The following is a 106,727-nucleotide window of genomic DNA, read 5'->3' as shown; positions in this document are numbered from 1 at the left end:
CAGCAACCAGGCGCGTAAAGAGGCGCTTGACCCCTGGCTGAACATCTACAACACTCAACGCCGCCACAGCGCACTCGACGGACTACCTCCGACCAGCCGCCTGTAACCAACGTCGTGGCCGAGTACACCTAGAAGCTTCGAAGCCTGCTGGGCAGAGGCGGCGAGATGACGGGAGAAACGCCCGTCATGTTCGCGAGTGCAAACCCTCTTCAAAGATCCGCAAAGCTGCTCTGACTTGATGATTTGCTATCGCATTACAGAATATGACGCCTCCGCGTTTGCAATCGGAAACACATGGTGCTTCACTATGAGTGTGCCGGTGATCAAGGGCACACATACCGACCAAGAAGTCCCATCTGTTCCTTCTCCTCAAGGAGGTCGTCATGACCACGAAATACTCCCTTCGAACCCCGTTGTCCGTCGGCATTCTGGCCGTGACGGCAGCCTTCGGCCTCGCGGGATGCGTCCCCACCGGCGGCGGTGGCGGTGGCGAAGAGTCGCCGGCTGCACAGACCGAGCAGGCGCAGGAAGAGACCTCGGAGCCCACGCAGGCCGAAACCGAGGAGTCCACCCCCTCGGAAGAGGCCTCCGAGGAGTCGAGCCCCTCGGAGGAGCCCAGCGAGGATTCCTCCGACGACTCCTCGCCAAGCGGTGACAAGACCGTGTCGTCCGGGTCGGAGGACGGAGACTCCTCCGCCAGCGGCTCGGAGATCGACACCACCGAACTCGAGGGTGAGCCCATCGAGACCGTCGAGGGCAAGGGCGGTGACACCGTCGAGGTGCCGGAGCACGACGGCCCGATCGTGGTCGTCCTGGAGAACACCTCCGACAGCGAGTACTCGTACCTATACGGGACCGCCGATCACGGCGCGGTGTTGAGTGGTGTGGATTCAGGGCGGACCTCGGTCAACTTCGTGGACCCGTACGACCCCTACGACCAGACCAACACCAAGTCCTTCGAGATGGAAGGTGAGTCGGACGAGACGTTCACGATGAGCTTCTACGAGGTCGACGCCATTCCGACCGCTGGGCCGGGCGACACGATCACGGGTGACGGTTTCGGTGTCGTGCATTGGGACGGTGACGAGGACGTCACCGTGAAGGCCAGCCATGAGGGTGAGGGCAACTTCATCGTCCACGGTGAGGACACCGAAGAGGGTGGCGGCGGCACGCAGTACACCTTCAACGAGATCGGTGCCGGTTATGGATACCTCGACATCGATACCGGCGAGTACTACATCGTTGTCGAAGCCGATGGCGAGTGGACCTTCGAGCCTTCCTCGCCTGAAGAGGCTGACGCCGACTCGGCAAGCCCCTCCGCCTGATCCCGGCTCCGTGGTGAGATCGTCGCACCGCTGATCGAGAAGACCCCGTCACCGATGCCGGTGGCGGGGTCTTCCCGTGGGCGTGGGTGCGCCGTCAGTACGGGGCCTTCCAGTCGGCGTCCACGAGTGAACGGGCGTAGGCGGCCTGGCCCATGTGCTGGGCGGCGTCGTCGATCGTGCTCACCAGGCGCGTACCGCGGGTGACCGGAGGCTCCCAGGTGTGATCAATGACCTCGTCCAGGTCCTCGTCGGACAACGTGCGAACGTAATCGACGGTGGCCTGGACGGTCGCGTCGAGGTAGTCGGCCAGTGCGGGGATGTCGCCTGCGCGGAAGGCTGCAACCTCCTCGGTTGATTCACCGAACCCCATCCAGCGCGAGTCCCGGTCCACGCCCGTTCGTTCGGCCCACTTCCCGGTGTCCCACACCTGCGCGGTGCCGGCCAATTCCGCGACCTGAACGTCTTGTTGCCGGGCGGCGTGCCAGATCAGCCATGCAATGGAGTTCTGGCGATCCGCCGGGCGTTCGTGCGCTGCCTCGGGCGGGAGACCCTCGGTCACCATTCGGGCGACCTCGGGTGCCCTCTGCGCGGCATCGATCAGGATTGTGAGTGCGGCAGTCATGTGCAACCAGCCTTTGCCAATGCGAATTTACTATGGTGAAATCAGAGTGGCAGGGGTCAAAGGGGCCCCGACCTTCCTCACAAGGATGCAGCCATGAGAATCCTCGCTTCCAACCTAGGCATTCGCTCCCGCAGCGCACAACGGCTCGACGCTGCCGCGCATCGGCACCGCATTCCTGTCCTGGAATCCTCTCCTCGAGGGTTGCTGGGTGTGGCGGCTGCACTGCTGCTCCTGTCCGGGCTGTGGGCAACCGCCGGACCCGCCCAAGCCGCGGCCGGGGTCGTGCCCGGACGGCAGCTCCCGGCCTTGAGCGTGGCTCCCGAAGCAGGGTTGAAACTGCGCGGGTAGATCGCCGATCCATGGCCGTGGCAAGCGCTCGCCGAAGGGGCAGGGCCACTGGGCGTGAGCACCACCTGGTGCACGCAAGTGGACTCCACGTGTCGGGTCCGGCAACACCGCGAGATTCTCTAGCCGCGGCGCTGCTGTTCGTCGGGGTTGCGGTGGGTGCGTGCCGTCAGTTCGTCAGGAAGCCCGACCACTGGTGGGCCAGGGCGTCCAGGAATGCTTCCTCTTCCGGGACGGCATCGTGCAGGACGATCGAGGAAATGCAGCGCTCGGTGCTGAGAATCAGCACGACCAGATGAGCGCGCCGAGTGGCCCGTACATCCGGCGGGAGTGGGGACCCCTCGCGGGTCCGATGAACGGTGTGGAATCCGTCGGCTGTTCGTCGGCACAGTTCCACACGATGTCGGTGGACGTCGCTGTCCTCGCTGGTGGCCTGTTCCACGGCGTCCAGTTCGGTCGGGTGAACGCGCCACAGGGCCACCAGTCGGTCGAGCCAAGCGCGGCACGACGAGGGGGAGTGGTCCCCGAGGGTGTCCAGCTCGAGATAGATCTGGTCCAGCTCCGGTCGCAGGGTGGGCATCCACTCCAGAACGATTTCCGGCTTGGAATGGAAATACAGGTACAAATTCGCCCGACTGGCTCCTGCTGCTGCCGCGACCTGGGACATGGAGGTGGCCCCGTAGCCGTGTTCTCTGAACAAGGTGACGGCAGCGTCGACAAAACGCTGGCGGGTCTCCTCGGCCCGGGAGACAGGTCCGGGCACGGCCGTGGTTTGGGCAGTCATGAGACCAACATATCGAGTGTGAAACAACTCACATACACTCATCGGTCTAACGCTGGTTGAACACCGGACTCAGATCAGGAGGCCGACCAGGATCAGAACGGCAACCAGGACCAGCGCAGTGATGCCCCAGTTGCGCAGGACGTTCTTCTCGTCCGCCCGTTGGGCTTCGGACATCGGACCGTCCAGCAGCGCGCGCGGGTCGTAGGCGCGGTGAGGGCCGGGGCCCGGAGGTTCCTGGTCGTTGTCGGAGGATTCTCCCCACCGGGGATCCTCGAATTGGGCCGGTGCCTGTGCGGGCCGAGGCTCCGTGTTGCCTTCCAGCAGGTTGGCGAGAGCGTCCTCGTCCCGGCTGGACCATTCCTGGGGTTCTGCCTCGGGGGAGTGATCAGGGTGCCGTCGTTCCTGGGCCGCTCGATCCGCCCTGTCCAGGGCATCGGTCAGGTCCGTCAACTGGCGACGCCGGTCCGCGTCCAGGTCCTGGCGGCCGGAGAGCTGTGTCGCCCGTTGGGACACCTTCCGGTAGATGGCGCCGTCGTCGTCCACGGCCAGACGTGCCGCGGCCTCGGCCGCGGCGACCGGTGGCTGCAGGGGCGACGGTGACGAAGCCCAGGTCAAGAGCGACACGATGAGGTGCTCGCCCAGAGCCCCTCTGGCGGTGTCCTCCAGCTCCGGTGCCCACTCGAGTCCCAGAACCTCTCCGTCCGTGGCCTCGTCCTGGGTCACCGATTCCACGCCCGAACGGTCGTCGAATCGCGCGGCGAGGATCACGGCGGCGGCCACCTTGTCCGCAACAGTGTTGCCCTTGCCCGTGGCAATCTTTTCCAGCGTTGCCTTGGCGTGGTCACCGCCTGCTTGAAGAGCAGCGGTCAACCGGTCCGGGTCAGCGGTCAAGCTCGAGGGTCGGCGAAGGGCATCGCCGTCGGCCGTGGGAATTGCATCGGCCACGTGAATCACCTTTTCGGTCTGTGGTCGTCTGCGCTCCGGAGTACGTCATCTTTGAACTCCGGTTCACGCGATGAACCGAGCCTACGCTTCCCGCGTGGTCTGCTCCCAGCATGCTCGGACGTACCTCCGGGCGGGCGGAGTCAGAGACATCGGTGCAACGTCATAGAACGTCCCGGGGTTGGAAATCTGTTGCAACTACAGTGAAGTGTTACTGATACTGTTCGCCACCGCTCCGGCCACGGCGAGCACGTGTCCGGTCACGGCGCACCCTCCCTGGTACCTCCTCAGGGCGCCGGCTTCATTAGGCCGACCCAGATGTTCGATCCACACGTCATGAGGAGCGCCCATGGCTCGCACCTTCAATCCGCCCCCCAACTGGCCGAAGCCTCCCGAAGGCTGGGAGCCTCCTGCCGGTTGGCAGCCCGACCCCGCATGGGGCCCTGCGCCCGAGGGCTGGGAACTCTGGACCGACGACGACCAGGAGTCGTCCACCGGATCCGACACCCCCTCTGAAAGTGCAGAACCGGGCGCCGATGCCTCCAAGGACGGCGCCACCGGCGCAGGAGCCGCCACTGCCACCGGAGTGGGCGCAGCGGGGGGAGCCGCTGCGGGGCACGCCGCCCCCAGCTTCGGCGGACAGGACGCCGGAACCGGAACCAGCCGCATGCCGCAGTACCAGGGTGGCCACGAAGGCCCCACCGCCCAGAGTTCCACGCGCGGACCGGAGGCAACACTCCATGACACCCACGGGGGCCAGTACCCGGGTAGTCAGACGACGCAGTACGGCGCGCAGGGTGGCGCACCCCAGTACCAGCCGGCTGGTGGCTTCGGCAACTATCCGCCCAACGGCGGAGGTTCAGGCTCCACGGGCGGCTCCGGCCGATCCAAACTGCCTTGGATCCTGGGCGGCGTGATCGCGCTGCTTCTGGTGGTGCTGTTGATCCTGGTGCTCGCACTGAGCGGCATCTTCCGTGGTGACGACACGGACACGACGGGCGACGACCAGTCCCAGGCACAGTCCTCCGAAGAGGTCTCGCCGGGCGCCATGAGCACGGCCGATGCCTCCGGCACGTCCGCGGAGGACGATCCTTCGGTGTCCGACGAGGCGACCGAGCTGAACGTCGAGCCCGAGAACGCCACGGAGGTCAAGAACCCGGGTGAGCCCGTGGCCACTTTCACCGAGAAGGACAAGAACATCGAGATCCCTCGCCCCGACGGGGATGACGCTCCGCAACTCATCTCCGTGGAGTCCACGGGAGACGAGTACTCCTACGTGACCTTCGACGCCGAATACAAGGACGGTTCGGAGGCCTTCGTGACCGGTGCAAGCGGCTCCGAGGTCACCTACCAGTTGCTCAACACCTACTCCTTCGAGCGCGGGAACCCGGTCACCAAGATTGAGCCCACCGAGGACGACGCCAAGTTCGAGATCAAGGTCTACAGCCTGGACGACTTGCAGACCGTGGATGGTGGCAACATCAAGGGCGATGGCAACGCGGTCTTCATGGTCGACGTCGCCGACGGCAGCACCTGGTACAAGATGAGCCACAACGGGTCCTCGAACTTCATCGTCTATGCCTCGATCGACTACGAAGACGGCACCTACGGTGACCAGGAACTGGCCGCCAATGAAATCGGCCGTCAGGTGGTCTACACGGAATACGGTGAAGGTAAGTGGTTGGTGTCCGTCGATGCCGATGGCAAATGGGGCTTCGAGGAGTCCACGGAGGACATGGCCAGAGAGGCCGCGGTCGCCGACATCATGGACGACTGACGCAGGTAGCTTTCTGACCTGATGCTCCAAGGCGGAGGCCGCGAATCAACGGATTCGCGGCCTCAGCCTTGTCTCGACACACCGTCAGGGAGCGCCTGTGTCGGCCCCTGGGTCAGCCGTTGGGCGCATGGTCTGCGAGGTGCAGGGTGCCCATGACGGGCGCGACGTCCAGAACGTGCACGCCTTCGATGCCCCTTGCTCCCGCCCGGGTCACGAACCTGTCCCGAACCGTCCCCGAGTGCTGGATCAGACCGCCTCCGGCTACCACGGGCCCTGTCAGGTCGAGGGACTGGCAGACCCGTTGGGTCATGGTCAGCAGCTGATCTGCCGCCGCAGTCAGGAGTTCGACAGCGGCTTGGCTGCCCTGACCGGCGGAGCGATCCACGACGGTGGCCAATTCCGACCACCCCGTCCTGTCGGGGTGGGTGTGGAAGTCGGCGATCAGGTCGGCCCGTGTTTCGAGTCCCCGCGCTTGGAGCACGGCCAGGTCCAATTCGTCCGCTTCCTCCTGGCGGTCCGCCCGCTCCAAGGCACGACGAACGGCCTCACGAGCCACCCACCAACTACTGCCTTCATCCCCCAGGAGGTGGCCCCAGCCACCAGCCCGTGCTTCCCGCCCGGTCGCATCACTGCCCCATGCCACGGAACCCGTGCCTGCGATGACGGAGACACCGACGTCGAGCCCGTGCGCTGCGAGGATCAGGCGGCTGTCATGGACCACGTGAATCAGGTCCGTGCTCACTTCCGGTGCCGCGGAGTGGATCATCTCGCGCAGACGGTCCTGGTCGGCCAAGGTGTCCACTCCACCGGAGCCCGCAATCACGGACACCGAATCCTGGGGACCGGTGGTGCCCATCCCCAACTCGGCGAGCACGGCGCGGATCTCGCCGCGGGCCTGCTCCGTGGATACGTTCTGCAGATTGGCGCTGCCGACCTTGGCCTCCCGCAGGACGCGCCAGCCGTCCTGAGACCGCTGGGCCCGGATCCCTTGCGTCGAGGTTCCTCCGATGTCCAGCCCGAAGACTGTGGTGGGCATGAACGGTCGTCCTTCTCCTTGAGATGCGGTGCTGTCGGGGGGTGTCCGGCGATCACACAAAAACCCCGCAGTGTCGCGAACACTGCGGGGTTTTCAATTCTGTCGATCCTACTGCGAGTTCGGCATCTGCCACCGTGCTTTTCATTCGATGGTTAGTGCCTGCTCCACGCTCTGCGCCACCGGCTTGTTGACGTCCCGTTCGGTTCTGACGGGTCCGAATCGTCATCCTCGTGGCGGTCGTGGAATGCTCCGGCCTGTTAGCTCACGGCTCCTGCAACCTTGCCCGCATCGGTCTCGCTTGGTGTCCGCATCTCCATCCGAACTCCTTCCGCTCGACAACTTGTACCCGTAATGTACGTCCGACCCCCGGGGTGGGCAAGGCCACTGTGGGGGTGGAGGGCAATTGTTGCCATGCGCCCTTCCCGCGTCTGGATTCCTCGACGAATTCAGCCTCGAATGCGGCGCTGACCAGTGTGTTCGTGGCGTCATGTGCTCCGGTGAGAGCATGACGACCATGGGAAGCCCACCTACCTCGAATGCCACCGGTGCCCAATCCGGTGCTCCGCAGAGCGTGCGGCTGGATTCCTGGCTCTGGTCCGTGCGTGTGTTCAAGACCAGGGCGGCGGCCACAACGGCCTGCCGCGCCGGGCACGTGCGTCTCAACGGCGCCCCTGTCAAGGCCTCACAGGCCGTGCGGGTGGGTGACACCGTCGTCGTGCGTCGCCCCGGATGGCAGCAGGAGCTCGTGGTCCGGCGCCTCATTCTCAAGCGGGTCGGTGCCCCCGTGGCCAGGGAGTGCTACGAGGACCGTTCGGAACCTCCGCCCCCGCAGATTCGGGCTGCCGTCGGGCGACGAGAACCCGGCTCGGGGCGCCCCACCAAGAAGGAGAGGCGCAAGCTCGACGAATTGCGCGGGTACTGACGGACTGCACCCGGTGCCGTCAATCGTTCTTGCGCCGTTTCAGGACGTACCCGAAGATCGACGACGCCTCGTCCCTGCGCTCGTAGATCTCCCGCTCCGCCTCGGTCTTGGACGGTGCACCCGTCCGTCGCGCGTTCCGGCCCCCGTCCGGACCGGGCTCGCGGATCGTGGGGTCGGCGGTGACCCGTTCTCCGAAGTAGTCCTTCAACCCACGGCCGCGGCCCCGACCCGGGCGTCCGCTGTCAACGGGGGCGCCGTTTCCGCGCGACGTGCGTTCCGGGCGTGAATCGCCGGCCGTTTCCTGGCCGTACTTGCGCATGCGGGCCTGCTTGGCCCGCTCGGCCGAACGGTCCACCAGGACCACCTGTGAAGGTTCGTCCCCGTTGTCACGGGCGGCCTTGCGGCGTCTCAGCAGTGGACGACGAACCGCGGAGGTTTCGGCCTCCCGTGACGCCCCTTCCTCGCCGGAACTCGCAAGGCTGGGGACGCGCCCCTCGGACTGCACGGTGGTGCCGGAATCACCGCGGGACGGTGCCGGATCGCGGTAGAGGGGGATGGGCGCCGTCGGGTCCTCCGCACCGTCGGAGAAGTACTCGTCGAGCGGTTGGGTGGCTTCGACGGTGACGTCGTTGCCAGCAGGACGCGTTCGGGCGGGCCCGTCATCGGCCATGGCGCGGCGGAGTTCTTGCTCACGTTGGTACGGGTCGGTCCTGCGCGGGTGGACGTACCCGTCGTCGTCATCCCAGGCCTCGTCGGCCGTGACGACGACGCCCGTGCTCGCGCGCATCGGCCTCTGGTCGCGGGGCGCCGTGGGTTGCGTGCCGCGGAGACCGCGATCGGCGCGGAAGTCCCGGAGGGCGCCCCACGCGCGGGTTGCCCGCCAGCCGATCCAGGCCAAGGTCAGGAGCAGGATCAGGGCGGCCGCTCCGTACCCCGTGGCCAACCAGATCATCAATCCAACGGTGGTGAGCGCCCCGAGGGCAAGTGGTGCCAGCGTCACGGGGGTCTGTACGGGGATCCACCCGAGCGTCTTGGCGGAGACCGCTCCCAGTCGCCCACCGGGCCGGGGCCGCCAGTTCCGGATTCGTACGCCGCGCAGTATGTCGTCGAATTCCCCCGGGTCCCAGGACGCCGCTCCGTGGGAGAGCAGCAGGCGGTCGGACGCGGTGACGGCGGTCAGGACCAGATGGAGGCCGATGGAAAGGGCTCCCACGGGGAGGCCGACGGCCAGCCAGACGGCCAGGACCCGCGGGACCATGGCGGTTCGTCTGGCGTCGTACACGGTGAAGTCCAGCAGCCCCCAGGCCAGGTAGAGCAGGCCCGCCCCGAAAAGGATCAGAGACAGTCCGTTGACCACGGCGCGAATGCGCAAAGGGGGCCAGGACGGCAGGGTGCCGTGCTGGACACGGCCCCGGACTGAGCGGGCCATCGGCTCCTCCTGGGGCCTGTGACGGGGAAGTTCATCAGTCAGGCTAGCAACCGGGTGCCGGGGCGATAGCGTGGGCCACGGGCCGCGCCGGTGGTTCCCCGCCTGAAGAGGGCCGACAGTACGAGGAAGTGACCGTTTGAAGCGTTCTGGATCGCCTGAGAGTTCGGAGACCCCGGAAACTCGCCCCCTCCGTCGGGCGGCCGTGGACCCCGAGGGCCTGAACCGGCAGATCCTGGGCCTGGCCGTCCCGGCCTTCGGGGCGTTGATCGCCGAACCGCTCTTCCTGCTGGCCGACTCCGTGATCGTGGGGCGGTTGGGAACCGACCCGCTGGCCGGGGTGGCCTTGGCCGGCGCCGTCGTGCAGACGGCGGTGGGGCTCATGGTGTTCCTGGCGTACTCGACCACACCCGCCGTGGCCAAGCACCTGGGTGCGGGACGGATGCGGGAGGCGCTGGCCGTCGGGCGGGACGGGCTGTGGCTCGGTGCGGTACTGGGGCTGGCCCTGGTCGCGTTGGGGGCGGTCTTCGGCGGATCCCTGCTGGAGGCCTTGGGCGGGCACGGACCCGTCCTGGACCAGGCCGGGCAATATCTGTACTGGTCGCTGCCCGGAATTCCCGCCATGCTGATGGTCACCGCCGGCATGGGCGTGCTCCGTGGACTGCAGGACACCCGAACGCCGCTGGTCATCGCCGCGGGCGGCGCATTGTTCAACGTGGTGGCCAACCTGCTGTTGGTCTACGTCGCCCACCTGGGGGTGGCCGGAGCCGCACTGGGCACCAGCGTGACCCAGTGCCTCATGGCTTTGACGTTCGTCCTCATCCTGGGGCGGAAGTCACGCCGTCACGGGGTGGGGGTGGCAACCAGCCTTCCGCGACTCGGTCGGCTCATGGGGGTTGGCTCCTGGCTCATGCTCAGGACCGTGTCCCTGCGCGTGGCCCTGCTGCTCACGGTGGTGGTGGCCACTGCGCAAGGACCGGAGAACCTGGCCGCCTACCAACTGGTGATGACCGTCTTCAACGTCATGGCGTATGCGCTGGATGCCTTGGCCATTGCCGCCCAGGCACTGGTGGGCAAGGAGTCCGGGGCTCGCGACCTCGACGCCGACGGGGCTCACGGAGATGCCGAACGCGCGGCCGTACGTCGTCTGGTGGTGCGCATCCTGCGGTTCGGAATGTGGTTCGGCCTGGTGACGGGCCTGGTGGTGGGAGTCCTGCTTCCCTGGAGCGCCCCTCTGCTGACCCCGTCCCCGGAGGTCCAGCGACTGTTCGCGGCGGCGTTGATCGTGGTGGCCCTGGGACAACCCCTGGCCTCCTGGGTGTTCGTGTTGGACGGGGTGCTGATCGGGGCCGGGGACGCTCGCTACCTGGCGGTTGCCGGGGTGGTCAACCTGGTGATCTACCTGCCGCTATTGGCTCTGGTGCACATGGCGCACCTGCACTCGCTCGCGGGGTCGGTGTGGCTGTGGGTGGCATACGCCTTCGGTTACATCGGAGCGCGCGCGGTCACTCTGGGCGTCCGGGTGCGTAGCGACCGATGGCAATCTTCACGGCGTTGAAACCACAGAAAGCCATAGAATGAATGCAGAGAGGCGAAGACGCCGATCTGGGTGACCGGCCCAAACGTCTCGTCCTCCGACCCCAGAAGAGAGGGCTGTGTGATGACCGAGAAGATTCTCGTCGGGTATGACGGCTCTGCATTTGCGGAGCATGCATTGGATTGGGCCATCAAAGAGGCCAAGGCTGCCGATGCGAAACTGACCGTCGTGGTGTCGACCGGCCGCCCCGTTGTTGCAGATGCAGCAATTACCGGCCCCTTCCTCGAGAAGATCGAGGAAGAGGCGGAGGAAACCGCCAGGGTGGGTGTCCAGAAGGCATTGGACGCCGGTGTGAAGGCCGAAGGTGTGTTGGAGCGCGGCGACGTCGCCGGCGTTCTGGTGCACGAGTCCGGTGACAACGGGTTGATCGTCCTGGGCAAGCGCGGTCTGCACGGCATCCGCGGGCGACTCGGCTCCGTGTCGGCGGCCACCGCGGCCCACGCCGAGTGCCCCGTCATCGTCCTTCCCGACGGCTGGGAGGTGCAGGACGGCGACTACTCCGGACGAGTGGTTCTGGCTGTGGACAAGCTCGGCCCCAAGTCCCCGGCTGTCAAGCACGCCGCGAGCTACGCGAAGCGTCACGGCAAGGGACTGTCGATCGTGACCGTCATTCCCACGGTCACCTCCTTGCCGTCGGGCTCCGCCGAGCTGGACAAGGCCATCGCGGACCAGTTGACCGAACCCGCACGCACTCTGTGCGAGTCGGTGGAGGACGTGGCCGTGCAGCATGCACCGGGTCTGGACACCTCGGTCCACGTGCTGTCGGGACGTCCCGCAGACGCACTCGTCGAAGCCTCCGCCTCGGCCGACCTGGTGGTCCTGGGTACCCGTGGTCACGGTGGCTTCCGGGGCCTGCTGGTCGGCTCGGTCTCCCAGGCCGTGCTGGTTGACTCCGTGTGCCCCGTGATGGTGGTCCCGAACAAGTCCGTGGCCGACGCCGAGTAACCCCGGCTTTCGAAAGGCCACACCGTCGGCCGGTGACCGTCGTTCTTCGCACGGTCACCGGCCGTTTCCATGCGGTTGTTTGCAGTCGTAACGTTCTGTCACGAAGGTGCGTTCCCTCGGCCAGCACTTTACGTTTGCAATCGTCAATCACTTGTCTCCCAAGGAAGCAGCCATGAGCTACGGAATCAACCCTCAGGACTCCGCCCCCCAGAACTCCTCCGACTCCGAGCCGAAGACCGGCTACGATCAGCCGTCCTTCGGCCAGGCTGCCCAGGATCAGCCGGCCTACGGCCAGGCACCCACCGCCCAAACAGCTCAGACCCAGTTGGCCTACGGCTATCCGACCGGTTCCCAGCCCGGCGAGCAGGTCAATTTCGTGGGGGCCATCAAGAACTTCTTCCGCAAGTACGCCCAGTTCTCCGGGCGTGCCTCCCGCTCGGAGTTCTGGTGGGCCTACTTGGCCCTGGGCCTTGTCGGGCTGCTGTTCCTGGTGCTGTACGTGGCGGGCGTGATTACCGTTGTTGCGAGCGCCGACCCGGTGACGGGCGCTCCGTCCGGTGGGGGCACGACGTTCGTCATACTGGTCTTGGTGCTGGGGAGTCTTGTGGGTCTTGCGACGGTCGTACCGCAGATCAGCCTCACGGTGCGTCGGTTGCACGACACCAACAAGCCGGGTTGGTACTACTTCGTCGCCTGTGTTCCCTTTGTCGGCTCCGTGATTCTGCTGGTGCTGTGCGCGGCTGAGCCGGATCCGGCCGGCGCGGCATTCGACGCCTGAGCTTCCCTCCGCGCGCCCCGCACCCACCGTGACGGTGGGTGCGGGGCGCTTCGTCTTGGGGAGGGCGGGTCCAGGTTGCCTCGCGTCTGTCCTGAGTGTGCCCCGAGTCGGACCGGGCGGGGGACGGGGCCGGTCTAGAGTGGCCGGGATGCATTCTCAAGCCACATCGGATCACCCGCCCGCGGCCACACGGGCTCTGGCGGCGCCCACCCTGCTGCGGGCAGCCGTGAACCTGGTGTTCGCGGCCGCCACGATTTTCATCACCTCCCCGTCGCAGACACTGGGAACGTGGCTGATCGCTGCCTGGTTCGCCGGGACTGGAATCAGCATCCTGTGGACCGAACGCCGCAACGGCGATCACCCTGCGTTGAGCCTGGACGGGTTGGAGGCTTCGCAGCGCTCCGTCGGCTACCTGGCGCTGCTCGGTGCTGCCGCCGTCGTCCTGCTGGGTGGGGAACTGGCGGGACTGGCCCTGGTGGTCTCCGTGGTCCTCGCCCTGGTCGGGTTGCCCGAACTGTGGATCGGCTCCACGCGGCGTCGGACGCACCCGCTCGGGCGGGACTGGTTGCTGACCGGGTTGGTCGCGGTGGCGGCCGCGGTCGGGGTGTTGCTGGTGTCCTACGTGGACATCCATGCGCTCTTGGGGGTGGTTGGCGGAGCGGCCATCATCTCGGGGGTGTTCCTGGCGATCGCGGGCCTGACGCTCAGACAGGACGGCTGACCCCAGCCCTCGACGGCGCCCCAGCGGGGCGTCGTCGCGCCACCAGCCGTGATCGCGGTGAGGATCTCCCGCGTAGACTGAACCGGTGCCCAACTCGCGGGGATTCCCGCTGAGATCGCAGCCTGCCCCTCTGGAGGTTCTTCACGTGTCACGTCAGCCCCGTAAGTCGCCGCGGCGCGCGCCCGACGTCAAGGGCCCCCTTGTCGTCTCCGCCGTTCTGGCACTCGTGGCCGGTGGCGTGACCAGCTTTGTGGCTGCGGGTGGCACGGACGACGGCTTGCGCCTGGACCTCGGGCTGATCGTCGGAGGGGTGGCATTCATCGCTTCTGTGGTCGTCAGCGCCACCCTCATGATGCTCGACAAGCCGAACGACCCGCACCTGGGTGAAGGGTCCGGCGTGAATCGCTCATCGGCCAAGCTGTACGCGGAGCGCCGGGCCAAGCGGCGGGCGGCCGAGACCTCGGATGCGTCTCAGGGTTCCGCCACCGCCAAGCCGCAGACGGGCGGCCCGGCCGAGGACGCCAATGGTGACCCCCAGTACGGCCGACGGGTGCACCCGGAACAGTGACCCATCGGCCGACGGTGGATCAGACCACCACGTAGCCGGCTTCGTCCACGGCGGACTCGATCTCCAGGGGTGCCAGTTCACGGGACGAGGTGATGATCACCGGCGACGGCAGTCCCTCACGCAGTTCCACCTCGACGTTCTGGACGTCCTCGACCTTCATGAGTTCCTCCTTGACCGCGTTCACGCAGTGTTCGCAGGTCATGCCGGTGACGCCGACGGTGATTTCCATGTCCTTGACCGTTCCTTTCACGGGCTCCCGGACGGAGTCCAACTGCAGTGGAGACGGCGGTTCTTCCTGCCCGCCGTGACCGTTCCAGCCTATGCCCGGGGCGGGCCGTGGGGCTGCGCTGTGACCGGTGCCCTGCCTCACGTCCAGGTGCGGGATCCGCCGGAAATTCACACTTGCACTTGCCATGTGCATCTGTAAAGATTGCATTAGTGAACGATAGGTGAGGTGGTCGAGATGAACGGCTTCGACGTGGTGACCGCGATCCAGATGATCCTGGCGGTTGCGGCATTCGTGGGTGGAATGCTGCTGTTGCGCCAGGCGGGTCACTTCCGCGCCGCGCTGGGTGACACGGAGCCCCGAGAACGCGGAGCTGAGCACAAGGCCATGAGCTGATCGTCACGTGATCTCCGCCGCTCGGACGTTCCTCCGTCGAGTGTGCGGACATCGCCTCCCTTCCTCGGCACGGGAGAGCCGCGGGGAGGGCGGATGGGGAGGACCCACGTGGTCGGCTGTCGGCCGGGTGGAAGGGGCGGGTCCCCGTTGAATTGTCGGGAGAGCAATTCAACGGGGGCCCGTTCGCTTGTCCCGGGGTCCCGGGTCCCGGACTCCCTCGCCGGGCATGTGCACAATTGGAACCATGGCTTCCCTGATCGAGGACTACGCCCTGCTCTCCGACATGCAAACGGGGCCGCTGGTGTCACGGCGCGGGTCCGTGGACTGGCTGTGTGCACCGCGGTTCGACTCGCCGTCGATCTTCGGGGCGCTGCTCGGAACTCCTGCGGACGGGCGCTGGTTGCTCGCTCCCGCGGCCACGGTCAACGACGACGGGCAGGACCTGCCCGAGGACCAGTGGCGGCTGAACTGCCGGGTGGGGGACCGGTCTTACGCGGAGAACACGTTCGTGCTGCAAACCGTGTGGATCACGGACACCGGCTCGGTCCGGGTCACCGACTTCATGCCGTTGTCCCCCGAGGTCGACCTGATCCGGCGGGTCGAGGGGCTCACCGGTGAGGTCGAGATGCGGCAGGAGATCACCCTGCGGTTCGGCTACGGGCAGGTCATTCCGTGGATCTCCCAGTTCGAGACCGTCGCAGACCCTGAGTCGGAGGAGCCCGGCGAGTCGGAGGTCATCGCCCTGGCCGGGCCCGATTCGATCGTGCTGCGGGCGGACCCGATGCCCGTCCTGGTCCGCGATGAGCACGGCCCGCGGCACGTCGGCCAGTTCACCGTGGCAGCGGGACAGACCAGGGACTTCGTGCTCTCTCACTTCGAGTCCCATCGGACACCGCCCGCGGTGCGGGACGTGGGTAGCCAGCTGCGTGAGACCAAGGAGCTGTGGCGTGACTGGGACGCTCAGTGGGCGTCGTCGTCCGGCGCTCCCGAGCCGGAACACGAAGCGGTCGTCCGGCGATCCCTGTTGGTGATCCGGGCGCTCATGCACCAGCGCACGGGCGGCCTGGTGGCCTCTCCGAGCACGTCGCTGCCGGAGAGCATCGGCGGTGACCGGAACTGGGACGCCCGGTACTCCTGGCTGCGCGACGCGTCCCTGGCCCTGGACGTCATGCTCGAACACGGTCATGACCGGGAGGCGCTGCAACTGCGCAACTGGCTGCTGCGCGCCGTGGCGGGGGACCCGTCGGACATGCAGAACGTTTACGGGCTGGGCGGGGAGCGCGAGAACCACGAGTACTCCCTGGACCTGCCCGGCTACGAGCGTTCCAGGCCTGTTCGGGTGGGTAATTCCGCCGCCAGGTCGCACCAGTCGGACACGATCGGTTACGTGCTGGTGGCCTTCGAGCGGCTACGACGGCGCGGTCTGGAGGAGGACCAACTCTCCTGGCCACTCCAGAAGGCCCTGCTGGGCCACCTGCTCCGCCAGTTCGAACTCCCGGACCAGGGGATCTGGGAGATGCGGGGGGAGCCGCAGTTCTACACGCACACGCGAGTCATGATGTGGGCCGCGTTGCAGGCAGGCGTGGATGCCGTCAAGGTCCACGGTCTGGACGGTGACCTGCAACTGTGGGAGACGCACAGGGACCAGCTGGCCCTGGAGATCTGGACCTCGGGCTACGACCCGGGCGTGGGCAGTTTCGTTCAGCACTACGGGTCCACCCACGTGGACGCCTCCTTGCTGCTGTTGCCCACGGTCGGGTTCGTGGCATGGGACGACGAGCGAATGATCCGCACGGTCGACCGCATCGTGACGGAATTGGGTGACGGCCATGGGCTGCTGCGCCGTTACCGCAACGTCCACCTGCCACCGGACAGCGACCCCGCCGATTTCGAGAGCCAGCTCGGGCAGGACGGGTTCGCGGGCGAGGACGTGGGGCACGTGAGTGTCACGCTGTGGCTGGCCCTCAACTGGGCCAGGAGCGGACAGGTGGAGCGGGCGCGGGAGATCGTCGGTGCGGTTCTGCGCAGGGGCAGCGACCTGGGTCTGTTGTCCACGGCCTACGACGGCGAACCGGGAGCCGGCGGGCGCATGCTCGGAAACCTCCCGCAGGCCTTGCCGCACCTGAGCCTGGTGCAGGCGATCGCGGCCATCGCACAGGCCGAGGGCCGTTCGCTCGCGCCCCAGGTTCTGGACGACCCCGACGACGACCCGTTGCCGCACCAGGCCGATCAGACGCACGCCTCCGGTGAGATCCCCGTACCCACCTTCGAGGACACGTTGCGGGTCGCGGGCAACGCCGCGGTCCATGACCGTGCACGCAAGTCATGATTGCGCCGTGCCTTGTGGGAGGATTCCGCTCATGCGTGTAGCCATCCTCAACGACGTCGGTCAGAGCAATTACCACGTCGGTGACGAGGCGATGTGCCACGCGGCGGTCGATGCTCTTCGCGCACGCGGGGTGCATGACGTGGTGGTGTTGACCCGCGACGTCGAGGCGACGCTCCGGTACTTCCAGGGCGTTGAAGCCGTTCCCACGCTGCGCTTCCCGTGGCCTCCGGAGCAACGCGAAAAGCGCCTGGCAGACATCGACCGAGTGCTGGCCGGCAGCACGGACGCCCTGCCGGGATCCGATCCCCTGTTCGACCTGATCGAAACGATCCGTGGTGTGGACGCCGTGCTGATCGCCGGCGGCGGCAACATGAACTCCGACTACGGGTGGTTGCTCTACGAACGGGCCGCCGTGGCCCGAATCGCTCGGCACGTGAACAAGCCTGTGGTGCTGAGTGGACAGACGCTGGGTCCGTCGCTGTCCGCGGCCGACCGTGAGGTGCTGCGCCAGGCCCTGGAAGCGGCCACCCTGGTCGGGCTACGGGACGCGCACTCCCTGCGATTGGCCCGCAGCCTGTGCCCGGAGCACCGCGGTATCCGTCCCAGCCCGGATGACGCAGTGGGCTGGTCCTTGGCAGCGCTCGCGGCGCCTTGGGCCAAGCACGGATCGGATTCTCCGGTGGGCCGCACCTCGGTGGTCCCGACCATCGACCAGGCGCTCGAACGGTCTGGTGGGGCCGATGCGTCCGTGACCGGCGCGTCCGTGACAGATGGCTCCGTGGCCGGTGCGACCTCCACGCAGTCCGCGGACCCCACCCGTCCCCGGATCGTCGCCACGTTCGCACCGGGAGTGGGGCCATTCGATCAGGGCGAGGCCGCGGAGGCCTTCGCCGTCGTCCTGGACGCGCTGGTCCATCGGACCGGCGGAACGGTGGAGTTCGTTCCCCACCTGGCGCAGTTCGGCGAGCACGACGGCGACGAGGAGTTCCACCGCAAGGTCGCCGTCCGGATGCACAGCCCGTCCGTCCAACGGGAGATCGAGACCGCACCGACGAGCCTGCGCCGCACACTCACCGCGGACTACGTGGTGACCACCCGCTACCACCCGCTGGTCTTCGGGCTGGCCGGTGGGGCCACGGTCCTGCCGATCGCGGTCGACAACTTCGCCGAGGTGCGCATGGCCGGTGCCTGCGCCACCTGGGGAATCACCGGTCAAGTGGTGCCGTTGGCCGCTCTGATCACTCCGCGCGCCGTTGCCTGGGATCTGCGTGAGGCCGCCCAGAAATGGACGCAGGAAGCCGTTGAGGCGCAGGACGCGATCGCTGACGACCTGCTGGCACGTCGCCCGGACGTCCGGGAGCTGACGGACGCGTGGTGGGACACGGTTGTCGTGGGACTCACGGGGTCCACGCCTGCGCCGTCGTCGCTCCCGCCCGTCGCACCCTCCGGAGCCGGTACAGAAATCTCCCGCGCGCTGCGCCGGGACTGGACCCGCCCCGAGACCCCGCTGCCGCAACAGGCGCGGACCACGGTGGCGATCGTCATGCGAACCAAGGACCGGGGACTTCTGCTCGGGCGGGCCCTGGACGACGTCCTGGGGCAGACCTTCGCCGATTGGCGCCTGGTGCTGGTCAACGACGGCGGCGACCCCACCCCCGTGGACGCTCTGGTCGCGGAGAGGGAGCACGAGTTCGCGGGCCGGACCACGGTGCTCCACAACGGCCGCAGCGTGGGGATGGAGGCTGCCTCCAACATCGGGGTGCGGGCCGCGGACAGCGAGTTCGTGTGCGTTCACGACGACGACGACCGGTGGCACCCCCTGTTCCTGCAGCGAACCGTTGCCCACCTGGAACGCCCCTCCTGCACCGACGGCGGCGTCATGGTCAGAACGGAGATCGTCTACGAGCGCGTGGACACGGACGTCGAGCCACCGGTCATCACGGAGACCGGGCGGGAGGTCTTCTGGCCACAACTGCAGGCCATCACCCTGGCCGATCTGGTGTCCATCAACCGTGGGGTCCCGATCTCCTTCCTGTACCGGCGCAACATGCACCGCGTGATCGGTGACTTCGACGAGACCCTGCCCGCCGTGGGGGACTGGGAGTTCCATCTGCGCTTCGCCCAGGCCGCGACGATCGGCTTCCTGGACGGCCAGCCCCTGGCCTATTGGCAGCAGCGGCCCGATGAGACCGGGGAGCTGGCCAACTCCATGCACGCGGGAGCCCAGGTGCACCGCCGATACGACCTCGCGGTGCGTGAACGGCACTTCCAGGAATGGACCCGTGACAACGGGTTGGGGCTGCCTCTGTTCATGGCCCGTGAATTCCAGTCCGTGCAGCACCGGTTGGACGCCTTGGAGCGGCAGAACGCCGAGCTCACAGTGTTGCTGCGGGAACAGCAGCGGGAGTTGCACAACGTGGCCAACGTGCTGGCGGACAACTCGTTCTTCGGCTTCATCAAGCGGAAGTTGCGTCGCTTCTTCGGTATCGCCTGAGTCCGTCCGTGTCCGCCGGGCGACCACGCGAGCGCCCGTGGTCGTGACCTCCTTCACGGTCGCTTAAAGTGTTGTCACCGGCCCACCAATGCCCTGCGGAATCGATGGCCGGAGGCCGTGGGAGTGCCACGGTTCCGTCCCAGGGTGACCCGAGAGGGAGGGCGCACGCGTGTCCACAATCAAACCTGACTCCTCGGCCGCAGGTCTGCCCCAGGAAGACCTGTCCGGACTGATCGAACTCGTCGATCCCGCCGTCGCCCAGGTGACCACCTGGCTGGCCAGAGCCGGGGAGGTGGCCAAAGAACGCAAAGTGGCCGCCCCGGGAGCCGATCGCCTGTCCGCGATTCTCAAGGACCCTGACGGTTTGGAGTTCACCACCGGCTTCGTGGACCGCGTGGTGCGCACTGAGGACACCAAGGCGGCGGCCAAGGCGCTGCAGCGTGTGGCCAAGCTGGCACCCAAGACCCTGTCGAGAATCGACCGTTCGCAGATTCTGGCCGGGGGGCTGTTCTCACATCTGGCCCCGGCCGCGGTGATCCCCGTAGCGCGCGGGCGGCTCCGCCAGATGGTGGGGCACCTGGTGGTGGATGCACGTCCCGAACCGTTCGGCAAGGCGGTGGCCAAGTTCACCGAGCGGGGCAACCCGCTGAACATCAACCTCCTGGGTGAGGAGGTCCTGGGCGAGGCCGAGGCCGACAAGCACCTGGCCGACGTCGACGCTCTGCTGGAGCGCGACGACGTCGACTACGCCTCCATCAAGGTCTCCTCCGTGGTGGCTCAACTCTCCCACTGGGGTTTCGAGGGGACCGTGACCCGCGTGGTGGACCGGCTCCTGCCGCTCTACCGGAAAGCGGCGTCGGCGCCCGCCGGGACCAAGTTCATCAACCTGGACATGGAGTTCTACTCAGACCTCCACCTGACCACGGAGGTCTTCATCCGGCTCTTGAGTATGCCCGAGCTCAAGAACCTGGAAGCGGGGATCGTGGTCCAGGCCTACCTACCGGATGCGTTGGCAGCGGTCCAGCGGCTGTCCGATTGGTCCGTGGCGCGGGTCGACGACGGCGGCGCGCAGATCAAGATCCGCCTGGTCAAAGGCGCCAACCTGGCCCTGGAACGGGTGGATGCCGAGGTCCATGACTGGCCGTTGACCACCATGCCGGACAAGCAGTCCACGGACGCGAACTACAAGCGGGTCCTGGCCTGGGCTTTCACCCCGCAGCGCCTGGCCGGAATGCGGATCGGCGTGGCCGGACACAACCTGTTCGACATCGCCTTCGCCCATCTGTTGGCCCAGCAGCGCGGGGTCGAGCAGCGGATCGAGTTCGAGATGCTCCAGGGCATGGCCGTGGAGCAGTCGGTGGCGGTCTCCGAGGACGTCGGCAGGATCCTCCTGTACGTCCCGGCCGTCCGCCCCGCCGAGTTCGACGTGGCAGTTTCCTACCTGGTGCGCCGCCTGGAGGAGAACGCGGCTCAGGAGAATTTCATGTCCGGGATCTTCGACCTCGCCCCGGGCAACGGGATCTTCGACCGGGAGGCCACGCGGTTCCGGGCCTCCGTCGATCAGCTCCTGGATGAAGGCATTGCCCTGGACGGTGAAGGGGCGCCCCGGGCCCGGCGCTCGCAGGACCGTTTCGCCGAGGAGAACGGCTCCTACCAAGGCCACCAACCCTTGGACGAACCCTTCCGCAACGAGCCGGACACGGACGTCTCCGTCCCGGCGAACCAGGAGTGGGCCGCACGCATCTCCGAACGGATCACCGATCCTCGGTGGTACGAGTCGTTGGCCCTTCCGGGGCCGTTGGACGAGGACGGCGTCGCCGTCGTGGTCGAGAACGGGCGCAACGCGGCCAGGCAATGGCGTGCCCGCGGGGCCCGTGAACGCGCCGAGATCATCAACCGCGCGGCGGACGTCCTGGGGCAGCGCCGCGGACACCTGATGGCGGTGGCCGCTGCCGAGACCGGCAAGGCGCTCCCGCAGGGCGATCCAGAAGTCTCCGAAGCCATGGACTTCTGCCGGTGGTACGCGCGCCGCGCGTTGGAACTGGAGCAGGTGGACGGCGCGGTGTTCGACCCGGACACCCTGGTCCTGGTCACCCCGCCGTGGAACTTCCCGTTGGCCATCCCGTGCGGCTCCACGGTGGCGGCCCTCGCCGCGGGCGCGGCCGTGGTGCACAAGCCGTCGCCACAGACTCGACGCTGCTCGACCGCCTTGATCGAGGCGCTGTGGGACGCGGGGGTCCCGCGTGACGTGCTCCAACTCGTGGACTCGGTGGAGGGCGAGACCGGCAAGGCGCTGGTCTCCCATCCCGGCGTGGACCGGGTGGTGCTGACCGGTGGGTACGAGACGGCGGAGCTGTTCGGCGGCTGGCGCACCGGTCGACCCGTGACAGGTGAGACCTCGGGCAAGAATGCCCTGGTGGTGACTCCCGCGGCCGACCGGGACCGCGCAGTCTGGGACCTGGTCACCAGCGCCTTCGGGCACGCCGGCCAGAAGTGTTCGGCCGCCTCCCTCGGCATCCTGGTGGGGTCCGTGGGCACGTCCGAACGCTTCGAACGTCAGTTGCTGGACGCCGCTGAGTCCATGGTGGTTGACTGGCCGCAGAACCTTCAGGCGGTCGTTGGACCGGTCATCGAGGAACCGCAGGACAAGCTGCGCCGTGCCCTGACAGAGCTCGACGACGGCGAACGGTGGTTGCTTGAACCCAAACAGCTCGATGACACCGGGCGGCTGTGGCGGCCCGGGATCAAGACCGGGGTCCGGCCCGGTTCCTTCTTCCACCTGACCGAGGTGTTCGGCCCCGTGCTCGGACTGATGCACGCAACGGACCTGGACCAGGCACTCGAATGGCAGAACGCGGTGGACTACGGGTTGACCGCGGGCATCCATTCCCTGGACACCTCCGAGGTCGACCACTGGTTGGACCGGGTGGAGGCGGGCAACCTTTACGTCAACCGCGGGATCACCGGGGCGATCGTGCAACGGCAGCCCTTCGGTGGATGGAAGAAGTCCTCCGTGGGACTGGGTGCCAAGGCCGGCGGACCGAACTACCTCACCCAGATGGGCACCTGGTACAAGGCAGCCTTCCACCGGGACACCCAGGGGGACGTGGTGCACGAAGCCGTCGCGGAGGTCCTGGACTCGCCCGAACTCGAGGCCACACTGCCCGCACCGGACCTCGAGTGGCTGCGTTCCTGCGCGATGGTGGACCAGCGGGCCTGGGAGTCCGAGTTCGGTGTGGCCAAGGACCCCACGGGTCTGCGCTCGGAAGCCAACCTCTTCCGCTACCGCCCGCGCCGCGTCGTCGTCCGCGCAGCCGAGAACGCTCCCGTCACAGACGTGGTGCGAGTGGGGCTGGCCGCGGCCCGTTCAGGCTCCACCGTGGTTCTGAGCCCCAGCCCCAGGATCGCCGGGGAGTTGCCGTTGGTGGCCAGGCAGCTGTTCGCCGCCATCCTGCCCGAGGCCTCCGATGCGGAATTCCGCGAGCAGGCCGTGGCTCGAGTCCTCAAGGGCGATGACGCACCACTGCCGGAAGCGGATGCGGCGGGTGCCGCGGAGGCGACGGCCACGGCGGCCGGTCCGGAGGAGCTCGGGACCGGGGCCCGGATCAAGTTGATCGGTGACGACGTGGACCTGGTGGCGGCACTCGGCGCCACTCCGGACGTGGCCGTTCTGACGCACCCCGTGGTGGGGGCCGCCCGCGTGGAACTCATGGAGATGCTGCATGAGCAGGCTGTTTCCGTGACCATGCACCGGTTCGGCAATCCGTTCCCTGACATGGAATTGGTTAAAGCAGAACTGCTGACAACTATTTCATAACGAATCTGCGGGGGTTGCCTTTGTCGGCCGGGGTTCCGGTGCCCTGATACAGCACCGTGACCCCGGCCGCCATGCAATTCCACGTCGCACAGGTATAGGGTGAAACGGTGCGATCAGCGCCCGTGGGGGCGATGAAACGCGCGATGTTGCGGTGGGCATGTGTGCCGGGGCTCGGCTGACACAGCCACGGGTTGAGAAGTCGGGCTAGACACAACGTGCAGCCTCCGAGGGTCTTTGGAACGACGGGTTTCCTCCTTTCCCGTCCCATCGGGGCTGACTGGGGGAGATCATGATTTCGGCGCGAGAATGGATTGCGCACTTACCGGCCGAGCAACGGGAAAGGTTTGCCGCATTGGTGCGGGCCGTCCCAGCCTCAATGCGTTACGGGCCGGTCTTTCGACGCACCATGCGTGAGATCCGGAAATGCGAGGCGGTGCCGTCCTGGGGTCGGGACGAACGAGCAGCCCGGTTAAGGGCGCTTTTCACGACGGCTGTCGGCACCACCTACTACGGCACTACCGCTGCCTATGCGCCCTTACGTGAGTTCGCGGCGGATCCTGACCGGGACCCGTTCGCCGTCCTGTACCGTCTCCCGGTGTTGACGCGTGAGGAACTTTCGGCCAACACCAAGGACATGATCGCCGTCGATCCCTCTCAGGTGGAGTTGGTGGCCAGCTCGGGAACCTCCGGTGACCCCATCCTGTTCCACCTGGAAAAGGAGCGTGGTGCGGGGGAGTGGGCTTACGTGCAGAATGCGTGGCACCGGAGCACGGGATACGAACTCGACGACTGGCGTCTGTTCCTGCGTGGTGTGGTGGAGTTCGACGAGTCCAAGGACCATCTGGTGCAGGCCGCCACGGGGGAGGTCGTCCTGCGGATTCAGGCGCTGGGACCGGAGCGGATTGCCGAGCACTGGAAACTGGTCACGGACAGAAAGATCCGATACCTCCACGGCTACCCGGCGTCCCTCGAATACATGGCACGGTTACTGGAAACGCACCTGCCCGAGGACCAGTGGCGGCATCAGATCAAAGGCGTCTTAGCGGTGTCCGAGGAGTACACGCCGTCTCAGGCGGCCACCTTCCGCCGCGTCTTCCCACAGGCGAACGTGTGCAACTTCTACGGGCTCAGCGAACGCACGGCATTCGCCACGATGGACCGGGACTGGGTGTTCCACCCCGAGCCCCTGTACGGAATCACGGAGATCCTCAAAGAGGACGGAACACCGGCCCAGGTGGGTGAGCGCGGCAGGATCGTGACCACCGGGTTGCGCCTCATGGGTCATCCGTTCCTGAGATACGACACCGGGGACTCCGCCGAAGTGGTCGGACACAACAAGTGGGGCGAACCCACTTTCCGTGACATCAAGGCCCGCCGCGGGCGCGAAGGCCTGATCCGAGCCGACGGATCACTGTTTCCCACGACCTCCCTGAACGTCCACGGTCACCAGTTCCTGTGCGTCAACCGGTTCCGGTTCCGGCAGGACGAACCCGGGAAGGTGGTGCTCATGCTGGAGCCTTCCGCCACGGCGACCCAGGAGGAACTTGAGGACTTCTACGCCGCCATGATCCGCAGGACCAAGGGGCAGGTCGAACTGGGGCTGGAGATCGTGGACCAGCTGGAGGTGCCGCCCAACGGCAAGAACAGACTGGTGGACCAAAACATCCAGGGAGTTGTGTCCACCTGGGCGTGAGGTGCTTGTCCGTCCGAAGGCGAAGGGACCCAGGGACTACTTGGTGCTACGACGTGCGTGTTTCGGGTGGCCCAAGGTCACGGCGGCGATGATGCCGAGCAGGAGTCCTGTCGCCGCGCCGATGGCATAGATCATCGGAACCGAAATTCCGGAGGGCGCATCCGGGTGGGTGGGTTCGCCGGCCGCAACCAGCTCGACCTCATCGCCGGGCTGAGGATCACCACCGGATTCGGACAACGCATCGCGCCAGGCCGAGGACAGTTCGGACGCCGCCTCAGGGCTGTCGGCACTTGCCGTGATCTCGAGGCCGGTGGTCTCCGGGTTCGCCACAACGCGAACGTTCTTCAGGAGTTCGTCCGTGGGGGTGTCCAGGTCGAGTTCCTGCTTGACAGCATCGGCAACCACCACTGAGTTGCCCAAGGACTCGTAGGTCGCGGCCCTGGACTTGGCCAGTTCCTCAGCTGCCAGACGATCTGCAGCGGTGTCCTCCGGTGCCGAGGCATGAACCAGAGCTGTGGTCACGGATTGGTACTGGGGGGTCTGACTCACCGAGAACGCCAGGCCGAGACCCAGGCCGAGGAGCAGGCCGAGGACCGGGAGCCACCAACGTTTTCGGACCGCTCCGCCCAGCTCTCGGGCACTGATCTCGTTCGTTTCATACGGGGATGACTCGCGCAATTCTCGACTCCCAATTTCCGGGACCCTGAAGGGGGCTCACGGATCGACTTGTGGTTGCATGGCTGCCTCCAGGTCGATGCGTCATCGCCCCGGGTGCTCGCCGACAAAATCTTGGCGAAAGCGCCGGTGGCAGAACAGACGTGAACCTGGACGTGTTCAAGGTTGCTCCCCCAGTGGAACGCCCCCGCCGGTCCACGAGCATGCCCATGCTAAGGGGCATGTCGATTGAGTCCCGGGAGAAGACTGACTGTTAACGCCATCTCTGGCCTCTTTGGTGGACAATCCGCGGACCCGGCGGGGTCGCCCTCGGTGAGCGTGTCACCATGGCCTGGCCGGACCTCGTGGGGGCAGGTCTGGCATGCGCGCTGCGAGGTCCATCAGTATCCAGCGACGGCGCTCCGGTAACTGCCATTGCACGAGCGCGCAGCAGCGAATGTACGACCTTCCCAACCACACGGTTTAGCCAATATCAACGTCAGGGGGATTTCCACTTTGGTTGAAATCGCCACCATCGTCACGCTTGTAACGGCAATGATCATGGCTGGCGCCGCAACGCTCATGCTGGTGACAGCGGCTCTGGTTCACCCCAAGATTGCGGCGGGTGTCATCGTCGCGATCACCATGCTGTCCCAGACGATCCAGACCGTTACCGGCGTCAATGCCCTGGGGTACGGCGATGAGCTGGGTGTCATTCTGGCCGTCGTCCTGTTTGCGGGTCGGCGGCTCTACCTCCGCGGAAGCATCAGGTTGCACCCGTCGATGTGGTTCTTCGGGGCCTTCGCAGTCCTCGGAATGGTCAGCAGCGTTGTGAACGGGGTGCCGCTGTCGACAATGACCACGGGCGCTTTTCTGTTCCTCAAAGGCCCCGCCCTGTGGTTCGCCGTCGCGCAACTGGACTGGCGCCGGGAGGACCTCCCCAACGTGGCCAAAGCCGGTGCGGGATTCGTCATGTTCGTTCTGGCAACTTGTGTGGTCAACGTCGTGATGCCCGGACCGTGGAACGCATGGATCGGTCGTATGGAGACCATCACCGAGAGGGCAGGGTTCACCAGCCTGACCGGTCCCTTTGACCATCCGGTCGGTCTGGGCACCACGATGTCCATGGCCTTCCTGGCGATCCTGCTCTACCGGCACTTCGTCAAGAAGAGTGCCTTGAACACGGCACTGCTGGTGGGAACCGGGCTGGCCTGCATCGCGGCTTTCCGACGGAAGTCGATCGCTGCGGGTGCTGTCACTGCCCTGGGTATGCGTGCGGTGCTGCCCGGGCCCAAGGCCATGTATTTGACGGCCCTGGCGGTGCTTGTCCCGGTGGCCCTGGTGGTTGGTTGGGAACCGTTGATGACAGTGGTGTCGAGCACGTATCAGGAGTACACCGCCGACGTGACTGAAACAGCCAGGGTTCGGATGACCTTGGACGCTATTTCTTTGACGTTGGCGGCTTTTCCTCTCGGCGTCGGGTTCGGTCGATTCGGTTCCTTCACGGCGGGCGAGCAGTACAGCCCCCTGTACGAAGACTTCGGATATCAGTGGATTTACGGCATGGGGCCGGGGGAGCGGGGCGGCTTCCTCTCGGACACCTTCTGGCCGGCTCCCCTGGCCGAGACCGGAATCCTGGGCGCTGTTTGCTACGCGGCTGCGTTGTTCCTGCTGGCCGTGACCGGGTGGCGCCTCATGCATCACTCCTCGTGGGCACACGTCCGGTGGATCGGTGGCGTGACTGTTGCGTGGTTCGCCACCCTCGGGATCGAGTCCGTGGTCGCTCCGGTCTTCGTGTCACCGCCCATGTTCGCGCTGCCGTTCGTTGTGGCCGGCGTTGCCACTGCACTCACGTCGGCAGAGACGGCGACGGAGAGGGGAACCGATCACGAATCGAATCCGGTCGACGGGGGGCAGGAGCACTCTGAGTCCACAACGGAGACTGCGCTGCCGGTTGCTCCGTGGGCCGCCGCGCCGACCATGTCTCACCGAACCGTGGAGGATGTATGAAGGTGCGAGTTGTGGGCCCCGCCCCTGGATCCGCGGGCGGGATCGGCGTGATGAGTGCGTACCTCAAGTCCACCGGTTCCCACCGAACCGTTCTCGAGTTCGTGGATTCCGGCGGGACGCCGGGCACCCGTGGTCAACGCAGCATCAGCTTCCTTCGAGCCCTGTCCACGGCTGCCGTAACCGCTGACGGGGACGGAGCCTGGGTCCTGGAGGTCTCGTCCAAGGGCAGCACCTGGCGCAAGTTGTTGATCAGTGTGGTGCTCCGCGTGCGCAGACAGCCCTATGCTGTTCACATGCACAGCGGCGGGTACCCGCGGTTCTTCGCGCAGCAGTCCCGCTTTGCCAAGCGCCTGATCCGGGGGCTTTTCACCCAAGCCTCCGTGGTCGCCGTTCTCGGCAACGGGTGGGGGGCGTACGTGCGGGACAAGCTCGGCGTGCCGGCCGACCGCGTCGTCCTCCTTCCCAATGCCGTACCCGGCCCCGACGTGGTGCCGGGACGCGGTGACGAGGTCCGGGTCCTGTTCGCGGGCCGAGTCGGTAACCGCAAGGGCGCGGACACACTGCTGGCGGCCTGGCAGACCCTGAACACCAACGGGCGCGCAACCCTGATCCTGGCCGGTGACCTGGACGACCCCGACGGGTCGATCACCCAGGCGGTCGAGGCCGCGGACGACGTCGAAATCCTGGGTTGGCTGGACGGGGAGGCGCTCACGCAGGAAATGGCGGGGGCCAAGGTCCTCGTCCTGCCGAGCCTGGCCGAGAACCTCCCCCTGTCCCTGCTGGAAGGCATGGCGTGGGGGCTGGCCCCGGTGGTCACGCCCGTGGGTGCCGTGCCGGAGGTGGTCAGGGACGGGGAGAACGGGCTGCTGGTTCCCGTCGGGGACGTTGCCGGCCTGGCATCCGCTTTGCAGAAGGTCATCGACGACGACGCCGCGCGGGACCGGCTGGCGGCCGCGGCCCGTGAGACGTGGGAACAGGGCTACTCCCTGGAGGGCTACCGGCCGAAATTCGACGACATGGTGGAACGCGTGGCCCGCGACCACAGGGCGCATGCGCCGTGGGCTCCGCGCCGTGGTCACTCGAGCAAGGAGAGTCAGCAGTGAAGCCGTACGAACTCTTGGACCCGCCCCTCCGCGCGGAGGTGTCCGAGGCCTTGCGGCAGGCGATGCGTTTCGCTCAAGTGCGCGAATACGCCGGCACCGACCCGTACGACGGCCTGCTGTCCCCCTACGCACGCTTCCTCAAGGGGCGACGTCCCCGTCAGGTGTGGGTACAGGTCCACAAACGGGCCGGTCAGTGGTTGCGAGACCTCACGGACGTGCCCCCGGTGCGCATGACCAAGGGCATGGCGTTGTTCGCTCACGCCGCAGTCCTGAACGGGCGGCCGGAGCTGGCCGATGCGCTGGTCGACCGCATCATCCGGGAACGCGGAACCGGCCCGTGGGGCTACGAATTCGACGTACAGACCCGCTGGGCGTTCTACCCCGCGGGAAGCCCGAACGTGGTGGCCACGACCTTCGCCCTGCGGGCCTTCCAGGCCACGAACCGCCTTGAGGACGCCGGCCCCGAGGTGGCCCAGTGGCTCGAGGACCAGTTCCACGACGGCTACTTCCGGTACACCACGACCTCCGACCGCTTGGTGCACAACGGCTCCCTGCTGGGTGCGGAGAGCCTGGCTATGCTGGGCGGGGACCGGGACAAGATCCAGAGCGCCGTGGACCGCACCGTCTCCGCGCAGGCCGCGGACGGCTCCTGGCCCTACGGGGAGGGCGCGGGTCTGGAATGGATCGACAGCTTCCACACGATCTACAACCTCGATTCCCTGTGGGCACTCCACCAGGCGGGCTTCCAGGTCGGGGACGCGATCGACCGTGGCCTGGCCTACTGGGCCGAGCACTGCCTGGACGGCCACGGGCTGCCGCTCTACTACGCGGATGCCGAGCAGCCTTCGGAAGACGTACACAACGTGGCAACCACCGTGGGCTTCCTTGCCCGCGCCGCGGACCGGGGTTGGGGAATCCCGGATCCGCAACCGGCGGTGCGTCACCTCCTTGCCCTGCAGGGGGACGACGGCGGGTTCCGCAGCTCGGGATCAGGCTTGCCACACATGAGATGGAATCAGGGCCACGCAACGTTGGCCCTGGCTGGATGGGGGAACAGCAATGAGTCAGCCGGCTCGTAAGAACCACGAGGACAGCCAGGGGCCGGGACAGCGCCACCTCCGGGCGGCGGAACCGGCCCGGGACGCGGAACCGGGGAGCTCGGTCGGCAAGGACCAGGAGGCTTCACGGCACGATGTGATGGGTGTAGGAATCGACCCCCTGACCATGGACCAGACGGTCGAGCGCCTCAAGAGCCTGATGACGGACGGCGGCAACCACAACCACCTGTCGATCAATGCCGCCAAGATCGTGTCGGCCCGGGAGAACCCGGGGAAGCAGGACGAGTTCAATGCGGCCGATGTGGTCAGCGCCGATGGTCAGGCCGTCGTGTGGGCCTCCAAGCTGCTGGGCCGCCCGGTCCCCGAACGCGTGGCCGGCATCGACCTGATGAACCGACTGGTCGAACTCTCGGCCCAGGAGGGGCAACGGATCTACCTGCTGGGCGCCCGGCCCGAGGTCCTGGATGCGGTGGCGGAGAACTTCACCGAACGCGGTGCCAACGTCGTGGGTCACCACGACGGCTACTGGCGCACCCAGGGCATGACGGACGAGGACATGGCCCGGGAAATCGGTGCCCTGGACATCGACATCCTTTTCGTCGCCGTGCCTTCGCCGATGAAGGAGGACTTCATCTACGGGCAGCGCGACGTCATGGGCGTAGGTGTCTGCGTGGGCGTGGGGGGTTCCTTCGACGTCGTCGCCGGGCAGACCAAGCGCGCGCCGGAACTGGTGCAGAAGGTGGGCATGGAGTGGGCGTTCCGCCTGGCCATGGAACCGCGCCGCATGTTCAAGCGTTACGCCGTGGGCAACGCCAAGTTCCTCTGGTACCTGGCCAAGGACCGTACCCGGCGTGGCCGCTGAGCGTACGGGAAGTGCGCACCTCCAATCCCTGACGGTCTTGGGCATCCGGATCGGTGGTGCCGCACTGCAGATGGCCCTGGTGGCCGTGGTGGCCCTCCGATTCCCCGTCGAAGACGTAGGCCTCAACGGCCTGTTGTGGTCGATCGCCCTGGTGGCGCGCATGGCCGGTTCCTTCGGCGTGGATCTCTCCGGGATGCGCGAACAGGCACCGCTGTGGGCGGCCAACGACGGGCGTCGCGCACGCCTCCTGGCTCGTCGCGATGCCCGGACCATCGCGGTCCTCTGGGGATTCGTGGGGATCGCAGTGGCCCTGGTCGCGGGCCTCGGCGAGTTCCTGGGCTACCCGGGACGCTGGCTGATCGCCTTTTGGATGGTTGCCGCCGCGTCCGCCTTCGGGCGCCTTTTCATGGTGCAACGGATCGCCAAACAACAGCCCGTGGCCGGTCAGTTCATGGAGTCCGTTGCCCTGCCCTTCTTCGGCCTGGTGGCGGCTCTTGCCGCGTCCTACACGGACCCGGGCCTGTTGATCCCGGGGCAGGTTGTGGCGTTCGTGCTCATGGCGCTCATCCTGTGGTGGCTCTCGCCGGCACCCGGACGGAGCCTGGCGCAGTACCGTGCGGAGGGCATCGAGATTCCCAGGACGCCGTGGAAGGTCGCTCTGCCGCTGGGACTGGGGGCCACGCTCACGGCGTTGTGTGTCCGCGGTCCCATGTTCGTGCTCTCCTCCCGCTCCCTGGCCGTGGCAGGTACCTACGACGTGGCCCAGCGCATCCAGTCGGCCGGAGCCATGGGCACCTCGGCCGTCTCCACGGTCTTCGGGCCCAGGATCGCGGTGGCGGTGCGTGAGCGCCCCAAACTTCGGCGGCTGGTGATCGAGGCCGCGGTCGCCTCCGCCGTGATGCCGGCGCTGCTGTTGGTGTTCCTGCTCGTGGTCGGCGAACACTCCTTGGTGTCGCTCCTGGGGGCGGAGTACAGCGGTACGTGGGGGGCCGCCGTCGTCCTGGTGATCTCCACGCTCATCAACGCAACCACCTCCGCGACCAGCAACGTGCTGATGCTGGGTGGCTACGAGCGGTGGTTCATGCGCATCAGCGGCGTGCAGCTGCTCCTGGTGGTTGGCGGGGCATGGCTGACGGGTGCGGACACGGCTCCGGCCATGGCCTTCTGGGTCCTGGGCGGTGAACTGTTCCGGTCGTTGGCGATGAGCATCGGCTTCCTGCTGCACGACCGCAGCCTGAAGAAGTCCGCCGAGGTGGAAGCCACCGACGCCGCCCGAGCGTGACGCATCGTGGGATGTAGGTGACACGTCATCTAATCTGTGGCACAATGGGCGTCGAACAACTTCACACCTCCACGGGAGCAGAACGTGCGACTCGGCCTCAACACCTTCGGCGACGTCCACCCCGGCAGCGACGGTGCGCCCCTCTCACAGGCCCAGGTGATCCGCGACGTCGTGGACGAAGGCCAACTGGCGGACCAGGTCGGCCTGGACTTCTTCGGCGTGGGTGAGCACCACCGCGCGGACTACGCGATCTCCGTGCCGGACACCGTGCTCGCGGGCCTTGCCACAACGACGCAGTCCATCCGTCTCGGCAGCGCCGTCACGGTCCTCTCCTCGGAGGACCCCGTGCGGGTCTATCAGCGCTTCGCCACGGTGGATGCGCTGTCCGAAGGGCGCGCGGAGGCCATCCTGGGGCGGGGATCCTTCACCGAGTCCTTCCCCCTGTTCGGCTACGCGCTGGAGGACTACGAGGACCTGTTCGCCCAGAAACTGGAGCTGTTCACACGATTGCAGGCCGAGGGACCCGTGGTCTGGGAAGGTGGCCTGCGGCCCGCGATCCAGGGGATCGAGGTCTTCCCGAAGACCGAATCGGGGCGACTCCCGGCCTGGGTGGCCGTGGGCGGATCACCCAATTCGGTGGTGCGCGCCGCGCACTACGAGCTCCCGGTCATCTTCGCCATCATCGGTGGCAGTCCGCTGGCCTTCGAACCGTTCGCGGACCACTACCGCCGCGCACTGGAACACTTCGGAAAGCCTGAGTTGCCCATCGCCTGGCACTCCCCGGGCTACGTGGCGGCCACCGACGAGCAGGCACGGGAGGAGTTCTTCCCGGCGTTTGCCGCCAACCACGACGTGATCGGCCGTGAACGTGGCTGGCCGCCGCTGCGCCGCTCGGACTTCGATGCCATGTGCGGACCGGATGGTGCGTACTACGTGGGCTCCGCCGAGACCGTGGCCCGGAAGATTGCCGCCCACCAGCGGGTGCTCAAGGCCGAGCGGTTTGATCTCAAGTACTCCGTGGGGCCGCTGACCCACGACCGGATGCAGGCCTCCATCGAGCTGTTCGGGACACAGGTTGCCCCGTTGGTTCGCGACATGCTCGCCGACTAGGGTTGCCGCATGGCTTACCACGCGGACTCCACGGAGCTGGAGAACAAGGAAATTCTCACCTGGCAGGGCTTCGGCGACGCCGTCCGGGAGCAGGCCCAGGAGATCGCGGACAGCGGGTTCCAGCCCGACATCATCATCGGTGTGGCCCGCGGCGGGCTGGTTCCGGCCGGTGCCCTCTCCTACGCCATGGGCGTCAAGCTGATCGACGCCATCAACGTCGAGTTCTACACCGACGTCCACGAGACCTTGCCGGACCCGGTTCTGCTGGCCCCCATGCTCGACGTCGATTCGATCAAGGGCAAGAAGGTCCTGGTGGTCGACGACGTCGCCGACTCCGGCCGCACCCTGGCCCTGGTTCTCGAGTTGCTCCAGGGATTCGAGGCCGACTGCCGCAGTGCTGTGATCTACTCCAAGCCGCGTTCGATCGTGGAGCCGGACTACATCTGGAAGGCCACGGACGAGTGGGTGGTCTTCCCCTGGTCGGACCAGCCGCCCGTCGTCGCGCACGCATGATCGTGGCCAACACCTGATCGTCGACAACACTGAGGCCGGGTCGGGTCCGTGAATTCCCGCGGACCCGACCCGGCCTCAACGTATAGGCGCCAGTGGCGATCATCGCGCTTTTCGGGAGACCAGGGAGGCCGTGGCCTCCGCGATCGCCTGCTCCTCGTCCGTGGGGACCACCAGGACCTCAAGGCCCGAACCCGGGGTGGAGATCCGCCGGACATCATCCGAGCGGATCGCGTTGGCCTCGTGGTCGAGTGTGGTGCCCAGCGCGCCCAGCTTGGAGACCACGCGCGCGCGGAAGCTCGGTGAGTTCTCGCCGATGCCCGCCGTGAACATGAGTGCCTGAGCCCCACCCACGGCCACGTGGTACGCCCCGATGTATTTGGCCAGGCGGTAGGAGGCCATCTCCAGAGCCAGCTCTGCCCGGGCGTCACCGGCTTCCGCGGCGGCCTCCACCTCCCGCATGTCCGAATGTCCCGCGATGGCCTGGAGTCCGGACTGCTTGTTCATGAGGTCGTCGAGCTGCTGAGCGTCGATGCTCGGATCCCGGCGGAGCATCGCGGTGATGATCGACGGATCGAAATCCCCGGTGCGCGTTCCCATGACCAGACCGGCCAACGGGGTGAAACCCATGGAGGTGTCGAAGGACTGACCGTCCTTGATGGCCGTCACGGAGGCCCCGTTGCCCAGGTGGGCCACCACGCCGTTGAACTGCTGGCGCTCCACGCCCAGGAAATCCGCGGCCAGGCCGGTCACGAAGTCATGTGACGTGCCGTGGAAGCCGTAGCGACGCACGCCGTACTCGGAATACATCTCCTCGGGGAGCGCGTAGCGCCACACGTGTTCGGGCATGGAACGGTGGAAGGCGGTGTCGAACACGCACACCTGGGGCATGCCCGGCCACTTCTTCTGAATCGCCCGCAGGCCCAAGGCGTGGGCGGGGTTGTGCAAGGGAGCCAGGGGTGCCAGGCGCTCCACGGCGCGGATGATCTCGTTGTTGACCAGCACGGGTGCGGAGAAGCGCTCACCACCGTGGACCACGCGGTGGCCGGCGGCGTCGATCGTCCGATCACCCAGTTCTGCCTCCAAGCGCTCGGCCAGGATGTCCAGCGCCTGCGTGTGGTCCTTGATCTCGGAGGTGCCGATGTTCTCGATCAGGCCCTTGGTGACCACGGTTCCACCACTTGCGCCCTGGGTGGCCTGCTCCACCCCCACGAACTCGTCGACCCTGGGCATCGAGGACGTGTAGGCCGCGGGCTCCTGTCCTTCGGCCTGTTCCACCTCCCGGACCTGGTACTTGATGGAGGAGGAGCCGCAGTTGACGACGAGAACGAGCATGGGTGACTTCTTCCTGCGTGCCGGTGCGGCCGCGACTTGGACGGAGTTGGCTCCATTGTGTCAGGCACAGGTTCGAGCGACCCAGGCGTCCGCAAGGGTTGAACTCTGTTGCCCCCGGCTTCCGGTCGCGGAACAGAGCGTGCTGCCGGTGGCGGGACTGAAGTTGTCCACAGGGGGTGTGGACAACGGGTGGTTCGCAACTCCACGAGCCCCCTCGCCCGTGATCCGAGCGGTTGCCCTGGGTGGGACCCTCGGTTGTCTCAGCGGTTGCGAACAGCATGGCATCTGGACTCCCAACCGGCTCCTGCACGTCATGCTCAATCCCGGAGTCCCGGTTCCAGCCGTGAGCGGCGTGCACCTTCGCCGACTACCGGAACCGACACACCAGCCGCTGGCCTCCGTGGTGGACTGCCTCCGGGCAAGTGTCATCCGGCATGACACGGAGACGGCGTTGACGGTGATCGAGTCCGCTACTTCTTGCAGCAGCGGCGGTTCGCCGCGCGAACACAGGTTTCAATCGCCGGCGTGGGGCGGGTGGACCTGCTGGTTGGAGAGTCCTTGATCGTGGAATGCGACAGCGAAAAGCATCACGCGCCGGGGGAGCGCTACCGCATGGACCGGATCAGGGACCTGGCGTCCCGCGATCTGGGTTACACCACTCTGCGGTTGAGGTATGACCAGATTTGGTACTCGTGGGCGCTGACACAACGCAGTTTGTTGGCTGAACTGGCCACGGGGAGGCACCGGCGACCGCCTGTCCCGCGGCTTTGAGAGACCAACCTTATGTGTGGGTGGAGACAGCTCTCTCACGGGCCTGTCTCCACCCACACATAAGGTTGGTGGCACCGTCACATGGTCTGGGCCTGGATGGCGGTGATCGCCACGGTGTTGACGATGTCTTCGACCGTGCAGCCGCGGGAGAGGTCGTTGACCGGCTTCCGCAGACCCTGGAGGACCGGGCCCACGGCCACCGCGCCGGCGGACTGCTGGACGGCCTTGTAGGTGTTGTTGCCGGTGTTCAGATCCGGGAAGACGAACACGGTGGCCTGACCCGCCACGGAGGACCCCGGCAGCTTGGACTTGGCGATCGAGGCGTCCACGGCGGCGTCGTACTGGATGGGACCTTCGACGGCGAAGTCGGGGTTCGACGCCTTGACCAGCTCCGTGGCCTCCCGGACCTTCTCCACGTCCTCGCCCGACCCGGAGCCACCGGTCGAATAGGACAACATGGCCACCCGGGGATCCACCGCGAAGGCTCGCGCCGTGGCCGCCGATGCGGTGGCGATGTCCGCGAGCTGTTCGGCGTTGGGGTTGGGGTTGACCGCGCAGTCGCCGTAGACCAGGACGCGGTCCTCCAAGCACATGAAGAACACGGAGGACACGATCTTGACGCCCTCGGCCGTCTTCACGAACTCCAACGCCGGGCGGATGGTGTTGGCGGTCGTGTGCACGGCTCCGGAGACCATGCCGTCCACGTCGCCGAGCTGGACCATCATGGTGCCGAAGTAGGAACCGTCCCGCATGCGGTCGACGGCCACGTCCTTGGTCACGCCCTTGTGCTTGCGGTACTCGACGTAGGCGTCGGCGTAGCGGTCGATCAGCGCCGCATCGTTGCGGTGGTCGACCAGGTCCAGGCCGTCGTCGTCGAAGTTGAGGTTGATGCCCTCGGAATCGCACAGCTTACGTACGTCCGCGGGGTCACCAAGGATGGTGAGATCGCAGAAGTTGCGGCGGTGGATGATCTCCGCGGCGCGCAGGATCCGGGGATCGTCGCCCTCCGGGAGCACGATGTTCTTGCGGTCGGAGCGGGCGGCCTCCACCAAGTCGTGGAGGAAGCGCAGCGGCGTGCGGCGCACGGGGCGTTCGAGGTCGAGGCGCCCGACCAGTTCCTTGGGGTCGATCCGGCGTGACCATTCGCCCAGGGCGGCAGCGGCCTTGCGGGGGCTGCGGTTGCTCAGCCGTCCGCGGGCGCGGGACACGCGCTGAGCGGCCTTGTAGGTGTCGTGCGGGGTGGTGAGCACGGGGAACGGTGCTGCCTGGAGGAAGGACTGGACCAGCTCTCCGGGAAGCAGCCCACCCGTCAGGAGCATGCCGCCCGGGGTGGGGCGGCCCGCGGAGAGCGCCGAGGCCAGGCAGGACATGACGACGTCGGAGCGGTCACCCGGAACGATCACCAGCTCACCCTCCGTGAGCTGGTCCAGGAAGTGCTCGACCGTCATGGCGGCGATCTTCACGCCGTTGATGTCGCGGTCCAGTGGAACGGAGGTGAGCTCCGTGCCGAAGCCCGCGGAGTCCACGAGTTCCTCGACGGTCGGGTTGGCGACGGCGGGCAGTTCCGGGATGACGTACACCGGCAGGTGGTGTTCACCGCGCGGCGCGTCCTGGGTCACCTGATCCACCCATTGCTCCGGGCAGCGGTTGACCATGATCGCGAAGATGTCGCACTTGGACTCCCGCAGTTCGGTGCGTGAGACCTCGATCGCGTTGAGCAATTGGTCCGGGCTCTCCACCTGGTTGCCGCCGATCACGGCCAGCACGGAGCACCCCATGTTGTTGGCCAGGCGGGCGTTGAGGTCGAACTCGGCGATGGCCGCGTTGTGGGCGATCATGTCCGTGCCGTCGACCACGATGACGTCGCAGTGCGTGGCCATCTCCGTGTAGATCGCCACGGCCTGGGAGTCCAGGTCGTCGTAGTTGCCGGAGGCCAGGATGTCGCGGGTGTCGCTCAAGGACATGGCACCGCGGCAGCGCTCCGGGGACAACTCGTAGGTCTCGGCCATGAGCTGCAGCAGGGGATCCTCTTGCGGAGTGGCCCCGATGAAGACGGGGCGGAAGAAGCCCACGCGATCTGAGTTCTTGAACAGGGTGTCCATGAGTCCCAGCGCCACCAGTGACTTGCCGGAAAGGGGCGTCATGGCGCTGAGATAGATGCCGTTGGTCACGCGAGTGCTCCTCGTCCGCGAGGGGTCAGGGGTCCACCGATCAGCCTATCGGGGAGCCTCGGCGGGGCGCGCTCTGTTGCCTTGGATCGCCACGGTGGGAGGATGGTCACATGATCGTCGCATTCTCCGTTTCCCCCATGGGCGGGGACAACCCCGATGCCTCCGTGCACGACGCCGTTGCCGCTGCCGTCCAGATCGTCCGCGAGTCCGGACTCCCACACCAGACGGATTCCATGTTCACCACGATCGAAGGTGAATGGGATGAGGTCATGGACGTGGTCAAGCGCGCCACCGCGGAGGTCGGCCGGTTCGGTCCCCGGGTGTCCTTGGTGCTCAAGGCCGACATCCGCCCCGGACACACGGGGGAAATGACGGGCAAGCTCGAACGTCTGGAGGCGGCTCTCGGGCGGCAGGCGATTGAGCGCCGAGCTCGCGGGGCGATCGAGAGTTGAGCGGACACCGCCGCGCGACCGCCCCGTCGGCCCGGCGCTGATGGGGCGTCAACGCAAGGGACGTTCGCCGGCAGCACCGGACACGGCCGAGGGACCACGTCCCGGGGTCTGGCAGATCGCCACCGGCACGGTCGAACTGGTCCCGGACGACCTGACTCCCGGGGCGTGGACGGTCATGATCAACGGGGTGCCGTCCTCCCATGTGGATCCCGCGCGGCCGGATCGCCTGGACTTCGAGTACATGCGCTGGATGGCCGCCGTCTTGCGGATGCATGTGCCCCGCCACCTGGATCCGCAGCGGTTGCGTGTGCTGCACCTGGGCGGTGGAGCGTGCTCCATGGCGCGGTGGACGGCGCAGGAATGGCCGACCGCGCGGCAGGTGGTCGTCGAACTCGACACGCGCCTGGTGGAACTCGTCCGCGAGTGGTTCGACTTACCACGGGCACCGCTCTTGCGCATCCGCGCGGGGGAGGCGCGCGAGGTCACGGAGTCCCTGAGCGAGTCCACCCGTGAGGTCATCATCCGGGACGTCTTCGCGGGATCGGAGACCCCGGAGCCCCTGACCACCGTGGAGTTCACCCGCGCCGTGGAGCGCGTCCTGGCCCCCGGCGGCATCTACCTGGTGAACGTGGGGGACCACCCCCAGCTCAACGGTGTTCGAGCCGAGATCGCGGGGTTGCGTGCGGTGTTCGAGCACGTGGCGGCCGTGGCCGATCCCGCCATGTTCAAGGGACGACGACGCGGCAACGTGGTCCTGGCTGCCTCCCACAACCCGCTGCCCGCGGCCGGTTCGCCCGAAGCCTCCGAGATGACGCGCTCCTTGCTGGTCGACCCGGTCCCCGCGCAGTACAAGGACTCCGACTGGACCGCCACCTTCGTGGCCACGGTGCCCGCCCGCCGGGACCCGTCGTCGTGAACGGAACTTTGAACACGCAATAGTGCCTCCCACCCGTGGTGGGAGGCACTATTGCGTGTTCAAAGTTGGCGAGTGTCGATCAGGCCATCCAGCCCTCGATGACTCCCACGCTGAAGAACACCACGAACGCCAGGCCGACGATCCACATGAGTGGGTGGATCTCCTTGGCGCGGCCCTGGACCACGCGGATGAACACGTAGGACACGAAGCCCGCACCGATGCCGTCGGCAATGGAGTAGGTGAACGGCATGACCACGAAGGTCAGGAAGGCCGGAACTGCGATGCCCCAGTCCTCCCAGTCGATGTGGACCACGTTCTTGGCCATCAGGAAGCCGACGACCACCATGGCGGGGGCCACCGCTTCGAAGGGCACCAGCTGCACGAGCGGGGTGATGAACATGGCCAGCAGGAACAGCGTGCCGGTCACGACGTTGGCCAGTCCCGTGCGGGCGCCTTCGGCGATACCGGTCGAGGACTCGACGTAGATCTGGTTGGAGGACACGGAGCCAAGACCACCCGCGACGGCACCCGCGGCGTCCACCAGCAGGACGCGGTCCACGTTCTCGATCTGGCCGTCCTTGACCATCCCGGCCTGGTGGGACAGACCGACCATGGTACCCATGGCGTCGAAGAAGATCGACAGCAGGATGGTGAAGACCAACAGGGCGGCGGTCATCCCGCCCAGCTGGGTCACGGCCTGGATGGGGTGGGCGTCACCGAACAGGGAGAGGTCGGGGAAAGAGAGCAGGCCGGTGGGGCTTTCGGGGACCACCAGGGACCAGCCCGTGGGGGAGCCGGTGGAGGATCCGGAGGGGACCACGGCTTCGAGGATGTGAGCCAGGATCGTGCCCGCGACGACGGCGATCAGGATGCCGCCCTTCACGTTGCGGACCATCAGCGCGACCATGAGCAGGAGCGTGAACACGAACGTGAACGTGGGCCAACCGATCAGGTGGCCCCCGATGCCCAGGCTCACGGGCACGGTGGTGTGTGCGTCATCGGGCATACGGCGCACGAAGCCGGCGTTCACGAAGCCGATCAGGGCGATGAACAGGCCGATGCCCACCACGATCGCGGTCTTCAGGGAGGCCGGAACGGCGTTGAACACGGCCGTGCGGAATCCGGTGAGGACCAGGACGAACATCAGGACACCGCCCCAGACCACCAGGCCCATGACCTGCGGCCAGGTCAGTTCCGGCGTGGTGGCGACCGTGACGGCCAGGAACGCGTTGACACCCAGGCCCGTGGCAATGGCGAACGGCGCCTTGGCGACCACGCCCATCAGGATGGTCATGACACCGGCCACGAGCGCCGTCATGGCTGCCACGCGGTCCACGCCGAGAGTGTTGCCGGCGGCGTCCGGGCCCAGCCCCAGCACCAGCGGGTTGAGGACCACGATGTAGCTCATGGCGATGAAGGTTGCGATGCCACCGCGGATCTCGCGGTTCACGGAGGAACCACGTTCGGTGATCTTGAAGTAGCGGTCCAGGAACCCCCCACCCTGCGCGGGGGCGGTGGATTCGGTGCTGGACTCGGAGGCTGTGTACGACATGGTGGAGGGCTCCGCGGGCTCAAGCTGAAGGAAGGCGAACTCGCAGAATCCTACGCCGCAGCTGTTATCGAATTGTGTCCTGGGTGGGCGAGGTCACGACCGTGACCGGGACGGGCCGTTGGCCGATCAGGGAATTCGCCCTACCGTGAGAACAGGACACGGCGGGTCGCCGTCGTTGCCAGCGGTGCACGATCGCCTTCGAGAGGTGGAGACATGGAAGCCCCACGTACGCAACGACTCATGGGAACGAACACCTGGCTGACCGACATGGACGGGGTCCTGGTCCGGGAGGAATCCATGATCCCCGGTGCCGCGCGGCTGCTGGAACTGTGGCGCGAACGTGGTCAGCGGTTCCTGGTGCTGACCAACAATTCGATCTACACCCCGCGGGACCTCTCCGCCCGGCTCGCCCGATCGGGCCTTGAGGTCAAGGAGAGCGAGTTGTGGACCTCGGCGCTGGCCACCGCAGAATTCCTGCGCGAGCAGGGGGCGGGTCACAGGGCGTACGTGATCGGTGAGGCGGGATTGACGACGGCGATGCACGAAGCGGGTTTCGTGCTGACCGACACCGACTGCGACTACGTGGTCCTGGGGGAGACGCGCACGTATTCCTTCGAGGCGATCACCAAGGCCATCCGGTTGATCGGGGCCGGGGCCCGTTTCATCTCGACCAACCCGGACACCACCGGACCTTCCCCGGAGGGACCGCTGCCCGCGACGGGGTCCGTGGCCGCGCTGATCTCGGCCGCGACCCATCGCCAGCCTTACGTGGTGGGGAAGCCGAACCCGATGATGTTCCGGTCCGCGCTGAACCAGATCGGCGCGCACTCGGAGACCACCGCGATGCTCGGTGACCGGATGGACACGGACATCATCGCGGGCATGGAGGCCGGTCTGGCCACGTTGCTGGTGCTCAGCGGGGTGACCAACCGCGAACAGGTCGAGCAGTACCCGTTCCGCCCGAGCGCTGTCATGGAGTCCGTGCAGGATCTGGTCAATCTGCTGGAGCTTCCGGGGCCGGACCGCTCCGTGGATGGCTGAGAAGGCTCATCCCTGGGGATGAGGTGCCCCGGGGAGAATGAGTCTCTCGGTGGATGTGGTCCCGGGGGTTCCTCCGTAGCGTCTGGAGCATGGTCCTCATCTCCGTCGTACTAGCCCTCCTCGCCGCCGGGACCTTGGCGGTGGGCACCCATCTTCAGCACCATGCGATCCGAAGCAGAGACACCGACGACGCGGGCGTTCCGTCGTCCGCACGGGGCGGTTCCGAGCTGCTGGTCCTGCAGCCGCTCTGGTTGCTCGGGCTGGGACTGTTGGTCCTGGAAACGGTGCTGAACGTCGCGGCACTCGGCCTGGGCCCCGTGGCGTTGGTCCAGCCGATCGGAACGGTCTCCCTGGTGATCGCCGTGCTCATCAGTGTCAGGGTGTTCGGCCGGCGCGTGACGGCGCCACTGGTGGGCAGCATTGCCCTGACGCTGATCAGTGTGGTCGGGTTCGTGGGGATCTCTGCCCGGTATGCCTCGACGGGGCCGTTGCTCCCGGGGTCGGTGGCCTGGCTCAACGGCATGCTCCTGCTGGCCAGTGTGGTGGGTGCGGTGCTGGCCGCGACGCGGGCAGGGCACCTGGCCCTCGTCGGAGTGGCGGGGTTGGCCTTCGGGACCGTTGCGGCCAGTGCGCACGTGGTGACGACGTCGGTCATCGCGACCGTGCGCGCAGGCACCGGAGTCGCGGGCGTCGTCGATCTTCTGGCGCACGGTGTGCCGATCACGTTGGTCGGGATGGCCGTGGCGTCGGCCGTGGGGATGTGGGCGGTGCAGGTGGCCTACACCTCGGGCCCGCCCGAAACCGTTCTGGCCGGTCTGACCGTTCTGGACCCCATGATGGCCGTGACCATCGGCGCGCTGGTCCTGGGCGAGTACCGCGGTCTGACCGGTGCGGCGGCACTGGGCCTGTTCGTCACCGGCGCCGCAGCGGTGGCCGGGGTGCTGCTGTTGGCCCGGTTCCACCCGTGCGGGCAGGAGAGGCCGGTTGTCCGAACCGAGGTCCGGAGAACCGCCACCTCACACGGAGATGAGGGTCCCGTCCAAGTAGAGCCAGACGCCGTCGACGCGGCGGAAACGGGAGTTCTCACGCTGCACGCCGCGCGGAGCATCTGAACCCGGAGCGGGCTTGTAGTGGGCGGTGAAGTCCACCGTGCCCCAGTCCTCGAACGGCCCGCCGCCCGTGGTGCCGTTGATGTCCAGGCGGTACCAGCGGAGGTCGGGGTCCAGGCCGATCTCGGCGGGGCGGGTCGAGGGGTCCCAGGTGCGGAGCAGATAGGCCTCGTCGCCGATGGCGAAGGCTGCGAACCGCGATCGCATGAGCGCTTCGGCCGTGGGCGCGGCCTTGCCCCTGTGCAGGGGGCCGCAGCACGTGCCGTATACGTCCCCGGATCCGCACGGGCACCGTGCTTCCCGGTCGTAGGCTGCGTCGTTCACGGCGGGTGCGCTCGATTCTTGACTCGTGGTTGTGACTGTCATGGTGCTGGATACTGTGGCACAACTGTGGACACAGTGCCGTGAGGTTGGCCTCACCGCTGAACCTCATGCCCGCCGAGTTCGGGGTTGTTCCGCCTATTCGGCCCTATAGGCGGAACAACCCCGAACTCGGCGAGGTGGAGTGGGCGCGGGGGAGGTCACTGCGGCGGCCAACGGATCAGACCCTGTTCCGCGAAGGCCTCCAACCATCCCCGCATGGGCCACCAACCCCAGCGTTGGTGGAAGAGCGCTGCATTGCGGAGCACCGCAGCCACGTGTTCGACCGGCGGTGAGGACACCGGGTGCCACTGGTGGTAAGCGTGGGCTCCGCCCGCCCACAGCATGGGAATGCATTCTTTCCGCAACAGCATGGCGAAGTCCGTGTCCTCGCCCCCGTAGCCCGTGTACTGCTCGCAGAACCCGCCCGTGTTCCGCCGCAGTCCGGCCCAGAGGTCAGCGGAGACGGCGAAGGACAGGGACCAGAACAGTTCGTACTCGTCCGCCGTGGCCGGCCGAAACTCCCCGGCCGGTGGGTCGGGGCGAGCGGGATGCGGCGCTGTCAAGCCCGCGAGCTCGGACAGTTCCACGGGGCCCGCGTGGGCAGCGGGCTCGGGGAGATACGTCACGGGTCCGCAGACGACGGCGCCGGGGTGCTCGCGCACGGCAAGGTCGTAGAACCGGCCCAGATCAGGCCCCGGTATGCAGTCTGCGTCCAGGAAGATCAGGCGTTTCGCCCCCGCCCGCACGGCGGCATCCGCACCGGCGTTACGGGCTGCCGAGAGGTTCACCTCGCCTGGGCCCGTGCGGTCCACGACCGCGGAACCTTCCACGGGGAAACCCGTCCTCCCGATCTGCACGGTGTGGTGGACGGCCCCCGGCAACCATCGCCGCACGCCGTCGAGCTGACGCAGCAGATGGTCCCGCCGATTCATCGAGCACACCGTGATCACATGGGTTGCTCCCGTCACCCGCCCACCCCCAGGATCACGTCGGCCGCGCGCCGTGCAGCACCCTGCGTCTGCCAGCTGGACCACCTGGGGTTCTGCCGGCGAGCGTGATCGATGATCCCGGGCCACTGCTCGGGCTCGGGCATGCGGGCCGGAACGCCGTCGGGAAGGACCGCGAGTCCGGCATCAGCCAGGAGGGTGGCGGTGGCCAGTTGTTCGTCGAACGGCCGATCCTGCGGGACGACGACGACCGACGTGCCCAGCGCCGCGAGGTCCGCGACTGAGTTCTGCCCGGCCGCCGTGACCACCACATCCGCCGCCCGCAGTACGGGATACGGGTCGGCCATCCAGCGTCCCGCGCCGATCAGCGTGCAGGAGGCCCCCGACCCCTCAAGCGTTGCGGCCACCTCCTGCCAGTACGACTCCGGGGCATCGGTCCCGCCGGCCCCCAGCAGGATCACGACGGAGCGGCCGGCTGCGTGCGAGGGGCCGCGCTCGCCGTCGTCGGTCGAGGGGGTCGAAGACCTGGCGGGGGCGGACGGGTCCCGGTCCCAACGGGTGATGCCGCCGACCGCGTGGACCCGGTCGGCAACCGGGCGGAGGTGGCGGGGAATCTCCACCCAGTCGGGCCAGGCGGCGATGATCGCATCGGCCACCCGGTAACCCAGGGCGTGGGGATCGTCCGGGCGGACTCCGGGCATGGCCTGCACCGTGACCGGCACGCCCATGGCGCGGATGAACACGGCCATCTCCACGGACACGTCGACGTGCACCACGGAGGGCCTAGTGTCCCGGATCCAGGCGGCCACGAACGCCATACGGTCCGCCAGGCCGACGTGATGCGGGGGTGCCCAGTGGAAGGCCCCGTGCGCGGTGAGTTGATCGGGATCGCAGCCGGACTCCGCCGGTGCGTCCAGAGGCAGGAGGAGGTCCGCCTGCGGGTTGGAGGACAGGATCGTGGTGTCCACGGAGGGGCCCATCGCCCGCGCGATCGCGCGGCACCGCGTCAGGTGACCGGATCCCTGGTGGTGGGCGTAGAAACCGATCACGGCGTCAGAACCCCCAGAAAGTGGTGCAGGTATCGGTCCAGCATGATGTCCAGATCGAATCGAGAGGTGGCCAGGGCCCGGGCCTCTGCCCGCGGTTGGCGCAGGGCGGCGACCGCGGCCCGCACCAGGTCGTCGGGGCAGCCCGGGGCGGCCAGATGGTCGGGGACGTCCTCGAGCACCTCGGCAACACCGCCACGGGCGATTGCCGCCACCGGGGTTCCGCACGCCATGGCTTCGATGCTGACCAGCCCGAACGGCTCGTCCCACGCGGGTGTCACGAGCGCGACGTCGGCCAGCCCCACCTGCCGCACGATTTCCCGCGGGCTCAAGGACCCCATCCACCGAACGTCACTCCCCAGGTGCGGGCGGATCTGCGAGTGGAAGTACGCGGGATCCGCATTGCGTCCGATGAGGGTCAGCGGCAGTCCGAGGCGCCGACAGGTTTCGATGGCCAGATGCGGCGCCTTCTCCCGGGTCAGGCGACCGAACCAGACGGCACCCTGACCACCGGGGCCGGGTGTCCACAGCCGAGTGTCCACGCCGTTGTGCACCACCTGGGGCGACGTCGGAAGGTTCCATTGCGCGGCCGTGAAACGGCTCACGGCGGTGAATCGGCCCGCCGCCGACCCCGCGGCGTCGATGGCCTTCTGCATCGGCTCCTGCGGAGGTACGTGCAGGGTGGTGATCATCGGCGGGCTGCCCATCGGGTCCGGGTGCAGCATGACGGGGTGGGAACTGTTGTTGTGGATGACGTCGTAGTCGGAGGAGTCCAGGTGGCGTCGGACCCTCACGTAGGACTCGGTTTCGGTCTCGTCGGCGCCGGGTGGGTAGGCATCGTCCCTGGCCAGATCCTCGAATCCGGTCCAGTCGATGCCCGGGAACTCAAGAGCGGCCTGATGCCCGATGGACCCGCGGGCCGCGAACAGGTCCACGGTCAGGCCGCGCCGTCGTAGGCCCGCGACCAGGTGATGCACGAAGACTTCCAGCCCACCTCCGAACGGCGGGGCAATGGGCAGGCGCGAAGGCCCGACGACGGCGATCCTCACGGTGCCACCCCCGCCGCCGTCCCTGTCGTCTGCCCAACCGTCTGTCCACCGACGACGTTGCTGAGCAGGACGCGATGCGCGTGGACGACGTCCCGGTGCTGGGCGACGCGGTCTCCGCGGTACGGCAGGGACCGGTTCGGTAGGGAGCGGTGTGACCCGGCGGTCGTCGTCGCTGTCAGGGCGCGGAGGGTGGCGCGTGCGGCGTCGGCACCGTCCCCCGTGCGGTAGGTCTGGACCGCGTCGGGTCGGTCGGCTTGGCCCGCGTAATGACCGTAATCCGGCGCAACGACGGCGACACCCAGGTCCCGGCACATCTCCAACCACCCCGAGTGGGTTCCGTGCGTGTAGGGCAGGATCACGGCGTCCAGCGACATGATCCGTGCGAAGAGGTCACGGTCTTCGAAGCGCTCGTGCAGGTGGAGAACACCCCTGTGTGCGGCCGTCGTTTGAGGGTGGAACTCGGTCCGCAGGGATTCGACGAGTGGGTGCTCGGACGAGGAGCGGTGGGCGAAGACCCGGAGGCCCACCTGTTGCGTGCATGAGCTGAGTTCGCGGTGCAGATCGCGGTAGAAACCGGGGTCCTGGACGGTGTTGACCCGGAGGTCCTTGAGGAAGACCCCCACGGCCGCGCGGGTTGTGGGAGTTGGGTGGGTCGAGGTATCGCGGAGTTCTTGAACCGTCTGCGGTGCCACCACGAAGGGGTGCGGGGTCACGATTGCTTCCCGCCCGTATCCGGATCGGATGGCGGCGGCCGCCGAAGCGGTCAGCGTCAGCACCGCGTCCGCAGCTCTGATCAGAATGCTTAGGCGCGTGTGGTGGTCTTCCTGTCCGTCCTTCGGCAGGTGGGGGTTGTCCAGGTCGTGAACCGTGATGACCAGCCGGATGTCGCGGGCGGCGCAGGTGTCCACGAATTCCTGGATCTGATCCGGAGTGCGGTGTTCGAAGCCGAAGTGGAGGTGGATGACTTCCGGCGGGGATTCGAGATGACGGAGCTGGTCCGCTTCCAGATAAGGGTGAGGCTGCCACTCGCTGAATGCGGGTTCCGACGTTCGTGGCGGGGTGACGATTCGAAGGTCTTCGCCTTGCGGCAGGACCGCGCGGACGTAGGGGTGATCCGCAGGGACGGGTGCCACCTTGAGGGGGTGGCATTCATGGCCCGTGGTGGGGCTCATCTGGCATCCTTCCCGGAGGCTTCTCGGGCGAGGACCGGCCCGTCCGCGCGTCGTTGACCTGGATGATCTGGCGACGGGCAACCCCAATAATCACCAGCCTGACTAACAGTACACTTACGGGGTTAGTGAAGGAGGCTCGATGGATGCGCGGTCGGAAGAGTCGCAGAGGGGCGGCGCACCTCCCTCCGGTGACCAGGTAGGGCGTGCACAGATGCACGTTGATGTTGTCCGTCACGCGGTCATCGGTCCGCCCCACCACGGGGTGACTCGGTACGGGCGGGGTCTCCTTGTGGCGGCGCGGACCGTGGAAGCCGCCGATGCTGCCGGCCACCGCCTACGCCACGTGGACCTTGAAACCGCCAGCCCTGGCCGTGCCGATCTGTTGCACGTCCCCTTCACGGACCGGATTTTCGGAGCAACTCTGGATGCTGCCGTTGACTCCGTGCGTCATCTGCTGGACCGCGAAGCACCGCGATCCTGGGTCGTGAACCTGCACGACCTGCCTCAGCGTGAGGAAGGCGCCGATCGGTACTCCCGGCGGGCAGCGGCCTATGCGTGGTTGGCGGCGCGGGCGGACGTCGTCGTCGCGAACTCCCAGCATGAAGCCCGGGGCGTGCACGACCTTCCCGGGTGTGCGGACGTCAATATTCGTGTGATCCCGCTGCCTCTTGAGCCGGTTGCCGCTCCCGGAACCGGCCGCCGCGCCCCCGACGGCGAACCGCTGCGGGGCGGAGATCCGCCGACGCCGGCCGACATCGGTCTGCTCGGCTTCGTCTACCCGGGAAAGGGCTATGAGCGCCTGATCGATGCCGCTCCGGTCGGCACGTGCGTGCGCGCCATCGGCCAGGCGGCCGAGGGTCATCACGACTACCTGCATGACCTCATGGAGCGGGCCCGGCAGCGGGGCGTGGACTTCGAGGTCACGGGGTACGTCCCGGAGGGAATGCTTGCCGCGGAACTGCATGCCGTGAACGTCCCGGTGTGCCCGCATCGGCATGTTTCGGCCTCCGGGTCCTTGAACACCTGGATCGCTCACGGGCGGGTTCCGCTGGTCCTCGAGAGCCCGTACATGATCGAGATTGCGCATCGGTGGCCTGGTGCCGTGACCGTGGCCACCGCACAGGATTTTCGGTCCCGTTTGCTCGAATGCCTCGGGGATCCGCGGCGAACTCGCGCGCTCGGGGCGCCGCCGTCGTGGGGGTGGAGCGAGGTGGCTGCCGCCTACTCCCGGGTGTGGGCGGAGGAGCTGTCATGACGCCGACCGTGTCCGTGGTGGTGCCGTACTACCGAGATCAAGACGGGCTGTCCGCGGTGCTGACCGGCCTTGCGGAGCAGGATCACCCGGGCCCGATTCAGGTGATCGTGGCCGATGACGGATCGCCCACGGCCCCGTCCGTGGGGGAGTACGACGGTCTGGAGATCACGGTCGTCCGGCAGGAGGACCGTGGGTTCCGGGCCGCTGCCGCTCGGAACTTGGGTGCGGCGGCGGCCACGGGTGAAGTCCTGGCCTTCCTGGACGGGGACACGGTGCCGCAACCGGGCTACCTGGGCGCCGTCGTTGCCGCTCTACGCAGAGAGCCGGGGGCCTTGGTGGTGGGATCGCGGAAACACGTGGACATGTCGGTGGATCCTCCCCGTGACCTTGGCGAACCGCAGTGGCTCGCGCAGGCCTGGGAGACCACGGAGGATCTGCGGCACGCGGATCACACGGGATTCCGCTACGTCATTTCTGCGGTTCTTTCCTGCCGACGCGAGGTCTTCGAGGCCGTGGGCGGATTCGATGCGTCGATGATCGGGTACGGGGGAGAGGACTGGGAGTTCGCCTGGCGGGCCTACCAAGACGGTTACGACCTGCGGCACGAATCTGCCGCCGTGGCCGTGCACCGCGGCGCCGACTGGGGTGCGCGGAGCCTGGCCGACCTGGAACTGGCCCGGCAGCAGAAGAACGCGGAGTCCATCCGGCTGGCCACGCGCATCACCCATCCCACGATGCGCCAGACGGGGGTGGTTCACGCCGTACCGGACCTGTCAGTGCGATGGGACCGGTCGGCGCCGGGCACCAAGACGTACGACGACGGCGCCGCAGCCCTGGTCATCGCGGACCTGCTGAGCGCGGGGGACGTGCACGTGACCTTGCGGTCCCCGCGGGACGAGTATGGATCCCAGGTGCGCCCTTCGGCTGGTCTGGCTGATCTGTTCGCAGCGGATCCTCGGGTACATCGCAGAATGGCCCCGTGGGAGGAGGACGGGAGCAGGGTGCAGCCACGGATCGACGTGGAGGTCAGGCACCCGTGCCGAGTGCCACGCGGGGAATTGCAGGCTGCCTGCGAGGACATCGCACAGTCCGAACTGCTGGGAGATATCGTGGACGACGCCGGGCGAATCCTGTTCGCCGTCACTCCGCGCAGAGTGAAGGCACGCGGGGTCACGGAGGTTCACCGGGTGGTCCGATCGTGGGCGGCGCTGGAGCCGGACGTGCGCCTGGAAGACGTGTTCCGGTCGGAAGGGGCGGTGGACAGCACTTGAGCAGACCGCACGGTTGATGGCGTCGCCCTGGTTCAGTAGCCCACTTATTACCTAGAGTTGAGTTTCGAACGGATCGAGGTGGCGCATGCGGATTCCGCGGACGTTGGTGTTGGTCCTGGCCGGTGGCAAGGGCTCACGCATGGGTGCCCTGACGGAGAAGAAGGTCAAACCCGCACTGCCGCTGGCCGGCTCCTACAGGTTGATCGACGTGTCCATGTCCAACCTGATGCACTCGCACCTCTCCGATGTGTGGGTGGTCGAGCAGTACCTCCCGCACAGTCTCAACGCCGTCTTGGACAACGGCCGTCCGTGGGACCTGGACCGTACGCACGGGGGACTGCGGGTGCTGCCACCCTTCGAAGGCGCCACCGGGGAGGGTTTCGCCCAAGGCAACTCGGACTCGCTCCACCGGCAGCACGACCTGATTCGGGACTTCGACCCCGACCTGGTGCTGGTCCTGAGCGCGGATCACCTCTACACGATCAACTTCCTGGACGTGATCGACACGCACCTGGAACACCAGGCCGATCTGACCGTGGTCACCACGCGCATCGACGACGACGCCTCCCGCTACTCGGTGGTCACCGCGGACGACGACGGCGTGGTCACCGGTTTCCAGTACAAGCCCGACGAGCCCGCGGGGCAGGTCGTGGCGGGCGAGATGTTCCTGTTCGAGGCGGCTCACCTCCTGGAGGGGCTCACCACCCTGAAACGTGAGTACGGAGACCTCGAGGACTACGGGCACGACCTGCTGCCGTGGTTCGTGCAGCACCGCAGGGTGGTCGAGCACCGGATGTCCGGCTACTGGATCGATCTGGGCACCCTGCAGTCCTACTGGACCGCGCACATGCAGTTGTTGGACGGGGAGGGCGCCGCCCTGGACGACCCCGACTGGCCGATCCTCTCCGCACAACCGCAGCGGGTTCCGGCCCACCTGGGCGGCACGGCCTCCGTGAGTGACTCCCTGTTGACCGCGGGCTCCAGGGTGCGGGGCACCGTGGAGCACTCGGTGATCGGCACCGGCGTCGTCGTGGAGGAGGGTGCGACGGTGGTCAATTCGGTCCTGCTCGACGACGTGCGGGTGGGTCCCGGTGTGGTCCTGGAGAACGTGATCGCCGATGTCGGGGCGCAGATCACCGGCGGCAACCGCAGGGGGAGCGTGGAGGCCGTGACGCTGATCGGCGACGACGGGCTGGTGTCCACCAGTGAGCCCTTCGACCCCGCAGAGGCCCTGCCCCGTGGGGTGGACCCCGTCCGTCAGCGAACTTAGTGTGAGGTGTGCAGCACACGGATGAAAGGGAGTGCGTCATGTCGGAAGCCATGAACGAGAACAAGGACCCCGTGGCAGGGGAAGTAGCAGGGGACATTGCCGCTGACACCGGTGGCCGGGCGCAGGAGTCGATCAAGATGTCGCCGCAGGAAGAGCAGGATGCCGCGGAGCACTCCTCGCTCGAGACGGAGCCGGCCGACGAAGGCGTAGGCGCCCTGACCGACAACACCGGCGAGCACCCCGCAACCAACAACTGACCCCCCGCCCCCCCCACCCCAACCCCCCCCCCCCCCCCCCCCCCCCCCCCCCCCCCCCCCCCCCCCCCCCCCCGCCGTTTGGGGGTTTGTTCCGCCTTTTCGCCCTATTTGGGGCAACACCCCCGAACTCGGCGGAGATGGGCGGGGGTGGACTGTGACCGACTGTTACAAGAAACGTGACCTCGCCACGTCTCGGGGCGTTCACTGGGGCGATGACGACTTCCGCCCCCACGCGACCTCCCCGCGCTCGCAAGCCCAAGCCCGAGGGCCAGTGGAAAGTTGACGGCAAGGAGCCCTTGAACCACAACGAGGAGTTCAAGGCCGCCGATGATGGTTTTCACGTCCGCGCCCGGATCGAGGAGACCTACTCCAAGGACGGGTTCGCCTCGATCGATCCTGACGATCTGCACGGCCGTTTCCGCTGGTGGGGCCTCTACACCCAGCGCAAGCCCGGGATCGACGGCGGCAAGACCGGCTCCCTGAGCGACGCCGAGATCGAGGACGAGTACTTCATGATGCGCGTCCGCCTGGACGGCGGGACGCTCACCCGGCAGCAGCTCAAGACCCTGGCCACGATCTCCACGGAGTTCGCCCGCGGCACCGCTGACATCACCGACCGCCAGAACATCCAGTACCACTGGATCCGGATCGAGGACGTTCCGGAGATCTGGCGCCGTCTGGAAGAGGCCGGGATGGACACCGTCTCCGCGTGCGGCGACGTGCCCCGCGTGATCCTGGGATCGCCGGTGGCCGGCGTGGCTCAGGACGAGATCATCGACCCCACCCCGGTGCTCGAGCAGATCAAGGCCGAGGTCCGCACGCTCGAGTTCTCCAACCTGCCGCGAAAGTACAAGACCGCTGTGACCGGCTCCCCGGCCCTGGACGTGGTGCACGAGATCAACGACTGCTCGTTCGTGGGTGTGGTGCACCCCGAGCTGGGCCCGGGCTACGACATCTGGGTGGGCGGTGCACTGTCCGTGCAGCCCTTCCTGGGGCAGCGGCTCGGCGCCTTCGTGCGCGAAGACCAGGCGCTGGACGTGTGGCGCGGGGTCACCGGAATCTTCCGTGACTACGGCTACCGCCGCCTGCGCAACCGCGCCCGGCTGAAGTTCCTGGTCAAGGACTGGGGCGTGGAGAAGTTCCGCCAGGTGCTGCAGGACGAGTACCTGGGCTACGAACTGGCCGACGGGCCCGCACCCGCCCAGCCGACCGAACCCGGCGACCACATCGGTGTGCACAAGCAGCAGGACGGCCGGAACTTCATCGGCGTGGCCCCGCGGGCCGGCCGGGTTCCCGGGCAGCTGCTGCACGATCTGGCCGACGTCATGGAACGCTTCGGCTCCGACCGGTTGCGCACCACCCCCCACCAGAAGCTGCTGGTGCTGGACATCGACGACGACGACGTCACCGACGCCGTCGACGCCCTCAACGCCCTGGACCTGCCGACCAAACCCGGCGCGTTCCGGCGGACGACCATGGCCTGCACGGGCATCGAGTTCTGCAAGCTGGCGATCGTCGAGACCAAGGAGGTCGCCTCCGAGGTCATGGACGACCTGGACCGTCGCCTGGAGGACGTGGACCTGCCCGCACCCATCACCCTGCACATCAACGGGTGCCCGAACTCCTGCGCCCGCATCCAGGCCGCGGACATCGGCCTCAAGGGCCAGTTGCTGCCCACCGAGGACGGCGGTCAGAAGCCCGGCTACCAGGTCCACCTGGGCGGCGGGTTCTCGAGCGCCGAACGAGGGATGGACGCGAGTCTGGGCCGCACCGTCCGAGGCCTGAAAGTCTTCCAGGACGAGCTGGCCGACTACGTGGAAAGATTGACCCGGCGCTTCCTGGAACAACGGGAGCCGGACGAGAGCTTCGCTGCATGGAGCATCCGTGCCGAGGAGGACGATCTGAAATGACAACCCCCACCGTTGAAACAACCGCCCGCAACGAAGAACAGTTGCGCGAACTCGCACGCACCGGCGCCCGGGAACTGGGTGCCGAGCTGAGTCCCGAAGGCACCGTGCCCGAGCAGGGCGAAGCCGACCACCTCGCCGCCATCCGCTGGGTGGCCGAGAACTTCCCGCAGGCCAGGATCGCCGTCGCGTGCTCGATGGCCGATGCGGTGCTTCCCGCACTGGTGGCCGACCAGATCCCCGGCGTGGACGTGCTGTTCCTGGAGACCGGTTACCACTTCCCGGAGACCGAGGGCACCAAGGAAGCCGTCAAGTTCATGCTCGACGTGAACGTGGTGGACGTGATGCCCAAGCTGAGCGTGGCGGAGCAGGACGAGCAACACGGCAAGGACCTGTTCTCGACCGATCCCACCGCCTGCTGCCGCATGCGCAAGGTCGAACCGCTCGCCGAAGCCCTCCAGGACTACGACGTCTGGTTCACCGGGGTCCGCCGCGACGAGTCCCCCACCCGGACCAACGCACCCCTGGTGGCCTTCGACGAGACGCACAAGATCGTCAAGGTCAACCCGATGGTCCGCTGGTCCCTGGACGAGCTCACCGACTACTCGAACGCCCACGGCCTGCCGGTGAACCCATTGCTCTCGGACGGCTTCCTCTCGATCGGCTGCGCACCGTGCACCCGGCGCGTGGCCCCCGGCGAGGACCCCCGCGCGGGACGCTGGTCCGGCACCGACAAGATCGAGTGCGGCATCCACCTCTGACCGGCAACCCCGCACAGGCCCCGTACCGCGGGGCTGCAGCCTCGAGGCAACCCTCGAATTCCCACCTGACCCATCGGGCTTAGACGCCAGGAGATCTCATCATGTCGCAGACGCCGCAGACGGCCGTGCGTGAACACCCCACGGGGACCGGTGAACAATCCGCCCTGGACGCGTTGGAATCGGAATCCATCCACATCATCCGGGAGGTGGTCGCGGAGTTCGACCGCCCGGCCATGCTGTTCTCCGGCGGTAAGGACTCGGTGGTCATGCTCCACCTGGCCGCCAAGGCCTTCTGGCCCGCCGCGATCCCGTTCCCCGTGCTCCACGTGGACACCGGGCACAACTTCCCGGAGGTCCTGGAGTTCCGCGACCGCACGGTCGAGCGCCTCGGGCTGCGGCTCGTCGTCGCCAGCGTGCAGGACTACATCGACGACGGCCGCCTCACCGAACGCCCCGACGGCACCCGCAACCCCCTGCAGACCGTGCCGCTGTTGGACGCGATCATGGACAACAAGTTCGACGCCGTGTTCGGCGGTGGCCGACGGGACGAGGACAAGGCCCGCGCCAAGGAGCGCATCCTGTCCCTGCGTGACGAGTTCGGCCAGTGGGACCCGCGTAACCAGCGCCCGGAGCTGTGGAACCTCTACAACGGGCGCCACACCGCCGGTCAGCACGTCCGCGCCTTCCCGATCTCCAACTGGACCGAGCTGGACATCTGGCGCTACATCGAACGCGAGAAGATCGATCTGCCGCCCATCTACTTCGCGCACGACCGCGACGTGTTCCGGCGTGACGACATGTGGATGGCCGTGACGCCCGTGTCCCAGCCCAAGGAGACGGAGCCGGTCGAGGTGCAGAAGGTCCGCTACCGCACCGTGGGCGACATGTCCTGCACGGGCGCGGTGCTCTCCGATGCGGATTCCGTGGACCGCGTGGTGGCCGAGGTGGCCGTGTCCACGCTCACGGAACGCGGGGCCACCCGCGCCGATGACCGCCTCTCCGAGGCCGCCATGGAGGATCGCAAGAAGGACGGGTACTTCTAAATGGGCGCCCAGACCCAGCCAACGCACGCCCCAGCAGCTTCGACGGAGACCTCTGTGACGGACACCCCCACGATCGACCCCGGATCGCTGTTCCGCTTCGCCACCGCCGGTTCGGTGGACGACGGCAAGTCCACCCTGGTGGGCCGCCTGTTGCACGACGCCAAGGCGATCCTGGCCGACCAGCTCGAAGCGGTCACCAGGACCTCCGAGGAACGCGGCTTCGGTGGCGGCTCCGGTCGGATCGACCTGGCCCTGCTCACCGACGGCCTGCGCGCCGAGCGGGAGCAGGGCATCACGATCGACGTCGCCTACCGGTACTTCGCCACGGACCGTCGCTCCTTCGTGCTCGCGGACTGCCCGGGGCACGTGCAATACACCAAGAACACCGTCACGGGCGCTTCGACCGCCGACGCCGTCGTGTTGTTGGTCGACGCCCGCCACGGGGTGGTCGAGCAGACCCGCCGCCACCTGGCCGTCACGGCGTTGCTGCGGGTTCCCCACGTGATCGTGGCCGTGAACAAGATCGACCTGGTCGACTACTCGCAGGAGCGGTTCGACCAGATCGCCGCGGACATCACCCGCGTCGCGCACACCTTGGGCGTGGAACAGCTCAAGGTCGTTCCCGTGAGCGCACTCGAAGGTGACAACGTCGTCGATGCCTCCGAGCACACCCCGTGGTACACGGAAGGTTCCTACGACGGCCGCCCCCTGCTGCGGATCCTGGAGGAACTGCCCACGGTGGACGAATCCGGTTCGGGTGAGGCACGGGCCTTCCGGTTCCCCGTGCAGTGGGTCATCCGCCCGCAGGGTGGCGTGGCCCAGGGCGTGGATGCGGAGGCCACCCGCGACTACCGCGGATACGCCGGTCAGATCGCCTCCGGCACGGTGGCCGTCGGTGACAAGGTCGTCGTTCTGCCCTCGGGTCGCACGACGACGGTCACGGGCATCGACGTCGCCGGGACGGCCGCCACGGTGGGCGGGGCGTTCCCCGGGGAACAGCTGCAGGAGGCCGCGGCACCGCGATCGGTGACGCTGCGCCTGGCCGATGAACTCGACGTCGCCCGCGGCGAACTGATCGCAGGCGCCAGCCCCGAACCCCCGGAGGCAGTCCAGGACTTCACCGCCCGACTCGCCTGGCTGGGGGCCAACCCGCTGCAGCCGCGAGCCCGCGTGCTGCTCAAGCACGGCACGGCAACCGTGCAGGCGATGGTGACCTCCGTGGACGGTCGGGTGGACCTGGACACGATGGAACTCACCGAGGCCACCGGGCTCGAACTCAACGACCTGGGAACCGTGACCCTGCGAACCGCCTCACCGCTGCCGCTGGACGACTACTCGGACCTTCGCCGGACCGGTGCCTTCCTGCTGATCGATTCCCAGTCCGGGAACACGCTGGCCGCCGGTCTGGTCGGGGAGAGCTGAGTGGCCCCGGACCCCACGCCACCCGCAGACGCCCGGGAAACCCTCCGTACCGAAACCCGCACCGCAGGTGGCAACCAGCGGCGGCCGGGACGCCGTCGTCGGATCGGGTGGCCCGCCGTGCTGACCGGGCTGGCGGTGCTGTGCGTGCTGACCGTGACCGCCACGGTGCTGCGCGCCAACGGGACACTGGACGCCATCGAGGACGCGAACGTCCAGACCTCCGACGCCGAATCGGTCACCCTGGGGTACTTCGGCAACCTGACCCACGGCCCCGCGCTCGCGGGCGTCGAGAAGGGCTACTTCGAGGAGGCCCTGGGGGACACCGAGCTGAAGACCCAGGTGTTCAGCACCGGCCCCACCACCATCGAGGCCATGAACTCCGGTGAGGTGGACATCGCCTTCATGGGGCCCAACCCCGCGATCAACTCCTTCGTGCAGTCCGGGGGCGAATCGGTGACCATCGTGGCGGGAGCGACCTCGGGTGGGGCGCAGTTCGTCGTGTCCGACGACGTCTCCGGCGAGGACGACCTGGCCGGCCGGACGTTCGCGACCCCCGACTTCGGCGGTACCCAGGACGTGGCCCTGCGCGTGTGGCTCGAGGAGCAGGGCTACGAGGTGGACACCGGATCCCCGGATTCCGTCTCGATCACCCCGATGCCCTCCGGGCAGGCCTTGCAGACCTTCCGACAGGGTTCGATCGACGGCTTCTGGGGCCCCCAGCCGTGGGTGACCCGGATGCAACAGGAAGAGGGCGGAAAGGTCCTGGTGGACGAACGCGACCTGTGGCCCGACGGTCGGTACCCCACGACCGTCCTGGCCGTGCGCACCGAATTCCTCAAGGAGCACCCCCAGACCGTGGAGAAGCTGCTGAACGGGATGGAGGACTCGGTGGAGTACCTCAACACCGCGGAGACGACCGAGGCGGTCGAGACCCTCAACGACGGGTTGGAGGGCGCCCAGACCGAACCGCTGGAACCCGAGACCATCGAGGCCTCTCTGGAAGCGATGGAGTGGACCACGGATCCCATGGAATCCGCCTATCCCACCCTGCTCGAGAACGGCGTGAAGGCCGGGACCACGGAGGACGCCTCCCTGGACGGGTTCGTGGACGACACGTACCTCAACACCGTGCGGGAACAGCGCGGACTGGACCCGGTTGGTGGCGACGCCGCGGCGGCCGCCGTGCCGTCGTCGTCGGGAACCCGGAAGGAGGCCGCGTGAACGCCTCAACCGCGATGACCCGGGCAACACCACAGGGGACACCCCGCGAGACGTCCGCGCCGTCGGCCGCTCCGGAGGCCGTCATCCGCCTGGAGAATCTGGGCAAGACCTTCGTGGCCGAGGACGGCCCTGTCCTGCAGAACCTGGACCTGACGATCGAACGAGGTCAGTTCGTGGCGCTGCTGGGTGCCTCCGGCTCCGGCAAAACAACACTGCTCAACGTCGTCGCCGGTCTGGAGGAACCCACCGAGGGTTCGGTGACCGCTCCCGCGCAGGGGGCGGCCATGATGTTCCAGGACTCCGGCCTGTTCCCCTGGCTCACCGCCGGCAAGAACGTGGAACTGGCGCTGGAGCTGGCAGGGGTGGCCAAGGCCGACCGGACCGACCGGGCCCGTGAACTGCTGGAGCTGGTGCGTCTGCCCCACGTGGCGGACAAGCGCCCCCACGAACTCTCGGGTGGCATGCGGCAACGCGTGGGGTTGGCCCGCGCCCTGGCGCAGGAGCGGGAGGTCCTGCTCATGGACGAACCCTTCTCCGCGCTGGACGCCATCACCCGCGACCTGCTGCAGGACGAGGTCCTGCGGATCTGGGAGGTGACCGGGCGGACCATCGTGTTCATCACCCACAACGTTTCGGAGGCCGTGCACCTGGGGCAGCGGGTGCTCCTGCTGTCCTCGCGTCCCGGGCGCATCGTCCAGGAATGGGACACAGGCCCGTGGAAGGACCCCGCCTCCTACGGCTTCGAAGCCGGGGGCCAGTCCCGCGAGGAGACCCTCGACGAACTGACGCGCACCATCACACACCGGCTGAGGGAGGAGATCGGTCGCCATGCCCGCTGACGCTTCTTCCGTCACCCGGACCCGCTCGGACCAGGCCGGACAGAACCCCGACCAGGAACCGCGGGACAACGCAGCCGCCCTGGCGGGTCTGGACGCCCTCCAGGCCGGTGGCGGTCCCCGACGTTCCCGGGGTGAAATCTTCCGCACCCGAGTGGCCCCGCCGCTGATCGCGCTGCTGGCCGCCGTCATGGTGTGGCAACTGGTCGTGGCCCTGGTGGACCCCCGGCCGGACATCATGCCCGGCCCGCTCACGGTGGGCCGCCAGGTGTGGGCCTCCGTCCTGGACGGGAGCCTGCCCGGCGCTCTCGCCACCTCCCTGTGGCGCGGGGTCAGCGGCTTCCTGATCGCCGTCCTGGTGGCCACACCCTTGGCGCTGCTGATCGCCCAGTGGGCCGGTCTGCGCAGCGCCATCGGGCCCCTGATCACGGGCCTCCAGGTGCTGCCGTCCGTGGCCTGGGTCCCCGCCGCGATCGTGTGGTTCGGACTCTCGGACGCCACCGTGTACTTCGTGGTGCTCATGGGCGCGATCCCGTCGATCGTCAACGGCATGCTGTCCGGGATCGACCAGATCCCGCCGCAGTTGCTCAAGGCCGGGCGCGTCCTGGGAGCCGAGGGCTGGAAACTGGCCGCCAAGGTGGTCCTGCCGGCCGCCATGCCGGGCTACGTCGCCGGACTCAAGCAGGGGTGGGCGTTCTCCTGGCGCTCGCTCATGGGCGCGGAACTGATCGCAATCGGCGGATCGATCGGTTTCGGCCTAGGCTCGTTGTTGGCCCAGGGTCGTACGGTCTCCGACATGGCGATCGTGCTCACCGCGGTGCTCAGCATCCTGCTGGTCGGCATCGTGGTGGAACTGCTGTTCTTCAACCCACTCGAAAAGCGCCTTCTGCGCGGCCGGGGGCTCCTGGCCCGTTGAGTGGGTGACAGGCGAACGACGCGCGGCCACGGCCGCCGTCGTCGCCCCATGACTTTGTGAACTGATGTGTAAACCGGCCCCCTCACGGGTGGCCGAGAGGAGAGGAAACCAGTGGTAGAGACCACCCCGGGCAAGCGTCCCCTGCGAGTGGCTGTGATCGGTGCCGGTCCGGCCGGGATCTACACCGCCGATATGCTCACCAAGTCGGATGCGGTGAAGAACGGGGAGATCGAGGTGGCGATCGACCTGTTCGACCGCTACCCCACCCCCTTCGGGCTGATCCGCTACGGCGTGGCCCCCGACCACCCCCGCATCAAGGGCATCGTGAGCGCACTGCGTTCCATCCTGGGGCGCGGTGACATCCGATTCTTCGGCAACGTGGACTACGGAGCGGACCTGACCCTGGGGGATCTCAAGGAGCACTACGACGCCGTCGTCTTCTCCACCGGTGCCGTCAACGACGCCCCGCTGCAGGTCCCCGGCGTGGAACTGGACGGCGTCTACGGCGCTGCCGAGTTCGTGGCCTGGTACGACGGTCACCCTGACTATCCGCGCACCTGGCCGTTGAACGCCGAGAAGGTCGCCGTGATCGGCAACGGCAACGTGGCCCTGGACGTGGCTCGCGTGCTGGCCAAGCACGCCGACGACATGCTCACCACGGAGATCCCGGGCAACGTCTACCAAGGGCTCAAAGCCAACCCGGTCACGGACGTGCACGTGTTCGGCCGCCGCGGCCCCGCGCAGATGAAGTTCACCCCGTTGGAGCTGCGTGAACTGGCGAAGGTCCCGGACGTGGACCTGATCGTGCACGGCGAGGACATTTCCGAGGAGCACGTCGCCGAGGAAGCCGCCGGGGACAACAATCAGGTCAAGGTCATGCTCAAGACCCTGCGCAAGTGGCTCGAGGACGATTCGCCCAAGACGGCCTCCCGCCGCCTGCACCTGCACTTCTTCCAGCGTCCGGAAGAGGTCCTGGGAGAGGACGGCAAGGTGGTCGCCCTGCGCACCGAGCGCACCCGTTTGAACGACGACGGATCCGTCACCCCCACCGGTGAGTACTTCGACCACGAGGTCGGCGCGGTCTACCACGCCATCGGTTACCTGGGCTCACCGCTGGCGGAGATCCCGTTCGACCTGGAGCGGGGCGTGATCCTCAACGAGGAAGGGCGGGTTCTTGACCCCAACGGCGTGGTGCACCCCGGCGTGTACGCGACCGGGTGGATCAAGCGCGGGCCCGTGGGGCTGATCGGGGCCACCAAGTCCGATGCCCTTGAGACCATCACCCACCTGCTCGAGGACGTGCCCACCCTGGTCGGCGCCGAGCAGCCGGAGCAGGACGCCGTGATCGCGTCGATGGAGGCCAAGGGCATCCAGTTCACCACCTGGGACGGGTGGTTGCAGCTGGACGAGTACGAGCAGAGCCTGGGCGCCTCCTCGCACGACGCGGAGGGCAACCCCCGCGAACGGGTCAAGGTCGTAGAGCGCGACGAGATGGTGCGCGTCTCCCGCGCCTGAGCCACCCCTTCTGCGCAACCACCCCTCCTGCGCCGCCCTTAATGCGCCGAGTTCGGGGTTGTTCCGCCTATTCGACCGGATAGGCGGAACAACCCCGAACTCGGCGTGTGGGGTAAGACCTCAGATGCCCAGGAGCCGGCGCACGGGGTCGGTCAGGAAGACGCCGTCCGGATCCAGGTGCTCGCGGATGCGCAGGAAGTCCTCCCAGTGGGTGTACTTGGGGGCCAGGTCCTGGGCGTCAAGTGTGTGCCGGGTGCCCCAGTGGGGCCGGGCTTCATGGGCCATGAACACGGACTGCAGTTCGTCGAAGACCTCCGGGGACCAATTGCGCCAGAACTGCCGCACGGAGATCCACCCGGTGTACCGCCCGTGCGCTGGGGACATCCAGGCCTCCTCCGGCGGGGCGCAACGCACCGCCAACGGGAGACCCAAGTGCGGGGTCGTGCGTTCCAGGAGCTTCCGGACGTCCTTGAATGTGCCCGGGAGGTCTTCGATGGGCACGCCCCATTCCGTTTGTACGAACTTGACCGGCCGGGCCGAGGCGAAGACCTTGTAGGAGAGGTCCGTGAATCGTCGGGAGCTGGCCGCCAGGGTGTCGAGCCGGTTCAATCCCGGTACGGCCTTGGGCGCCCAGCCCGCCAGCCGGTTCAAACCCAGCGGGAGGCCGCGGCGGAGCACGGTGTCATCCATGCGGCGGACGGTCTGCGCCACCTTGGACCCCGGTTTGGACCATTCGTCCGGCAGCCGGTGCAGCCGGGTCAGGATGTGCGAATGTGCGGAGCCGTTCGAGGGAGACCAGAAGAACTCGAAGTGATCGGCCGAAGCCATGCGCTCACCAAGAGCGTCCACCAGCTGGTCGACCGGTTCCTTGAACTCCGTCGAGTGCAGCCGGAACGACGGTTCACACTGGAAAGTCACGGCGGCGATCACCCCGATCACCCCCAGGCCGGCTCGTGCTGCCTGAAACACCTCGCGGTTCTGGGCCGGTGAGCACTCCAGGAATTCGCCGTCGGCGGTGACCAGCGTGAGGGCACAGACCTGACCGGACAGGGACGCGTAGCCCGTGCCGGTTCCGTGCGTGGCCGTGGAAATCGCGCCAGCGACCGTCTGGTGCAGCACATCGGGCAGGTTGGAGAAGGCCAGCCCCTCACCTTCCAGGATCTTGGCGGCCCGGATCAGCGTGGTCCCGGCCAGGAAGCGCGCCTGGTTGCTGCCCCGGTTGACCTCCAGCAGCCCGGTGAGTTCCGTCAGGTCCAGACGGACGTCGCGGGGGGACGCCAGTTCGTTGAAGCTGTGCCCCGAACCCGCAGGGCGCAGACCCAGGCCTGCGTCCCGCGCGGCCACGACGGTCTCGGTCAACTCCTCCATGGTCCGCGGCCGCACGGTCCGGACGTCATCCACCCGGTGTACGCGGTCCCAGGTGCTCCAGGTCTCCGCTTCCACCTCGGACGGCAAGCTGTGCGGCTGGTTCATGGTCGAGCCTCCCCTCCCTGCGGCATGGTCCATTGACGGTGCCGCCACGTCCCATCTTTGCACCCGCCGCACGTGAGATCGCTCAACAACCGCACCTCAGCCCCAACCGAGCTCGTGCAACCGGGATTCGGAGATGCCGAAGAAGTGCGCAATCTCGTGGACCACGGTCACGGTGATCTCGTGCACCAGTTCATCGCGCGTGGAACACATGCGTTCAAGCGGTCCCTGGAAGACGCGGATGGTGTCCGGCAAGGACCCCATCCAGGAGGAGTCGCGTTGGGTCAACGGCACCCCTTCGTAGAGCCCCAGCAGATGGGGGTCCGACGGCGGGGGTTCCTGCTCGATCAGGATCACCACGTTCTCCATCGCCCGGAACAGCTCGTCCGGGATCAGGTCGATGGCGTCGTCGACCGCCACCTCGAACTCCTTGCGCGAAAACCGAATCACACTCTCATTGTGAATGCTGGTACAGTAGGCGATCGTCCGAGAGGACAAGGCCCCCATCGTCTAGCGGCCTAGGACACCGCCCTTTCACGGCGGCGGCACGGGTTCGAATCCCGTTGGGGGTACTCGTTCAACAACCACAAGGGCGTTGAACCTGATCGACGGATTCGCACGCGAACAGCGTGAGGCCACCGCGATTTGCCTTCGGGGACAGTGCTGGTGCTAGTATCTGACCTCGTTGGAAACGGCAGGAACCGCGTGAAGACGCGGATTTTGCCACCACACCAGGCCCTGTAGCGCAGTTGGTTAGCGCGCCGCCCTGTCACGGCGGAGGTCGCGGGTTCAAGTCCCGTCAGGGTCGCAAGGACGGCGTCAGCTCAGCTGAGGCCGTCTTGGCATCCCAAGGATGTCTGGCTCTGTAGCTCAGTTGGTAGAGCGTACGACTGAAAATCGTAAGGTCACCGGATCGACGCCGGTCGGAGCCACTGAGACCCCCGCGTAGCTTCTACATCGCGGGGGTTTCTTCGTGCCCGGGGACGTTTCGCGGCAGCCGGACCTCAGCTCGCGTGCTCCAGGTGCGCCAACGGCATCCACCGCATCATCAGGCGCCGGAAAGCCACACCGGCATCCTCCACGTCGCCGTCTTCGATCATGTGCAGGGCGTCGTCCAGGTCCCGCGGACTCTCGTCTGGCTGGAGGCCGTCGGCGATCGAGCCGTAGTGCAGGCAGATCAATGCCGTGGGGGAGAACGCTCCCGCCCAGCGACTCAACCGGGACAGGTCTTCCCCCAGTTCCTGCAGGTCGTCGTTGCCCGAATGTGCCAGGACCTTCGCTCCCCAGGACGCGCGGCGGGCCGCGACGTCGGCGGGGACCGCCAGGCGGTGGGAGATCTCCCCGTCCTGGTCCAGGGGCGCCCGGTCCTCGTCGGAGAACAGCGCGAACCAGCTGACGGGAACGGTCCAGTCGGACTCCCGCGCGTACAGGGGCAGGAAGTGTTCGGGTTCCGCGGTGCGCCCCTTGTCGCGGATCTCGTCCTCGCTCAGCAGCAGGGTGATCAGCGGATGGGACTTCTGCTGTTCGGGAGGGGCCACCAGCTGCATGGTCCGGCGCAGCCTCTGCGGCGGGTGGTAGACGGGGAAGTCCGCGGCGTCGGACAGGAGTTCACGTCGGCCACGGGGCGCCGTCGAGAACGACAGGGTCCACAGCGCCTCGTTCGTGGGCGGCAGGGCACCGTCCTCCTGTGCGGCCAGGCGGGCCAGTTCCTCCGCAAGCTGGGTGGCCGCGCCGACTTCCGGGGACACCGCCGTGCGGACCAGGGGTGTGTAGACGTCGTCGAGGTCGCGGGCCGCGACGTACACCCGCAGGCTGAAGCGCTGGGACACCCCGGTGGCGCCCCGCCAAGCGGTTCCGGCGTTGAGCAGCGGTGCCATGTGTGGGTCAGTTCCCGACGTCGATGACCACGGGTGCGTGGTCGGAGGCGCCTTTGCCCTTGCGTTCGTCGCGATCGATCACCGCACCCGTGACCTTTGCGGCCAGCGCGGGGGAGCACAACTGGAAGTCGATCTTCATGCCCTCCTTCTTGGGGAAGCGCAGCTGGGTGTAGTCCCAGTAGGTGTAGACGCCGGGGCCCGGGTTGTGCTCCCGAAGCACGTCCACGAAACCGGTCTCCAGGAACGCGTTGAAGGCAGCCCGCTCCGGTTCGGAAACGTGCGTCATGTGGTTGTCCAGGAAGAACTGCATGTCCCACACGTCCTCGTCCCGCGGGGCCACGTTCCAGTCCCCGGCCAGCACGATCTTGGCCTCCGGGTCCTCCGCCAGCCACTGCCGGGCACGCCGGTTGAGGGTGTCCAACCAGTTGAGTTTGTACGGCATGTGCGGGTCTTCCAGCCCGCGCCCGTTGGGCACGTAGAGGGACCACACGCGCACGCCGTTGCAGGTCGCACCGATCGCACGGGCCTCCTGAACGGCCTCCTGGTCGCCCTTGCCGAAGGTGGGCTGGTCGGGGAAGGTGCGTTCGACGTCGTCGAGCCCCACGCGGGAGGCGATGGCCACACCGTTCCACTGGTTCAGCCCGAAGTGGGCCACCTCGTACCCCGAGAACTCGAAGACCTCCCACGGGAAGTTGTCGTCCTTGGCCTTGGTCTCCTGGATCGCCAGAACGTCCACGTCCGATCGGTTGAGCCAGCCCTCCACGCGGTCGGCACGGGCTCGGATCGAATTGACGTTCCAGGTGGCGATCTTCATGGGTTCAACCCTAGGACAGGTTTCCGCAGCGGATCGACGGACGCGGCAGCCTTAACGTTCGTCATCTGCCGACGCTCCACCGCGGCCGCGGCGGCACTCTTTCGGGGACGGTGCCCGTGTGGAGCGACGTAACGGATTCCCGGGCCGCCGGATCCGGGATAATCCAGGAGACGCGGCCGTACCGGCCCGCGGGACGCTCGGGGGAACTCGGCCGGCGGCCACTGGGGGTGGTCGGCGGTGAGTGGGCGTCGGGTCCACGCGTGATCGGCCGCGAGCAGGGGTGCTCGACGTGCCGGTGACGCAAATCAGGTGCCCACAGGCGCCGAGGGGGGGGGGAAGCATGTCTGCAGGATCGTCGGGGTTGGGGGTCGACGCGGAAGCCGAAGTGCACTCTGCCCGCGAAATGGCGGGCGGGCCGGCGCCCGTTGTCTGGGCTCGTCGGGCCGTGTCAGGAGCGCTCGGGGACGACGGCGACGACGTCGCGCGTTGGGCGTCACGGTGCCGAGTGGCCGTCGTCGATGCGTGGGACCTGGGAACCGCCGAGCGGTTCAAGGCACTCGCCCCGGACACCCGGATCCTGTGCCGCAAGCACCTGACGATGGCCGATCCCGCGGAGACCGGTCCGCGCACTTCCTCCGGGATTTCTTACGCGCGCGCCGAAGCCCACGGCGGATGGTTTGCCACCGACCGCGCCGGTCAACGCATCGGCTGGGACGAAGGCACGGGCCCCGTGCACCTCCGGGTCTGGGATCCCGAGTACCGGGCGGCGTGGGTTGATGCCGTGACGGCCGAGGTCCGGGACTCACCCTTTGACGGCGTCCTGGCCGTGGGCGATCTGGAAGCCACGCCGCCCCTGGATCTTCCGCTGCCGGACCTGGGCTCCAAGGGGCAGCAACGCGAAGCCGTGGACAACCTGATCCACGCCGCGGGGGCCGCACTGGTGGGGGACGGAAAGATCCTGGTGACCGCCTTGGGCGATGCGCGACGGTCGCCGGACCGGTGGTCCGGACTGGCCCGGTGGGGCGGGGTCCTCGAGCCGGGATGGATGAGCACGGTGGGCGGACGTCTGTTGGACCCGGGAACCGCGCGTCAGCAGGCCGATCGACTTTGCCAGGGGGAGGAACATTCTTTGCCGGAGGACGCCGTCGCGATTCTGCGCACCCCCGTCCCCGTCGACCTCGCGGAGGAGGCAGCCGAGGACCTGGTTCGCTACGGATTGGCGGCGTTCTGGGTGTTCGGCGGGGGCCGTGGCCTGTACGCAGCCACCTCACCCGACGGGTCACACAGTCACTGGATCACGGACATGCAATGGGACCTGGGGCTGCCCCTGGAGCCACCGTCCGTCGTCGTGAACCTGTGGTCCAGGACCTTCAGCGCGGGGTGGGTCGCCGTGAACCTTGCCAGCGACGGCCGACGACGACGCCACGTCACCCTGCCGACGGGCTACCTCCTGCCGGACGGCTCCCGACCGCCGGAGCAAGTGGTTCTGGGGCCGCACCAGGGCATGGTGCTGGTCCGCGACCCGGGAACCGTTCAGATCTGAGGGGCTGATTCACCGCCACCAGGTGTCGAGGATGCTGACCGGGGTGGTGCGCTTGTGCCGGGTCGCCGTCCAGCGGGCCTCGATCTTCTCCGCCACGGTGGGGTCGATGTCGCGTCCCTCGAGATAGTCGTCGATGTCGTCGTAGGCGATGCCCAGCTCGGTCTCGTCCGTCTGGCCGGGGGCGCCGTCCAGCAGGTCCGCGGTGGGGACCTTCGACCACACGGATTCGGTGCCGCCCAGGTGCTTGGTCACGGAGCGGATCTGGCGCTTGTCCAATCCGAACAGCGGCAGGACGTCCGCAGCGCCGTCGCCGAACTTGGTGAAGAATCCCGTTACGGACTCCGCGCCGTGATCCGTGCCGATCACCAGGAGTTTGCGCTCGCCGGCCAGGGCGTACTGGGCTACCATGCGGGCGCGAGCCTTCACGTTGCCCTTGTTGTAGTCGGTGATGTCCCGCCCGGTGGCACCGACGAACCCTTCCACCATGCCGTCCACGAACGGTCCGATGTTGAAGGTGACGGTTTCATCCGGCGTGATGAAACCCAGTGCCTTCTGGGCGTCGTCCTCGTCCTGTTGGACGTTGTACGGGAGCCGGACCGCCACGAACACCGCCTCCCGGCCTTCTTCACGCAGGCGTTCCGCCGCCAGCTGCGCCAGCCTGCCTGCCAGGGAGGAGTCCACCCCGCCCGAGATCCCCAGGACGAATCCGCCCGCGCCCGTGGCCTTGGCGTAATCGCACAGGAACTGGACTCGTTCCTCGGCCGCCTGGGCGGGATCGATGACGGGCTGCACGCCCATTTCCTGGACGATGGTGCTCTGCAGTTCACGCATGGGCTCATCGTATCGACGGTATGTTTCCTGCCCGCTACAGAGAGCCAAGTATCCGCAACTGAGGGCAAAAAGGTGGGTTTGGTGCCGCAAGTGCGGATATGGTGCAGCCATGAGTCTTCTTCCGGTTGCCGATGCGGCCCATTTCCTGGGCGTCAGTGACGACACCGTCCGCCGCTGGATCTCCTCCGGGCGGTTGACCGGTTCCAAGGGGCCGTCCGGGCAGACGGTGGTGGACGGGGTGGAACTGGCCGAACTGGTCAAGAAGCAATCGGTGCACCCGGCCGATCCCACGGGTGTGATGAGTTCTGCGCGCAACCGCTTCGTGGGCCTGGTGACGTCGGTGACCTCGGACAAGGTTATGTCCCAAGTGGAGCTGCAGTGCGGACCGCATCGCGTCGTATCTCTCATGAGCACGGAAGCCGTCGAGGATCTCGGGCTAGTACCCGGGTCGGTGGCCACCGCGGTGGTCAAGTCCACGAATGTCATGGTCGAGGTACCGGGGGCGTGAGCCGTCAGGGACACGGCAGGGATTCCGCCGGGAGGTTCGGCTGGGCCCCGCTCTCCGGGGCGACGACGGCCGTGGTGGGAGCGGCGGTCATGGCATTGGCGCTCTCCGGCTGCGGAACGGGTGGCGGGGGCGGAGCCTCGGGAGAGAACACGACCCTGACCGTTTACGCGGCCGCATCCCTCACCGAATCCTTCGAGGATCTGGCCGCACAGTTCGAGGAGAACCACCCCGGGGTGGACGTCCAGCTGAACTTCGGGGGTTCCTCCACCCTGGTGACCCAGCTCCAGGACGGCGCCCCGGCGGACGTGTTCGCCTCCGCCGACCAGGCGAACATGGACAAAGCCGTTGACGCAGATCTGATCGACGGCAGCCCGAGCATCTTTGCCGGCAACACCCTGACCGTCGCCGTCCCGTCCGGAAACCCGGCGGGGGTCACTTCCTTCGAGGATCTGGCGGGGGACGACGTCGACGTCGTCGTGTGCGAAACCCGTGTGCCGTGCGGGACCGCCACGCAGAAGATCGAGGACCTGACCGGAGTGACGCTCGACCCGGTCAGCGAGGAGAGTTCGGTGACCGATGTGATGGGCAAGGTGACCTCCGGGCAGGCCGATGCCGGGGTGGTCTACCGCACCGACGTGAAGGCCGCCGGGGATTCGGTGGAGGAGGTCGAGATCGACCGCGCTGACCAGGTGGTCAACGAGTACCCGATCGCCACGGTCAAGTCCGCCGGGAACGCAGACCTGGCCCGGGAGTTCATCGAGCTCGTGGAAGGTCCTGATGGACAGGCGCGGCTCGCGGAGGAAGGCTTCCGTTCACCGTGACCACGGAGACCTCGAACGCCACGGACGGACGGCGCGGGAACCGGGTCGGCCGGGAGCACGGCGGTGCCGCGTGGAGTCGCGCTCGTCCTCGTCGACCTCGGTCTCACACGGCCCTGCCCTGGTGGGTGATCCTCCCGGCCGTCCTCGGGGCGCTGGTGGTTGCGGTCCCCGTCCTGGGGCTGGTGGTGCAGGTCGACTTCGCTGGATTCTGGCGGTTGATCAGTTCGGAGTCATCGGTGGCGGCGCTCTGGCTGAGTCTGCGGACGGCGGCCGCGAGCACGGCTCTGTGCATCCTGTTGGGCACCCCACTGGCGCTCGTCCTGGCGCGGTCGGATTTCACCGCAAAGCGCCTGGTGCGTTCCCTGATCCTGCTGCCGCTGGTGCTGCCGCCCGTGGTCGGCGGCATCGCGCTGCTGCACGCCTTCGGTCGGGCCGGCCTGGTGGGACGGTACTTCGAGGTCTTCGGATTCTCCGTGGCCTTCACGACCACCGCCGTCGTCCTGGCGCAGACCTTCGTGTCCTTGCCGTTCCTCGTGGTCGGCCTCGAGGGAGCCTTGCGCAGCGCCGGTACCCGGTACGAGGGCCTCGCGGCAACGCTGGGCGCGGGGCCGGGGACCGTGTTGCACCGGATCACGCTGCCGCTGGTCCTGCCCGGACTGGCCTCCGGCGCGGTGCTCGCCTTCGCCCGGAGCCTGGGGGAGTTCGGGGCCACGCTGACCTTTGCCGGCTCCCTGCAAGGGGTCACTCGCACGCTTCCGCTGGAGATCTACCTCCAGCGTGAGACGGACCCGGCCGCTGCGGTCGCGTTGTCGTTGGTCCTGGTCGCGGTGGCCGTCGCCGTCGTCGGGATTTCGGCCCCGCGTGCCTTCTCCGTGGGCGGGAGGCCAGGATGACCCTGAGCTTCCGTGTCCGGGTCGAGGACCGCGGGGTCGACGTCGCCCATGACCTGCCCCTCGGGCGAACGCTCGGCATCGTCGGCCCCAACGGGATCGGGAAATCCACCGTGCTCGAAGTGCTCGCGGGACTGCTCGCACCGCCCTCGGGGCACGCCCGAGTGGGGCCTCGGGTCCTCTTCGATCTCGACGACGACGGCCGGGGCCAGTGGGTGCCGCCGCATCAGCGAGGAGTGACCCTCATGGCCCAACGGCCACTGTTGTTCCCCCACCTGTCCGTGCTGGACAACGTGGCGTTCGGGCCCCGGTCACAGGGGGCGTCCCGCAAGGCGGCGCGGGAGGCAGCAGGCGATTGGTTGGCTCGGCTCGATGCCGACCGGTTCGCCGCGCGCAGGCCCGACTCCCTCTCCGGCGGCCAGGCGCAACGGGTGGCGCTGGCCCGGGCGCTCGCGGCCGAACCGGAGGTCCTCCTGTTGGACGAACCCTTGGCCCCGGTGGACATCGAGGGCAAAGCCGACCTGCGGCGATTGCTCGTGGACGTCCTGGGGGAGCGAACAGCCGTGGTGGTCAGCCATGACCCCTGGGACGTCCAGGCGCTCGCGGACGAAGTGCTCGAGATGGGACCCTTCCCAAATAGTAGGAAGTCCAACTAAGGTGTGCTCCAGGACACACCAATTGCGGTGTGGAACGTGATCCAGTGACTCAGGAGCCCTTGCATGACCAGGACACTCACGCACTACAGCGGTGGAGCCCACGTCAAAGGCACGTCCGGCCGCTTTTCGGACGTCTACAACCCCAGCACCGGTGAAGTTCAGGCGCGGCTTCCCCTTGCCGACGCGGACGAGGTGCGCGCCGTCGTGGACACCGCGGCGCAGGCGCAACCCGCCTGGACAGCGACCAGCCCGGCCAAGAGGGCTCGGATCCTGAGCCGCTTCGTCGACCTGGTGGAGCGGGACATGGAGGAACTGGCCCAGCTGCTGTCCTCCGAACACGGCAAGATGGTCCCGGACTCGAAGGGCGACATCCGCCGCGGTCTGGACGTCATCGAGTTCGCGGTCGGGGCACCGCACCTGCTCAAGGGCGAGTTCTCCGATTCGGTGGGTTCGTCCATCGACACCTACTCGATGCGCCAGCCGCTGGGCGTGGTCGCGGGGATCACCCCCTTCAACTTCCCGGCCATGATCCCGCTGTGGAAGTGCGGTCCCGCGATCGCTGCGGGCAACGCCTTCGTTCTCAAGCCCTCGGAACGCGACCCCTCCGTGCCGCTCAAACTTGCCGAGCTGTGGACGGAGGCGGGGCTCCCGGCGGGCATCTTCAACGTGGTCAACGGGGACAAGGAGGCCGTGGACACGCTGCTCGACGACCCCCGCATCAAGGCTGTCGGATTCGTGGGCTCCACGCCCATTGCGCAGTCCATCTACGAGCGCGCGGCGCACAACGGCAAGCGTGCCCAGTGCTTCGGTGGCGCCAAGAACCACATGATCGTCATGCCGGACGCGGACCTGGACCAGGTGGCCGATGCCCTGATCGGCGCGGCCTACGGTTCCGCGGGCGAACGCTGCATGGCGATTTCCGTGGCGGTCCCCGTGGGGCAGGAAACCGCGGATGCTCTGGTGGCCACACTGACCGAACGCACCAAGAGCCTCAAGGTCTCGCATTCCTTCGACGACGACGCCGACTACGGTCCGCTCGTCGGTCCGGACGCCCTGAACCGGGTGACCGAGTACGTCGGGATCGGCGTGGAGGAGGGGGCCGAACTCGTCGTCGACGGGCGCGGTTTGACGGTCGAGGGCCACGAAGGCGGGTACTTCTTGGGGCCGTCGCTGTTCGACCACGTGACTCCCGAGATGCGGATCTACAAGGAAGAGATCTTCGGGCCGGTGCTGTGCGTGGTCCGGGCCGCCGACTACGAGGAAGCCCTGGCGCTGCCCACCGATCACCAGTACGGCAACGGCGTCAGCATCTTCACCCAGAACGGGGACGCGGCCAGGGACTTCGCCTCCCGCGTGGACGTCGGCATGGTAGGGGTCAACATCCCCATTCCCGTGCCGATCGGCTACTACACCTTCGGCGGGTGGAAGGCCTCCGGGTTCGGGGACCTGAACCAGCACGGGCCCGATGCGTTCCGGTTCTACACCAAGACCAAGACCGTGACCTCCCGGTGGACCACCCCCAACGCGGAGACCGTCCTGGCCGCGGACCGGGCCAAGTCCAGCTTCCACATGCCTTCGGGAGACCAGTCATGACCAGCACCGTTGCATTCATCGGACTGGGCAACATGGGCGGCCCCATGGCGGGCAACCTGGTCGCCGCCGGGCATCGCGTGATCGGCTACGACCTGTTCCCGGAGGCACGTGAAGCTGCAGCCGGGCGAGGGGTCGAGGTCGCGGAGACCGGTGCGGCCGCGGCGGCCCAGGCCGACGTCGTCGTCACCATGCTCCCCAGCGGCCGGCACCTGATCGATGCTTACCAGGGCGAACTCCTGGCGGCAGCCCCGGCCGGAACACTGTTCCTGGACTGTTCCACGGTCGACGTCCACGACGCCCGCGCTGCTGCAGACCTCGCCCGGGCGGCCGGGCACCGCCCCGTCGACGCCCCTGTCTCGGGTGGTGTGGTCGGCGCCGAAGCCGGGACGCTGACGTTCATGGTCGGTGCGGACCAGCCCGAGGCCGACGCCGTGTGGCCGTTCCTGGAGGTCATGGGGAAGAACCTTGTCCATTGCGGTTCCTCAGGGGCGGGCCAGGCCGCGAAGGTCTGCAACAACATGATCCTGGGCGTCTCCATGATCGCCGTCTCGGAAGCCTTCGTGCTCGGGGAGCGGCTGGGGCTGAGTCACCAGGCGCTCTACGACGTCGCGGCTCACTCCTCCGGACAGTGCTGGGCGTTGACCGCCAACTGCCCCGTGCCCGGTCCGGTGCCGACCTCGCCGGCCAACCGGGACTACCAGCCCGGTTTCATGGGTGCGCTGATGTCCAAGGACCTGGGGTTGGCCGTGGAGGCCATCGCCTCCACGGGAACCGCGGCGCGGATGGGCCCGCTGGCGGCGGAGATCTACGCGGCCTACACGGAAGACGGTGGAGCGAGGACGGACTTCTCGGGAATCATCAACACCATCCGGGCCGGTTCCGGCGATGCGGAACCGGCAGCTGACCGAGGCGAGGAGGCCTGAGCATGGCGGGCATGACTGAGGAGACCTATCAGAACATTCGGGTGGAGACTCGCGAGCGGGTCGGCGTCATCACCGTGGACCGCCCCAAGGCGTTGAACGCCCTGAACTCGGACACCATGCACGAGGTGGTGGCCGCGGCCCAGGCGTTCGACGCGGACCCGGGCATCGGAGCGATTCTGCTGACCGGGTCGGAGAAGGCCTTTGCGGCGGGTGCGGACATCAAGGAGATGGCCTCCCAGAGCTACGCCGACGTCTACCTGTCCGACTGGTTCGCCCACTGGGACAACTTCACCCGCGTGCGCACGCCGGTGATTGCCGCCGTGTCTGGTTACGCGCTCGGCGGTGGGTGCGAGTTGGCGATGATGTGCGATCTGCTGATCGCGGCGGACACCGCCCAGTTCGGGCAACCGGAGATCGACCTGGGCGTCCTGCCGGGAATGGGTGGATCCCAGCGACTGACCCGAGCGGTGGGCAAGGCCAAGGCCATGGACATGATCCTGACCGGACGTCGCATGGGGGCTGAGGAGGCCGAACGCTCCGGTCTGGTCTCCCGGGTGGTCCCCGCGACCGAACTTCTGGATCAAGCCTTCGAGGTCGCCCGGACCGTCTCCACCCGCTCCCTGGCAGCCTCCGTTGCGGCCAAGGAAGCGGTCAACGCGGCCTTCGAGACCACGTTGGCCCAAGGTGTCCTGTTCGAACGCCGCGTGTTCCACGCGGCCTTCGCCACGGAGGACCAGAAGGAGGGCATGGCGGCCTTCGCCGAAAAACGGACGCCGGACTTCAAACACCGCTGAACCAGCCCCCTCACCGCCGAACCCTCGCGAAACTCACGCATCAGCACCTGATGGGCGAGTGTCGCGAGGGTTCGGCGGTGAGTTACTCCCCGAAGTCGCCCGCGGAGTGGCGGAAGGTCTTCAGCGCGCTGTAGACGGCCTCGAGGTCCGCTGGTGACATTCCCACGTCCTCGAACACGGCGTTGAGGCCTGGCGTGACCGCGGAAACCAGGTCCCGGCCGGCGTCGGTGATCTCGACCAGTCGCCCGCGGCCGTCGTTCGGGTCGGCCACGCGCCTGACCAGTCCCGCGGCCTCCAGGCGGTCGACCGCGTTGGTCACCGACGTCGGGTGGACCTGCAGTCGCGCGCTGGCCTTGCTCATGGGTAGGGCACCGGAGCGGGTGAACTGCAACAGCGCCAGCAGCTCGTACCGGGAGAACGTCAGTCCGTGCGGGCGCAGGGCCTGGTCGATGCGGGTCAGAAGGATCTGATGGGCCCGGAAGATCGCGGTGACCGTGGCCATCCCGGGGGCGGCATCCTTCCAGCCGCGTTGCTCCCAGTTCCGCCGGGCTTCGTCGATGGGATCGCCCGCACCCGGGCCTGACGTGGTGTCATTCATTGCTGCTGGTCTTGAGCAGATCGCCGTCCGTGTACTCCTGGCCGGCGGTCGCCACGCCTCCGTCGTCGTGAATCTCGGTCTCTCTGCGGCGCAACTCTACGCGGCGGATCTTCCCGGAGACGGTTTTGGGCAGCTCGAAGAACTCAAGACGCCGGATCCGCTTGTACGGTGCCAGCCCGTCGCGGCAGTGCTGCAGGATGCTCCGGGCCGTCTCCTCGTCCGCCGCGAAACCCTCCACGAGCGCCACGTAGGCCTTGGGCACGGCCAGTCGCATGGGGTCGGGCGAGGGGACGACGGCGACCTCCGCCACCGCCTCGTGCTCGATGACCACGGACTCGAGTTCGAACGGTGAGAGCCGGTAGTCGGAGGCCTTGAACACGTCATCGGCGCGACCGACGTACGTGATGACCCCGTCCTCGGTGCGACTGACCACATCGCCCGTGTGGTAAACGCCGTCCCGGAAAGCCTCTGCGGTTCGTTGTTCGTCCCCCCAGTACCCGGGGGTCAGGCCCACCGGGCGGGGATGGAGCCGCAGGCAGAGTTCACCTTCGGTTGCGCTCTCCTCGCCCGTGGCCTGGTCGATCAGCACGACGTCGTACCCCGGCAAGGCGCGTCCCATGGATCCGGGGACCACGGGCTGGCCCGGGGTGTTGGCGATCTGCAGGGTGGATTCGGTCTGTCCGAACCCGTCCCGGATCCGCGCGCCCCAGGCACGTTCGACCTTTGCGATGACTTCCGGGTTCAACGGTTCCCCGGCCGCCACCAGCTTGGCCGGAGGTGTCTTCAGTTGCGTCAGGTCGGCCTGGATCAGCATGCGCCACACGGTCGGGGGAGCGCAGAGGCTGGTGACGCTTTCCTGATCCATCTGCTGCATGAGGGCCTTGGGGTCAAAGCGTCCGTAGTTGTAGAGGAAGACCGTGGCCTCGGCGATGAACGGCGCGAAGAAGTTCGACCAGGCGTGCTTGGCCCAGCCGGGTGACGCGACGTTCAGGTGAACGTCGCCGGGCTCCAGGCCGATCCAGTACATCGTGGAGAGGTGCCCCACGGGATAGGAGGTGTGGGTGTGCTCCACGAGCTTGGCCTTGGACGTGGTCCCGGACGTGAAGTAGAGCAGCAGGGTCTCGTCCGCCGCGGTGGGCTCTGCCAGCCGGAACTCCTCCGGGGCGGTGTGGGAATCCGCCCAGTCGAACTGGGGGTGCTGGTGGTCGCCGTCGTGTCCCGGCACGGGTTCACCGGTGGACTGGCCCACGCTGATCACGGCGAAATTCCCCGGCACCGCATTGAACTTGGGGGCTTGGGCGGCGCTGGTGATCACCCACGACGCACGGCCGCGTTCGGTCCGGTCCGCAAGGTCGGTCGGACCCAACATGACAGTGGTCGGGATGATGCGGGCCGCCAGCTTGGTGCAGGCCAGCATGGCCTCCCACAACTCGACCTGGTTGCCGAGCATGAGCACCACGTGGTCCCCGCGCCGGACACCGATGCCGTCCAGCCAAGCGGCCAGCTGGGTGGAACGCCGGGACAGGTCGCGGTACGTGCGTCGGGTCGCCGAGCCGTCCTGCTCCACCAGGACCAGGGCCTCCTGGTCTCCACGGGGGCCGGCGGCGATCTGGTCGAACCAGTCGTAGGCAAAGTTGAAGTGCTCGAACCGGGGCCATTCGAACTCACGGTGAGCGGCAGCCAGATCCGTGCGCAGTGACAGCAACTGGTCGCGTGCCGCGCGGAAACGTTCGGTGACGGTGTGGTTGCTCTCGGTGCCCTGAGTGGTCATGTGCGTGCTCCTTGCGTCCTGGTGTCCCACGCTGCATGTGAACGGGATCACGCGAAGACTATTTGGACATCCTAGTAATTGACAAGGGTTTCATTCGCCGGATTGCCCCCGTGACTGCCCCTGGCGGTGCCCGATGCCATGCCGTGGACGATGAGCTCTCCGAGGGCCCGGTAGGAGGTGGAATCTCCGGCGCCGTGCTGCATGGTTCGCTGCTGCAACCGGTCCATGGCGGTCGCGATGATGTCCGCCACCAGGTCGGTGGGTGCGGGCCGGAACTCTCCGTTGGCAATGCCTTGGTCGATCAGGTCCGTCAGCTTGGTTGTGGCGACGCGCGTGTTGGTCGCGTAGACCTCGGAGGCTGCCGGGCTGGTGGCGACGTCGCGCATGAACTGGGCGGAGGCGGGCTCGAGTTCCACGGCCACGGTGTCGAGGTAGCCGAGCAGTCGGTGACTTACCGGGGCCTCGCGCGTGAGTGCCGCGTCCGTCGCCGCTGCAACCCCCTTGAAGAAGTCGACGAGCACGGCTCTGATCAGCTCTTCCCGTGTGCGCCCAAGCGCGTACAGCGTGGATTTCGAGCACTGGAGGCGCGTGGCGGCGCCGTCGACGGTGAAGTGCGCAAAGCCTTCGGTCAGGAAGATGGCGCGGAGTTCTGCAAAAACCTGCGCCTGGCGCGGGCTCAACTCCATTGCGCCCCTCCTTCTGTGTGGCCGCTCCCGCCTCCGTTCCGGCGGTCGGGTGAAAGTCTTGCACAGTACGATCGTGCTCTATATCGTACAGGTGAGCCAGGCCACAAGATTGGTCACCGGTCCATGTCCGACGCTCCCGGGGCCACCCCCACGGGACAGTTCGAGAAAGCGAGTTCTCATGACACCGGTCATGCGCGGTGAGTCCCCTGCGGTCGAACGCCAGGTCGGTGTCGCGCAGCCTGACGTCGACCTCTTTCACTACGAGCACCTGCTCGACGACGACGAACGCAACCACCTCCACGTCCTGCGAAGCATCCTGCGCGAGGAGGTCCGTCCGCAGGTCGGTGAGTTCTGGGACCGGGAGGAGTTTCCCTTCGATCTGTTACCCACTCTGGCCAGAGCGGGGCTCGGCAACTTGGTTCTGGGCGGGCACAGTCGTCTGTTCATCGGACTCGCGTATGCGGAGATTGCCCGCGCAGACATCTCCTTGAGCGCGCTGGTGGGCATCCACAACGAGCTGGTCCTGGGGCTGGTCAACGAACTCGGGTCCGAGGATCAGAAGGCTCGGTGGCTCGAACCGCTCAAGACCTTCGAGGCCATCGGATGCTTTGCGCTCACGGAGCCGGACCACGGTTCGGACATCGCCGGAGGGCTGGAAACCACCGCAGAACGGGACGGCGACGAATGGGTGCTCACCGGGCGCAAGCGGTGGATCGGGGCGGGAACCTTCGCCGACTTCGCGATCGTCTGGGCCAAGGACACGACCGACGGGCAGGCCAAGGCGTTCATCGTCGAAACCGATCGCCCCGGCTGGTCGGCCACCAAGATCCACCGCAAGATGGGCCTGCGCATCATGCAGAACGCGGACATCGAACTTGACGGTGTACGGATCCCGGGGGAGAACCTGATGCCCGGTGGCGACGGGTTCGCCGCGGCCAACGTCAAACTGCGTGACTCCCGCGCCTGGGTGGGCTGGCAGGGGGCGGGGGCGCAGATGGCGGCTTTCGAGATCGCCAGGGACTACGCGCTGCAACGCCGACAGTTCGACCGTCCGTTGGCCAAGTTCCAACTGGTCCAGGGGGACCTGGCCAAGATCATGAGCAACCTGTCGTCGTCGATGGCTCTCATGGTGCGGCTGGCCCAGCTCCAGGAGGGCGGGACGTTCGACATGGTGCACGCGGCCCTGGCCAAGGCCACCTCCACGGCCGCGGCCCGCGAATCGGCGGCCCTGGCACGCAACATCCTGGGTGGCAACGGAGTGCTCCACGACTACGAGATCTCCAAGATCATGAACGACGTCGAGATCCTCTACACCTACGAAGGCACCCACGAAATCAATTCGCTGATCGTCGGACGGGCCGTGACCGGTCAGTCCGCGTTCGTCTGATGTGAGCGCAGCAGTCTGGTCACCGGCCGACTGATCCCGCATTCTGAACTCACACCTGACCCGTACCCGAGGAGAACCATGGAACTGAACAATTCGAGCGCCGTCGTCACGGGGGCCGCGTCCGGTCTGGGCGCCACCGTGGCCGCCGCGCTCGCGTCCCAGGGTGTCCAGGTCGTGGGCATCGACCTGGAGGCCGGCGTCGCACAGGCCACGGAGGCCGGGTCGGTTCCCGACGGCGTGGTCCTGGTGGCCGCCGATGTCACCGACGGGGAGGCCGTGGATGCGGCCATCGCCCGGGCGGTCGAACTGGCTCCGCTGCGCACGGTGGTCAACTGTGCGGGAATCGCGCCGTCGGCCCGCATGGTCGGGCGGAAGGGGGCCCATGACCTCGGGCTGTTCCGCAAGGTCGTGGAGGTCAACCTGATCGGTACGTTCACGGTGATGGCGCGTGCGGCTGCGGTCATGGCCGACAACGAGCCGTTGGCGGACGGGGTGCGGGGCGTCGTCGTGAACACCGCATCCGTGGCCGCGTTCGAGGGTCAGGTGGGCCAGGTGGCCTACGCGGCGTCGAAGGGTGGTGTGCACTCGATGACGATCGCGGCCGCCCGTGACCTGGCGGGCGTTGGCGTCAGGGTGTGCACGATCGCTCCGGGCATCGTGGAGACGCCCATGATGGCCGGGATCACCCAGGAGTTCCGGGAGGAGCTCGAGGCCAACGTGCAGTTCCCCAAGCGAATGGCCGCACCACAGGAATACGCCCGGCTGGTCCAGATGATCCTGGACCACGACTACCTCAACGGGGAGACCATTCGCATGGATGCGGCGCTTCGTATGCCGCCCCGCTGACGTGCGGTGCAAGGCGACTGCCGTGCGGCGACGACCAGCACGTGACGCGGTGAAGTGAATCAGGAGATCGGCCATGGGTGGAGCACCACAGAACTACAACCTGCACGAGCGCCTGGACACCGACTACTTGGCGGTGTTCGCGGACCTGGACCCGGCGGACCGGGAGCACTGGGGCCGGGCGCGAACGTTCGCGGACGAAACCATCCCCAGGATCGGTGACTCCTGGGACCGCGCGGAGTATCCGTTGGACCTGGTGCGGCGGATGGGTGAACTCGAACTGTTCACGGACGGGCTCTCGATCGAGGGTCTCAAACCGATGTCGGCCCTGGCCGCCGGTCTCGTGACCATGGAGATTTCCCGGGCCGACGGTTCGATGGGTGCCGCACACGCCGTTCAGGGCGGCCTCGTCCTACGCAGCCTGGCCATGTTCGCCAGCGATGCGCAGAAGGACAAGTGGCTGCTTCCCATCGCCACGGGACAGCTCCTCGGGTCCTTCGCGCTGACCGAACCCGATCACGGGTCGGATTCGGTCTCCCTGGAGACCACCGCGGAGCGTGACGACCAGGGATGGGTCCTCAACGGCCACAAACGCTGGATCGGCAACGGGGCTTCCGGCGGCATCACGATGGTGTGGGCCCGCGACCTCGGGGACGGACAGGTCAAGGGGTTCGTCGTGGACCAGGAGACCCCCGGCTATGCGGCCGAACCCATCCGCGGCAAGGGTGCGATCCGCGCGATCCACCAGGCCGACATCACCCTGACCGACGTTCGCGTGTCCGACGACGCCCGCCTGCCCGGCGTCGAATCCTTCAAGGACGTCTCCAAGGTGCTGGTGGAAACGCGCCTCAGCGTGGGGTGGTCCGCGTTGGGGCACGCTCTGGCGATGTTCGAAGCGGCCCTGAACTACGCCAAGCGTCGTATCCAGTTCGGCAAGGAACTCGGGACCAAGCAGATGGTGCAGGAGCGTCTGGCGCACATGCTGGAGGAGGTCACCAACATGCAGTTGCAGTGCGTGGCCGCGGCCGAACTCCAGGCCGCCGGGCGGCTGAGCCCGCAGCAGGCGTCCCTGGTCAAGTTCCACAACACACGCGCGGCCCGGCGGGTGGGCAACACCGCCCGCGACATGCTGGGCGGCAACGGCATCCTGTTGGAGAACCACGTGATCCGGCACCTGCTGGACGTGGAAGCCATCCACACCTACGAAGGGACGGAGTCCGTGCAGGCGCTCATCATCGGACGGGAACTGACGGGCTTCAGCGCCTTCGCATGACCGCGTCCGGAGCCAGGGGCCCCTCTAGGATGTTGCCCATGAGCACCGAGCTGAACGCCCCGGACCTTGCCACTGCACGCGAGCGGTTGCGCGAACTGATCGTCGAACTCGCCGTCGTACGCGGCAAGGTCACCCTGGCCTCCGGCATCGACGCCGACTACTACGTGGACCTGCGGCGCATCACCCTGCACCACGAGGCCTCCCGGCTGGTGGGACAGGTCATGCTGGGCATGCTCGACGACGCCGGTGTCCGGTTCGACGCCGCCGGCGGCCTGACCATGGGTGCCGATCCCGTGGGGCACGCGATCATGCGCACCGCCGGTGACCGGGGCCGCGCCATCGACACGTTCGTGGTGCGCAAGGCACAGAAGTCCTACGGCATGGGGCGCCAGGTCGAAGGACCCTCCGTGGAGGGTCGGGACGTCGTCGTGGTCGAGGACACCTCCACCACGGGTGGATCCGCGCTCACCGCCGTGGAGGCGCTGCAGAAGGCCGGTGCGAACGTGGTGGCCGTGGCGATCATCGTGGACCGGGCCACCGGCGCCAAGGAGCGTATCGAGGAAACCGCGGGTGTGCCCTGCCTGTACGCCTACGGCAAGGACGAACTCGGCCTTGACTGACCCGCAGGTGGACCCGGTGGAAGACCTGCTGCCCCGTCCGGAGGTCGGCGTGGGACCCTGGGTGGGTCCGTGGCCCGAAGGGGACCACTGGGACCCCGAGCTGCTGCGCGACGGCGACCGCCGCAACGTGGAGGACGAATTCCGCTATTGGCGCCTGGACGCCATCGTGGCCGAACTCAACACCCGTCGGCACGGATTCCACGTGGCCATCGAGAACTGGGAACACGACTTCAACATCGGTTCTGTGGTGCGCACCGCCAACGCCTTCAACGCCGGTGGGGTCCATGTCATCGGCCGACGCCGGTGGAACCGCCGCGGAGCCATGGTCACCGACCGATACCTGAGCGTCCACCACCACCCGACCGTCAACGAGTTCATGGAATGGGCCCGTGGTGAAGGGATGGCCGTGCTGGCCATCGACAACGTGGCCGGGTCCGTGCCGATCGAGACCTTCGAGCTCCCGGAGAAATGCGTCCTGGTCTTCGGTCAGGAGGGGCCCGGTCTCTCCGCTGAGGTCACGGTGCAGGCCGACGCCGTCCTGGAGATCAGCCAGTTCGGCTCCACCCGCTCGATCAACGCGGGGGCTGCTGCAGCCGTCGCCATGCACGCCTGGGTGCGACGGCACGTGTTCGGGCAGGCCGTCTTCGGCTGATCGTTGATTCAGGGACGAAGGTTACGGGAGAGCCGATCGGTCCCTGGCACGTAATGGCATCCACCCTGCCCGTGAATAACCGGGCCGACTAGACTGGGTGGCAGTGCTGCGCGGTATTCAGGCGCAGCAGCCCTAGGCACTCGACGAAGAAGGAGCCAGCATGCCCATCGCAACCCCTGAGGTCTACAACGAGATGCTCGATCGGGCCAAGGAGAAGGGCTTTGCCTACCCCGCGATCAACGTGACCTCCTCCCAGACCCTGAACGCCGCCATCCGTGGTTTCGCCGAGGCCGGCTCCGACGGCATCATCCAGGCGTCCACCGGCGGTGCAGCGTACTGGTCCGGTTCCTCCGTCAAGGACATGGTTCGCGGTTCGCTGGCCATGGCCGCCTTCGCCCGTGAGGTCGCCAAGGACTACGACGTCAACATCGCCCTGCACACCGACCACTGCCCGCAGGACAAGCTGGAGGGCTTCGTCCTCCCGCTGCTGGCCGAGTCCGAGGCCGCCGTGGCACGCGGTGAGGACCCGATCTTCCAGTCCCACATGTGGGACGGCTCCGCGATCGCCCTGGACGAGAACCTCAAGATCGGCGCCGAGCTGATCGAGCGGACCGGTAAGGCGCACATCGTTCTCGAGGTCGAGATCGGCGCCGTGGGCGGCGAAGAGGACGGCGTGGTCGGCGAGATCAACGACACCCTCTACACCACCACCGATGACGCCATCAAGACCGTCGAGGCCCTCGGCCTGGGCGAGAAGGGCCGCTACATCACGGCTCTGACCTTCGGCAACGTCCACGGCGTCTACAAGCCGGGCAACGTCAAGCTGCGTCCCGAGCTGCTCAAGCAGATCCAGGACGAGGTCGGCGCCAAGTACGGCAAGGACCGCCCGTTCGACCTGGTCTTCCACGGCGGCTCCGGCTCCACCGAGCAGGAGATCGCCGACGCCGTGCGTTACGGCGTCATCAAGATGAACGTGGACACGGACACCCAGTACGCGTTCACCCGCCCCGTGGCCGGTCACATGCTGGCCAACTACGACGGCGTGCTCAAGATCGACGGGGAGGTCGGCAACAAGAAGATGTACGACCCCCGCGTCTGGGGCGCCCTGGCCGAGACCGGCATGGCCAACCGCGTGGTCGAGGCCTGCCAGAACCTCGGATCCGCGGGGACTTCCGTCTCCAAGTGACCCGGTGGTGCTGAGCGTCTGACTCGCACGACGACGGCGGGCCGCCTCCTTGCGCAAGCAGGCGGCCCGCCGTCGTTGCTGTACGAGAGGTTCCAATCAGGCCGGGAGGTCGCCACCGAGGCGCCGGAGCACCGTCTCCGCCGAATCCGTGGTTGCGTTTCGGTATCCCAGACCGGCCCAGAGGTTGACGTGCTCGGGGTCGCTCGCCGCCGTTGCTGCCTTGCGGAGGGGGCTGGTCAGGAAATGCACCGCGGGATAGGCCAACGGCGCCAGGTCCGTGAACCTGTCCGTAAAGCTGTTGCGCAGGGCCCGCGCGGGGCGCCCGGAGAACGCGGTGGTCACTACGGTCTCGTTGCGCGACGGGTCACCCAAGGCGTCCTTGTGGACCTGTGACGCACCGCTCTCGGGTGTGCGCAGCAGGACGGTGCCCACGACGGCGGCGTCGGCCCCGGCCGCCAGGACCTCCCGCACCTGTTCGGACGTCGAGATGCCACCTGCAGCCACCACGGGCAGACCGGCCTTCTGCCGGATCTCCGCCACGAGGTCGGTCAACGGGACGTCCGGGACCGGCCGATCCGGGGTGAGGGTTCCGGAATGCCCACCGGCCGTGGTGGCCTGCACCGCCAACGCGTCCACACCCAGGGCCACGGCCTGCCGAGCCTCCTCGACGTTGGTCACGGTCTGCAGGACCACGGTTCCCACGTCGTGCAACCGCTGGACGTCGTCCGCTGCAGGAAGGCCGAACGTGAAGCTGACGACCGGAACCGCTTTCTCCACCAAGAGATCGATCTTCTGCGACCAGGAGTCGTCGTCCTCCCGGGGCGCTGTGCTGAGCTCGACGTCGAACCGAGCCGCCTCCGGTCGGAGGGATTCCGCGTAGGCCTCGAAGGAAGCCTGCTGAGCCGGTACAGGGTTCGGGGCGAACACGTTGACCCCGAAGCGTTGCGTGCTCTCACGGACCTCGTCGATTTGATCGGCCACCTGCTCGACCGTCTTGTACCCGGCGGCCAGGAAACCGAAGGCCCCTGTCCGCGCGGCGGCGATCACGAGCGCCGGAGTGCTGGGGCCGCCCGCCATGGGCGCTGCGATCAGGGGGAGGTCCAGGCTGAGTTGTTCCTTGAGAGACATGCTCACTTCCTTGTGCTGCGGGTTCAGAACACGATGACCGGTTTGAGCGTATCCCCGGAGTGACTGTCGTCGAAGGCCTGGTTGATCTCCTGCAAGGTGTAGGTCCGGATCAGCCGGTCGAACGGGAACAGGCCGGCCCGGTGCAGCCTGATGAGTTCGGGGATGAACACCTGTGGCATGGAATCACCCTCGATGACCATGGAGATCTTCTGCCCCGAGAGCATCTGGGTGCCGATGTCGATCGTGGATTCGGTTCCCAGCGCGCTGGCACCCACCAGCGCCGCGTGTCCCAGGATCCCCATGCAGTCCGTCATGGTCCGGAACACCGCCGCCACGCCCGTGGTGTCCAGGGCGTAGTCGGCACCGCCACCGGTGATGTCCTTGATCTGCTGAATCTGGTCCGGGTCGCGGCCGTTGACCGTGTGCGTGGCCCCCAGGGAGAGTGCCAGCTCCAACCGTTCGGCGACGACGTCCACGCAGACGATCGTGGTGGCGTTGCGGATCTTGGCTGCCATGACGGCAGACAGACCCACCGCACCCGCACCGAACACGACGACGGAGGAGCCGGGTCGTGGCTGCAGCACGTTGAGGATTGCCCCGGCCCCCGTCTGGATTCCGCAACCGAGCGGCCCCAGGAGCTCCAGCGGGGCGTCGTCGTCCACCCTGACCACGCTGCGTTCCGCCACGTTCGCGTACGTGGCGAAGGAGGACTGGCCGAAGAAGTGCGAGGAATGGACCTGGCCGTCCTTGCTCAACGCTGAGGAGTCGTCACCGCGCCGACCCGCGAAGTTGTGCGCGTAGAACTGCTCGCAGTAGGCCGGGTGCCCGGTCAGGCACAGACGGCACGAACCGCAGCTGTTGAAACTCAGGACCACCTTGTCTCCGGGGGCCACCGCCGTGACCGCACTGCCCACGGCGTCCACCACACCGGCCCCTTCGTGCCCCAAGACGGCGGGCAACGGGGTGGGATACCACTGGTCGCGCACGATGGCGTCCGTGTGGCAGACCCCTGTGGCGACCAAGCGCACGCGCACTTCGTTGGGACGGGGGTCATCCAGGTCCAGCTCGACGATCTCGAACGGGGATTTGGCGGCCGTGGCGACGGCGGCGGTGACCTGCATGGAACTTCTCCCTTGACGTGACCTTGATGCGGCTGGAAGCGAAGTTGAGGTGATCGCTTTTTCTGAAGGTCCGCCGCCGTGAGGTGAAGGCACTCGCACGACGGTTGCGTGGACCACTGAATGTGATCCACGCAACCATTATCGAACCTCTGTGGGCGAAGGTGGAGGGCAGGAGATGAAAACCTCAGTCGCCCTGCCGTCCCTCGATCCACGCATCCCATTCCTTGCCCCAGTCCTCTGGCGGCCACGGTTCGCCATCGGCCAGGGCATTGAGTTCGTAGGCGATTTTTCCGTCGATCGATTGGCGGATGATGTCGGCGTGACCCGCGTGACGGGCGTATTCCTCGACGTAGTGCAGTACCACCCACCGCATGGGCCACGATTCGAGGTCCTGCGGATACCAGGGAGCGTCCGGCTTCTCCACCCGAGAATCCATGTCCAGTGTGGGGACCAGATTCTCCACCCATCGGGCCATGTCCTCGAGTGCCTCGATGAGGCTCTCCGAGGTGTCCTCCGGGCGGATGCCCGCGGCCAGTGGTTCACCCGCGGAGATGTCGCCCGTGCCGTGTGTCTCAGCCCTTGAGGGGTCGACAGTGGTGGCCAGTAGCCCGTCGTTGCCCACGTACAGGCAGTGTCTGGCCAGGGAGGCCAGGCTCATGTCGCTGGCCGTGGGCGTGGCTCGGATCTGTTCGTCGTCCAGACCAATCAGGGTGGTGGCGAGCTGGTGGATCTGTTGAGCTGCGTACGCAGCCAGGGCATCTTTTTCGGTGGTGACTTGACGGGTGAAGAACGGCATGACTGCTCCTATTGATGGGTTGTTGACACAGGTTGAATGTTCGGTGCGTTCGGGTTCAGCGGGTGTGGGCGTAGAGATCACGCAACAGCGAGACCTCGGACAGGTGGTGGATGAGTTCTCGGTTGATGTGCAGGATCAGGCTCAGCATGGGGCGGTCGGCCCATTCGCCTTCCGCCGGACCACACGGAGCCGCCAGGCGATCGGCGTCGAAACTGCGGATGCCGCTGAACCAGACGTCCAGCTCGTGCTCCAGCTGTTCGATCGCCCCGGCGGCCGTGGGCGAGTAGTCCCAGGTCATGTAGGAGGCCTCCGGGGCGCCCAGGTGGTCGTGGTTGCGAACGGCCAGCACACCGACGATCACGTGTCCGAGCCGCCAGGCGATCGTGGTGAACGGCGCGGGGTCCGGTTCCGGGAACTCGAAGTCGATCACCATCTCACCTGATCCGCCCTGAACGGCAGCCCCTTTGTGATCGCGGGAGTGGACGGTCCAGGCGGAACGGTCGTGGGTGGGGTCGAAGAAGTACTCGTCATCCGTCAAGGCGGAGAGTCGCGATTCCAACTGGTGCTTCCAGTGGATCTCGAACTGCTCGACGACGGCGGTCAGGGTGTCGATCTGGGTGTTCATCGGTGTCGCTCCTCCGAATGCGAACCGGGCGGCCCTTGCGCCCCGGACACCACCAGGTTCGCTCGGTCATAGGTCACTTTTTGTCCTCTGAAAAGGCCATGATGAATCCATGAGCGACACGACCCGACGTGCCCTGCGCCTGTTGACCCTCCTGCAGGCCCGACCGGTGTGGACCGGACAGAGCCTGGCGGACGAACTCGGCGTCACCACGCGGTCATTGCGCCGTGACATCGAACGCCTGCGAGACCTGGGCTATCCCGTGCTGTCCGAGAAGGGCCACGGCGGCGGCTACCAATTGGGTGCCGGGCAACGTCTCCCGCCCCTGCTGCTGGAGGCGGACGAAGCCGTGGCCGTGGGGGTTGGGCTGCGTTTGGCTGCGGCGTCCGGCATCACGGGCCTGGACGAGGTGGCGGTCAGGTCCCTGGCCCACCTGGAACAGTTGGTGCACCAATCCATCAAGGATCAGATCGCAACCGTGGGGGCCGCCGTCGACGTCGTGCTCACGGGTGTCCCACCCGTCCAACTGGAGACCCTGCTGGTTCTGGCCCAGGGGGTCCGCGGGCAGGTCCAGCTGCGGCTGGACTACGTGGCACGGGACGGAGCCGCCACGCGACGCCGCGTGGAGCCGTACCGGGTCCTGTCCATGGGGCGGAACTGGTACCTGTTCGCCTGGGACCTGGACCGTGATGACTGGCGCACCTTCCGTCTGGACCGGATCGAATCCGCGCGGGTCACCACGTTCCGTTACACCGCCCGGCCCACCCCGGACATCCAGGAGCACCTGCGCCAAGCGGTGTCCCAAGGGGCTCGAACGACCCGGGTACGTGTGCGGTTCCTGGCATCGCGGGAGGAGGTCGTCGCCGTGATTCCGGCCGAGGTGGGGACCTTGGAAGCCGAGGGGCCGGGCAGCTGTGTGCTGACCACGTTCACGGAGGAGTTCGACTGGGTGGCGTTCCGCCTGGTGTCCCTGCCCATGCCCGTCCAAGTGCTCGAACCACCCGAGCTGGTGGCCGCCATGAGCGCGATGAGTGAGCGACTGACCCGCACCGTGGAGCGCAGCCGGTGACCGACCCGGACCTTGGTGCGGAGACTCACGTCACGCTAAGCTCACCGCATAAACGAACATGCCGACGAGCGTTCCCGGGAGAGACCCCGCGGAAACTGCGTGGGGCGCCGTAGGAGCAATCCCTCCCCGGGAAACTCTCAGGCACCCGCACCGGGACGCTCGGCAACTCTGGAAAGTACGGGCCGGTCCTGATGGAGCGGACGCCGTCACCGACGGGGCAAACGGGAAGTTTCCCGTTGAATCTCTCAGGTTCCATGACAGAGCGGGGAGGATCCGGATGGGGCTCGCGCGAGGCCCCACGAACGAGGGAGTCCCGTATGAGTTCGTCAGAAGCACCCGCCCGCCCCGTGGGGCAGGATGCGCACGCTTTCGTGGACCGGCACATCGGTCCCCGGGGCGCCGAGTACGAGCGCCTGCTGAGCACCGTGGGCGTGGATTCCCTGGCCGATTTGGTTGACCGGGCGATTCCCGCCAGCATCAGGCAGGACCAGGAGCTGGAGCTTCCCGACGCACTCACGGAGGCGGAGGTTCTTGCCGAGCTTCGTAAGATCGCCGACCAAAACGACCCCGGCACCCCGATGATCGGCCAGGGCTTCTACGGAACGATCACCCCGCCCGCGATCGCCCGCAACCTGCTGGAGAGCCCGGCCTGGTACACCGCCTACACCCCGTACCAGCCGGAGATCTCGCAGGGCCGCCTCGAGCTGCTGCTGACGTTCCAGACGATGGTCCAGGGCCTCACGGGCCTGCCGATCGCCAACGCTTCCCTGCTGGACGAGGCGTCCGCCGTGGCCGAGGCCGCGCTGCTGATGAGCCGCGCCAACCGCAAGGCCAAGAACGGCGTGATCCTGGTGGACCAGGACCTGTTCCCGCAGTCACTCGCGCTGCTTCCCGGCCGTGCCCGCGCCGTCGGCCTGGACCTGCGCATCCTGGACCTGACCGAGGGCCTGCCCGAGATCGACGAGCCGGTGGCCGGTGTGATTCTCCAGCAGTCCGGTTCCTCCGGGCGGCTGCACGACTGGTCCGGGCTGATCGGTGCGGCGCATGAGCGGAACGCGATGGTCACCGTGGTCGCCGACCTCCTGGCGCTGACCCTGGTGGCCGCCCCCGGGGACCTGGGTGCCGACATCTCCGTGGGCACGTCCCAGCGATTCGGTGTGCCGCTGTTCGCCGGTGGCCCCCACGCCGCGTTCATGGCGGTCTCCGAAGGTCTGCAACGTTCCATGCCCGGCCGCCTGGTGGGCGTGAGTCACGACGACGCCGGTCGCCCCGCCTACCGTCTGGCCCTGCAGACCCGCGAACAGCACATCCGCCGTGAGAAGGCGACCTCCAACATCTGCACCGCCCAGGCGCTCCTGGCGGAAGTGGCTGCCTGCTACGCGGCCTACCACGGCCCGGAAGGACTGACGGCGATCGCCAAGCGCGTCCACGGACACGCGGTCAACCTGGCGGCTGCTCTGACCGAGGCCGGAGTGGAGCTGGTGGTCGAGCAGTTCTTCGACACGGTCGTGGCACGAGTGCCCGGCCGGGCGGACGACATCCTGGCCGCCGCCGCAGACCGGGGGATCGACCTGCGGCGCGTCGATGCCGACCACGTGGGTGTCTCCACGGACGAACGCACGACGGCCGCCGACATTGCCGCCGTGGCCGAGGTGTTCGGCGCGAAGGCCCCCAGCTCGGAACTCCGGGAACCGGACCTGCCCGAGAACCTGCGGCGAAGCAGCGACTTCCTCACCCACGAGAACTTCCACGCGTACCGCTCCGAAACCCGGATGATGCGCTGGCTGCGGCGGCTGGCCGACCGGGACCTGGCCCTGGACCGCACCATGATCCCCTTGGGCTCGTGCACCATGAAGCTCAACGCTGCCGTGGAGATGGCGGCGATCACCTGGCCGGAGTTCGCGGACGTCCACCCGTACTCACCGGCCGAACGCATGCAGGGGTGGCAGTACCTGGTCACGGACCTGGAGGAGCGGCTGGCCGAGATCACGGGCTACGCGAAGGTCTCCGTCCAGCCCAACGCCGGTTCCCAGGGCGAGTTGGCGGGCCTGCTGGCGATCCGCCGCTGGCACATCTCCCGCGGTGACGAACAGCGTGACATCTGCCTGATCCCCGCCTCCGCGCACGGCACCAACGCGGCGTCCGCAGTGCTCGCCGGGCTCAGGGTGCGGGTGGTCAAGACCGCTGAGAACGGCACGATCGACAGTGCCGACCTGCACAAGGCCATCGCGGAGAACGAGGGTCGGGTGGCCGCCATCATGATCACCTACCCCTCGACCCACGGGGTCTTCGAGTCCGAGGTCAGGGCCGTGTGCGACACGGTGCACGCCGCGGGCGGCCAGGTCTACGTGGACGGGGCCAATCTCAACGCCATGGTGGGACTCGCACGTCCGGGCCGGTTCGGCGGGGACGTCTCCCACCTGAACCTGCACAAGACCTTCTGCATCCCGCACGGTGGCGGCGGACCCGGCGTCGGACCGGTGGCCGTGGCCGAGCACCTGGTGCCCTTCCTGCCCGGTGACCCGCTGGCCGGGGACCCGGGCCGACCCACCGTGGGTGGGTCCACGAACGACGCCGAACCCCCGAAGGACGCCGAGTCTCTCGGCAAGGGTCTCCCCGTCACGAGCACCCGCTGGGGCTCCACCGGCGTGCTGCCGATCTCCTGGGCGTACCTGGCCCTGATGGGTGCGGAGGGCCTGACCCGGGCGTCGTCGGTGGCGCTGCTGAACGCGAATTACCTGGCCAAGCGGCTCAACGAACACTTCCCGGTGCTCTACACGGGGGAGGACGGGCTGGTGGCCCACGAATGCATCCTGGACTTCCGCAAGCTCACGGCGCGTTCGGGCATCGCGGTGGCCGACGTCTCCAAGCGTCTGATCGACTACGGCTTCCACGCACCCACGGAGTCCTTTCCCGTGAGCGGCACACTGATGGTGGAGCCCACGGAGTCCGAGGACCTGGCCGAACTCGACCGGTTCGTGGACACCATGATCGCGATCCGGGCAGAGATCGAGGAGGTCGCCCAGGGCAAGATCACGGCGGAGGACTCCGTTCTCCGCAACGCCCCGCACACGGCCGCCGTCCTGGTGGCTGACGAATGGGACCGGACCTACAGCCGCGAACAGGCTGCGTTCCCCCTGTCGGCGCTGCGGGTGGACAAGTACTTCCCACCCGTCGGACGCATCGACGGCGCCCACGGTGACCGCAACCTGGTGTGCTCCTGCCCGCCCCCGGAGGCCTTCGCCGACGCGACCACGACCGCCACGACCGCCCAGGAGACCGAGTGATGAACACCGAGGAATCGAAGCCCACCCCGCTCACCGCGGTCCACGAACGCCTGGGTGCCTCCTTCACCGATTTCGGCGGCTGGTGGATGCCCTTGCGTTACGGGTCGGACGTGGCCGAACACAAGGCGGTCCGGGAATCCGCGGGCATCTTCGACCTCTCCCACATGGGTGAGATCTCCGTGACCGGTCCCGATGCCGGGGCCTTCCTGGACCACGCCCTGGTCGGGCGACTGTCCGCGATCGAGGTCGGCAAGGCCAAGTACTCACTGCTGTGCAACGAACAGGGCGGGGTGATCGATGACCTCATCACCTACCGACTCGGGGCCGACGACTTCCTGGTGGTGCCCAACGCGGCCAACACCCCCGCTGCGCTCGCCGCCCTGCGTGAACGGACCACGGGGTTCGACGGTGAGGTCTTCGACGTGACGATCGAGGACCGTACCGCCGCTACCGCGCTGATCGCGGTCCAAGGCCCCGCGTCGGAGGCGATCCTGTTGGAGGTCGTTGCTCCCGAGAGCACGGATGCCGTCACGTCCCTGCGGTACTACGCGATCGTTGACGTCGTGGTGAACACCCCCTCCGGAGAGCTGCCGGTCAAGTTCGCCCGCACCGGGTACACGGGGGAGGACGGTTTCGAGATCTACGTGGACGCCCAGGACGACGACGGCGCCGCCGAGCGGCTGTGGACTGTGCTGGAATCAGCTGGCCAGGCACACGGACTGGTCCCCTGCGGTCTGGCCTCGCGCGACTCGCTCCGCCTGGAGGCGGGGATGCCGCTGCACGGGCACGAACTCTCCGAGCAGATCGACCCCTACAGCGCGGGACTCGGCATGGTCGTGGCGCTGAAGTCCAAGGAGGCGTTCGTGGGCCGGGACGCGCTCGCGCAGATCAAGGAGAACGGGCCGGCTCGCAAGTTGGTGGGCCTGGCCAATGACACCAAGCGTGCTGCCCGCCCCGGGTACACGGTGCTCCACAACGGTGAACCCGTGGGTGAGGTGACCTCCGGTGCGCCCAGCCCGACCCTTGGTCACGCGATCGCCCTGGCCTTCGTGTCCCCGGACCTCACGGAACCGGGGACGGAGCTCGAGGTCGATCTGCGCGGCAAGCCCACGGCGTTCCGCGTGGTCGAGCTCCCGTTCTACAAGAGAGCACGCTGAGCCGCATCGGGCACCGGTGGGCCCACCCGACGCACCCCATCCGCACCATCCACCCACCATCACCCCAGGTCAGAACCGAGAGGAACCCACGATGAGCGCCATTGACAAGGTCAACAAGGACTACCGCTACTCCGCCGAACACGAATGGGTGGACTCGTCCACGCCCGCCAAGGTGGGTCTCTCCCAGATCGCGGTGGACGCCCTGGGCGACGTCGTCTACGTGGACCTCCCGGAGGCCGGAACCACGGTGACCGCGGGGGAGGTCTGCGGCGAGGTCGAGTCCACCAAGTCCGTCTCCGAGATCTATTCACCCGTCACCGGAACCGTGGTGGAGGCCAACGACGCCGTCGTCGATGACCCCGCGATGCTCAATTCCGACCCCTACGGCCAGGCCTGGCTGTTCACGGTCGAGGTGGAGTCCGAAGGGGAGCTGCTCACCCCCGAGGAGTACGCGGCGGCTCAGGACGACGAGGACTGAGACAGGCGGAAACGGGTGGTCGTCAGTGTCTTCGATCTCTTCAGCATCGGCGTGGGGCCGTCCTCCTCTCACACGGTGGGCCCCATGCGCGCTGCAGCCGATTTCGTCACCGATCTGGTCGGGGACGGGTTGCTGGAGCGCGTGGCCACGGTGGGGGTCGACCTCTACGGTTCGCTGTCCTCCACGGGCAAGGGACACGGCACGTTCACCGCTGTGCTCCTGGGGCTCGAGGGGTACCGGCCGGAGCTGATCTCCCCCGAGACCGTCGACCGGCGGCGCGAAGCGTTGGAGGCGGGTGAACCCTTGCAGCTGGCCTCGGCGGTGGAGGGCGTCACGGAACCGCTCCGGTTGGACTTCCACGAAGGCGACATCGTGCAGCGACCGCTGACGCTGCTGCCGTACCACCCGAACGGCATGTGGTTCAGGGCCTTCGACGGTGACGGCAAGGTGATCGGGGAACGTACGGCCTATTCCTGCGGGGGCGGGTTCGTCGTCGTGGATCCGGTGGAGGGGGCCGATCCCATGGCCGATTCCGACCACGTCGCGGTGCCGTACCCGTACTCAGAGGCCACCGACCTCTTGCGGCTCTGCGCGGAGAACGACCTGACCGTGGCCGAACTCGCCCTGGCCAACGAGTGTGCACGGCGTCCGGAGCGGGAGGTGCTGGACGGGCTGGCGGAAATCGCCGCGGTGATGGAGGAGTCCAAGAACTCGAACCTGCGCCGTTCCGGTTGCCTCCCCGGGGGTCTTGCGGTGCGACGACGGGCACCGGAGTGGTACGCCAGGCTCAAGGCCATGGACACCACCTTCGACTCCCAGTACTGGGTCGAATGGGTCAACCTGGTGGCGCTCACGGTCAACGAGGAGAACGCGTCCGGCGGGCGGATCGTCACCGCGCCGACCAACGGGGCAGCGGGGATCGTGCCGGCCGTCCTGTTCTACGCCACCCACTACACCGCCGCGGCCCGCGGGCCCGAGGCGCGACCGCGCGCCGAGATCGTGGCGGACTACCTGCTGGCGGCCGGTGCCATCGGAGCCCTCATCAAGGAGAAGGCCTCGATCTCGGGTGCAGAGGTGGGGTGCCAGGGTGAGGTGGGGTCGGCGTCGTCGATGGCCGCCGCGGGACTGGCTCAGGTCATGGGCGGGACCCCCGAGCAGGTGGAGAACGCCGCGGAAATCGCCATGGAGCATCACCTGGGACTGACCTGCGACCCGGTGGGCGGGTTGGTGCAGGTGCCGTGCATCGAACGCAACGCGATCGCTGCCGTGACGGCGGTCAACGCGGCGCGGATGGCCCTGTTCGAGGACGGGCCCACGCACGTCAGCCTGGATCAGGTGATCGAGACCATGCGCGCGACGGGTGCCGACATGTCCGAGAAGTACAAGGAGACCGCGCGCGGCGGTCTGGCCGTCAGCGTTGGCGTGAACGTGGTCGAGTGCTGACGGCAGCCCCCGTCCCGATGCCTGGTGTCGCAGACCCGAGGCTCTCCGCGGAAGGGGCCTCCGACTGGTTCTCCCAATCCGTGGAGTAGAACCGTTCGTGGTCATCCGCGAAGGAGAAGACCATGCCGGCGCCTTCCATGACCTTCTGGGAAGCCACGTTGTCCCGGTGGGCGCTGCCGCGGATCATGCGGGCACCCTTGAGGTGGGCGATCTTGAGCAGGGCCCGGGCGGCTTCGGTCGCGTAACCCAGGCCTTGTGCCGATTCGGCGACCTCGTACCGGATGGTGGTCATGCCGTCCTCGTCCAGGGGTCGGTTGAACCCGGCGGTGCCCACGGGTCGACCCGAGTCCCGCAGCCGGATTTCGTAAGTGCCGAACGGGTGAGGGTTGCCCCGGAAGCGGTGGATCGTCAGGAAATCTGCGGCGGCTTCGATGTTCGCCGCTGACGGGTAGCCGGGGCTGCGGACGCCCGCGCGGATGACGGCCGTGGCTTCGGCCTCGGTCAGGGGATGCAGAATCAACCGATGGGTCATCAGGTCCTGCATGATGTTGCTGTCCGTTCATCGATTTGCGGTTGTGCGGTCAGAGTGCAAAATATCGCGCGTACACCCGTCTTGGCGAGTGAGAACCGCCGTGGGTGGTCACCGAAAAGTTGATTCCAGGCCCAGACCGGCACGGCAACCGTTCGAGGCCCGGCAGCTTCTTGTTCCCGTGTCACTCCGGTCGATCACAAACCTCCAGTAAGACGGGCAATACCCGTTGGAAATCGCTGTCGTCCGGGCGGGCAAACCCGACAACCACCCCGTGTCCACGATCCCCAGTCGGTGATACCTTGCCGTCGCCCCAGGTCCAGTACTCGGACTGGCCACCGACCACCAAGCCGCGTTCCCGGCAGGCCGCGATGACGTCCTGTTCCGGTCGATCCGTGTGAATCACGGCGTCGATACCCCCGTGCATCGGGACAAGTTGGGCGTGCGTGGCCTCCGAAAACACCGCCTGCACAGCGTCCCGGCGTCGTCGGTACTCGGTGCGCATGCGTTGAGTGTGCCGCCGGACCTGCCCCGAGGACAAAAGGTGAGCGAGCGCGAACTGGGTGATCGCAGCCACCGGGACGCCGAGGGTTTCACGGATGTGCCGCACCGCCGGGAGCAAATTTTCCGGTGCTGTCACGTACCCCGTGGCCAAGGACGGCGTGAGCAGCGTGGAAAAGGTGCCAAGCAGCGCAACCTGCTCACCCAAGGCGTCGAGGGCGGACAACGTGGGCAGCGGTGATCCGACGTACCGCAACTCTGAATCGAAATCGTCCTCGACCAGCAGGACGTCCCAGCGGTGTGCCCAGTCCAGGAGTTCGAGTCGCCGTTCCAAGGTGAGCGACCCTCCCAGAGGGTACTGATGGCTCGGGGTGACCACCAGGACGTCGGGGGCATTGCGGCCCGTGGGCAACTGGTCCACTCGTAGGCCGTTCCGGTCCACTGGGCAGGGCACCACCGTGTGACCGTGCGTGCTCGGCACCTCCCGAAGCCCCGGGTGCCCGGGAGCTTCCAGGCCCACGCGCAACTGGGCCCGTCCGTTGCGTCGTGCCGTGGCCGCCAACAGGAGGGTCAGTCCTTCCCGCGCACCCGCCGTGACCACCAGCGACGACGCCGGCACCGGCAGCGCGCGCATCAAACGCAGGTGTTCGGCTACTGCCTCACGCAAGAGATCAAGACCGATCGGTGCGGGGGAGAGGTCCGTGGGTTGGGCGGCTGCGTGACGCCAGGCGGCTCGCCAGGCGGGCCCCGCCACACGGCTGGAATCGGGTTGCCCGGGCCGCAGGTCGACGAGGGACTGGGTGTCTGTATCGGTGAGGGCGGTTGCGCCGTCGGTGTTCCGAAAGCTGTTTTGTGTTCCCGCTGACTTCGGCTGCCCCGAGAACCGGGGATGAATCTTGTTCAGTGCCGGGTGCACCACGGTCGGTTGCCCTTGCGAGGCTTGCAGGTAGCCCTCGCCCAGGAGCTGGTCGTAGGCGGTGACGACCGTGCCACGGGAAATGCCGAGACGTTCGGAGAGGTGACGGGTGGACGGCACCGACTCTCCGGGTGCCAGAACACCCGAGGTGATCTGCGCGCGGAGTGCGTCGGCCACCTGGACCGGCAACGAGCGGTGGTCGGTGCGGTCCAAGGTCAGGCTCACGTCCGTGGCTGCGCGCGCTGTCATGTTCCCAGTGTGGTCGCAATCCGCTCACTGGTCCATTCAAGGAGGCCTCAAGTGGATCTTGAGCTGAACCAGTCACCGGGCGAGCATGATCGTCATGACTGATTCCACAGCAACCACCGGATCTCCCCTCGTCAAGCGCGGCCTGGCCGAGATGCTCAAGGGCGGGGTGATCATGGACGTGGTCACGGCCGAGCAGGCCAAGATCGCGGAAGATGCGGGCGCCGTCGCCGTCATGGCATTGGACCGGGTCCCCGCGGACATCCGAGCGCAGGGCGGGGTGGCCCGCATGTCCGACCCCGACCTGATCGACGGGATCGTCGAGGCCGTGTCCATTCCTGTCATGGCTAAGGCGAGGATCGGGCACTTCGTGGAGGCCCAGATCCTGCAAGAGCTGGGAGTGGACTACATCGACGAGTCCGAGGTCCTCAGCCCCGCGGACTACGTCAACCACATCGACAAGCACTCCTTCACCGTGCCGTTCGTGTGCGGGGCGACCAATCTCGGGGAAGCCCTGCGGCGGCTTGCCGAAGGTGCGGCGATGATTCGCTCCAAGGGCGAGGCGGGAACGGGCGACGTCTCGGAAGCCACCAAGCACATCCGAACCATCCGGAAACAGATCGCCGATCTGCAGGCCACGTTGCGCTCCAACCCCGACGAACTGTTCGTGGCCGCCAAGGAGTTGCAGGCCCCGTACGAGATCGTCCGGGAGGTCGCGGAGACCGGAAAGCTCCCCGTGGTCCTGTTCACCGCGGGTGGCGTGGCAACCCCGGCCGATGCGGCCATGATGATGCAGCTCGGGGCTGATGGGGTGTTCGTGGGCTCCGGGATCTTCAAGTCCGGCAACCCCGCCCAGCGGGCCGAGGCGATCGTGGCCGCCACGGCGCAGTACGACGACCCGGCCGCTGTGACCGCAGCCTCCCGTGGACTGGGGGACGCCATGGTGGGCATCAACGTGGCGGACCTCCCCGCGCCGCACCGGCTCGCAGAACGCGGGTGGTGAACCCGGGCATCACCGGGGTGCCGCGCATAGCTGTCCTGGCCCTGCAGGGCGGTGTCGCCGAACACGTGGAGATGTTGCGTGAGCTGGGTGCCGAACCAGTACCCGTGCGGTCTGCGGCGGCACTGTCTTCTGGCCCATGGCACGGCGTGGTTCTTCCCGGGGGTGAGTCCTCCACGATGGACCGACTGCTCAGGCGCTTCAGGATGCGGGACCCGCTCGCGGAACTGATCACCTCCGGGGTGCCAGTCCTGGCCACGTGCGCCGGGCTGATCCTGCTGGCCGAACGCATCGAGGACCCCGCGCCCGGTCAGACGTCGTTGGGAGTTCTCCCCGTCACCGTCCGGCGCAACGCGTTCGGACGGCAGGTCGATTCGTCCAGGGAAGAGGTCAGCACCGCCTTCGGTAAGGTCGATGCCGCCTTCATCCGGGCCCCGGAGGTGACGGCCGTGGGTGGCGATGTCCGGGTGATCGCACGTCGCGGGAGCTCTCCGCAGGGGGCGGGCGCCGTCGTCGCGGTGGCCACCGATCAGGTGATCGGCATGTCCTTCCATCCCGAGCTCACGCATGACCTCACGTTGCACTCGGAGTTCGTGCGTCGTGCGCACCGGCAACGGCACGCATAGCGTGGTGAGAAACCACCAGCACGGAGGAGGCAGTCATGTCAGAGACCCAAGAACCCCAGCCCGTGCCCGCCGACACCAAGAACTGGGTTGCCGTGTTGGACAAGGGGTGTGAACAGTGCGGTTGGCAGCCCTTCGAGCCGCGAGAGACCGCTGCGCGTCTGAGCGATGCTGCCCTGCGCTGGGAGGGCGTCCTGGAGGGCGACGACGTCTCAATGCGCCCCGATCCGCTCGTTTGGTCACCCGTGGAATACGCCTGTCACGTCCGTGATCTGCTGCAGTTGCTGGCGGATCGCGTCGAGGCGATTCTTTCGGAGGATGACCCGGAGTTCGCGAACTACGACGGCGACGCCGCTGCCGTCGAGCAGCGCACCTGGGCCTCGGATCCGCTCGTCGTGTCCCGGGAGATTGCTGAGGCCACGCAACGTGCGGTGGCTGAACTCAAGGCAGTGGGCGCCGACGACTGGCAACGTCCGGGCCACCGGGGTGACGGCGTGAGCTTCACCCTGGGGTCGCTGTGCCAGTTCAAGGTTCACGAGGCCGAGCACCATCTGTGGGACGTGGAGGTCTGACACGGGAGCCTCTAGGCATGCAGTGGCCCGTGACACCGATGTGGATGGTTCAGGCAGGCCGAACAGCCGAGGCCAGGCGGCGAATGCCTTCCTTGGCCCGGTCGGGTGTCACGCCGGAGAAAGCAACTCGTACGGCGTCGGAGGATCGACCGTCGGCGTAGCACGCCGCTCCCGGGACGATGACCACACCTTCCCGGATACCTCGTCCCAGCACGTCCGTCAGGCCCGCTCCCGGCATGCGAACCCAGGTGAAGAAACCACCGGTTGGATCGGTCCATTCGGCGCGGTCACCCAGGTGCTCGGCCAGTGCGCCTGTGACCGCAGCGGCTCGTTCGGCGTACAGCGCGACGGTGCGATCCAGGACGTCGGGCCATTCGGGTGAGCCCAGCCAGGCGACCGCCAACTCCTGGGAGAGCATCGACGGGTGGATCAGCACCGCTTCGGCTGCAATCTGCATCCGCGCACGGACTGGCCCGGGTGCCACCGCCCACCCCACACGCAGACCGGGGGAGAAGATCTTGGACGCGCTGCCCAGGTGGATCACATGGTCCGGGGCCAGCGAGTGCAAAGTGGGCGCGGGATCCGCACCGCGGTCGAAGGCAAGCAGACCGTAGGGATCGTCCTCCAGGATCATCACGTCCCGCGCGGCGCAGACCTCCACCAGCGCGCGGCGTCGCTCGGTGGACAGGCTCACTCCGGTGGGGTTCTGGAACGTCGGCACGGTGTAGAGGAACGGGACACGTCGTCCCTCGCGCGCCAAGGTGTCCAGGGCGGCCGCGACGTCGTCGGGATTCAGACCCTCACCGTCGATGTCCACGTGACGAACCTCGACCTCGTAACTGCCGAACACGCCCAGCGCGCCCACGTACGTCGGACCTTCCGCGAGCACCACGTCGCCGGGGTTGCAGTACAGCTTGGTCACGAGGTCCAGCCCGGCTTGGGAACCCGCCAGTGGCTGCACCTGGTCCTCGGTGACCTGTGAACCGCGGCTTCTCATGAGATTCACGACGAGCGCGCGGAACGCCTCCGTGCCTGCGCCGGATCCGTACTGCAGGACTTCAGGGCCTCGGTCCGCCAGCAGGGTGGCGGCCAATGTTCCGATCGACCCTCCCGGCAGTAGTGAGAGGTCAGGGTTTCCGCCGGCCAGAGACACGACGGACGGGTCCATGGCCGTCTCGAATACTGCGCGAACGGGCGACGGGCGGAACTCTTCGGCCCGCTTGGCGAAGGCGGTCATACCCGGCCACCGGGTTTGTCCTGCTCCGCCGACTCCCCGTACGTGGTCTCCGAGATCCCGTAAGCCGGTGAGCCCGGTGCCGCACCGGGGCCCAGAGCCAGCAGGGTCAGCATCTCGTACACCACGTGCGCGGCGGCGATACCCGTCAATTCCGCGTGATCGTAGGCGGGGGAGACTTCCACGACGTCGCAGCCGACGATGTTGAGTCCGCGCAGCCCGCGCAGGATCTCCAGCGTTTCCCGGCTGGTCATGCCCCCGGCCTCCGGGGTTCCCGTGCCGGGCGCGTGTGCCGGGTCGAGGACGTCGATGTCCAGGGAGACGTACAGCGGGCGGTCACCCACCTTGTCACGGAGGACTGCCACCACGGAATCCACTCCGCGGCGCATGACGTCAGCGGAAGACACGATGCCGAAGCCGAACCGTTCGTCGTCGTTGAGGTCCTGGGTGCCGTAGAGCGGGCCACGGGTGCCCACGTGCATGACGGCGTCGGGGTCGATCAGGCCTTCTTCGTGTGCCCGGCGGAACGGGGTGCCGTGGGTGTATTCGGCGCCGAAGTAGGTGTCCCAGGTGTCCAGGTGTGCGTCGAAGTGCAGCAGGGCCACGGGCCCGTGGGCCCTGTGGGCCGCGCGCAGCAGGGGGAGGGCGATGGTGTGGTCCCCACCGATGCTCACCAGCTTGGTGCCCGCGCCAATGAGTTCGGAGGCGTCGGTGGCAATGGCGTCGATGGCTTCGGAAATGTCGAACGGATTGGCCACCAGGTCCCCCGCGTCCGCGACCTGGCACAACGCGAACGGGGAGGCGCTCTGGGCAGGGTTGAAGGGACGAAGCAGTCGCGAGGACTCTCGGACGTGATTCGGCCCGAATCGAGCACCCGAGCGGTACGAAACCCCCGCGTCGAACGGAATACCCACAACGGCGAGGTCCGCGTGCTCCACCTCGTCGATCCGCGGAAGCCGGGCGAAAGTTCCCAACCCGGCCCACCGGGGGGTCTTGGCCGCGTTGACGGGGCCGACGAGTTGGCGTCCGTCCGGGCCGGTCGCCATGACGCGTTCGGGCTGTGTCCGTGACTGCTTGTCCGTGCTCATCTTGTCCGTGATCATCTTCCTGCTCCTGCTCGCGTGACTGCTGAGTTCCATGCCTGGCTGCTGTGCTCCATGGGCGGTGTCGGTTGTTCTCACGTGGCCATGGCCCACAGGACCACGGCCTCCGTCTCTCCGGGGTTGACCCATCCGTGAGGTTCGGACCCGGGGAAGCTCACGGTGTCGCCCGCTTCCAGTTCGAATCGCCGATCCGGGGTGATCAGGCTGAACCTGCCCGCGATCACGTGCAGGGCCTCGTGCCGGCAGTCCATGCTGTACAGCTCGTCCTCGCTGCGCCCGCCCGGGGCAATGGTCGCGCGGATGAGTTGCAGGCTGCGATTACCCGACGGCGTGACCAGCTGCTCCCGGATGCCCTCCCCACCCAGCCGCACCAAGGGCGCCTCCGCCAACCGCACGACGTCGACGTCGGACTCCGCCGTGAAGACGTCACCGACCTCCACCCGTAGGACCCGGCACAGACGCACCAGGGCGTCCACGGACGGTGAGGTCAGATCCCGTTCGACCCTCGAGACGAAGCCTTTGGACAAGTCGGCCCCGGCGGCCAGCTGCTCCACGGTCATGTGATTGCGACGGCGGAGATTGCGCAGCCGCGCCCCGATCCTCGGGTCCCCGGAACCGCTGTGCACCGGCAGAGATTTCACGAGTCGACCTCCTCTGTGACCTGCGGCCGGACGTCGGATGATGAACCGAACCGACTGGATCTCTATGTCATGGGTCACATCTGTTATTACACTAGTACGAAACTCTTGTTTCGCGACAGACAACTGGCGGGGCGGCCCGCTCGATGAGCACCCGCAGGGAAGAGGGGGAGTCCCCAATGAACGTCGCAATCATCGTGCTCTACCTGGTCGCAATGGTGGCCATAGGACTCTGGGCTGCTCGCCGCGCGTCGACCACCGAGGACTACCGCGTGGCTGGTCGTCGGTTGGGGCCCTTCTTCTACACGGGGACCATGTCGGCCGTGGTGCTGGGTGGGGCGTCGACCGTCGGCGGCATCGGACTCGGCTACACCTACGGCATCTCTGGAATGTGGCTGGTGTTGGCCATCGCCATCGGCTTGTTGATCCTCAGCGTGGTGTTTGCCGGCCGACTCACCAGGCTCAAGATCTACACGGTCTCCCAGATGCTCGGTTTGCGCTACGGGGAGGGCATCGCCTCGAGGGTTTCGTCCGTCGTGATGCTCGCCTACACGCTGATGCTCGCGGTGACCTCGACCTCCGCGTATGCCTCGATCTTCTCCGTCCTGTTCCCCATCGACCGCACCGGTGCGATTCTGCTGGGTGGCTTGATCGTCGTGTCCTACTCGGTCCTGGGCGGGATGTGGTCCATCACGCTGACGGACATGATGCAGTTCCTGTTCATGACCGTGGGGATCTTCTTGATCCTGCTCCCCTTCTCCCTGAGCGCGGCCGGTGGGTGGTACGGGCTGACTGAAAGACTGGACGCCACGTTCTTCGCCGTGGATTCCATGGGGCTGCAGTCGATCGCCACGATGTTCGTGGTCTATGGCTTCGGGATGTTGATCGGTCAGGACATCTGGCAGCGGGTGTTCACCGCCAGATCACCCGGGGTGGCCCGCTGGGGTGGGTTGAGCGCATCCGTGTACGTCGGCCTCTACGGCGTGGCCGGGGCGCTGATTGGAACAGCTGCCGCAGCTGTTCTCCCCGTGCTGGAGAGTCCCGACGACGCGTTCGCGATGATGGCCCAAGAGCACGTTCCGGCCGGGCTGGGCGGTGTGGTCCTGGCCGCCGGTGTCGCCGCCATGATGTCCACAGCCTCCGGAGCGCTCATCGCGTCGGCCACCGTGGCACGGGTGGACGTGGTGCCGCTGATCAAGACCTTGATCAGCGGCGGTGACGAGTCCCGACCGTCGCTGCGCGGCGACCGCGCCTATCTCCTGGTTTTCGGCGTGCTGGTCACGCTGGCATCGATCCTGGTCAGCGACGTGGTCACGGCGTTGACCATCGCCTACGACATCTTGGTGGGTGGCCTGCTGGTTGCGATCCTGGGTGGACTCGTGTGGCGGCGGGGCAACGCCTTGGGAGCCGCGTGGTCGATGGTCGCCGGATCCGTGGGTGTGGTCATCGGGATGTTCGCCTTCGGGGTCATGGCCAACGCGCCGATCTACATCGGGTTGGGGGTCTCGGCCGTCGTGTACGTCGTCGTGTCCCTTGCCAGCGGCCGTACTGACGACGCCGTGCTGGAGGCGTGGGACAGACGCCTTGCGGCCAAAGAAGTCAACTAGAAGCATGGCAAGCACGTGAACGACGACGCAAAGGAGCGACGACGATGAGCAACGGAACGCAGTACAAGACCGTGAACCCGGCCTCGGGCCAGACCACGGCCGAGTACGACACCGTCACCGACGAGCAGCTCGAAGAGGCTCTGGTGAAGGCCGAGGCAGGGTTCGCCGCGTGGCGGGCCATGCCGATCGAGGATAGGGCCGAGATCGTCACCCACGTGGCCGAACTGTTCAAGAACCGGGCCGACGACCTGGCCGCCATTGCGACCCAGGAGATGGGAAAGCCGTTGGCCGAGTCCCGCGGGGAGGCGGAGTTCTGCGCGGACATTTTCGGTTACTACGCCGATCAGGGGCCCGCGCTGGCCGCCGACCAGCCGATCAAGTCGACGATCGAGGGCAAGGCGGTGATCCAGTCTCGGCCGATCGGCGCCCTGCTGGGGATCATGCCGTGGAATTACCCGTTCTACCAGGTGGCCCGGTTCGCGGCCCCCAACTTGATGCTCGGCAATGTCATCCTGCTCAAGCACGCCGAGAGCGTTCCGCAGTGTGCTCTGGCCATCCAGGACATCATGCGGGAAGCGGGCGTGCCGGAAGGCGTGTATCAGAACATCTTCGCCAGTCATGACCAGATCGAGAGGGTCATCGGTGACCCGCGGATCCAAGGTGTGTCTCTGACCGGGTCCGAGCGGGCCGGTGCCAAGGTGGCCGAAATCGCCGGGCGCAACCTCAAGAAGGTGGTCCTGGAGCTGGGTGGGTCGGACCCGTTCGTCGTCCTGGACACCGACAACGTGGCCGAGTCCGCCCAGCTGGCCTTCGACACCCGGATCGAGAACACCGGGCAGGCGTGTAATTCCAACAAGCGGATCATCGTCTCCGGGGAAATCTATGACGATTTCGTGGCCGAAATGGTCCGCCTGACCTCGGAGCTCGAACCGGCCGATCCTGCCGCCGAGCGTCCGAAGACCTACGGTCCGATGTCCTCGCGTGCTGCCGCGGAGAAGTTGGATCAGCAGGTCAAGACGGCAGTGGAGGAAGGCGCGACCCTGCACGTCGGCGGTGAGCTGTCCTCCGGCCCGGAGGCCTTCTTCAGCCCGGCCGTGCTGACGGATGTCGCCGAGGGGACCCAGGCATACAAGGAGGAACTGTTCGGACCAGTCATCGTGGTCTACCGCGTCGAGTCGGACGAGGAGGCCCTCGCGTTGGCCAACGACACCCCGTTCGGGCTCGGAGGTTCCGTACACAGCACCGACCCCAAACGAGCGGAGGCGATCGCGCAGCTGCTGGAGGTGGGCATGAGCGCTGTCAACGCGCCGTCGGCGGAGACCGCGGAGATGCCCTTCGGGGGTGTCAAGCGTTCCGGCTACGGCCGTGAACTGGGCCCGCTGGGAATGGACGAGTTCGTGAACAAGCGGCTGCTGTTCATCGCGGGGCCGGAGGCCGAAGCCGAGGACGCCGGCGAACACCCGGCCACCGCCGCCCAAGCCTGATCCATGAGCCTGGCTGTCCGTGCCGCCGACCGCACCGCCTGTTGCGAGCACACCGCGTACACCCGGTGTGGTCGACACGAATCGGTGCGGTCGGTGCATCCGGGCCACGAATCCGAAGGGGCAACAGCATGACCGCGCACCGCACCACCGGCCGGGCTGTCTTGGAGGCCCTGCGCGGGTACGGGATCGACACGGTGTTCGGAATTCCGGGAACCCATTCGCTCGAGTTCTACCGGCCCATGCGTGACCTTGGCATCCGCGCGATCACGCCACGGCACGAACAGGGGGCGGCGTACGGCGCGGACGGATGGTCCTTGATCTCCGGCCTTCCGGGGGTGGTGATCACGACGTCGGGTCCTGGGCTGCTCAACTCTCTGTCCGGTGCGGCGACGGCGTACGCGGAGTCCCGACCCATGATTCTGCTCTCTCCGGGGCGGCCACTTGGACAGGACTTCCGCGACATCGGCGACCTGCACGAGACCAAAGACCCGTCGGGTGCGGTCAACTCCATCGTCGGGCGCTCGCGGAGGGTGACCAACGGGTCCGAGGCGATCACGATGATCCACGACGCCATGCGGGACTTCACCCATTCCCGTCCCCGACCCGTACACATCGAGATCCCGCTGGACATCCTGGAAGCGGAGCTCGAGTACACGGACCGCCAGGTCGCGCCCCGACCGTTGGGCGCCCCGCAACCCGCGCCCGTCGACGACGTCGTACGGGCTGCGCACGTGCTCACCGAGGCCGAACGGCCGGTGATCCTGGCCGGTGGCGGGTCCCTGGCCGCCGGTGAACACCTGCTGGAATTGGCCGTCAAACTCGAAGCGCCGGTCATCACCACCACCAACGGAAAGGGAGCGATCCCCGAACGCCATCGGTTGTCCCTGGGCGCGGATCTGCGGCTCACGACCGCGCACGAGTTCCTACGCGCGTCGGATGCTCTGCTGGTGATCGGGTCCAAGGTCGGTGCCGCGGAGCTCTGGGGTGGAGACATCACTCCCGCGGGCCCGATCATCCGCGTGGACATCATGCGGGATCAGATGCTGTGCAACGTGGACCCGGAGATCGAGCTGCCGGGCAACTCGGCCGCCGTCGTTCCGCAGCTGATCGAGGCTCTTGGGGACGTGGCACCACGGGAACCGCGGGACCTGTCCGAGGTCTTCGTTCGCCTGGACGCGGAAGGCCGACAGAGGGCGCCGGAGCTGGCTGAACTCAACGAAGCCATCATGAACGCCGTCCCGGACGACACCATCATCGGTGGGGACTCGTCCCAGGTCACGTACATGGGGTCCACCACATTTTTCCGCGCGCAGTTACCCAAATCACTGCTTTACATGGGGACATACGCCACACTTGGCTATGGGCTGCCCGCCTCGATCGGGGCAAAGCTCGCAGCACCGGAACGTCCCGTCGTGTCTCTGGTTGGCGACGGGGCGTTGATGTTCTCCATTCAGGAGCTCATGACCGCGGTGGAACTCGGACTGACCCTTCCCATCGTGTGCGTGGACAACGGCGGCTATGGAGAAATTAGGGCCAATATGGAAGACCGTCAGATTGATCCTCTGGCGGTCGACCTGCGGCAGCCGGACTGGGTTGCGCTGGCGAAGGCTTTCGGGGCCTGTGGCGTTTCGGCCACCACCGACGACCTCGCCACCCGCGTCCTGGAAGCCCTGGAAGCAGAAGGCCCCACGCTGATCCACTTGCCGATCTCGAAGAGCGTGGAGACACCGACGGGATGATGCGGCCGGATTAAACCTGGCCGACCTCAATGGAATCGGCACGCGACGGGCTGCAATGCAACCAATCAACGTGTGACAAGGTGTCTCCTCGGGACACGGCATACGACTGATGTTTCGATCGATTTGGAGGTCGCGCATGTCCCGGAACTCAGAGAATCCTGTGCCGTCGTTCCTGGGTGCGCTGCCGGAGTCCATCCGACGTGGCGCTGCTTTGGACGAGCTGCACCAGGACCTCTTGATTCTGGAAGCCAACCCCTGTGGCCGGTGGACAGGTGCCGTCTACGTCATTGATGAAGAGAACCCGGGTTACAGGAAGACGCAGGACCTCGACCTGTTGCGGATTCTGGGTTCCCATCCGGGAGCGTGGAGCCTTGAGGCAGCCAAGTTTCTGGCGCTCGGGATGTCGGCAACGTCACCGCAAGCGCGGACTGTGCCAGCCGAGATCATGGTTGACGTTGTCGGGAGACGAATCAGCGCACTGGGCATGGGGGCTGGATTCTCGCAGGTTGTGGCCAAAGTCAAGATCACGCGTTGGATAGGTGCCTTGACCGAGGCCGCGCAGAACAGTGCTGAGGGCAGTCTGACCGGTGACATCCGTCCTGACGTATCTGCTGCCCAGGCTGGAACGTGACACGCATCGTCTAGCGCGTGTCTCCTAAGTTCGTGAGGACGCGGGGGTGACGGTAGGTCAATGAGCCGGCGAAGCGTGTTGTCCGATACCCAATGGGAGACGATCCAGCCCTTGCTCCCCGCTCAGCGCCCCTGGTC

The 106,727-nt window shown here is 67.3% G+C and carries 96 protein-coding genes, 3 tRNA genes and 2 riboswitches; of the genes, 67 read left to right on the top strand and 32 right to left on the bottom strand.

Annotated features, from left to right (window positions below):
- On the top strand, positions 1–106 hold a 106-nt coding region (locus tag EDL96_RS11105), incomplete at its 5' end, for an integrase core domain-containing protein (RefSeq protein ID WP_148079891.1).
- Between the two features lie 277 nt (positions 107–383).
- Positions 384–1,325, top strand: coding sequence for a hypothetical protein (locus EDL96_RS11100; RefSeq protein ID WP_123826112.1), 942 nt, complete (start codon positions 384–386; stop codon positions 1,323–1,325).
- Between the two features lie 94 nt (positions 1,326–1,419).
- On the opposite strand, the gene EDL96_RS11095 is transcribed toward EDL96_RS11100, so the two are convergent.
- Positions 1,420–1,947, bottom strand: coding sequence for a mycothiol transferase (locus EDL96_RS11095; protein WP_123826110.1), 528 nt, complete (start codon positions 1,945–1,947; stop codon positions 1,420–1,422).
- Positions 1,948–2,040: 93 nt separating this feature from the next.
- On the opposite strand from EDL96_RS11095, the gene EDL96_RS11090 reads away from it, so the two are divergent.
- Positions 2,041–2,295 carry a hypothetical protein gene (locus EDL96_RS11090; protein WP_123826108.1) on the top strand — a complete coding sequence of 85 codons (255 nt, stop codon included), beginning with the start codon at positions 2,041–2,043 and terminating at the stop codon, positions 2,293–2,295.
- Between the two features lie 166 nt (positions 2,296–2,461).
- Here the strand turns inward: EDL96_RS11090 and EDL96_RS11085 are convergent, their stop codons facing one another.
- Together EDL96_RS11085 and EDL96_RS11080 are read right to left on the bottom strand one after the other, a co-directional pair.
- The gene (locus tag EDL96_RS11085) at positions 2,462–3,076 is read right to left on the bottom strand and encodes a TetR/AcrR family transcriptional regulator (protein ID WP_158609599.1); all 615 of its coding nucleotides are present in this window, start codon (positions 3,074–3,076) and stop codon (positions 2,462–2,464) included.
- 69 nt (positions 3,077–3,145) lie between these two features.
- Complete coding sequence (locus EDL96_RS11080; RefSeq protein ID WP_123826104.1) at positions 3,146–4,021, bottom strand: hypothetical protein; 876 nt, start codon at positions 4,019–4,021, stop codon at positions 3,146–3,148.
- A 346-nt stretch (positions 4,022–4,367) separates the two neighbouring features.
- Between EDL96_RS11080 and EDL96_RS11075 the strand changes: the two genes are divergently transcribed.
- The gene (locus EDL96_RS11075) at positions 4,368–5,795 is read left to right on the top strand and encodes a hypothetical protein (protein ID WP_123826102.1); all 1,428 of its coding nucleotides are present in this window, start codon (positions 4,368–4,370) and stop codon (positions 5,793–5,795) included.
- A gap of 112 nt (positions 5,796–5,907) precedes the next feature.
- Here EDL96_RS11075 and EDL96_RS11070 read toward each other — a convergent pair whose 3' ends face one another.
- Entirely contained in the window at positions 5,908–6,831 is a 924-nt protein-coding gene (locus tag EDL96_RS11070) for an N-acetylglucosamine kinase (protein ID WP_123826100.1), read from the bottom strand.
- A gap of 514 nt (positions 6,832–7,345) precedes the next feature.
- Between EDL96_RS11070 and EDL96_RS11065 the strand changes: the two genes are divergently transcribed.
- Positions 7,346–7,753, top strand: coding sequence for an RNA-binding S4 domain-containing protein (locus EDL96_RS11065; protein ID WP_123826098.1), 408 nt, complete (start codon positions 7,346–7,348; stop codon positions 7,751–7,753).
- Positions 7,754–7,772: 19 nt separating this feature from the next.
- On the opposite strand, the gene EDL96_RS11060 is transcribed toward EDL96_RS11065, so the two are convergent.
- The gene (locus EDL96_RS11060; protein ID WP_123826096.1) at positions 7,773–9,182 is read right to left on the bottom strand and encodes a hypothetical protein; all 1,410 of its coding nucleotides are present in this window, start codon (positions 9,180–9,182) and stop codon (positions 7,773–7,775) included.
- 202 nt (positions 9,183–9,384) lie between these two features.
- Here EDL96_RS11060 and EDL96_RS11055 point away from each other — a divergent pair, with 202 nt between their 5' ends.
- The 5 genes from EDL96_RS11055 to EDL96_RS11035 all read left to right on the top strand — a co-directional run bounded on the left by EDL96_RS11055 (position 9,385) and on the right by EDL96_RS11035 (position 13,788).
- Entirely contained in the window at positions 9,385–10,737 is a 1,353-nt protein-coding gene (locus tag EDL96_RS11055; protein WP_123826134.1) for an MATE family efflux transporter, read from the top strand.
- Between the two features lie 102 nt (positions 10,738–10,839).
- Positions 10,840–11,721: a universal stress protein gene (locus EDL96_RS11050; protein WP_123826094.1), complete on the top strand. Its 882-nt coding sequence runs from the start codon at positions 10,840–10,842 to the stop codon at positions 11,719–11,721.
- A 172-nt stretch (positions 11,722–11,893) separates the two neighbouring features.
- Positions 11,894–12,499 carry a DUF805 domain-containing protein gene (locus EDL96_RS11045; RefSeq protein WP_123826092.1) on the top strand — a complete coding sequence of 202 codons (606 nt, stop codon included), beginning with the start codon at positions 11,894–11,896 and terminating at the stop codon, positions 12,497–12,499.
- Positions 12,500–12,647: 148 nt separating this feature from the next.
- Positions 12,648–13,220, top strand: coding sequence for a hypothetical protein (locus EDL96_RS11040; protein ID WP_123826090.1), 573 nt, complete (start codon positions 12,648–12,650; stop codon positions 13,218–13,220).
- A 145-nt stretch (positions 13,221–13,365) separates the two neighbouring features.
- Positions 13,366–13,788 carry a hypothetical protein gene (locus tag EDL96_RS11035; protein WP_123826088.1) on the top strand — a complete coding sequence of 141 codons (423 nt, stop codon included), beginning with the start codon at positions 13,366–13,368 and terminating at the stop codon, positions 13,786–13,788.
- A gap of 19 nt (positions 13,789–13,807) precedes the next feature.
- Here the strand turns inward: EDL96_RS11035 and EDL96_RS11030 are convergent, their stop codons facing one another.
- Complete coding sequence (locus EDL96_RS11030) at positions 13,808–14,017, bottom strand: heavy-metal-associated domain-containing protein (protein WP_123826086.1); 210 nt, start codon at positions 14,015–14,017, stop codon at positions 13,808–13,810.
- A 234-nt stretch (positions 14,018–14,251) separates the two neighbouring features.
- Here EDL96_RS11030 and EDL96_RS13380 point away from each other — a divergent pair, with 234 nt between their 5' ends.
- The 5 genes from EDL96_RS13380 to EDL96_RS11010 all read left to right on the top strand — a co-directional run bounded on the left by EDL96_RS13380 (position 14,252) and on the right by EDL96_RS11010 (position 24,743).
- The gene (locus EDL96_RS13380) at positions 14,252–14,410 is read left to right on the top strand and encodes a hypothetical protein (RefSeq protein ID WP_158609597.1); all 159 of its coding nucleotides are present in this window, start codon (positions 14,252–14,254) and stop codon (positions 14,408–14,410) included.
- Between the two features lie 244 nt (positions 14,411–14,654).
- Entirely contained in the window at positions 14,655–16,739 is a 2,085-nt protein-coding gene (locus tag EDL96_RS11025) for a glycoside hydrolase family 15 protein (RefSeq protein WP_123826084.1), read from the top strand.
- A 31-nt stretch (positions 16,740–16,770) separates the two neighbouring features.
- On the top strand, positions 16,771–19,233 hold the full coding sequence (locus EDL96_RS11020) for a polysaccharide pyruvyl transferase family protein (RefSeq protein ID WP_158609595.1): 2,463 nt from the start codon (positions 16,771–16,773) through the stop codon (positions 19,231–19,233).
- A gap of 178 nt (positions 19,234–19,411) precedes the next feature.
- The gene (locus EDL96_RS11015; RefSeq protein WP_233568851.1) at positions 19,412–23,050 is read left to right on the top strand and encodes a proline dehydrogenase family protein; all 3,639 of its coding nucleotides are present in this window, start codon (positions 19,412–19,414) and stop codon (positions 23,048–23,050) included.
- A gap of 406 nt (positions 23,051–23,456) precedes the next feature.
- Entirely contained in the window at positions 23,457–24,743 is a 1,287-nt protein-coding gene (locus EDL96_RS11010) for an AMP-binding protein (RefSeq protein WP_233568850.1), read from the top strand.
- A 36-nt stretch (positions 24,744–24,779) separates the two neighbouring features.
- Here the strand turns inward: EDL96_RS11010 and EDL96_RS11005 are convergent, their stop codons facing one another.
- On the bottom strand, positions 24,780–25,421 hold the full coding sequence (locus tag EDL96_RS11005; RefSeq protein WP_123826076.1) for a YveK family protein: 642 nt from the start codon (positions 25,419–25,421) through the stop codon (positions 24,780–24,782).
- Between the two features lie 492 nt (positions 25,422–25,913).
- Here EDL96_RS11005 and EDL96_RS11000 point away from each other — a divergent pair, with 492 nt between their 5' ends.
- From EDL96_RS11000 to EDL96_RS10970, 7 genes are all read left to right on the top strand, one after another.
- Positions 25,914–27,407: a hypothetical protein gene (locus EDL96_RS11000; RefSeq protein ID WP_123826074.1), complete on the top strand. Its 1,494-nt coding sequence runs from the start codon at positions 25,914–25,916 to the stop codon at positions 27,405–27,407.
- Entirely contained in the window at positions 27,404–28,510 is a 1,107-nt protein-coding gene (locus tag EDL96_RS10995; protein ID WP_123826072.1) for a glycosyltransferase family 4 protein, read from the top strand. The genes EDL96_RS11000 and EDL96_RS10995 overlap by 4 nt, the downstream gene beginning before the upstream one ends.
- Positions 28,507–29,589 (top strand): prenyltransferase/squalene oxidase repeat-containing protein, encoded by a 1,083-nt coding sequence (locus EDL96_RS10990; RefSeq protein ID WP_123826070.1) that lies wholly within the window; start codon positions 28,507–28,509, stop codon positions 29,587–29,589. Before EDL96_RS10995 ends, EDL96_RS10990 begins: the two co-directional genes overlap by 4 nt.
- Entirely contained in the window at positions 29,570–30,430 is an 861-nt protein-coding gene (locus tag EDL96_RS10985) for a WecB/TagA/CpsF family glycosyltransferase (RefSeq protein WP_123826068.1), read from the top strand. Before EDL96_RS10990 ends, EDL96_RS10985 begins: the two co-directional genes overlap by 20 nt.
- Complete coding sequence (locus EDL96_RS10980; RefSeq protein ID WP_123826066.1) at positions 30,420–31,712, top strand: lipopolysaccharide biosynthesis protein; 1,293 nt, start codon at positions 30,420–30,422, stop codon at positions 31,710–31,712. The genes EDL96_RS10985 and EDL96_RS10980 overlap by 11 nt, the downstream gene beginning before the upstream one ends.
- An 84-nt stretch (positions 31,713–31,796) precedes the next feature.
- Positions 31,797–32,822 (top strand): LLM class flavin-dependent oxidoreductase, encoded by a 1,026-nt coding sequence (locus EDL96_RS10975; RefSeq protein ID WP_123826064.1) that lies wholly within the window; start codon positions 31,797–31,799, stop codon positions 32,820–32,822.
- 9 nt (positions 32,823–32,831) lie between these two features.
- Complete coding sequence (locus tag EDL96_RS10970; RefSeq protein ID WP_123826062.1) at positions 32,832–33,335, top strand: phosphoribosyltransferase; 504 nt, start codon at positions 32,832–32,834, stop codon at positions 33,333–33,335.
- Positions 33,336–33,434: 99 nt separating this feature from the next.
- Here the strand turns inward: EDL96_RS10970 and EDL96_RS10965 are convergent, their stop codons facing one another.
- Both EDL96_RS10965 and pta read right to left on the bottom strand, forming a co-directional pair.
- The gene (locus EDL96_RS10965; RefSeq protein WP_123826060.1) at positions 33,435–34,667 is read right to left on the bottom strand and encodes an acetate/propionate family kinase; all 1,233 of its coding nucleotides are present in this window, start codon (positions 34,665–34,667) and stop codon (positions 33,435–33,437) included.
- A gap of 848 nt (positions 34,668–35,515) precedes the next feature.
- Positions 35,516–37,609: a phosphate acetyltransferase gene (gene pta, locus EDL96_RS10960; protein ID WP_123826058.1), complete on the bottom strand. Its 2,094-nt coding sequence runs from the start codon at positions 37,607–37,609 to the stop codon at positions 35,516–35,518.
- Positions 37,610–37,719: 110 nt separating this feature from the next.
- Here pta and EDL96_RS10955 point away from each other — a divergent pair, with 110 nt between their 5' ends.
- Both EDL96_RS10955 and EDL96_RS10950 read left to right on the top strand, forming a co-directional pair.
- Positions 37,720–38,061, top strand: a complete 342-nt coding sequence (locus tag EDL96_RS10955; RefSeq protein ID WP_123826056.1) for a thiamine-binding protein — start codon at positions 37,720–37,722, stop codon at positions 38,059–38,061.
- Positions 38,062–38,101: 40 nt separating this feature from the next.
- Entirely contained in the window at positions 38,102–38,977 is an 876-nt protein-coding gene (locus EDL96_RS10950) for a spermidine synthase (protein ID WP_123826054.1), read from the top strand.
- A 79-nt stretch (positions 38,978–39,056) separates the two neighbouring features.
- Here EDL96_RS10950 and EDL96_RS10945 read toward each other — a convergent pair whose 3' ends face one another.
- A complete protein-coding gene (locus EDL96_RS10945) occupies positions 39,057–40,529 on the bottom strand; it encodes an NCS2 family permease (RefSeq protein ID WP_123826052.1) in 1,473 nt (490 codons plus the stop codon).
- Positions 40,530–40,742: 213 nt separating this feature from the next.
- Here EDL96_RS10945 and EDL96_RS10940 point away from each other — a divergent pair, with 213 nt between their 5' ends.
- Both EDL96_RS10940 and EDL96_RS10935 read left to right on the top strand, forming a co-directional pair.
- Positions 40,743–41,570, top strand: coding sequence for an HAD-IIA family hydrolase (locus EDL96_RS10940; RefSeq protein ID WP_199732595.1), 828 nt, complete (start codon positions 40,743–40,745; stop codon positions 41,568–41,570).
- Positions 41,571–41,659: 89 nt separating this feature from the next.
- Entirely contained in the window at positions 41,660–42,682 is a 1,023-nt protein-coding gene (locus EDL96_RS10935) for a DMT family protein (protein ID WP_123826050.1), read from the top strand.
- Here EDL96_RS10935 and EDL96_RS10930 read toward each other — a convergent pair.
- The 5 genes from EDL96_RS10930 to EDL96_RS13375 form a co-directional block, all read right to left on the bottom strand.
- Positions 42,587–43,045, bottom strand: a complete 459-nt coding sequence (locus tag EDL96_RS10930) for a YchJ family protein (protein ID WP_123826048.1) — start codon at positions 43,043–43,045, stop codon at positions 42,587–42,589. The two genes, EDL96_RS10935 and EDL96_RS10930, sit on opposite strands and share 96 nt — an antisense overlap.
- A 155-nt stretch (positions 43,046–43,200) precedes the next feature.
- Positions 43,201–43,974: a glycosyltransferase family 2 protein gene (locus tag EDL96_RS10925; RefSeq protein ID WP_199732594.1), complete on the bottom strand. Its 774-nt coding sequence runs from the start codon at positions 43,972–43,974 to the stop codon at positions 43,201–43,203.
- Between the two features lie 32 nt (positions 43,975–44,006).
- On the bottom strand, positions 44,007–45,038 hold the full coding sequence (locus EDL96_RS10920) for a glycosyltransferase (protein ID WP_123826046.1): 1,032 nt from the start codon (positions 45,036–45,038) through the stop codon (positions 44,007–44,009).
- A complete protein-coding gene (locus EDL96_RS10915) occupies positions 45,035–46,084 on the bottom strand; it encodes a glycosyltransferase (protein ID WP_158609594.1) in 1,050 nt (349 codons plus the stop codon). Before EDL96_RS10915 ends, EDL96_RS10920 begins: the two co-directional genes overlap by 4 nt.
- The gene (locus EDL96_RS13375; protein ID WP_158609592.1) at positions 46,081–47,256 is read right to left on the bottom strand and encodes a glycosyltransferase family 1 protein; all 1,176 of its coding nucleotides are present in this window, start codon (positions 47,254–47,256) and stop codon (positions 46,081–46,083) included. Before EDL96_RS13375 ends, EDL96_RS10915 begins: the two co-directional genes overlap by 4 nt.
- A 304-nt stretch (positions 47,257–47,560) precedes the next feature.
- On the opposite strand from EDL96_RS13375, the gene EDL96_RS10910 reads away from it, so the two are divergent.
- The 12 genes from EDL96_RS10910 (at position 47,561) to EDL96_RS10855 (ending at position 60,930) form a co-directional block, all read left to right on the top strand.
- Positions 47,561–48,511, top strand: coding sequence for a glycosyltransferase family protein (locus EDL96_RS10910; RefSeq protein WP_123826042.1), 951 nt, complete (start codon positions 47,561–47,563; stop codon positions 48,509–48,511).
- Positions 48,508–49,782: a glycosyltransferase family 2 protein gene (locus EDL96_RS10905; protein WP_158609590.1), complete on the top strand. Its 1,275-nt coding sequence runs from the start codon at positions 48,508–48,510 to the stop codon at positions 49,780–49,782. The genes EDL96_RS10910 and EDL96_RS10905 overlap by 4 nt, the downstream gene beginning before the upstream one ends.
- Before the next feature lie 85 nt (positions 49,783–49,867).
- Positions 49,868–51,052: a glucose-1-phosphate adenylyltransferase family protein gene (locus EDL96_RS10900; protein WP_123826038.1), complete on the top strand. Its 1,185-nt coding sequence runs from the start codon at positions 49,868–49,870 to the stop codon at positions 51,050–51,052.
- A 38-nt stretch (positions 51,053–51,090) separates the two neighbouring features.
- On the top strand, positions 51,091–51,309 hold the full coding sequence (locus EDL96_RS10895; protein ID WP_123826036.1) for a hypothetical protein: 219 nt from the start codon (positions 51,091–51,093) through the stop codon (positions 51,307–51,309).
- A gap of 212 nt (positions 51,310–51,521) precedes the next feature.
- Entirely contained in the window at positions 51,522–53,219 is a 1,698-nt protein-coding gene (locus EDL96_RS10890) for a nitrite/sulfite reductase (RefSeq protein WP_123826034.1), read from the top strand.
- Positions 53,216–53,977 (top strand): phosphoadenylyl-sulfate reductase, encoded by a 762-nt coding sequence (locus tag EDL96_RS10885; RefSeq protein ID WP_123826032.1) that lies wholly within the window; start codon positions 53,216–53,218, stop codon positions 53,975–53,977. Before EDL96_RS10890 ends, EDL96_RS10885 begins: the two co-directional genes overlap by 4 nt.
- A 101-nt stretch (positions 53,978–54,078) precedes the next feature.
- Entirely contained in the window at positions 54,079–55,020 is a 942-nt protein-coding gene (gene cysD, locus EDL96_RS10880; RefSeq protein WP_199732593.1) for a sulfate adenylyltransferase subunit CysD, read from the top strand.
- Positions 55,021–56,442, top strand: coding sequence for a sulfate adenylyltransferase subunit 1 (locus EDL96_RS10875; RefSeq protein ID WP_123826030.1), 1,422 nt, complete (start codon positions 55,021–55,023; stop codon positions 56,440–56,442). It abuts the gene before it with no gap.
- Positions 56,443–57,663, top strand: a complete 1,221-nt coding sequence (locus EDL96_RS10870; RefSeq protein WP_123826028.1) for an ABC transporter substrate-binding protein — start codon at positions 56,443–56,445, stop codon at positions 57,661–57,663.
- Positions 57,660–58,502: an ABC transporter ATP-binding protein gene (locus EDL96_RS10865; RefSeq protein WP_233568848.1), complete on the top strand. Its 843-nt coding sequence runs from the start codon at positions 57,660–57,662 to the stop codon at positions 58,500–58,502. Before EDL96_RS10870 ends, EDL96_RS10865 begins: the two co-directional genes overlap by 4 nt.
- Positions 58,492–59,415, top strand: a complete 924-nt coding sequence (locus EDL96_RS10860; RefSeq protein ID WP_123826026.1) for an ABC transporter permease — start codon at positions 58,492–58,494, stop codon at positions 59,413–59,415. The genes EDL96_RS10865 and EDL96_RS10860 overlap by 11 nt, the downstream gene beginning before the upstream one ends.
- A 111-nt stretch (positions 59,416–59,526) precedes the next feature.
- A complete protein-coding gene (locus EDL96_RS10855) occupies positions 59,527–60,930 on the top strand; it encodes an FAD-dependent oxidoreductase (protein WP_123826024.1) in 1,404 nt (467 codons plus the stop codon).
- 120 nt (positions 60,931–61,050) lie between these two features.
- Here the strand turns inward: EDL96_RS10855 and EDL96_RS10850 are convergent, their stop codons facing one another.
- Positions 61,051–62,403, bottom strand: a complete 1,353-nt coding sequence (locus EDL96_RS10850; RefSeq protein ID WP_123826022.1) for a D-arabinono-1,4-lactone oxidase — start codon at positions 62,401–62,403, stop codon at positions 61,051–61,053.
- Between the two features lie 96 nt (positions 62,404–62,499).
- On the bottom strand, positions 62,500–62,847 hold the full coding sequence (locus EDL96_RS10845) for a metallopeptidase family protein (protein ID WP_123826124.1): 348 nt from the start codon (positions 62,845–62,847) through the stop codon (positions 62,500–62,502).
- Between the two features lie 52 nt (positions 62,848–62,899).
- On the opposite strand from EDL96_RS10845, the gene EDL96_RS10840 reads away from it, so the two are divergent.
- The 3 genes from EDL96_RS10840 (at position 62,900) to EDL96_RS10830 (ending at position 63,332) form a co-directional block, all read left to right on the top strand.
- Positions 62,900–62,972, top strand: a tRNA-Glu gene (locus tag EDL96_RS10840).
- 162 nt (positions 62,973–63,134) lie between these two features.
- A tRNA-Asp gene (locus EDL96_RS10835) sits at positions 63,135–63,208 on the top strand.
- Between the two features lie 51 nt (positions 63,209–63,259).
- Positions 63,260–63,332, top strand: a tRNA-Phe gene (locus tag EDL96_RS10830).
- 72 nt (positions 63,333–63,404) lie between these two features.
- On the opposite strand, the gene EDL96_RS10825 is transcribed toward EDL96_RS10830, so the two are convergent.
- Positions 63,405–64,277 (bottom strand): hypothetical protein, encoded by an 873-nt coding sequence (locus EDL96_RS10825; RefSeq protein WP_123826020.1) that lies wholly within the window; start codon positions 64,275–64,277, stop codon positions 63,405–63,407.
- A gap of 7 nt (positions 64,278–64,284) precedes the next feature.
- Complete coding sequence (locus EDL96_RS10820; RefSeq protein ID WP_123826018.1) at positions 64,285–65,091, bottom strand: exodeoxyribonuclease III; 807 nt, start codon at positions 65,089–65,091, stop codon at positions 64,285–64,287.
- 340 nt (positions 65,092–65,431) lie between these two features.
- Here EDL96_RS10820 and EDL96_RS10815 point away from each other — a divergent pair, with 340 nt between their 5' ends.
- Positions 65,432–66,634: a putative glycoside hydrolase gene (locus EDL96_RS10815; RefSeq protein ID WP_123826016.1), complete on the top strand. Its 1,203-nt coding sequence runs from the start codon at positions 65,432–65,434 to the stop codon at positions 66,632–66,634.
- A gap of 9 nt (positions 66,635–66,643) precedes the next feature.
- On the opposite strand, the gene nadE is transcribed toward EDL96_RS10815, so the two are convergent.
- The gene (gene nadE / locus EDL96_RS10810; RefSeq protein WP_123826014.1) at positions 66,644–67,465 is read right to left on the bottom strand and encodes an ammonia-dependent NAD(+) synthetase; all 822 of its coding nucleotides are present in this window, start codon (positions 67,463–67,465) and stop codon (positions 66,644–66,646) included.
- A gap of 109 nt (positions 67,466–67,574) precedes the next feature.
- Between nadE and EDL96_RS10805 the strand changes: the two genes are divergently transcribed.
- The 7 genes from EDL96_RS10805 to EDL96_RS10775 all read left to right on the top strand — a co-directional run bounded on the left by EDL96_RS10805 (position 67,575) and on the right by EDL96_RS10775 (position 73,650).
- A complete protein-coding gene (locus EDL96_RS10805; RefSeq protein ID WP_123826012.1) occupies positions 67,575–67,973 on the top strand; it encodes a TOBE domain-containing protein in 399 nt (132 codons plus the stop codon).
- Positions 67,970–68,794, top strand: a complete 825-nt coding sequence (modA, locus tag EDL96_RS10800) for a molybdate ABC transporter substrate-binding protein (protein ID WP_233568846.1) — start codon at positions 67,970–67,972, stop codon at positions 68,792–68,794. Before EDL96_RS10805 ends, modA begins: the two co-directional genes overlap by 4 nt.
- A gap of 113 nt (positions 68,795–68,907) precedes the next feature.
- Complete coding sequence (locus tag EDL96_RS10795; protein WP_123826120.1) at positions 68,908–69,687, top strand: ABC transporter permease; 780 nt, start codon at positions 68,908–68,910, stop codon at positions 69,685–69,687.
- On the top strand, positions 69,684–70,340 hold the full coding sequence (locus EDL96_RS10790; RefSeq protein WP_123826010.1) for an ATP-binding cassette domain-containing protein: 657 nt from the start codon (positions 69,684–69,686) through the stop codon (positions 70,338–70,340). The genes EDL96_RS10795 and EDL96_RS10790 overlap by 4 nt, the downstream gene beginning before the upstream one ends.
- 63 nt (positions 70,341–70,403) lie before the next feature.
- On the top strand, positions 70,404–71,933 hold the full coding sequence (locus EDL96_RS10785; protein WP_123826008.1) for a CoA-acylating methylmalonate-semialdehyde dehydrogenase: 1,530 nt from the start codon (positions 70,404–70,406) through the stop codon (positions 71,931–71,933).
- Positions 71,930–72,856 (top strand): 3-hydroxyisobutyrate dehydrogenase, encoded by a 927-nt coding sequence (mmsB, locus tag EDL96_RS10780; protein ID WP_123826006.1) that lies wholly within the window; start codon positions 71,930–71,932, stop codon positions 72,854–72,856. The genes EDL96_RS10785 and mmsB overlap by 4 nt, the downstream gene beginning before the upstream one ends.
- 11 nt (positions 72,857–72,867) lie before the next feature.
- Positions 72,868–73,650 carry an enoyl-CoA hydratase gene (locus EDL96_RS10775; protein WP_123826004.1) on the top strand — a complete coding sequence of 261 codons (783 nt, stop codon included), beginning with the start codon at positions 72,868–72,870 and terminating at the stop codon, positions 73,648–73,650.
- Between the two features lie 82 nt (positions 73,651–73,732).
- Here EDL96_RS10775 and EDL96_RS10770 read toward each other — a convergent pair whose 3' ends face one another.
- The 3 genes from EDL96_RS10770 to EDL96_RS10760 form a co-directional block, all read right to left on the bottom strand.
- A complete protein-coding gene (locus tag EDL96_RS10770) occupies positions 73,733–74,248 on the bottom strand; it encodes a MarR family winged helix-turn-helix transcriptional regulator (RefSeq protein WP_123826002.1) in 516 nt (171 codons plus the stop codon).
- A complete protein-coding gene (locus tag EDL96_RS10765) occupies positions 74,241–76,019 on the bottom strand; it encodes an AMP-binding protein (RefSeq protein WP_123826000.1) in 1,779 nt (592 codons plus the stop codon). Before EDL96_RS10765 ends, EDL96_RS10770 begins: the two co-directional genes overlap by 8 nt.
- 71 nt (positions 76,020–76,090) lie before the next feature.
- The gene (locus EDL96_RS10760) at positions 76,091–76,705 is read right to left on the bottom strand and encodes a TetR/AcrR family transcriptional regulator (RefSeq protein WP_123825998.1); all 615 of its coding nucleotides are present in this window, start codon (positions 76,703–76,705) and stop codon (positions 76,091–76,093) included.
- Between the two features lie 178 nt (positions 76,706–76,883).
- Here EDL96_RS10760 and EDL96_RS10755 point away from each other — a divergent pair, with 178 nt between their 5' ends.
- The 6 genes from EDL96_RS10755 to fbaA all read left to right on the top strand — a co-directional run bounded on the left by EDL96_RS10755 (position 76,884) and on the right by fbaA (position 82,666).
- A complete protein-coding gene (locus EDL96_RS10755; protein ID WP_123825996.1) occupies positions 76,884–78,092 on the top strand; it encodes an acyl-CoA dehydrogenase family protein in 1,209 nt (402 codons plus the stop codon).
- A gap of 78 nt (positions 78,093–78,170) precedes the next feature.
- Complete coding sequence (locus EDL96_RS10750; protein ID WP_123825994.1) at positions 78,171–78,938, top strand: SDR family NAD(P)-dependent oxidoreductase; 768 nt, start codon at positions 78,171–78,173, stop codon at positions 78,936–78,938.
- A 73-nt stretch (positions 78,939–79,011) separates the two neighbouring features.
- A complete protein-coding gene (locus EDL96_RS10745; protein WP_123825992.1) occupies positions 79,012–80,208 on the top strand; it encodes an acyl-CoA dehydrogenase family protein in 1,197 nt (398 codons plus the stop codon).
- A gap of 38 nt (positions 80,209–80,246) precedes the next feature.
- The gene (gene pyrE / locus EDL96_RS10740) at positions 80,247–80,828 is read left to right on the top strand and encodes an orotate phosphoribosyltransferase (RefSeq protein ID WP_123825990.1); all 582 of its coding nucleotides are present in this window, start codon (positions 80,247–80,249) and stop codon (positions 80,826–80,828) included.
- A complete protein-coding gene (locus EDL96_RS10735; protein WP_123825988.1) occupies positions 80,821–81,480 on the top strand; it encodes a TrmH family RNA methyltransferase in 660 nt (219 codons plus the stop codon). Before pyrE ends, EDL96_RS10735 begins: the two co-directional genes overlap by 8 nt.
- A 160-nt stretch (positions 81,481–81,640) precedes the next feature.
- Positions 81,641–82,666, top strand: a complete 1,026-nt coding sequence (gene fbaA, locus EDL96_RS10730; RefSeq protein ID WP_123825986.1) for a class II fructose-bisphosphate aldolase — start codon at positions 81,641–81,643, stop codon at positions 82,664–82,666.
- Positions 82,667–82,762: 96 nt separating this feature from the next.
- Here fbaA and EDL96_RS10725 read toward each other — a convergent pair whose 3' ends face one another.
- From EDL96_RS10725 to EDL96_RS10710, 4 genes are all read right to left on the bottom strand, one after another.
- Positions 82,763–83,794 carry an NAD(P)H-dependent flavin oxidoreductase gene (locus EDL96_RS10725; protein WP_123825984.1) on the bottom strand — a complete coding sequence of 344 codons (1,032 nt, stop codon included), beginning with the start codon at positions 83,792–83,794 and terminating at the stop codon, positions 82,763–82,765.
- A gap of 23 nt (positions 83,795–83,817) precedes the next feature.
- Positions 83,818–84,915: an NAD(P)-dependent alcohol dehydrogenase gene (locus EDL96_RS10720; protein ID WP_123825982.1), complete on the bottom strand. Its 1,098-nt coding sequence runs from the start codon at positions 84,913–84,915 to the stop codon at positions 83,818–83,820.
- A gap of 184 nt (positions 84,916–85,099) precedes the next feature.
- Positions 85,100–85,711, bottom strand: coding sequence for a mycothiol transferase (locus EDL96_RS10715; RefSeq protein WP_123825980.1), 612 nt, complete (start codon positions 85,709–85,711; stop codon positions 85,100–85,102).
- 55 nt (positions 85,712–85,766) lie between these two features.
- On the bottom strand, positions 85,767–86,336 hold the full coding sequence (locus EDL96_RS10710; protein ID WP_123825978.1) for a DinB family protein: 570 nt from the start codon (positions 86,334–86,336) through the stop codon (positions 85,767–85,769).
- Between the two features lie 109 nt (positions 86,337–86,445).
- On the opposite strand from EDL96_RS10710, the gene EDL96_RS10705 reads away from it, so the two are divergent.
- The 5 genes from EDL96_RS10705 to EDL96_RS10685 all read left to right on the top strand — a co-directional run bounded on the left by EDL96_RS10705 (position 86,446) and on the right by EDL96_RS10685 (position 93,767).
- Positions 86,446–87,402: a helix-turn-helix transcriptional regulator gene (locus tag EDL96_RS10705; protein WP_123825976.1), complete on the top strand. Its 957-nt coding sequence runs from the start codon at positions 86,446–86,448 to the stop codon at positions 87,400–87,402.
- A gap of 64 nt (positions 87,403–87,466) precedes the next feature.
- Positions 87,467–87,565, top strand: a riboswitch (glycine riboswitch).
- Positions 87,566–87,673: riboswitch (glycine riboswitch) on the top strand.
- A gap of 46 nt (positions 87,674–87,719) precedes the next feature.
- The gene (gene gcvP / locus EDL96_RS10700; protein WP_123825974.1) at positions 87,720–90,689 is read left to right on the top strand and encodes an aminomethyl-transferring glycine dehydrogenase; all 2,970 of its coding nucleotides are present in this window, start codon (positions 87,720–87,722) and stop codon (positions 90,687–90,689) included.
- Positions 90,689–91,846, top strand: a complete 1,158-nt coding sequence (gcvT, locus tag EDL96_RS10695; protein ID WP_123825972.1) for a glycine cleavage system aminomethyltransferase GcvT — start codon at positions 90,689–90,691, stop codon at positions 91,844–91,846. Before gcvP ends, gcvT begins: the two co-directional genes overlap by 1 nt.
- Positions 91,847–91,937: 91 nt before the next feature.
- On the top strand, positions 91,938–92,324 hold the full coding sequence (gcvH, locus tag EDL96_RS10690) for a glycine cleavage system protein GcvH (RefSeq protein ID WP_167739460.1): 387 nt from the start codon (positions 91,938–91,940) through the stop codon (positions 92,322–92,324).
- A 15-nt stretch (positions 92,325–92,339) separates the two neighbouring features.
- Complete coding sequence (locus tag EDL96_RS10685) at positions 92,340–93,767, top strand: L-serine ammonia-lyase (RefSeq protein ID WP_123825970.1); 1,428 nt, start codon at positions 92,340–92,342, stop codon at positions 93,765–93,767.
- Here EDL96_RS10685 and EDL96_RS10680 read toward each other — a convergent pair.
- Together EDL96_RS10680 and pdxR are read right to left on the bottom strand one after the other, a co-directional pair.
- Positions 93,736–94,311, bottom strand: a complete 576-nt coding sequence (locus tag EDL96_RS10680) for a GNAT family N-acetyltransferase (RefSeq protein WP_123825968.1) — start codon at positions 94,309–94,311, stop codon at positions 93,736–93,738. The two genes, EDL96_RS10685 and EDL96_RS10680, sit on opposite strands and share 32 nt — an antisense overlap.
- 169 nt (positions 94,312–94,480) lie before the next feature.
- A complete protein-coding gene (pdxR, locus tag EDL96_RS10675; protein ID WP_123825966.1) occupies positions 94,481–95,962 on the bottom strand; it encodes a MocR-like pyridoxine biosynthesis transcription factor PdxR in 1,482 nt (493 codons plus the stop codon).
- A 94-nt stretch (positions 95,963–96,056) separates the two neighbouring features.
- On the opposite strand from pdxR, the gene pdxS reads away from it, so the two are divergent.
- The 3 genes from pdxS to EDL96_RS10660 are packed head-to-tail and all read left to right on the top strand — an operon-like array spanning position 96,057 to position 98,154.
- Positions 96,057–96,962, top strand: a complete 906-nt coding sequence (gene pdxS, locus EDL96_RS10670; protein WP_123825964.1) for a pyridoxal 5'-phosphate synthase lyase subunit PdxS — start codon at positions 96,057–96,059, stop codon at positions 96,960–96,962.
- Positions 96,959–97,585: a pyridoxal 5'-phosphate synthase glutaminase subunit PdxT gene (gene pdxT, locus EDL96_RS10665; protein WP_233568845.1), complete on the top strand. Its 627-nt coding sequence runs from the start codon at positions 96,959–96,961 to the stop codon at positions 97,583–97,585. Before pdxS ends, pdxT begins: the two co-directional genes overlap by 4 nt.
- Positions 97,586–97,620: 35 nt before the next feature.
- A complete protein-coding gene (locus EDL96_RS10660; RefSeq protein ID WP_123825962.1) occupies positions 97,621–98,154 on the top strand; it encodes a DinB family protein in 534 nt (177 codons plus the stop codon).
- Positions 98,155–98,203: 49 nt separating this feature from the next.
- On the opposite strand, the gene EDL96_RS10655 is transcribed toward EDL96_RS10660, so the two are convergent.
- The 3 genes from EDL96_RS10655 to EDL96_RS10645 form a co-directional block, all read right to left on the bottom strand.
- Positions 98,204–99,391: an aminotransferase-like domain-containing protein gene (locus EDL96_RS10655; RefSeq protein ID WP_123825960.1), complete on the bottom strand. Its 1,188-nt coding sequence runs from the start codon at positions 99,389–99,391 to the stop codon at positions 98,204–98,206.
- Positions 99,388–100,434 carry an agmatinase gene (gene speB, locus EDL96_RS10650; RefSeq protein ID WP_123826114.1) on the bottom strand — a complete coding sequence of 349 codons (1,047 nt, stop codon included), beginning with the start codon at positions 100,432–100,434 and terminating at the stop codon, positions 99,388–99,390. The genes EDL96_RS10655 and speB overlap by 4 nt, the downstream gene beginning before the upstream one ends.
- Positions 100,435–100,565: 131 nt before the next feature.
- The gene (locus tag EDL96_RS10645; RefSeq protein ID WP_123825958.1) at positions 100,566–101,132 is read right to left on the bottom strand and encodes a helix-turn-helix domain-containing protein; all 567 of its coding nucleotides are present in this window, start codon (positions 101,130–101,132) and stop codon (positions 100,566–100,568) included.
- Between the two features lie 176 nt (positions 101,133–101,308).
- On the opposite strand from EDL96_RS10645, the gene EDL96_RS10640 reads away from it, so the two are divergent.
- From EDL96_RS10640 to EDL96_RS10625, 4 genes are all read left to right on the top strand, one after another.
- Entirely contained in the window at positions 101,309–102,736 is a 1,428-nt protein-coding gene (locus EDL96_RS10640) for a sodium:solute symporter (RefSeq protein ID WP_123825956.1), read from the top strand.
- Positions 102,737–102,780: 44 nt separating this feature from the next.
- On the top strand, positions 102,781–104,220 hold the full coding sequence (locus tag EDL96_RS10635; protein ID WP_123825954.1) for an NAD-dependent succinate-semialdehyde dehydrogenase: 1,440 nt from the start codon (positions 102,781–102,783) through the stop codon (positions 104,218–104,220).
- Between the two features lie 128 nt (positions 104,221–104,348).
- Entirely contained in the window at positions 104,349–105,959 is a 1,611-nt protein-coding gene (locus EDL96_RS10630) for a thiamine pyrophosphate-binding protein (protein WP_123825952.1), read from the top strand.
- Positions 105,960–106,119: 160 nt separating this feature from the next.
- Entirely contained in the window at positions 106,120–106,590 is a 471-nt protein-coding gene (locus EDL96_RS10625) for a hypothetical protein (protein ID WP_123825950.1), read from the top strand.
- Positions 106,591–106,727: the final 137 nt, after the last annotated feature.

Origin of the sequence: Kocuria soli, from assembly GCF_003797835.1 — a bacterium.
In the GTDB taxonomy this organism is placed as follows: Bacteria; Actinomycetota; Actinomycetes; order Actinomycetales; family Micrococcaceae; genus Kocuria; species Kocuria soli.
This window is presented reverse-complemented; position numbering and strand designations above follow the sequence as displayed.

What these genes read in the sequence shown, in the direction of transcription:
- EDL96_RS10785 (WP_123826008.1), top strand. Translation starts at nt 70,404, where the DNA reads ATGACCAGGACACTCACGCACTACAGCGGTGGAGCCCACGTCAAAGGC.
- EDL96_RS11075 (WP_123826102.1), top strand. Translation starts at nt 4,368, where the DNA reads ATGGCTCGCACCTTCAATCCGCCCCCCAACTGGCCGAAGCCTCCCGAA.
- EDL96_RS10985 (WP_123826068.1), top strand. Translation starts at nt 29,570, where the DNA reads ATGAGTCAGCCGGCTCGTAAGAACCACGAGGACAGCCAGGGGCCGGGA.
- EDL96_RS11020 (WP_158609595.1), top strand. Translation starts at nt 16,771, where the DNA reads ATGCGTGTAGCCATCCTCAACGACGTCGGTCAGAGCAATTACCACGTC.
- pdxS (WP_123825964.1), top strand. Translation starts at nt 96,057, where the DNA reads ATGACTGATTCCACAGCAACCACCGGATCTCCCCTCGTCAAGCGCGGC.
- EDL96_RS10655 (WP_123825960.1), bottom strand. Translation starts at nt 99,391, where the DNA reads ATGACCGCCTTCGCCAAGCGGGCCGAAGAGTTCCGCCCGTCGCCCGTT.
- gcvP (WP_123825974.1), top strand. Translation starts at nt 87,720, where the DNA reads ATGAGTTCGTCAGAAGCACCCGCCCGCCCCGTGGGGCAGGATGCGCAC.
- EDL96_RS10995 (WP_123826072.1), top strand. Translation starts at nt 27,404, where the DNA reads ATGAAGGTGCGAGTTGTGGGCCCCGCCCCTGGATCCGCGGGCGGGATC.
- EDL96_RS10725 (WP_123825984.1), bottom strand. Translation starts at nt 83,794, where the DNA reads ATGTCTCTCAAGGAACAACTCAGCCTGGACCTCCCCCTGATCGCAGCG.
- EDL96_RS10775 (WP_123826004.1), top strand. Translation starts at nt 72,868, where the DNA reads ATGACTGAGGAGACCTATCAGAACATTCGGGTGGAGACTCGCGAGCGG.
- pyrE (WP_123825990.1), top strand. Translation starts at nt 80,247, where the DNA reads ATGAGCACCGAGCTGAACGCCCCGGACCTTGCCACTGCACGCGAGCGG.
- EDL96_RS10875 (WP_123826030.1), top strand. Translation starts at nt 55,021, where the DNA reads ATGGGCGCCCAGACCCAGCCAACGCACGCCCCAGCAGCTTCGACGGAG.
- EDL96_RS11045 (WP_123826092.1), top strand. Translation starts at nt 11,894, where the DNA reads ATGAGCTACGGAATCAACCCTCAGGACTCCGCCCCCCAGAACTCCTCC.
- EDL96_RS10635 (WP_123825954.1), top strand. Translation starts at nt 102,781, where the DNA reads ATGAGCAACGGAACGCAGTACAAGACCGTGAACCCGGCCTCGGGCCAG.
- EDL96_RS10705 (WP_123825976.1), top strand. Translation starts at nt 86,446, where the DNA reads ATGAGCGACACGACCCGACGTGCCCTGCGCCTGTTGACCCTCCTGCAG.
- EDL96_RS10715 (WP_123825980.1), bottom strand. Translation starts at nt 85,711, where the DNA reads ATGCCGTTCTTCACCCGTCAAGTCACCACCGAAAAAGATGCCCTGGCT.
- EDL96_RS10660 (WP_123825962.1), top strand. Translation starts at nt 97,621, where the DNA reads ATGTCAGAGACCCAAGAACCCCAGCCCGTGCCCGCCGACACCAAGAAC.
- EDL96_RS10790 (WP_123826010.1), top strand. Translation starts at nt 69,684, where the DNA reads ATGACCCTGAGCTTCCGTGTCCGGGTCGAGGACCGCGGGGTCGACGTC.
- EDL96_RS10680 (WP_123825968.1), bottom strand. Translation starts at nt 94,311, where the DNA reads ATGCAGGACCTGATGACCCATCGGTTGATTCTGCATCCCCTGACCGAG.
- fbaA (WP_123825986.1), top strand. Translation starts at nt 81,641, where the DNA reads ATGCCCATCGCAACCCCTGAGGTCTACAACGAGATGCTCGATCGGGCC.
- EDL96_RS11030 (WP_123826086.1), bottom strand. Translation starts at nt 14,017, where the DNA reads ATGGAAATCACCGTCGGCGTCACCGGCATGACCTGCGAACACTGCGTG.
- EDL96_RS13380 (WP_158609597.1), top strand. Translation starts at nt 14,252, where the DNA reads ATGAACGGCTTCGACGTGGTGACCGCGATCCAGATGATCCTGGCGGTT.
- EDL96_RS10945 (WP_123826052.1), bottom strand. Translation starts at nt 40,529, where the DNA reads ATGTCGTACACAGCCTCCGAGTCCAGCACCGAATCCACCGCCCCCGCG.
- EDL96_RS10760 (WP_123825998.1), bottom strand. Translation starts at nt 76,705, where the DNA reads ATGGAGTTGAGCCCGCGCCAGGCGCAGGTTTTTGCAGAACTCCGCGCC.
- EDL96_RS11060 (WP_123826096.1), bottom strand. Translation starts at nt 9,182, where the DNA reads ATGGCCCGCTCAGTCCGGGGCCGTGTCCAGCACGGCACCCTGCCGTCC.
- EDL96_RS10710 (WP_123825978.1), bottom strand. Translation starts at nt 86,336, where the DNA reads ATGAACACCCAGATCGACACCCTGACCGCCGTCGTCGAGCAGTTCGAG.
- EDL96_RS10770 (WP_123826002.1), bottom strand. Translation starts at nt 74,248, where the DNA reads ATGAATGACACCACGTCAGGCCCGGGTGCGGGCGATCCCATCGACGAA.
- EDL96_RS11090 (WP_123826108.1), top strand. Translation starts at nt 2,041, where the DNA reads ATGAGAATCCTCGCTTCCAACCTAGGCATTCGCTCCCGCAGCGCACAA.
- EDL96_RS10640 (WP_123825956.1), top strand. Translation starts at nt 101,309, where the DNA reads ATGAACGTCGCAATCATCGTGCTCTACCTGGTCGCAATGGTGGCCATA.
- mmsB (WP_123826006.1), top strand. Translation starts at nt 71,930, where the DNA reads ATGACCAGCACCGTTGCATTCATCGGACTGGGCAACATGGGCGGCCCC.
- EDL96_RS10850 (WP_123826022.1), bottom strand. Translation starts at nt 62,403, where the DNA reads ATGAACCAGCCGCACAGCTTGCCGTCCGAGGTGGAAGCGGAGACCTGG.
- EDL96_RS10900 (WP_123826038.1), top strand. Translation starts at nt 49,868, where the DNA reads ATGCGGATTCCGCGGACGTTGGTGTTGGTCCTGGCCGGTGGCAAGGGC.
- EDL96_RS11040 (WP_123826090.1), top strand. Translation starts at nt 12,648, where the DNA reads ATGCATTCTCAAGCCACATCGGATCACCCGCCCGCGGCCACACGGGCT.
- EDL96_RS10755 (WP_123825996.1), top strand. Translation starts at nt 76,884, where the DNA reads ATGACACCGGTCATGCGCGGTGAGTCCCCTGCGGTCGAACGCCAGGTC.
- EDL96_RS10765 (WP_123826000.1), bottom strand. Translation starts at nt 76,019, where the DNA reads ATGACCACTCAGGGCACCGAGAGCAACCACACCGTCACCGAACGTTTC.
- EDL96_RS10905 (WP_158609590.1), top strand. Translation starts at nt 48,508, where the DNA reads ATGACGCCGACCGTGTCCGTGGTGGTGCCGTACTACCGAGATCAAGAC.
- EDL96_RS10630 (WP_123825952.1), top strand. Translation starts at nt 104,349, where the DNA reads ATGACCGCGCACCGCACCACCGGCCGGGCTGTCTTGGAGGCCCTGCGC.
- EDL96_RS11010 (WP_233568850.1), top strand. Translation starts at nt 23,457, where the DNA reads ATGCGTGAGATCCGGAAATGCGAGGCGGTGCCGTCCTGGGGTCGGGAC.
- gcvT (WP_123825972.1), top strand. Translation starts at nt 90,689, where the DNA reads ATGAACACCGAGGAATCGAAGCCCACCCCGCTCACCGCGGTCCACGAA.
- EDL96_RS10955 (WP_123826056.1), top strand. Translation starts at nt 37,720, where the DNA reads ATGATCGTCGCATTCTCCGTTTCCCCCATGGGCGGGGACAACCCCGAT.
- EDL96_RS10965 (WP_123826060.1), bottom strand. Translation starts at nt 34,667, where the DNA reads ATGCTCGTTCTCGTCGTCAACTGCGGCTCCTCCTCCATCAAGTACCAG.
- EDL96_RS10925 (WP_199732594.1), bottom strand. Translation starts at nt 43,974, where the DNA reads ATGAATCGGCGGGACCATCTGCTGCGTCAGCTCGACGGCGTGCGGCGA.
- EDL96_RS10935 (WP_123826050.1), top strand. Translation starts at nt 41,660, where the DNA reads ATGGTCCTCATCTCCGTCGTACTAGCCCTCCTCGCCGCCGGGACCTTG.
- EDL96_RS11095 (WP_123826110.1), bottom strand. Translation starts at nt 1,947, where the DNA reads ATGACTGCCGCACTCACAATCCTGATCGATGCCGCGCAGAGGGCACCC.
- EDL96_RS10950 (WP_123826054.1), top strand. Translation starts at nt 38,102, where the DNA reads ATGGGGCGTCAACGCAAGGGACGTTCGCCGGCAGCACCGGACACGGCC.
- cysD (WP_199732593.1), top strand. Translation starts at nt 54,079, where the DNA reads ATGTCGCAGACGCCGCAGACGGCCGTGCGTGAACACCCCACGGGGACC.
- EDL96_RS10970 (WP_123826062.1), top strand. Translation starts at nt 32,832, where the DNA reads ATGGCTTACCACGCGGACTCCACGGAGCTGGAGAACAAGGAAATTCTC.
- EDL96_RS13375 (WP_158609592.1), bottom strand. Translation starts at nt 47,256, where the DNA reads ATGAGCCCCACCACGGGCCATGAATGCCACCCCCTCAAGGTGGCACCC.
- EDL96_RS10885 (WP_123826032.1), top strand. Translation starts at nt 53,216, where the DNA reads ATGACAACCCCCACCGTTGAAACAACCGCCCGCAACGAAGAACAGTTG.
- EDL96_RS11070 (WP_123826100.1), bottom strand. Translation starts at nt 6,831, where the DNA reads ATGCCCACCACAGTCTTCGGGCTGGACATCGGAGGAACCTCGACGCAA.
- nadE (WP_123826014.1), bottom strand. Translation starts at nt 67,465, where the DNA reads ATGCGTGAACTGCAGAGCACCATCGTCCAGGAAATGGGCGTGCAGCCC.
- EDL96_RS10930 (WP_123826048.1), bottom strand. Translation starts at nt 43,045, where the DNA reads ATGACAGTCACAACCACGAGTCAAGAATCGAGCGCACCCGCCGTGAAC.
- EDL96_RS10815 (WP_123826016.1), top strand. Translation starts at nt 65,432, where the DNA reads ATGTCTGCAGGATCGTCGGGGTTGGGGGTCGACGCGGAAGCCGAAGTG.
- EDL96_RS11050 (WP_123826094.1), top strand. Translation starts at nt 10,840, where the DNA reads ATGACCGAGAAGATTCTCGTCGGGTATGACGGCTCTGCATTTGCGGAG.
- EDL96_RS10940 (WP_199732595.1), top strand. Translation starts at nt 40,743, where the DNA reads ATGGAAGCCCCACGTACGCAACGACTCATGGGAACGAACACCTGGCTG.
- EDL96_RS11065 (WP_123826098.1), top strand. Translation starts at nt 7,346, where the DNA reads ATGGGAAGCCCACCTACCTCGAATGCCACCGGTGCCCAATCCGGTGCT.
- EDL96_RS10825 (WP_123826020.1), bottom strand. Translation starts at nt 64,277, where the DNA reads ATGGCACCGCTGCTCAACGCCGGAACCGCTTGGCGGGGCGCCACCGGG.
- EDL96_RS10860 (WP_123826026.1), top strand. Translation starts at nt 58,492, where the DNA reads ATGCCCGCTGACGCTTCTTCCGTCACCCGGACCCGCTCGGACCAGGCC.
- EDL96_RS10750 (WP_123825994.1), top strand. Translation starts at nt 78,171, where the DNA reads ATGGAACTGAACAATTCGAGCGCCGTCGTCACGGGGGCCGCGTCCGGT.
- EDL96_RS10720 (WP_123825982.1), bottom strand. Translation starts at nt 84,915, where the DNA reads ATGCAGGTCACCGCCGCCGTCGCCACGGCCGCCAAATCCCCGTTCGAG.
- EDL96_RS10890 (WP_123826034.1), top strand. Translation starts at nt 51,522, where the DNA reads ATGACGACTTCCGCCCCCACGCGACCTCCCCGCGCTCGCAAGCCCAAG.
- EDL96_RS11025 (WP_123826084.1), top strand. Translation starts at nt 14,655, where the DNA reads ATGGCTTCCCTGATCGAGGACTACGCCCTGCTCTCCGACATGCAAACG.
- pdxR (WP_123825966.1), bottom strand. Translation starts at nt 95,962, where the DNA reads ATGACAGCGCGCGCAGCCACGGACGTGAGCCTGACCTTGGACCGCACC.
- gcvH (WP_167739460.1), top strand. Translation starts at nt 91,938, where the DNA reads ATGAGCGCCATTGACAAGGTCAACAAGGACTACCGCTACTCCGCCGAA.
- EDL96_RS10895 (WP_123826036.1), top strand. Translation starts at nt 51,091, where the DNA reads ATGTCGGAAGCCATGAACGAGAACAAGGACCCCGTGGCAGGGGAAGTA.
- speB (WP_123826114.1), bottom strand. Translation starts at nt 100,434, where the DNA reads ATGGCGACCGGCCCGGACGGACGCCAACTCGTCGGCCCCGTCAACGCG.
- EDL96_RS11085 (WP_158609599.1), bottom strand. Translation starts at nt 3,076, where the DNA reads ATGACTGCCCAAACCACGGCCGTGCCCGGACCTGTCTCCCGGGCCGAG.
- EDL96_RS10745 (WP_123825992.1), top strand. Translation starts at nt 79,012, where the DNA reads ATGGGTGGAGCACCACAGAACTACAACCTGCACGAGCGCCTGGACACC.
- EDL96_RS11100 (WP_123826112.1), top strand. Translation starts at nt 384, where the DNA reads ATGACCACGAAATACTCCCTTCGAACCCCGTTGTCCGTCGGCATTCTG.
- EDL96_RS10820 (WP_123826018.1), bottom strand. Translation starts at nt 65,091, where the DNA reads ATGAAGATCGCCACCTGGAACGTCAATTCGATCCGAGCCCGTGCCGAC.
- EDL96_RS10805 (WP_123826012.1), top strand. Translation starts at nt 67,575, where the DNA reads ATGAGTCTTCTTCCGGTTGCCGATGCGGCCCATTTCCTGGGCGTCAGT.